114 protein-coding genes, 1 tRNA gene and 1 pseudogene (1 of these 116 cut by a window edge) are annotated in these 110,358 nt (G+C 62.3%); 40 read left to right on the top strand and 76 right to left on the bottom strand.

Going from position 1 to position 110,358, the window contains the following annotated elements:
• The 3 genes in view from FJ960_RS17080 to FJ960_RS17070 are tightly spaced (each overlapping or abutting the next) and all read left to right on the top strand, a layout consistent with a single transcriptional unit that may run on beyond the window.
• Positions 1–975, top strand: partial view of a sugar ABC transporter ATP-binding protein gene (locus FJ960_RS17080; RefSeq protein ID WP_140715472.1) — the 3' portion only. It extends 612 nt beyond the left edge of the window; the window shows 975 of its 1,587 coding nt (coding positions 613–1,587); its start codon lies off the left edge, out of view; its stop codon occupies positions 973–975.
• Positions 972–2,285, top strand: coding sequence for an ABC transporter permease (locus FJ960_RS17075; RefSeq protein WP_140715470.1), 1,314 nt, complete (start codon positions 972–974; stop codon positions 2,283–2,285). Before FJ960_RS17080 ends, FJ960_RS17075 begins: the two co-directional genes overlap by 4 nt.
• Positions 2,282–3,250, top strand: coding sequence for a substrate-binding domain-containing protein (locus FJ960_RS17070; RefSeq protein ID WP_140508341.1), 969 nt, complete (start codon positions 2,282–2,284; stop codon positions 3,248–3,250). The genes FJ960_RS17075 and FJ960_RS17070 overlap by 4 nt, the downstream gene beginning before the upstream one ends.
• A 46-nt stretch (positions 3,251–3,296) precedes the next feature.
• Here the strand turns inward: FJ960_RS17070 and FJ960_RS17065 are convergent, their stop codons facing one another.
• From FJ960_RS17065 to FJ960_RS17040, 6 genes are read right to left on the bottom strand one after another with little or no spacing between them, the layout of a single operon-like run.
• The gene (locus FJ960_RS17065; RefSeq protein WP_140508339.1) at positions 3,297–3,758 is read right to left on the bottom strand and encodes a MarR family transcriptional regulator; all 462 of its coding nucleotides are present in this window, start codon (positions 3,756–3,758) and stop codon (positions 3,297–3,299) included.
• Complete coding sequence (locus FJ960_RS17060; protein ID WP_140715468.1) at positions 3,755–4,339, bottom strand: amino acid synthesis family protein; 585 nt, start codon at positions 4,337–4,339, stop codon at positions 3,755–3,757. The genes FJ960_RS17065 and FJ960_RS17060 overlap by 4 nt, the downstream gene beginning before the upstream one ends.
• Entirely contained in the window at positions 4,332–5,216 is an 885-nt protein-coding gene (locus FJ960_RS17055; protein ID WP_140715466.1) for a UPF0280 family protein, read from the bottom strand. Before FJ960_RS17055 ends, FJ960_RS17060 begins: the two co-directional genes overlap by 8 nt.
• A complete protein-coding gene (locus FJ960_RS17050) occupies positions 5,216–6,757 on the bottom strand; it encodes a 6-hydroxynicotinate reductase (RefSeq protein ID WP_140715464.1) in 1,542 nt (513 codons plus the stop codon). The genes FJ960_RS17055 and FJ960_RS17050 overlap by 1 nt, the downstream gene beginning before the upstream one ends.
• Positions 6,754–9,507 (bottom strand): molybdopterin-dependent oxidoreductase, encoded by a 2,754-nt coding sequence (locus FJ960_RS17045; RefSeq protein ID WP_140715462.1) that lies wholly within the window; start codon positions 9,505–9,507, stop codon positions 6,754–6,756. The genes FJ960_RS17050 and FJ960_RS17045 overlap by 4 nt, the downstream gene beginning before the upstream one ends.
• Entirely contained in the window at positions 9,504–10,358 is an 855-nt protein-coding gene (locus FJ960_RS17040; protein WP_140715460.1) for a xanthine dehydrogenase family protein subunit M, read from the bottom strand. Before FJ960_RS17040 ends, FJ960_RS17045 begins: the two co-directional genes overlap by 4 nt.
• Positions 10,359–10,689: 331 nt before the next feature.
• Between FJ960_RS17040 and pncA the strand changes: the two genes are divergently transcribed.
• Positions 10,690–11,304 (top strand): bifunctional nicotinamidase/pyrazinamidase, encoded by a 615-nt coding sequence (gene pncA / locus FJ960_RS17035; RefSeq protein WP_140715458.1) that lies wholly within the window; start codon positions 10,690–10,692, stop codon positions 11,302–11,304.
• 34 nt (positions 11,305–11,338) lie between these two features.
• Positions 11,339–12,757 carry a sodium:proton antiporter gene (locus tag FJ960_RS17030; protein ID WP_140715456.1) on the top strand — a complete coding sequence of 473 codons (1,419 nt, stop codon included), beginning with the start codon at positions 11,339–11,341 and terminating at the stop codon, positions 12,755–12,757.
• An 89-nt stretch (positions 12,758–12,846) separates the two neighbouring features.
• Here FJ960_RS17030 and FJ960_RS17025 read toward each other — a convergent pair whose 3' ends face one another.
• The 8 genes from FJ960_RS17025 to gcvA (FJ960_RS16990) form a co-directional block, all read right to left on the bottom strand.
• Positions 12,847–13,569 (bottom strand): ABC transporter ATP-binding protein, encoded by a 723-nt coding sequence (locus FJ960_RS17025; RefSeq protein WP_140715454.1) that lies wholly within the window; start codon positions 13,567–13,569, stop codon positions 12,847–12,849.
• Positions 13,566–14,291 (bottom strand): ABC transporter ATP-binding protein, encoded by a 726-nt coding sequence (locus tag FJ960_RS17020; protein WP_140508321.1) that lies wholly within the window; start codon positions 14,289–14,291, stop codon positions 13,566–13,568. Before FJ960_RS17020 ends, FJ960_RS17025 begins: the two co-directional genes overlap by 4 nt.
• Positions 14,288–15,250, bottom strand: a complete 963-nt coding sequence (locus FJ960_RS17015; protein ID WP_140715452.1) for a branched-chain amino acid ABC transporter permease — start codon at positions 15,248–15,250, stop codon at positions 14,288–14,290. The genes FJ960_RS17020 and FJ960_RS17015 overlap by 4 nt, the downstream gene beginning before the upstream one ends.
• Positions 15,247–16,128, bottom strand: a complete 882-nt coding sequence (locus tag FJ960_RS17010; RefSeq protein WP_140715450.1) for a branched-chain amino acid ABC transporter permease — start codon at positions 16,126–16,128, stop codon at positions 15,247–15,249. The genes FJ960_RS17015 and FJ960_RS17010 overlap by 4 nt, the downstream gene beginning before the upstream one ends.
• A 131-nt stretch (positions 16,129–16,259) precedes the next feature.
• Positions 16,260–17,564 carry an ABC transporter substrate-binding protein gene (locus FJ960_RS17005; protein ID WP_140715448.1) on the bottom strand — a complete coding sequence of 435 codons (1,305 nt, stop codon included), beginning with the start codon at positions 17,562–17,564 and terminating at the stop codon, positions 16,260–16,262.
• A gap of 158 nt (positions 17,565–17,722) precedes the next feature.
• Positions 17,723–19,153 carry a hypothetical protein gene (locus tag FJ960_RS17000; protein WP_140715446.1) on the bottom strand — a complete coding sequence of 477 codons (1,431 nt, stop codon included), beginning with the start codon at positions 19,151–19,153 and terminating at the stop codon, positions 17,723–17,725.
• 19 nt (positions 19,154–19,172) lie between these two features.
• Positions 19,173–20,477: a nicotinate phosphoribosyltransferase gene (pncB, locus tag FJ960_RS16995; RefSeq protein WP_140715444.1), complete on the bottom strand. Its 1,305-nt coding sequence runs from the start codon at positions 20,475–20,477 to the stop codon at positions 19,173–19,175.
• A 119-nt stretch (positions 20,478–20,596) separates the two neighbouring features.
• Positions 20,597–21,568: a transcriptional regulator GcvA gene (gcvA, locus tag FJ960_RS16990; protein ID WP_140508309.1), complete on the bottom strand. Its 972-nt coding sequence runs from the start codon at positions 21,566–21,568 to the stop codon at positions 20,597–20,599.
• Between the two features lie 210 nt (positions 21,569–21,778).
• On the opposite strand from gcvA (FJ960_RS16990), the gene speB reads away from it, so the two are divergent.
• The 4 genes from speB to FJ960_RS16970 all read left to right on the top strand — a co-directional run bounded on the left by speB (position 21,779) and on the right by FJ960_RS16970 (position 25,037).
• Complete coding sequence (speB, locus tag FJ960_RS16985; RefSeq protein ID WP_140508307.1) at positions 21,779–22,840, top strand: agmatinase; 1,062 nt, start codon at positions 21,779–21,781, stop codon at positions 22,838–22,840.
• Between the two features lie 79 nt (positions 22,841–22,919).
• Positions 22,920–23,729, top strand: coding sequence for a transporter substrate-binding domain-containing protein (locus FJ960_RS16980; protein ID WP_140715442.1), 810 nt, complete (start codon positions 22,920–22,922; stop codon positions 23,727–23,729).
• Complete coding sequence (locus FJ960_RS16975) at positions 23,725–24,393, top strand: amino acid ABC transporter permease (protein ID WP_181174260.1); 669 nt, start codon at positions 23,725–23,727, stop codon at positions 24,391–24,393. The genes FJ960_RS16980 and FJ960_RS16975 overlap by 5 nt, the downstream gene beginning before the upstream one ends.
• Complete coding sequence (locus FJ960_RS16970) at positions 24,390–25,037, top strand: amino acid ABC transporter permease (RefSeq protein ID WP_140508301.1); 648 nt, start codon at positions 24,390–24,392, stop codon at positions 25,035–25,037. The genes FJ960_RS16975 and FJ960_RS16970 overlap by 4 nt, the downstream gene beginning before the upstream one ends.
• Before the next feature lie 334 nt (positions 25,038–25,371).
• On the opposite strand, the gene FJ960_RS16965 is transcribed toward FJ960_RS16970, so the two are convergent.
• From FJ960_RS16965 to FJ960_RS16955, 3 genes are all read right to left on the bottom strand, one after another.
• The gene (locus FJ960_RS16965) at positions 25,372–25,557 is read right to left on the bottom strand and encodes a hypothetical protein (protein WP_140715438.1); all 186 of its coding nucleotides are present in this window, start codon (positions 25,555–25,557) and stop codon (positions 25,372–25,374) included.
• Between the two features lie 100 nt (positions 25,558–25,657).
• The gene (locus FJ960_RS16960) at positions 25,658–25,945 is read right to left on the bottom strand and encodes a hypothetical protein (RefSeq protein WP_140715516.1); all 288 of its coding nucleotides are present in this window, start codon (positions 25,943–25,945) and stop codon (positions 25,658–25,660) included.
• A 288-nt stretch (positions 25,946–26,233) separates the two neighbouring features.
• Positions 26,234–27,631: an MATE family efflux transporter gene (locus FJ960_RS16955; RefSeq protein ID WP_140715436.1), complete on the bottom strand. Its 1,398-nt coding sequence runs from the start codon at positions 27,629–27,631 to the stop codon at positions 26,234–26,236.
• Between the two features lie 234 nt (positions 27,632–27,865).
• Here FJ960_RS16955 and FJ960_RS16950 point away from each other — a divergent pair, with 234 nt between their 5' ends.
• The 6 genes from FJ960_RS16950 (at position 27,866) to ugpC (ending at position 34,261) form a co-directional block, all read left to right on the top strand.
• Complete coding sequence (locus FJ960_RS16950; protein WP_140508295.1) at positions 27,866–28,783, top strand: AraC family transcriptional regulator; 918 nt, start codon at positions 27,866–27,868, stop codon at positions 28,781–28,783.
• A 241-nt stretch (positions 28,784–29,024) separates the two neighbouring features.
• Positions 29,025–30,296 carry an extracellular solute-binding protein gene (locus tag FJ960_RS16945; RefSeq protein WP_140715434.1) on the top strand — a complete coding sequence of 424 codons (1,272 nt, stop codon included), beginning with the start codon at positions 29,025–29,027 and terminating at the stop codon, positions 30,294–30,296.
• A 138-nt stretch (positions 30,297–30,434) separates the two neighbouring features.
• On the top strand, positions 30,435–31,301 hold the full coding sequence (locus FJ960_RS16940; protein WP_140715432.1) for a sugar ABC transporter permease: 867 nt from the start codon (positions 30,435–30,437) through the stop codon (positions 31,299–31,301).
• Positions 31,298–32,110, top strand: a complete 813-nt coding sequence (locus FJ960_RS16935) for a carbohydrate ABC transporter permease (RefSeq protein ID WP_140715430.1) — start codon at positions 31,298–31,300, stop codon at positions 32,108–32,110. Before FJ960_RS16940 ends, FJ960_RS16935 begins: the two co-directional genes overlap by 4 nt.
• Positions 32,111–32,126: 16 nt before the next feature.
• A complete protein-coding gene (locus FJ960_RS16930; protein ID WP_140508287.1) occupies positions 32,127–33,173 on the top strand; it encodes an NAD(P)-dependent alcohol dehydrogenase in 1,047 nt (348 codons plus the stop codon).
• Between the two features lie 2 nt (positions 33,174–33,175).
• Positions 33,176–34,261 carry a sn-glycerol-3-phosphate ABC transporter ATP-binding protein UgpC gene (ugpC, locus tag FJ960_RS16925; protein ID WP_140508285.1) on the top strand — a complete coding sequence of 362 codons (1,086 nt, stop codon included), beginning with the start codon at positions 33,176–33,178 and terminating at the stop codon, positions 34,259–34,261.
• Between the two features lie 9 nt (positions 34,262–34,270).
• Here the strand turns inward: ugpC and FJ960_RS16920 are convergent, their stop codons facing one another.
• The 9 genes from FJ960_RS16920 to gcvA (FJ960_RS16880) form a co-directional block, all read right to left on the bottom strand.
• Complete coding sequence (locus FJ960_RS16920; protein WP_140715428.1) at positions 34,271–35,857, bottom strand: FGGY-family carbohydrate kinase; 1,587 nt, start codon at positions 35,855–35,857, stop codon at positions 34,271–34,273.
• On the bottom strand, positions 35,854–36,537 hold the full coding sequence (locus tag FJ960_RS16915) for an HAD-IA family hydrolase (protein WP_140715426.1): 684 nt from the start codon (positions 36,535–36,537) through the stop codon (positions 35,854–35,856). The genes FJ960_RS16920 and FJ960_RS16915 overlap by 4 nt, the downstream gene beginning before the upstream one ends.
• A gap of 15 nt (positions 36,538–36,552) precedes the next feature.
• Entirely contained in the window at positions 36,553–38,031 is a 1,479-nt protein-coding gene (locus FJ960_RS16910) for a mannitol dehydrogenase family protein (protein ID WP_140715424.1), read from the bottom strand.
• A gap of 165 nt (positions 38,032–38,196) precedes the next feature.
• On the bottom strand, positions 38,197–38,967 hold the full coding sequence (locus tag FJ960_RS16905) for an L-iditol 2-dehydrogenase (RefSeq protein WP_140715422.1): 771 nt from the start codon (positions 38,965–38,967) through the stop codon (positions 38,197–38,199).
• A gap of 10 nt (positions 38,968–38,977) precedes the next feature.
• On the bottom strand, positions 38,978–39,982 hold the full coding sequence (locus tag FJ960_RS16900; RefSeq protein WP_140715420.1) for an ABC transporter ATP-binding protein: 1,005 nt from the start codon (positions 39,980–39,982) through the stop codon (positions 38,978–38,980).
• A 50-nt stretch (positions 39,983–40,032) separates the two neighbouring features.
• Complete coding sequence (locus FJ960_RS16895) at positions 40,033–40,857, bottom strand: carbohydrate ABC transporter permease (RefSeq protein ID WP_027145410.1); 825 nt, start codon at positions 40,855–40,857, stop codon at positions 40,033–40,035.
• A gap of 208 nt (positions 40,858–41,065) precedes the next feature.
• Positions 41,066–41,938, bottom strand: a complete 873-nt coding sequence (locus FJ960_RS16890) for a sugar ABC transporter permease (RefSeq protein WP_140715418.1) — start codon at positions 41,936–41,938, stop codon at positions 41,066–41,068.
• A 123-nt stretch (positions 41,939–42,061) separates the two neighbouring features.
• The gene (locus FJ960_RS16885) at positions 42,062–43,372 is read right to left on the bottom strand and encodes a sugar ABC transporter substrate-binding protein (protein ID WP_140508273.1); all 1,311 of its coding nucleotides are present in this window, start codon (positions 43,370–43,372) and stop codon (positions 42,062–42,064) included.
• A 256-nt stretch (positions 43,373–43,628) separates the two neighbouring features.
• Positions 43,629–44,534: a transcriptional regulator GcvA gene (gcvA, locus tag FJ960_RS16880; RefSeq protein ID WP_140508271.1), complete on the bottom strand. Its 906-nt coding sequence runs from the start codon at positions 44,532–44,534 to the stop codon at positions 43,629–43,631.
• Between the two features lie 110 nt (positions 44,535–44,644).
• Between gcvA (FJ960_RS16880) and FJ960_RS16875 the strand changes: the two genes are divergently transcribed.
• Positions 44,645–44,830: a hypothetical protein gene (locus FJ960_RS16875; RefSeq protein ID WP_027145414.1), complete on the top strand. Its 186-nt coding sequence runs from the start codon at positions 44,645–44,647 to the stop codon at positions 44,828–44,830.
• Between the two features lie 25 nt (positions 44,831–44,855).
• Here the strand turns inward: FJ960_RS16875 and FJ960_RS16870 are convergent, their stop codons facing one another.
• Positions 44,856–45,815, bottom strand: coding sequence for a sugar-binding transcriptional regulator (locus FJ960_RS16870; protein WP_140508269.1), 960 nt, complete (start codon positions 45,813–45,815; stop codon positions 44,856–44,858).
• A gap of 242 nt (positions 45,816–46,057) precedes the next feature.
• Here FJ960_RS16870 and FJ960_RS16865 point away from each other — a divergent pair, with 242 nt between their 5' ends.
• Positions 46,058–46,690 carry an HAD family phosphatase gene (locus tag FJ960_RS16865; RefSeq protein ID WP_140715416.1) on the top strand — a complete coding sequence of 211 codons (633 nt, stop codon included), beginning with the start codon at positions 46,058–46,060 and terminating at the stop codon, positions 46,688–46,690.
• Between the two features lie 3 nt (positions 46,691–46,693).
• Here FJ960_RS16865 and FJ960_RS16860 read toward each other — a convergent pair whose 3' ends face one another.
• From FJ960_RS16860 to ureC, 9 genes are all read right to left on the bottom strand, one after another.
• Positions 46,694–47,461 carry a class II aldolase and adducin N-terminal domain-containing protein gene (locus FJ960_RS16860; RefSeq protein ID WP_140715414.1) on the bottom strand — a complete coding sequence of 256 codons (768 nt, stop codon included), beginning with the start codon at positions 47,459–47,461 and terminating at the stop codon, positions 46,694–46,696.
• Positions 47,462–47,541: 80 nt separating this feature from the next.
• Entirely contained in the window at positions 47,542–48,183 is a 642-nt protein-coding gene (ureG, locus tag FJ960_RS16855) for an urease accessory protein UreG (protein WP_140715412.1), read from the bottom strand.
• Positions 48,180–48,620: a DUF3995 domain-containing protein gene (locus tag FJ960_RS16850; protein ID WP_140715410.1), complete on the bottom strand. Its 441-nt coding sequence runs from the start codon at positions 48,618–48,620 to the stop codon at positions 48,180–48,182. Before FJ960_RS16850 ends, ureG begins: the two co-directional genes overlap by 4 nt.
• Positions 48,617–49,288 (bottom strand): urease accessory protein UreF, encoded by a 672-nt coding sequence (locus FJ960_RS16845; RefSeq protein ID WP_140715408.1) that lies wholly within the window; start codon positions 49,286–49,288, stop codon positions 48,617–48,619. The genes FJ960_RS16850 and FJ960_RS16845 overlap by 4 nt, the downstream gene beginning before the upstream one ends.
• Positions 49,281–49,844, bottom strand: coding sequence for an urease accessory protein UreE (locus FJ960_RS16840; RefSeq protein WP_140715406.1), 564 nt, complete (start codon positions 49,842–49,844; stop codon positions 49,281–49,283). Before FJ960_RS16840 ends, FJ960_RS16845 begins: the two co-directional genes overlap by 8 nt.
• A complete protein-coding gene (locus FJ960_RS16835) occupies positions 49,841–50,443 on the bottom strand; it encodes a glutathione S-transferase family protein (protein WP_140508255.1) in 603 nt (200 codons plus the stop codon). Before FJ960_RS16835 ends, FJ960_RS16840 begins: the two co-directional genes overlap by 4 nt.
• Before the next feature lie 44 nt (positions 50,444–50,487).
• Positions 50,488–51,081 carry a hypothetical protein gene (locus FJ960_RS16830; protein ID WP_140715404.1) on the bottom strand — a complete coding sequence of 198 codons (594 nt, stop codon included), beginning with the start codon at positions 51,079–51,081 and terminating at the stop codon, positions 50,488–50,490.
• 37 nt (positions 51,082–51,118) lie between these two features.
• Positions 51,119–51,607, bottom strand: a complete 489-nt coding sequence (locus tag FJ960_RS16825) for a DUF29 domain-containing protein (protein ID WP_140508251.1) — start codon at positions 51,605–51,607, stop codon at positions 51,119–51,121.
• A 64-nt stretch (positions 51,608–51,671) separates the two neighbouring features.
• On the bottom strand, positions 51,672–53,387 hold the full coding sequence (ureC, locus tag FJ960_RS16820; RefSeq protein ID WP_181165953.1) for an urease subunit alpha: 1,716 nt from the start codon (positions 53,385–53,387) through the stop codon (positions 51,672–51,674).
• Between the two features lie 164 nt (positions 53,388–53,551).
• On the opposite strand from ureC, the gene FJ960_RS16815 reads away from it, so the two are divergent.
• Together FJ960_RS16815 and FJ960_RS16810 are read left to right on the top strand one after the other, a co-directional pair.
• Positions 53,552–53,929 (top strand): hypothetical protein, encoded by a 378-nt coding sequence (locus FJ960_RS16815; RefSeq protein ID WP_140715400.1) that lies wholly within the window; start codon positions 53,552–53,554, stop codon positions 53,927–53,929.
• A 114-nt stretch (positions 53,930–54,043) separates the two neighbouring features.
• Positions 54,044–54,538, top strand: coding sequence for a hypothetical protein (locus FJ960_RS16810; protein WP_027145427.1), 495 nt, complete (start codon positions 54,044–54,046; stop codon positions 54,536–54,538).
• A 74-nt stretch (positions 54,539–54,612) separates the two neighbouring features.
• On the opposite strand, the gene FJ960_RS16805 is transcribed toward FJ960_RS16810, so the two are convergent.
• The 5 genes from FJ960_RS16805 to FJ960_RS16785 are packed head-to-tail and all read right to left on the bottom strand — an operon-like array spanning position 54,613 to position 56,978.
• Complete coding sequence (locus FJ960_RS16805) at positions 54,613–54,918, bottom strand: urease subunit beta (protein ID WP_140508243.1); 306 nt, start codon at positions 54,916–54,918, stop codon at positions 54,613–54,615.
• A gap of 6 nt (positions 54,919–54,924) precedes the next feature.
• The gene (locus tag FJ960_RS16800; RefSeq protein ID WP_140715398.1) at positions 54,925–55,512 is read right to left on the bottom strand and encodes a HupE/UreJ family protein; all 588 of its coding nucleotides are present in this window, start codon (positions 55,510–55,512) and stop codon (positions 54,925–54,927) included.
• Positions 55,513–55,538: 26 nt separating this feature from the next.
• The gene (locus FJ960_RS16795) at positions 55,539–55,793 is read right to left on the bottom strand and encodes a DUF1272 domain-containing protein (protein ID WP_140715396.1); all 255 of its coding nucleotides are present in this window, start codon (positions 55,791–55,793) and stop codon (positions 55,539–55,541) included.
• A gap of 11 nt (positions 55,794–55,804) precedes the next feature.
• Positions 55,805–56,107: an urease subunit gamma gene (locus FJ960_RS16790; RefSeq protein ID WP_015314510.1), complete on the bottom strand. Its 303-nt coding sequence runs from the start codon at positions 56,105–56,107 to the stop codon at positions 55,805–55,807.
• Positions 56,108–56,135: 28 nt separating this feature from the next.
• Positions 56,136–56,978, bottom strand: coding sequence for an urease accessory protein UreD (locus FJ960_RS16785; RefSeq protein WP_140715394.1), 843 nt, complete (start codon positions 56,976–56,978; stop codon positions 56,136–56,138).
• A 196-nt stretch (positions 56,979–57,174) separates the two neighbouring features.
• Here FJ960_RS16785 and FJ960_RS16780 point away from each other — a divergent pair, with 196 nt between their 5' ends.
• The 3 genes from FJ960_RS16780 to FJ960_RS16770 all read left to right on the top strand — a co-directional run bounded on the left by FJ960_RS16780 (position 57,175) and on the right by FJ960_RS16770 (position 59,572).
• Entirely contained in the window at positions 57,175–57,429 is a 255-nt protein-coding gene (locus FJ960_RS16780; RefSeq protein WP_027145432.1) for an acyl carrier protein, read from the top strand.
• A gap of 4 nt (positions 57,430–57,433) precedes the next feature.
• Entirely contained in the window at positions 57,434–58,642 is a 1,209-nt protein-coding gene (locus FJ960_RS16775; RefSeq protein WP_140715392.1) for a beta-ketoacyl-[acyl-carrier-protein] synthase family protein, read from the top strand.
• A gap of 225 nt (positions 58,643–58,867) precedes the next feature.
• Complete coding sequence (locus FJ960_RS16770; protein WP_140508235.1) at positions 58,868–59,572, top strand: glutathione S-transferase N-terminal domain-containing protein; 705 nt, start codon at positions 58,868–58,870, stop codon at positions 59,570–59,572.
• 27 nt (positions 59,573–59,599) lie between these two features.
• Here FJ960_RS16770 and FJ960_RS16765 read toward each other — a convergent pair whose 3' ends face one another.
• From FJ960_RS16765 to FJ960_RS16745, 5 genes are all read right to left on the bottom strand, one after another.
• On the bottom strand, positions 59,600–59,926 hold the full coding sequence (locus tag FJ960_RS16765; RefSeq protein WP_140715390.1) for a hypothetical protein: 327 nt from the start codon (positions 59,924–59,926) through the stop codon (positions 59,600–59,602).
• A gap of 104 nt (positions 59,927–60,030) precedes the next feature.
• Positions 60,031–60,651: a nucleoside triphosphate hydrolase gene (locus tag FJ960_RS16760; protein ID WP_140715388.1), complete on the bottom strand. Its 621-nt coding sequence runs from the start codon at positions 60,649–60,651 to the stop codon at positions 60,031–60,033.
• Positions 60,652–60,792: 141 nt separating this feature from the next.
• On the bottom strand, positions 60,793–61,890 hold the full coding sequence (locus FJ960_RS16755; protein ID WP_140715385.1) for a hypothetical protein: 1,098 nt from the start codon (positions 61,888–61,890) through the stop codon (positions 60,793–60,795).
• Between the two features lie 122 nt (positions 61,891–62,012).
• Positions 62,013–63,827 carry a methyl-accepting chemotaxis protein gene (locus FJ960_RS16750; RefSeq protein ID WP_181174258.1) on the bottom strand — a complete coding sequence of 605 codons (1,815 nt, stop codon included), beginning with the start codon at positions 63,825–63,827 and terminating at the stop codon, positions 62,013–62,015.
• Positions 63,828–64,116: 289 nt separating this feature from the next.
• Positions 64,117–64,548 carry a nuclear transport factor 2 family protein gene (locus tag FJ960_RS16745; protein WP_140715381.1) on the bottom strand — a complete coding sequence of 144 codons (432 nt, stop codon included), beginning with the start codon at positions 64,546–64,548 and terminating at the stop codon, positions 64,117–64,119.
• A 259-nt stretch (positions 64,549–64,807) separates the two neighbouring features.
• On the opposite strand from FJ960_RS16745, the gene FJ960_RS16740 reads away from it, so the two are divergent.
• Positions 64,808–65,701: a D-alanyl-D-alanine carboxypeptidase family protein gene (locus tag FJ960_RS16740; RefSeq protein ID WP_140715514.1), complete on the top strand. Its 894-nt coding sequence runs from the start codon at positions 64,808–64,810 to the stop codon at positions 65,699–65,701.
• 172 nt (positions 65,702–65,873) lie between these two features.
• The gene (locus FJ960_RS16735) at positions 65,874–66,797 is read left to right on the top strand and encodes a DUF1003 domain-containing protein (protein WP_140508227.1); all 924 of its coding nucleotides are present in this window, start codon (positions 65,874–65,876) and stop codon (positions 66,795–66,797) included.
• A gap of 309 nt (positions 66,798–67,106) precedes the next feature.
• On the opposite strand, the gene xth is transcribed toward FJ960_RS16735, so the two are convergent.
• The 4 genes from xth to FJ960_RS16715 all read right to left on the bottom strand — a co-directional run bounded on the left by xth (position 67,107) and on the right by FJ960_RS16715 (position 69,456).
• Complete coding sequence (gene xth / locus FJ960_RS16730) at positions 67,107–67,883, bottom strand: exodeoxyribonuclease III (protein WP_140508225.1); 777 nt, start codon at positions 67,881–67,883, stop codon at positions 67,107–67,109.
• Between the two features lie 268 nt (positions 67,884–68,151).
• Complete coding sequence (locus FJ960_RS16725) at positions 68,152–68,415, bottom strand: hypothetical protein (protein ID WP_140715379.1); 264 nt, start codon at positions 68,413–68,415, stop codon at positions 68,152–68,154.
• Positions 68,412–68,747, bottom strand: coding sequence for a hypothetical protein (locus tag FJ960_RS16720; RefSeq protein ID WP_140715378.1), 336 nt, complete (start codon positions 68,745–68,747; stop codon positions 68,412–68,414). The genes FJ960_RS16725 and FJ960_RS16720 overlap by 4 nt, the downstream gene beginning before the upstream one ends.
• Before the next feature lie 322 nt (positions 68,748–69,069).
• A complete protein-coding gene (locus FJ960_RS16715) occupies positions 69,070–69,456 on the bottom strand; it encodes a cytochrome c family protein (RefSeq protein ID WP_140508222.1) in 387 nt (128 codons plus the stop codon).
• 325 nt (positions 69,457–69,781) lie between these two features.
• On the opposite strand from FJ960_RS16715, the gene FJ960_RS16710 reads away from it, so the two are divergent.
• Entirely contained in the window at positions 69,782–70,630 is an 849-nt protein-coding gene (locus FJ960_RS16710; RefSeq protein WP_140715376.1) for a DUF2189 domain-containing protein, read from the top strand.
• A 136-nt stretch (positions 70,631–70,766) separates the two neighbouring features.
• On the opposite strand, the gene FJ960_RS16705 is transcribed toward FJ960_RS16710, so the two are convergent.
• The 6 genes from FJ960_RS16705 to FJ960_RS16680 all read right to left on the bottom strand — a co-directional run bounded on the left by FJ960_RS16705 (position 70,767) and on the right by FJ960_RS16680 (position 75,872).
• On the bottom strand, positions 70,767–71,237 hold the full coding sequence (locus FJ960_RS16705; protein ID WP_140508218.1) for an aminoacyl-tRNA deacylase: 471 nt from the start codon (positions 71,235–71,237) through the stop codon (positions 70,767–70,769).
• Between the two features lie 104 nt (positions 71,238–71,341).
• Entirely contained in the window at positions 71,342–71,725 is a 384-nt protein-coding gene (locus FJ960_RS16700) for a cytochrome C oxidase subunit IV family protein (RefSeq protein WP_140508216.1), read from the bottom strand.
• Positions 71,726–71,734: 9 nt separating this feature from the next.
• Positions 71,735–72,457, bottom strand: a complete 723-nt coding sequence (locus FJ960_RS16695; protein ID WP_140715375.1) for a heme-copper oxidase subunit III family protein — start codon at positions 72,455–72,457, stop codon at positions 71,735–71,737.
• A gap of 38 nt (positions 72,458–72,495) precedes the next feature.
• Complete coding sequence (locus FJ960_RS16690; protein WP_140715373.1) at positions 72,496–73,200, bottom strand: cytochrome c oxidase subunit 3; 705 nt, start codon at positions 73,198–73,200, stop codon at positions 72,496–72,498.
• Positions 73,197–74,972: a cbb3-type cytochrome c oxidase subunit I gene (locus FJ960_RS16685; protein WP_140508212.1), complete on the bottom strand. Its 1,776-nt coding sequence runs from the start codon at positions 74,970–74,972 to the stop codon at positions 73,197–73,199. Before FJ960_RS16685 ends, FJ960_RS16690 begins: the two co-directional genes overlap by 4 nt.
• Positions 74,973–75,026: 54 nt before the next feature.
• Positions 75,027–75,872 carry a cytochrome c oxidase subunit II gene (locus tag FJ960_RS16680; protein ID WP_140508210.1) on the bottom strand — a complete coding sequence of 282 codons (846 nt, stop codon included), beginning with the start codon at positions 75,870–75,872 and terminating at the stop codon, positions 75,027–75,029.
• Between the two features lie 461 nt (positions 75,873–76,333).
• Here FJ960_RS16680 and FJ960_RS16675 point away from each other — a divergent pair.
• Positions 76,334–76,410 (top strand) — tRNA-Arg (locus FJ960_RS16675).
• A 280-nt stretch (positions 76,411–76,690) separates the two neighbouring features.
• Here the strand turns inward: FJ960_RS16675 and FJ960_RS29905 are convergent.
• A complete protein-coding gene (locus FJ960_RS29905; RefSeq protein ID WP_246672857.1) occupies positions 76,691–77,284 on the bottom strand; it encodes a hypothetical protein in 594 nt (197 codons plus the stop codon).
• 87 nt (positions 77,285–77,371) lie between these two features.
• Between FJ960_RS29905 and FJ960_RS16665 the strand changes: the two genes are divergently transcribed.
• Positions 77,372–77,587, top strand: a complete 216-nt coding sequence (locus tag FJ960_RS16665) for a helix-turn-helix transcriptional regulator (RefSeq protein WP_140715371.1) — start codon at positions 77,372–77,374, stop codon at positions 77,585–77,587.
• Between the two features lie 242 nt (positions 77,588–77,829).
• Here FJ960_RS16665 and FJ960_RS16660 read toward each other — a convergent pair whose 3' ends face one another.
• Positions 77,830–78,603 (bottom strand): hypothetical protein, encoded by a 774-nt coding sequence (locus FJ960_RS16660; RefSeq protein ID WP_140715369.1) that lies wholly within the window; start codon positions 78,601–78,603, stop codon positions 77,830–77,832.
• Positions 78,604–78,793: 190 nt separating this feature from the next.
• Here FJ960_RS16660 and FJ960_RS29680 point away from each other — a divergent pair, with 190 nt between their 5' ends.
• Positions 78,794–79,981, top strand: a complete 1,188-nt coding sequence (locus FJ960_RS29680) for a hypothetical protein (protein ID WP_210243287.1) — start codon at positions 78,794–78,796, stop codon at positions 79,979–79,981.
• Positions 79,982–80,283: 302 nt separating this feature from the next.
• On the opposite strand, the gene FJ960_RS16650 is transcribed toward FJ960_RS29680, so the two are convergent.
• From FJ960_RS16650 to FJ960_RS16635, 4 genes are all read right to left on the bottom strand, one after another.
• Positions 80,284–81,534 carry a DUF4062 domain-containing protein gene (locus tag FJ960_RS16650; protein WP_140715367.1) on the bottom strand — a complete coding sequence of 417 codons (1,251 nt, stop codon included), beginning with the start codon at positions 81,532–81,534 and terminating at the stop codon, positions 80,284–80,286.
• A gap of 174 nt (positions 81,535–81,708) precedes the next feature.
• Complete coding sequence (locus FJ960_RS16645; RefSeq protein ID WP_140715365.1) at positions 81,709–82,866, bottom strand: hypothetical protein; 1,158 nt, start codon at positions 82,864–82,866, stop codon at positions 81,709–81,711.
• 378 nt (positions 82,867–83,244) lie between these two features.
• Positions 83,245–83,487, bottom strand: a complete 243-nt coding sequence (locus tag FJ960_RS16640) for a conjugal transfer protein TraD (protein WP_140715364.1) — start codon at positions 83,485–83,487, stop codon at positions 83,245–83,247.
• Position 83,488: 1 nt separating this feature from the next.
• Positions 83,489–83,815 carry a conjugal transfer protein TraD gene (locus tag FJ960_RS16635; RefSeq protein ID WP_140715362.1) on the bottom strand — a complete coding sequence of 109 codons (327 nt, stop codon included), beginning with the start codon at positions 83,813–83,815 and terminating at the stop codon, positions 83,489–83,491.
• Positions 83,816–83,987: 172 nt separating this feature from the next.
• Here FJ960_RS16635 and traA point away from each other — a divergent pair, with 172 nt between their 5' ends.
• The 4 genes from traA to FJ960_RS16615 all read left to right on the top strand — a co-directional run bounded on the left by traA (position 83,988) and on the right by FJ960_RS16615 (position 89,546).
• Complete coding sequence (gene traA / locus FJ960_RS16630; protein ID WP_140715511.1) at positions 83,988–87,032, top strand: Ti-type conjugative transfer relaxase TraA; 3,045 nt, start codon at positions 83,988–83,990, stop codon at positions 87,030–87,032.
• Positions 87,033–87,159: 127 nt separating this feature from the next.
• A complete protein-coding gene (locus FJ960_RS16625) occupies positions 87,160–87,360 on the top strand; it encodes an AlpA family phage regulatory protein (protein WP_140715360.1) in 201 nt (66 codons plus the stop codon).
• Positions 87,361–87,630: 270 nt separating this feature from the next.
• A complete protein-coding gene (locus tag FJ960_RS16620; protein WP_140715358.1) occupies positions 87,631–88,347 on the top strand; it encodes a hypothetical protein in 717 nt (238 codons plus the stop codon).
• A gap of 263 nt (positions 88,348–88,610) precedes the next feature.
• Positions 88,611–89,546 (top strand): ImmA/IrrE family metallo-endopeptidase, encoded by a 936-nt coding sequence (locus FJ960_RS16615; RefSeq protein ID WP_246672855.1) that lies wholly within the window; start codon positions 88,611–88,613, stop codon positions 89,544–89,546.
• Positions 89,547–89,638: 92 nt separating this feature from the next.
• Here the strand turns inward: FJ960_RS16615 and FJ960_RS16610 are convergent, their stop codons facing one another.
• From FJ960_RS16610 to FJ960_RS16595, 4 genes are read right to left on the bottom strand one after another with little or no spacing between them, the layout of a single operon-like run.
• The gene (locus FJ960_RS16610; protein WP_140715354.1) at positions 89,639–90,595 is read right to left on the bottom strand and encodes an ImmA/IrrE family metallo-endopeptidase; all 957 of its coding nucleotides are present in this window, start codon (positions 90,593–90,595) and stop codon (positions 89,639–89,641) included.
• Positions 90,592–91,122, bottom strand: a complete 531-nt coding sequence (locus FJ960_RS16605) for a helix-turn-helix transcriptional regulator (protein WP_140715352.1) — start codon at positions 91,120–91,122, stop codon at positions 90,592–90,594. Before FJ960_RS16605 ends, FJ960_RS16610 begins: the two co-directional genes overlap by 4 nt.
• A gap of 15 nt (positions 91,123–91,137) precedes the next feature.
• Positions 91,138–91,785 carry a hypothetical protein gene (locus FJ960_RS16600; RefSeq protein WP_140715350.1) on the bottom strand — a complete coding sequence of 216 codons (648 nt, stop codon included), beginning with the start codon at positions 91,783–91,785 and terminating at the stop codon, positions 91,138–91,140.
• Entirely contained in the window at positions 91,782–91,988 is a 207-nt protein-coding gene (locus tag FJ960_RS16595) for a ribbon-helix-helix protein, CopG family (RefSeq protein ID WP_010913797.1), read from the bottom strand. The genes FJ960_RS16600 and FJ960_RS16595 overlap by 4 nt, the downstream gene beginning before the upstream one ends.
• Before the next feature lie 150 nt (positions 91,989–92,138).
• Here FJ960_RS16595 and FJ960_RS16590 point away from each other — a divergent pair, with 150 nt between their 5' ends.
• From FJ960_RS16590 to FJ960_RS16580, 3 genes are read left to right on the top strand one after another with little or no spacing between them, the layout of a single operon-like run.
• Entirely contained in the window at positions 92,139–92,795 is a 657-nt protein-coding gene (locus tag FJ960_RS16590) for a multiubiquitin domain-containing protein (RefSeq protein ID WP_246672854.1), read from the top strand.
• The gene (locus FJ960_RS16585) at positions 92,770–93,957 is read left to right on the top strand and encodes a ThiF family adenylyltransferase (RefSeq protein ID WP_140715346.1); all 1,188 of its coding nucleotides are present in this window, start codon (positions 92,770–92,772) and stop codon (positions 93,955–93,957) included. The genes FJ960_RS16590 and FJ960_RS16585 overlap by 26 nt, the downstream gene beginning before the upstream one ends.
• Positions 93,954–94,358 carry a DUF6527 family protein gene (locus FJ960_RS16580; protein ID WP_023697172.1) on the top strand — a complete coding sequence of 135 codons (405 nt, stop codon included), beginning with the start codon at positions 93,954–93,956 and terminating at the stop codon, positions 94,356–94,358. Before FJ960_RS16585 ends, FJ960_RS16580 begins: the two co-directional genes overlap by 4 nt.
• 163 nt (positions 94,359–94,521) lie before the next feature.
• On the opposite strand, the pseudogene FJ960_RS16575 reads toward FJ960_RS16580, so the two are convergent.
• From FJ960_RS16575 to FJ960_RS16565, 3 genes and pseudogenes are all read right to left on the bottom strand, one after another.
• Positions 94,522–95,848 (bottom strand): annotated as a pseudogene (locus tag FJ960_RS16575) (tyrosine-type recombinase/integrase).
• Between the two features lie 676 nt (positions 95,849–96,524).
• A complete protein-coding gene (gene ftsH / locus FJ960_RS16570; RefSeq protein WP_140715344.1) occupies positions 96,525–98,456 on the bottom strand; it encodes an ATP-dependent zinc metalloprotease FtsH in 1,932 nt (643 codons plus the stop codon).
• A 114-nt stretch (positions 98,457–98,570) separates the two neighbouring features.
• Positions 98,571–99,353, bottom strand: a complete 783-nt coding sequence (locus FJ960_RS16565; RefSeq protein ID WP_140715342.1) for a Crp/Fnr family transcriptional regulator — start codon at positions 99,351–99,353, stop codon at positions 98,571–98,573.
• A 94-nt stretch (positions 99,354–99,447) separates the two neighbouring features.
• Between FJ960_RS16565 and FJ960_RS16560 the strand changes: the two genes are divergently transcribed.
• From FJ960_RS16560 to FJ960_RS16550, 3 genes are read left to right on the top strand one after another with little or no spacing between them, the layout of a single operon-like run.
• Positions 99,448–99,927 carry a circadian clock KaiB family protein gene (locus FJ960_RS16560; protein ID WP_224525806.1) on the top strand — a complete coding sequence of 160 codons (480 nt, stop codon included), beginning with the start codon at positions 99,448–99,450 and terminating at the stop codon, positions 99,925–99,927.
• The gene (gene kaiC / locus FJ960_RS16555; protein WP_140715340.1) at positions 99,914–101,410 is read left to right on the top strand and encodes a circadian clock protein KaiC; all 1,497 of its coding nucleotides are present in this window, start codon (positions 99,914–99,916) and stop codon (positions 101,408–101,410) included. The genes FJ960_RS16560 and kaiC overlap by 14 nt, the downstream gene beginning before the upstream one ends.
• 1 nt (position 101,411) lies before the next feature.
• Entirely contained in the window at positions 101,412–102,554 is a 1,143-nt protein-coding gene (locus FJ960_RS16550) for an ATP-binding protein (protein WP_140715338.1), read from the top strand.
• Positions 102,555–102,673: 119 nt separating this feature from the next.
• Here the strand turns inward: FJ960_RS16550 and FJ960_RS16545 are convergent, their stop codons facing one another.
• From FJ960_RS16545 to FJ960_RS16520, 6 genes are all read right to left on the bottom strand, one after another.
• Positions 102,674–103,039 carry an SPW repeat protein gene (locus FJ960_RS16545; protein WP_140715336.1) on the bottom strand — a complete coding sequence of 122 codons (366 nt, stop codon included), beginning with the start codon at positions 103,037–103,039 and terminating at the stop codon, positions 102,674–102,676.
• A gap of 76 nt (positions 103,040–103,115) precedes the next feature.
• Complete coding sequence (gene rpoZ, locus FJ960_RS16540) at positions 103,116–103,382, bottom strand: DNA-directed RNA polymerase subunit omega (protein ID WP_140715334.1); 267 nt, start codon at positions 103,380–103,382, stop codon at positions 103,116–103,118.
• Between the two features lie 8 nt (positions 103,383–103,390).
• The gene (locus tag FJ960_RS16535) at positions 103,391–104,137 is read right to left on the bottom strand and encodes an NADH dehydrogenase ubiquinone Fe-S protein 4 (protein WP_140715332.1); all 747 of its coding nucleotides are present in this window, start codon (positions 104,135–104,137) and stop codon (positions 103,391–103,393) included.
• 73 nt (positions 104,138–104,210) lie between these two features.
• Positions 104,211–104,708, bottom strand: a complete 498-nt coding sequence (locus FJ960_RS16530) for an Hsp20/alpha crystallin family protein (protein WP_140715330.1) — start codon at positions 104,706–104,708, stop codon at positions 104,211–104,213.
• Between the two features lie 75 nt (positions 104,709–104,783).
• Positions 104,784–105,254: an Hsp20 family protein gene (locus tag FJ960_RS16525; protein WP_140715328.1), complete on the bottom strand. Its 471-nt coding sequence runs from the start codon at positions 105,252–105,254 to the stop codon at positions 104,784–104,786.
• Positions 105,255–105,499: 245 nt separating this feature from the next.
• Positions 105,500–105,862: a hypothetical protein gene (locus FJ960_RS16520; protein ID WP_140715326.1), complete on the bottom strand. Its 363-nt coding sequence runs from the start codon at positions 105,860–105,862 to the stop codon at positions 105,500–105,502.
• Positions 105,863–106,100: 238 nt separating this feature from the next.
• On the opposite strand from FJ960_RS16520, the gene FJ960_RS16515 reads away from it, so the two are divergent.
• Complete coding sequence (locus FJ960_RS16515; protein WP_140715324.1) at positions 106,101–107,495, top strand: Do family serine endopeptidase; 1,395 nt, start codon at positions 106,101–106,103, stop codon at positions 107,493–107,495.
• A gap of 432 nt (positions 107,496–107,927) precedes the next feature.
• Here the strand turns inward: FJ960_RS16515 and FJ960_RS16510 are convergent, their stop codons facing one another.
• The gene (locus FJ960_RS16510; protein WP_140715322.1) at positions 107,928–109,262 is read right to left on the bottom strand and encodes a site-specific integrase; all 1,335 of its coding nucleotides are present in this window, start codon (positions 109,260–109,262) and stop codon (positions 107,928–107,930) included.
• A 287-nt stretch (positions 109,263–109,549) separates the two neighbouring features.
• On the opposite strand from FJ960_RS16510, the gene FJ960_RS16505 reads away from it, so the two are divergent.
• Positions 109,550–110,314 (top strand): SDR family NAD(P)-dependent oxidoreductase, encoded by a 765-nt coding sequence (locus FJ960_RS16505; RefSeq protein WP_140715320.1) that lies wholly within the window; start codon positions 109,550–109,552, stop codon positions 110,312–110,314.
• Positions 110,315–110,358: the final 44 nt, after the last annotated feature.

Below are 110,358 nucleotides of genomic sequence, written 5' to 3'. Positions count from 1 at the left end.
GCCGATAGCGGCGTCGCCATCGTCTACATCTCGCACCGCATCGACGAGGTCATGCATCTGGCCGGCCGCGTCACCGTTTTCCGCGACGGACGCCATGTGCTGACGCGGCCGATGGCCGAGCTTGACGAGAATGCCATCATTTCGGCGATGGTCGGACGGGACCTGCTCGCATCCTCTCAAGGTGAGCGGGATCCCGGCGGCAGAACCGTGCTTTCGGTCAGCGACCTGTCGCTGTCGAAGCCCGACCGCCAGGGCTGGCGGCAGGTGATTAGCGGCGTCAGCTTCGATCTCGCCGCCGGAGAGATTCTGGGCATTGGCGGCCTGCTGGGCTCCGGCCGCACCGAGATCATGGAAGCGATCTTCGGCGCGAGCGATGGCCGTGCCGGCGGCGAGATCAGGCTCGACGGCCAGCCGGTGGATATCCGCTCACCACGCGATGCGCGGCGGCTGGGCATCGCGCTGGTCACCGAGGACCGCAAGACGCAAGGCCTGCACCTGCAGGCCTCGATATCGGACAATGTGGCGCTGCCGCTGGTCGGCGCGCTGGCCCGCTTCGGCATCCGCTCGCTGGCGGGCGAACAGGGGCTGGCGCGGCAGGCGGTCAAGGCGCTCGGCATCCGCTGCCGGGATATCGACCAGCCCGCCGGCACGCTGTCGGGCGGCAACCAGCAGAAGGTCGTCATCGGCAAATGGCTGGCGACGAGGCCGAGGGTGCTGTTGCTCGACGAGCCGACGCGCGGCATCGATGTCGGCGCCAAGCGCGAGATCTACGACCTCATCTTCCGGCTGGCGCGCGATGGCCTCGCCATCGCCGTCATCAGCTCCGAGCTGCCGGAATTGCTGCATCTTTCCGACCGCATCCTGGTGATGGCCGATGGCCGCCAGACAGGCATCCTTTCCCGCGACGCGGCGAGCGAGGAGGCCATCATGCGCCTCGCGGCGCCGCGCCGGACCCTATCGAGACCCGCCGCATGACCGCACTGAAACTCCTGTCCCGCACCAAGCTCTATTGGGGCCTGATCGCCATCTTCCTGATTGGCGTGCTCGGCTCGCCGGTGAGTTCCAAGGGCAACAATATCTTCCTCTCCTACGGCAATCTGCTCGACGTGCTGCGCCAGGTGTCGACCACCGGGCTGATCGCGACCGGCATGACGGCGGTTATCATCACCGGCGGCATCGACCTTTCCGTCGGCTCGCTGATGGCCATCTGCTCTGTGGTGTGCGCCATGCTGCTGACGGTTCCCGGCGTGACGCCGGGCGTCGTGCTGGGCGTGCCTACCGTTGCCCTGGTTGCGCTGTGCCTCGGCATCGTCGTCACGCGCTTCATCCTCCTCAATTTGCAGAAATCCCGCGCCGGCTCGGATGCCACCGCGCGCGACGTCAGGCTGGACACCATTCGCGGCCTGGTCACGCCGGCGATCGTCGGCGTCGTCCTGTGCTGCCTTTCGCTCTGGTACCTGCTGCCGCAGATCGAGCCCAAATTCGGTGTTCTCGGTGTGCTGCTGGTGGCGCCCTGCGTCGGCCTGCTGTTCGGCGCCATCAATGGCTTCATCATCGTCGGCGGACGGCTGCAACCCTTCATCGTCACGCTGGCGATGATGGTGACGGCGCTCGGCATCGCCCGGCTCACCGCCGGCCAGAACAATGCCGTGCTGCCGGTCTATACCGGTTCCAACGCCACCGCCGATTTCGAGCTGCTGCGCTCGCTGGTGTTCGGCGTCATCCCCATGCCCGGCCTGTTCTTCCTCGGCGCCATCGTCATCTATGGCGCGGTGCTGCGCTTCACGCCGTTCGGCCGCTATGTCTATGCCATCGGCGGCAATGAGGAGGCGGCCCGGCTTTCCGGCATCGCCGCCGGGCGCGTCAAGATCGCCACCTACGCCATATCAGGCCTGCTCGCCGGTATTGCCGCCGTGCTCTACGTGGCGCAATACCGGCAAGGCAAGCCGGACGCCGGCGCCGGGCTGGAGCTCGACGCCATCGCCGCCGTGGTCATTGGCGGCACCAGCCTGATGGGCGGGCGCGGCAGCCTGATAGGCACCTTCTGCGGCGTGCTGATCTTCGGGCTGCTCTCCAACATATTGCAACTCCACAACATCAATTCGAACCTTCAGCTGGTGCTGAAGGGGATGATCATCATCGGCACCGTGCTCGTGCAGGAGCGCAATGCCGGTGATCTGCTGGCCTATCTGCGCCTGCCTGGAGCGGCGCACAAGGAAACGGCCGCCGCAAAACGGCCGTCGCAAGAGACACCGTCTCTCAATCTCGGAGGAAACAAGAAATGAAACGACGTGACATGCTGAAGCTTGCCGCACTCGGCGCGGCATTGCTGACCACCACGGCACTGCTCTCCACCGGCCATGCCTTCGCCCAGGATAAGAAGTGGAAGATCGGCTTCTCGCAGGTGACCACCATCGAGCCCTGGCGCGCCCAGTTCAACAAGGACATCATTGCCGAGGCCGCCAAGCATCCGGAGGTCGAGCTGATCATCACCGATGGCGAGGACAAGACCGAGAAACAGGTCGCCGACGTCGAGAACCTGATCCGCCAGGAGGTCGACGCGCTGCTGGTATCGCCGAAGGAATCGGCTGGCCTGACCGGCGTCGTGCAGCAGGCGATCGACGCCAAGATCCCGGTCTTCGTGCTCGATCGCAATGTCGACACCAAGGACTACACGCAGTTCGTCGGCGGTGACAACAAGCTGATCGGCCGTGCGGCCGGTGAATATGCCGTCGAACTGCTCGGCGGCAAGGGCAAGGCGGCAGGCAATGTGGTCGAGATCTGGGGCGGCATGGGCACCCAGCCGGCGCATGACCGTCATGACGGCTTCCATGAATTCACCGACAAGGAGCCGGGCATCAAATATCTGCTCGACCAGCAGTCGGGCGACTGGAAGCAGGACCAAGCCTACAATTTGATGGCCAACGCGCTGAAGACCAACGAGAAGATCGATCTCGTCTACGGCCATAACGACCCAATGGCCTACGGCGCCTATCTCGCCGCCAAGGATGTCGGCCGCGAGAAGGACATCAAGTTCATCGGCATCGACGGCCTGCCCAACGAAGGCGTGCAAATGGTGAACAAGGGTGAGCTGACGGCGACGTTCACCTATGTCACCCCAGGTGCGGAAGGCTTGCGCCAGGCGATCAAGTTCCTCAACGGCGAGAAGGTCGAGAAGACCATCACCTTGCCGACCGAGAAGATCACCAAGGAAAATGCCGCCCAGGTGCTGAAGGACAACGGCCTCTGAGGCGATGCTCTTCTGCCGGGCGCTGATGGCGCCCGGCAGAATCAATCTACGCCAGCTTCGCCAGCAGCTTCATGAAAGTGGCGGCCTCCTTGACCGTGAGCGGCGCCAGCGTTTCCTGCGTGATCTCCCTTGCAAGCGGGATCAGGCGCTCGATCGCGTCGCGGCCCTCGGCCGTCAGGTTGACCAGCAGCCGCCTTTTATCGACTTCATGCCTGGAAAGCTCGACAAAGCCACGCGCCTTCAGCCGGTCGATGACGCCCTTCACCGTCGCCGCATCCATGGCGATCAGCGTGCCGAGCTGGTTCTGCGAAGTCTCGCCGACATCGCGCAGCTTGGCCAGGGCCGCGAATTGCGGCGGCGTCAGATCGGCGATACGGGCGGCGAAGATCGAGACATGGCGCTGGTGCGCCTTGCGCAGGATGAAGCCGACCTGTTCCTGCAGCAGGTAGTCGTGGTCGTCGGCCTCTTCGGCCTCGACCAACTTGAGCAGGTTGTCCCCGCCGCTCACCGCAACCCGTCCCAGGCTTTTATGTCGTCCGCTGCGAGGCCACCCATGCGGTTATGGACGCGAGGGCCGCAGGTCATGACGAGGCAGAACAGGATCTCGTCAGGACGCGGGCCGTCGCTGATGCCGACTTCCATGGCGTCGAAATGGCTCCGCACATAGGCGGCGTTGATATGGCCGAGCGGCACGTCGAGCTTTGAGCCGAAGGCGCCGACCTTCTTGGCCGAGGGCACGATCGCCTTGGCATCGCCCAGCCGCTCGCGCATCGCGTAACCGCCCGGCACGTGCCACAGCGCACCATGTTCCAGTTCGCCAGCCGTGCCGACGATGGCGCCCTTGCCGTAGCCATCGATCTGCTTCACGTCGCCGCCGAGTGCGGCGATCAGCCGGTCGGCGAGCAGCAGGCCGAGCGGCTTCAGATCGTCCATGGCGCTTTGCAGATCTTCGACATAGCGCCCCGCGAACGGATTCCTGACCACGGCCATGGCGGCGGCACGCCGGCGCGGCACTTCCGCGACCGGGCCGCCTTCGTGAAAGATCTCTTCGCTCAGCACCGCGATCTTGCGGATCGGAAATTCAGGCATGGGCAACTTCCTCCGGTTCATGCTTGTTGGACGCGGCCAGTGCAACGGAGCCGCTGATACGGGCCTCCCCGCCAAGAAACAGCGCCGATGCGGCAATCAGGCCGCGGCGGCGAAAATCTTCGGCGACGGCAAGGCCATTGTCCAGCGCCCGCGCCACCTCATCAGGTGCAAGCGTGCCGACGCCTTGTGTCACCAGCCTCGCGCCAAGATCGCTGTCGGGCGACAGCTCGTGTGCGGGAATGCGCCTGATGGCGGCATTGCCGGGCAGGTCCACCGCGTTGGCGATGAGCGTCGCCGCCGCATCGGCCTCGGCGCCAGTCCGCGCGAGCACGGTGACGGCGTCGGCAATGCCAAGCGAGAAGGAGCGGCCACGCCAGCCGCTGGTCGCGACGCCACGCACGCCATCTTGCGCGCGGATCGTGATCCGGTCGGCCATGCCGTTGGCGGTGCCGGCGACCGCCAAGCCAATCGACGTGCCCTTGTCGAGATGGAGGGCGCTGTCGCCGCCATTGTTGACATAGGCGCGGTCGAGCTTGCGGCCGGCAAGCAGCGCGGCGATCATTTCGTCGGCTACCGATCCGGCAACGGCGGCCATCGGGGTGATGAAGCATTCCGCCAGGGGCATGACGGCTGCTTCCATGCGGCGCGCGGTTGGACCGGCGAAGGCGCGCGGCGCCAGGAAGAATGCAGGAAGGCGCAGTTCGGGAAGCTCCTCGACCAACTCGATCAGGATCGTCTGGAAGCGCGCGACGGCTTGGGCGTAGGCCGCGCGACACTCATCGGCATCACCGAAAGCCTCGACGATCAGGTCGATCGGCCCATGGTTGAGATGCAGCCGCTTGCCGTCCTGCAGCCAATGCGCTTGCGGACCTTGCATCAGCCGGCCCCGTCCGAGCCCGTGCGGCGCAACTGCGCCAGTGGCGGCCATGGATTTTGGGTTGCAGCACCCGTGCCGCGCCGGGGATTGAGATACTCGCCGCCCTTGGCGACGATGTCCGCGACGCTGCGTATCTCCGCCTCGTAGCCGCCGAGCCTGACGTAATCGTCGCGACGCAGGGTGAACTCGATCGGCGCCACCAGTGCCGGCGTCGGCACATAGCCGAAGGCGCCGTCCGGAACCCTGGTGACATCGACCATCAGCGTGATGCCGCCGCCCGGCCAGACATAGACCGGCGCGCCGCCCACGGTGACATAGGTTTTCAGGCCTTGCACGGAGCGTGTGAGATTGACCGGGTTTTCGGTGACGCCGGCACGCAGCGAGCCACCGGCGCCGCCGATGAACAGCACGGTGCACAAGGCCGGCTCGCAATTGTCCTCGATCAGGTTGACCGATTTCCGCAGCCGATCGGGAAACGGTTTTTCGACCGGCTTCAGCTCGTCGTCGAGCTCGTAATAGGCGAACTGCTCGCCGGTGGTCGAAACCATCAGCAGCGACAGGCCCGGGCGCGCGCCCTTCTTGGCATTCCACTCGCCGAGGATCGACAGCGGATCGGAAATACTGGTGCCGCCCCAGCCCAATCCTGGCTCCGAGACCTTGAAATAGCGGCCCGGTGTCGAGCGGCGGCCAACGATCTTGATACCGGTATCCTGCCAGCCCAGCACCTTGCCGGCCTGGTGTTCGGAAACGACACCGGTGATGTGGTCGTCGACCACTACCACCTCGTCGACCAGCCCGCGCCATTGCGTGGCGAACATCCCAATGGTGGCCGAACCGCAGCCGACGCGCATGCGGTGTTCCTGCTTGCCGTCAATGACGGGCGGTTTGCCGGCTTCAACGGTGACCGTGGCGCCGCCGTCGATGGTGAGTTCCACCGGTTTGCGGTTGCACAGATTGAGCAGCGCGTCGCAGGTAGCGCGGCCTTCCGCCTTGGAGCCGCCGGTCAGATGATGCACGCCGCCCAGCGACAGCATCTGCGAGCCGTATTCTCCCGTCGTGACATGGCCGATCGCCTCACCCTCGGCCCGCACAATAGCCGTTTCGGGTCCGATATGGCGGTCGGTGTCGATCTTCACCTTGACGCCGCAATAGGAGAAGATGCCCTCGGTGACCACGGTGACGAGATCGACGCCCTCGACTTCCTGGCTGACGATGAAGGGAGCGGGCTTGTAGTCGGGATAGGTGGTGCCGGCGCCGATTGCCGTGACGAAGCGGCGGCCGGTGTTGACCAGCTCGCCGTCCCACTGCTCGCCCTCGGCGACAAAGGGCACCATGGCGGCGCCGGTCTCGGCCGCATGGTCCAGGATGGTCAGCGGGTCCATGCGCACGATCCGGCCCGCGACATTGCCATAGCGATCGCAGGCGCCGGTGCGGCCGTCAGCGATGTAGCACATGACGGGACAGGCATCGCAGCGGATCTTTTCCGCCACCAGCTTCTCGCCGGGATCATGGGTTTCGAAGCGTTCGGCAAGCTCGCTCATGTGCGTGCCTCCTTCTCGCGGATGGCCGCCAGGATGCGGCTTGGCGTTGCCGGCACCTTGGTGACCAGCACGCCGGTGGCGTGACGGATGGCGTTGAGGATCGCCGGCGCCGTCGGGATCAGCACGTGCTCGCCCAGGCCCTTGGCGCCGAATGGCCCTTCAGGATCGGGGACCTCGATAAGGATGGTCTCGATCGGCGGCACGTCGCCAATGGTCGGGATGAGATAGTCGTGCAGGTTCTCGGTGCGGCCGGGTATGTATTCTTCCATCAATGCCATGCCTATGCCTTGCGCGATGCCGCCTTCGATCTGGCCCTCGACCAGCAGCGGATTGATCGCCTTGCCGACGTCATGCGCGGCGATGATCCTGATCAGCTTGACCGTGCCGAGCTTGAGGTCGACCTCGAGTTCGGCGATCTGCGCGCCATAGCCATAGACCGCGTAGGGCTTGCCCTGGCCCTTGGCATCGAGGGGCAGCGTCGGCGGGTCATAGGTCTCCTCGGCACGGAAGACGAAGCCGTCGGCATCCATCTCGAGCGAGGCAAGATCGATACGGCGTGTCGCCTCGCCTTCGCGGATGACGATCGCCGGGCCATCCAGTTGAAGGGAAGCCTTGTCCGAGACATTAGCAAAGCGCAGGATTGTTTCGCGCAGGGCGCGGCCCGCCTTCTCGGCCGCCTTGCCGGTGACGAAAGTCTGTCGCGAGGCCGAAGTCTTGCCGGCGTCGGGGCTGATCGCCGTATCGGCGCTCTTCAACTGGAATTTTTCCAGAGGCAGGCCGAGCGCGTCGGCGCAAATCTGCGTAATGACGGTGTTGGAGCCCTGGCCGATATCGACCGCGCCCTGGTGCAGGATGACCGCGCCGTCAGCCACGATGCCGACCCGGATGGTCGACGGATTGGGCAGCGATGTGTTGCCGCAGCCATACCAGCACGAAGCGATGCCGACGCCACGCTTTCTGTCGATACTGGCACTGTTGAAAGCATCCGCATCGGCCGTCGCCCGCGCCCAATGCGGCCGCAGGGCTTGAAGGCATTCGGCGATGCCGACGCCAGACTCCAGAAGCTGCCCGGTAACCGTTTCGGAGCCGTTCCGAAGACAGTTCTTCAGGCGAAAGTCGAGCCGGTCCATGCCGAGCTTGCCGGCGAGTTCGTCATACAGCGTCTCTTGCATGATCGTCGCCTGCGGCACGCCGAAGCCACGGAAGGCCCCGGCAATCGGGCCATGGGTGTGGATTGCGCGGCCCTCGGCGCGGTAGTTCGGCGTCGCATAGGGGCCGGAGGCGTGCACCGGCACGCGGTTGGCGACCGTTGGCCCCCAGCTGGCATAGGCACCGGTGTTGAAATCGCCTTCGAAGACCATGCCGGTGACGTAACCGTCGGCGTCGGCGCCGATGGTGGCCTTCATCCGCGCCGGATGGCGCTTGGTGGTCGACATCATGGATTCGTTGCGGGTGTACGCGAGCGCCGCCGCCCGCCCGGTCTTCAGCGCCACAAGTCCGATGAGAGGTTGCAGGGAAACGTCGAGCTTGGAGCCAAAGCCGCCGCCGGTCGCGGTCGGCACGATGCGCACCTTGTCGACGGCAAGGCCAAGCACCTTCGCCGTCTCGTCGCGGTCCATATAAGGCGCCTGTGTGCAGGCGACGACGACCAGCGTGTCGCCGTCGAGATAGGCATAGCCGGCTTCCGGTTCGATATAGGCGTGCTCGACATAGGAGGTGTCGATCGTGCCGCTCGCGGTGAAGGCCGCACTGGCAAGTGCTAACTCGGGATCGCCGCGTTCGACGAAGCCCTTGGTCAACAAATTGGCCGGGCGGCTTTCGTGGATCAGCGCCGCACCTGTGGCCTGCGCGTCGCAAGGCTGGAGAACATGTGGGAGCTCGGTCCAGCGGACCGGGAAATCCGACAGATCGAGATCGAGCATCGCCTCGCGCTCGCCGGCGACCAGGGCGACCGCCTCGCCGCGAAGCCGGGCAACGCCCTCGGCCAGCGCCGGCTGGTCGGCGAACGGGCCGATAACGCCAAAGCAGTTCTTGCCCGGGATATCGGCGGCCGTGAAGACGCCCGCAATACCGGGATGGCGGCTTGCCCAGCCATCGATGTCGCCGAAGGCGAAGCCGGCATGATAATGCGGCGAGCGAATCACCAGCACGGCAAGCGCATCGGCCGGGAAAGAATCGCCACCGAATTTCTCGGCCCCGGTCACTTTTGGTACACCGTCGAGCCTGACCGGTGACGCGCCGATGGCGTGGCAGGACCGAGGCAGACGGAAATCCAGGCTCGCGGCCTGGTGGGAAGCCTCCATCACCGCCGCGATGATCTTCCGGTAGCCTGTGCAGCGGCAGAGGATCCCGCCCAGCGCATCCTGCACCTCGGTCTCGGTCGGCCTGGGTTTCGTGTCCAGCAGCGCGGTTGCCGCGACCAGCAGTGCCGGCGTGCAGATGCCGCATTGCGCGGCGCCATGCGCCAGGAACGAGGCTTGCAGCGCCGACAGCCGGCCATTGGCGAGGCCCTCGACCGTCGTCACCGCGGTGCCGGCAGCCGAGGCCGCCGGCGTCAGGCAGGCGCAGACGGGTTCGTCGTCGACCAGCACCGTGCAGGCCCCGCAGTCGCCGGCGTCGCAGCCGACCTTTGTTCCCGTCAGCCGCAATTCGTCACGCAGCACCGAGGACAGCCGGCGCAGCGGCGGCACGTTGACCGAGACGGCGGCGCCGTTGACCGTGAAGGCGATATCAGCGCGATCCATGCTCATGCGGCCACCTTGTCGCCTGCCGGCTTTCCAGCGGCTTCGAGCACGGCGCGGGCAACGATCTCGCGCACCGCGTCCAGCCTGTATTCGGCGCTGCCGCGCACATCGGCGATCGGCGACAGCTCAGCCATCGGCGCCGAACGAACCGCGGCAACAAGCCCGGCATCCAGGGGAAGCCCGCGCAACGCCGCCTCGATACCGGCAAGCCGCCTGGCAACGGCGGAACAGGAGCCGACGGCGACGGCCGCATCCGCGACACTGGCATTCTCGACAACCAGACGCACCGCCACCATGGCTATGGAGATGACGAGATAGCGCCGGGCACCAAGCTTGACGAAGGCCGATGTGCCGGTGGGTTTCGGCACGCGGATGGCCGTCACCATCTCGCCAGGCTGCAAGGCCGTACGGCGGTTGCCCAGGATGAACTCCGCCAAGGGCAGATGGCGTGTCGCCGCCGCCGAGCGCAGCTCGACCTCGGCGTCGAGCACGAGCAATCCCGGCACGCCGTCGGCGGCCGGCGAAGCGTTGCAGAGATTGCCAGCGACCGAGGCAACGTTCTGGATCTGCGCCGAGCCGACCTCGCGCGCGGCCTGTTTCAGCGCATCGAAGGCCGGGGGCAAGGGATGGCGGATGATGTCGGTCCAGGTCGCGCGCGCGCCGATGATCCAGTGACTGCCGGTCTCGGCGATGCCGCGCAGCGCTGTCAGGCCGTTGATGTCGAGCACATTGTCGCGAAACGGCTTGCTGCCTTGCACCGGATAGAAATCCGTGCCGCCCGCAAGGATACGCCAGGCGCCCTCGCCAAGCAGCGCGAGCGCCTCGTCGACCGTGGTGGGTTTCGCGTAACGGATCACGCTTTGCCTTCCAACAAGATGGGCCTTCCCAATAAGATGGGCCTTTCCCGAAACCGGCCCTCCCAAGGAGCTTACCCCCGGGAATATCTTGCCGGTTTCAATCCGGCAAATTCATTCGTATGCAAATGATATCAAGACGGCGGAAATTGTCAAAGCCAGAGTTTGCGCCGGTGCCAATGTGGCTGGCATCGCCACGCATTTGTTATGCCGCTGGAGGTTGACGCGGCCCGCCATCTGGTCAAGTTTCTCCCTCCGGTCGCGCCAGCGGCTTTTTCTTTCGCCGAGCCCCTCGTTCGGAGCCCGAGCCCTAGCCTGACAGGAAGGAAGCCCCATGGCCGACGAAGCGCTCGTTGTCATCGACCTGCAGAACGATTTTTGCCCGGGCGGCGCGCTGGCGGTGGCCGGCGGCGACGAGATCGTGCCGCTGGTCAATGACATGATCCGGCGAACCGACAATGTCGTGCTGACGCAGGACTGGCACCCCGCCGGCCATTCCAGCTTTGCCTCCAGCCATCCCGGCGCGCAGCCCTTTTCGATGATTGAGATGCCCTACGGCCCACAGACTTTGTGGCCGGACCATTGCATTCAGGGCAGTCTCGGCTCGGATTTCCATTCCGGCCTTGCGTGGACAAAGGCCGAGCTCGTCATCCGCAAGGGTTTTCGGTCCGCCATCGACAGCTACTCCGCCTTCTTCGAGAACGATCACGCGACGCCCACCGGGCTCGCCGGCTATCTCCGGGAGCGCGGTATCGACACGCTGACCCTGGTCGGCCTGGCGACCGATTTCTGTGTCGCCTTCTCGGCGCTGGATGCGGTCAAACAGGGTTTTAGAACCACGGTCAGGCTCGATGCCTGCCGTGGCATCGATCTCAACGGATCGCTCGAGACAATGCTGGCGAGAATGCGCGATGCCGGCGTGACGCTCGAAGATCACACGTCCGGCTGACCGCACCGTGGGGGGCAGAAGGGGATCTTTGCCGATGGCGATCGGGACGGCCGGTGCGATCGTCGTCGCGATGCTGTTTCCGGTATCGGCATTCGCGGCTGAAGAACACGGCCTGCCTGGCGCCACGATGTCGCTCTGGTGGGCGCTGCCTTTTGCCGGGCTGCTCCTGTCGATCGCCACCGGGCCCCTGCTGTTCCACCATGTCTGGGAACACCACTACGGCAAGATCACCGCCTTGTGGGCGGCGCTGGTGATCGTGCCGCTCGCGGTCGCCTTCGGTGCCCCGGCGGCAACCGAGGCGGTGCTGCACGCGCTGCTCACCGAATACATGTCGTTCATTGTCCTGCTGTTTGCGCTCTACACGATTTCGGGCGGCATCCTGCTTGCCGGCAATATTCACGGCACACCGCTGGTCAATGCCGGACTGCTGATCGTCGGGGCGCTGCTTGCCTCGGTGATCGGCACGACCGGCGCCTCGATGATCCTGATCCGGCCGATCCTGCGCGCCAACGACAACAGGCGTTTCAATGCCCATGTCGTCATCTTCTTCATTTTCCTGGTGTCCAACATTGGCGGCTCGCTGACGCCGCTCGGCGACCCGCCGCTGTTCGTCGGCTTCCTGCGCGGCGTCGATTTCTTCTGGACGACCACCAACCTCTACCGGGAGACGCTGTTCGTCGGCGTCGTCGTGCTGGCGGCGTTCCTGGCGATCGACCTCATCCTGCACCGGCGCGAGGCCGGCGCGCCGAAGATCAAGGATCCGACCCCGGATACCAAGGTGCGCCTGCGCGGCCTGGCCAACCTTCCGCTGTTGGCCGGTGTGATCGGCGCCATCCTGCTGTCGGCAGCCTGGAAACCGGGCGTGAGCTTTTTGATGTTCGGCGTCAGTCTCGAGCTGCAGAACCTGATACGCGACGCAATCATCCTCGCGCTGGCCCTCCTATCGCTTCCCCTCTCGTATAAGAGCCACCGCGAAGCGAACGGCTTCAACTGGGGTCCGATCGCGGAAGTGGCCAAATTGTTCGCCGGCATCTTCACCTGCATCGTTCCGGTCGTCGCCATTTTGAGGGCCGGCCATGACGGCGCGCTGGCGCCGCTTGTCGCGCTCGTCACCTCGGCGCAAGGCGCGCCAAACGACCTCGCCTATTTCTGGCTGACCGGGGCGCTGTCGTCCTTCCTCGACAATGCGCCGACTTATCTGGTGTTCTTCGAGTTGGCGGGCGGCGACCCTCAGCACCTGATGACCGAGTTCGCCTCGACGCTTGCCGCGATCTCAGCGGGTGCCGTGTTCATGGGGGCCAACACCTATATCGGCAACGCACCCAATTTCATGGTCTATGCCATTGCCAGGCATCGCGGCGTCAAGATGCCGGGCTTCTTCGGGTATATGCTGTGGTCCGGGCTGGTGCTGATCCCGACCTTTTTGATCGCGGGGTTTCTGTTCTTTGGCTAGTCTAGATCCATTCGACGCAATTCCCAAGCGAAAGCGCTACACGCTTTTCCCGGAAAAACCGCTGCACACTTTTCCTGGAATTGCTCCCGTCAGCCGACACCGACATAGCGCCTGACCGCCGACGGGTCGGCGCGCAAGGTCTCGACATCGACCGTCTCGCGGTTGCGGCCGTTCTCGATAAAGCAAACGCGATCGGCGACCGACAGCACGGCATCGACCCGCTGCTCGACCAGGATGGTGGAGACACCCATCTCGCGCAGCTTTGACACCGTCTCGCGGATCTTGGCGATCATCGACGGCATCAACCCTTCGGTCGGCTCGTCGAGCAAAAGCACCTGCGGCTCAAGGCAGAGCGCACGCGCCATGGCCAGCATCTGCTGCTCGCCACCGGACAAGGTGCCGGAGCGCTGCCGCAGCCGCTGACGCAGCAGCGGGAAGAGGTCGAGAACGTTCTCGCGCGTCGCATTGCCCTTGCCGCGCGCCATCAGCCCGATCGCGATGTTCTCGGCCACAGTCATCTCGGCGAACAGCCGCCTTCCCTGCGGCACATAGGCGACGCCTGCCTTCGGCACGTCATGCGCCGGCAGGCCGGTCAATTCTTGCCCGGCGAGCCTGATCGAGCCGGCACTCGCTGGAACCAGGCCCATGATCGCCTTCAGCGTCGTCGTCTTGCCGGCGCCGTTGCGGCCGAACAGGCAAAGCACCTCGCCCTTGTTCAGCACGAGATCGAGCCCGTAGAGCACCTGGACCTCGCCATAGAAGCAGTCCAGCCCCGAGATCGCCAGTGCATCGGTCTTGCTCGTCTCCCTCATGGAGCCGTCCCCAGATAGGCGTCCTGCACCGCGGCGTTGTCGCGGATCGCTTCCGGGGTGCCCTCGGCCAGGATCCTGCCGGCGTTGAAGACGGTGATGCGGTCGGCGAGTTGCATGACGACCGGCATGTTGTGCTCGATCAGCAGCACGGTGGCGTTCTTGGCGATGTCGCGCACGAGTTCGATGAAATTATCGATCTCGCTGTCGGCCAGGCCTTGCGTCGGCTCGTCGAGGATCAGCAGGCGCGGCTTCAGCGCCAGGCCCATCGCCACTTCAAGCAATCGTTGATGCCCGTAAGACAATTGCCCGGCCGGCATATGGGCGCGGCCGGCCAGCCCGGTGCGTTCGAGCGCCGACATGACGCCGGCCCGTACCGCACCCTTCGAGCGGCCGTCGCTCAGCGTGCGCTGCACCGGCAGCGCGACATTGTCATAGGCGCTGAGGTTGGCGAAGACGCTGGTGATCTGGAATGTGTAGGCGATGCCCTGGCGGACCCTGACATAGGCCGGCAGGCCGGTGATGTCGGCGCCGTCGAAGAGGATCGCCCCCGAAGAGGGCTGGATGCGGCCGCTGACAAGGCTGACGAAGGTGGTCTTGCCCGCGCCGTTGGGGCCGATGACGGCGCGGATTTCTCCGGGCATCAAGGTGAAGTCGACGCTGTCGACGGCGCGCAAACCGCCGAAATTGCGCGACAGACCCTTGGTGGTCAAAAGCGGCGTCATGGCAACCACCCGAGCCAGCGCTGGCGGCTGCTGCCGAGAATGCCCTTCGGGAAGAACAGCACAAGCAGGATCAACGCGATGCCGACGATGAGCAGATAGGCCGATGTGTAGCCGCTGGTGACGTCGATGACATAGTACATGAACAGCGTGCCGATCAGCGGTCCAAGCGTTGTGGCAGCACCCCCGAGCAGCACCCACAGCAGCGGCAGGATCGAATACTGCACCGAGGCGAAGCTCGAGCCGACATAGCCGAACAGCAGCGCGTAGGCGGCGCCGGACGCCGCGCAGATCGTGCCGGAGACGACGACGGCTGCGAGCTTGTTGGAGAAGGTGTCGTAGCCCAGCATCTTCGTGCGCTCTTCGTTTTCACGGATGGCGACCAGCACGCGGCCAAAGCGGGAGCGGACGATGGCGAGCATCATCAGAAGCACGAGCGAGAACAGCGTCAGCGCGCTCATGTAGCGCACGGTCGGATCGGTGAGGTCGAGCGAGGTTCCGCCGAAAGTGAGGACACGCGCCGGCTGCGGCACGACCATGCCCTGGTCGCCCCCGGTCCAGGCTGCGAAATAGAGGATGGCGAGATAAAACACCTGGGCGAACATCATGGTGACGATCATGAAGGCGACGCCCGTGGTGCGCAGCGCCAAGAGGCCGATGATCAGGGAGAGAACGGCCCCACAGCCGAGACCCGCGGCGAATGCCGCCGGCACGCTCCAGCCGAGCTGGATGACCGCAAGGCCGGCACCATAAAGCCCGGCGCCAAAGAACATGGCGTGGCCGAGGCTGAGCAGGCCGACATAGCCGAACAGCATGTTGTAGCCCATCGCGAAGACCGCCAGCACCATGATGCGGGCGAGCAGGCCGTGATAATACTCCGGCAGCAGGAAGCTCAGCACGAAGAGCAGGGCAATCACACCGAGGTGCAGCGCGTACGCCTTTGCCGGCGAAGCTTCGCTCATCGCGATGCCGTCCCGAACAGGCCTTGCGGCCGGAACACCAGCACCATGGCGACCAGCAGCGTGGCGATGATCTTGGCCAACGTCGGCGAGAAGAACATCGAGATGATGCCGTCGGACAGGCCGATCAGTACGGCGGCGACGACGGTTCCGCGCAGCGAGCCGAGACCGCCGATGATGACCACGATGAAGGACAGCAGCAGCGGGTCCTGCCCCATCAGGTAGTGCGCCTGGCTGATCGGCACGATCAGCACCGCGGCGATCGCCGCCAGCATGGCGCCGAGCGCGAAGACGCCGCCATAGACACGGCCGACAGGGATGCCGAAGGCCTGCGCCGTTTCGCTGTCATATTGCGTGGCACGCATGATCAGGCCGATTTTCATGCGCGTCAGCACAAGCCATGTCGCTATCAACAAGAGAGCGGATGCGGCGATAACAGACAGCTTGTAGCCGGAATAGCCGAACCACGGCAAAAGGATGCGGTAGCTGAAAGGCGGCTCGACGGGTCGCGCTTCGGGACCATAGAAAGTCAGCGCCAGCTGCTGGATGATGTAGAGCATACCGATGGTGGCGACGATGGTGGCTTCCGGATTGTAATTGAGCCGGCGCAGCACCAGCCGTTCGGCAATCAACGCGATGGCGCCGACGATCAGCGGCGCAATCACCAGCGCCGCCAGGAAGCCGAGGGCCGGATGGCCGCCGATTGCCGATGTGATGGCCCATGCAAGCACGGCGCCGAGCATGAAGAACTCGCCATGGGCGACGTTGACGACACGCATGACGCCGAACACCAGCGACAAGCCAAGCGCGGTCAGCGCCAGCACGGCCGAGGTGACGAGGCCTTCGAGGGTTGCGAGGAGGAGGTGGGGGCCGAAGTGCATCGATTACACGTCCGATAGGGTGGCGCGAAGCGCCCCCCTCTGACCTGCCGGCCGGCCCGGAGCGATAGCGCAGGGCCAGGTCCGGCAGGACAGAGGGGGGTGGCTTGGCGCTCACGCTTGCTGGAATGAGCCTAGAGCGCCTGCGTCGTGTAATCCCCTTCGGCTTCGTAAAGCCCGTCCTCGATCTTGGTCTTGTGGACGACCTTCAGCTTGCCGCCTTCGACCTTGGAGATGTTCTGGATGCCAAAGCACTGGTGGATCTTGCCGTTGAAGGTTTTTGGTCCTTGCGGATGCTCCGGCCCTTCGGCGAATTCCTTCAGCGCTTCGGTCGCCTCGACCAGCTTGGCGCGGTCTTCCGGTCCCTTGTAGCCGGCGTCTTCCATCGCCTTCTTGACGACATAGAGCGTTTCCCAGCAACCGAACATGTGCGCGGCGGTGGAGACGTCCTTCGGGTCGCCGACGGCGGCGCCATTGTCGTCGATGCCGACGGCGGCGCGATAGGCCTTCTGCGCTTCGGTGTCATCCGGCTGGGCGTAGCGCGGCGAGCCTTCCCAGAAATGGCTGCCGTCGAGGAATTCGAGGCCGGGGCTGTTGATGTCGACGGCTTCGAGCGAATCGATGAAGCCGAACAGCTGCGGCCGGTTCGAACCGTAGAACTCGCCGAGCTCCTTGACGAAGGTGAGCACCGCCGGACCGACCATGACGTGGTAAATCACCTCGGTTTCGGCCGGTATCTGCGGGAAGTATTTGGTGAAGGAACTCTCCGTCGGCGGAATGGCGATCTGCGCGATCACCTCGGCGCCTTGCGCCTTCAGCGCCGGCGGCAGGTAATCGCGATGGTCGTAGCCGAAGGCGAAATCGGGGAATATCTGCGTCACCTTCTTGCCGGCATTGGCCGCGATCCACGGCGCCATCGACTGGATCTGGCTCTTCACGTCGGTGATGCCGGGCTGGAAGACGTAGCGGTTGAGCTTGGTCGAGGCGACATGATGCCCTTCGCTGACGACGAAATAGGGCATCTTGGCTTCGCCGGCGGCCGGAGCCGAACCGATGACGACGTGCGAGAACAGTGTGCCGAAAACGATGTCGGTCTTGTGCTGCGTGGCGAACTTGCCGACCACCTCGGCGCCGCGACCGGGATCTGTGCCGTCGTCCTCGATGATCACCTCGACCTGGCGGCCGTTGATGCCGCCGGCGGCATTGATCGCCTTGATGGCGGCGGCGGTGGTCTTCTCGTACCAGCGGCCGTAAGCGGCGCCGATACCGGTGCGGTGCGACTGGAAGCCAATCTTGATCGGCGCGGAGCTTTGCGCCTGGGAATAACGGACGAAACCGGGCGCCATGGCGAGGCCGGCACCAGCGGCGATCCCCTTCAGCGCGGTGCGGCGGGTGAGTGTGGTTTTGGAGAGGTCGAAAAATCCGTTCTTGTCAGTCACGTTCGTTCCCCTGTTTTTGCGTTTTGACCAACGATAAGGCGGCTCGAACATCCTCGGCAAGAGGATGCAAAATTGCATGTGTACAAACTAAATCACCAAAGGCTTGGCCTGGCAAGCGAGCTTTCCGTCAGGGCATGACCCATAGGAAATGGCTTGTCTCATCCGACCGTCGGCGTGGCAAGCAGCCAGAGACCGAAAATGGTGTAGGCGATCATCAAGACGGTGAGCGGAAACTGGCTGAGCGCGGCGCGGGCAGGTTGCGGATGCAGGCGCCAGGCAAGGCCGTGGGCGACGAGAACCGCGAGCACATGGCCAAGGATGATGGCGCCGGCCTGGACATTCCACAGCCACCACGCTGACGCTGCGCCGGCAACGACGCCGGCTTCGACCTGCATGTCGGCGGTGCCGAACAGATTCCAGCGCAGCGCGAACGGATCGGACAGGGAGGCCAATGCATACTGGCCGTCGACCAGCAGCACCGTCAGATAGTGCGCGACATGGTAGGCGAGCGCGATCGGCACGATCGACCACACCAGCAGGCCCGCCGCCTGGGCGAGCGGTTTATCGCTGCCGGCAAGGCACTGACCGAGGATTACCGCAACCAGGAACACTCCCGCGAGCAGCACGAATGCCAGGACAAGGCCAAGGCTGCCGCTGCCGATCACCGCCGTACGGCCTGGAAATTCGAGCGGGTTGATGCCGAACAGGCCGAGCCAGAAGAAGGTCTTCGACAGGCCGTCGAAGGAGACCGAGGACAAAGCGAGCAGCAGGAAGGCGATGCCGCTGGCGGGCAATGGCTCGGCCGTGAGCAGCCTGGCGCCCGGCCAGCACAGCGCAAGACGGCCTTTGTCATCGCTCTCGACCGGCGCGAAGCGGGCAACCATCGAGAAGAAGACGCCGAGAAATTCACCGCTGCGGCTCCACTTGTCGTAGCCGAACACCCGCATGGCGATGAAGGTGAGCAGCCAATAGAGGCCGGCTGCCCATGCCAGCCGCGCCGGATCGTCAGGGGATGGATAGACGAGTTCGAACCAGGCAAAGGCGAAGAACAGGATGACGGCCGGCCAGCAGCCAAGCCACTGCGGAAGTTGCGCGTCATCGCTTCTGCCGCGCGACAGCAGCCGCCACGGGCCGCACCAGGGGTTGAGCCACGACCAGAGATCGCCGAGCACGCCTTGCAGCAGGGTCAGACCGGCCCATAGCAGCGTCCAGATCACCAATGGCAGCGGGTTGGAGAGGGGGTCGCGGCTGCCGAGCAAGCCGGCGGCGATGAAAATTGCAAAGCCGGCAAAGGAGATCAGGCTGATGGTGGCGCGGGTGCTGTCGCCGAAGGCGAATAGCGGCAGGCGCCGGCGCCAAAGGAGCCCGAGGGTGTCGGGTGGGAGCAATGCCAGGACGAGGAAACTGGCTGCTACGGCGAAGGCGCCGCCGATCAGGTAATAGCCGGTGGGGAGAAGCAGGACGTGGCCGCGGTCGGAGGCGTGGGCGAAGGCGGTGGTGGGGGAGACGAGCCACAAGGCGGCAAGCAAGAGGGCCAATGACGGACAGTGGCGTTCTACGGCGGAACTCGACCTATCCAGGTTTTCCATCCCGCGCGAGCCTTCAACCTCAAACCTTGACCAGTTGCTCCACGCGATCCTTCTGCCCAAAAATCCTCAAATACCGCTCGATCTCCTTGAGATCGCCGGTCGCCTTGGCTGGATTGTCGGAAAGCTTCACCGCCAGCCGGCCATTGGCCTCGGTGACCTTGCAGACCAGCGATATGGCGTCGAGGTTCTTGGTTTCGGTCGGCGCGCAGCTTTCGAAATCATTGGTCAAATTGGTGCCCCAGCCAAAGGACATGCGCACCTTGCCCTTGAAGTGGCGGTAGGTCTCCTCGATGGTTTCGACCTCGAGCCCGTCGGAGAAGATCAGCAGCTTCTGCCTTGGGTCCTTGCCCTTTTCGCGCCACCAGGACAGGATCTTTTCGCCGCCCTCGATCGGCGGCGCGCTGTCGGGGCGAAAGCCCGTCCAGTCGGCGACCCAGTCCGGCGCGTCGCGCAGGAAGGAGGCGGTGCCGAAGGCGTCGGGCAGCACGATCAGCAGATTGCCGCCATAGTAGCGCTGCCAGTCCTGCAGCACCTTATAGGGCGACTGCTTCAGCTCTTTTTCCGAATTGGCGAGTGCCGCGAACACCATCGGCAGTTCATGCGCGTTGGTGCCGAGCGCTTCGAGGTCGTTGTCCATGGCCAGCAGAACATTGGAGGTGCCGGTGAATGCCTCGCCGATGCCCTCCTTCAGCGCCTCCACGCACCAGCGCTGCCACAGGAAGGAATGGCGACGGCGTGTGCCGAAGTCGGAAATGCGGATGCCGGGCAGCGCCTTCAGCCGTTCGGTCTTGGCCCACATCTTGGCCTTGGCGCGGGCGTAGAGCACATCGAGCGCGAAGGGCCCATAGGCCCGCATGGCCGCGCGAGATCGGAGTTCGTTGATGATGGCGAGCGCCGGGATTTCCCACAGCGTCGTGTACATCCAGGGGCCGGAGAAAGTTAGTTCGTATTGTCCGTCGTGCTTGGAAAGCTCATAGTCGGGCAGCCGAAAACCTTCCAGCCAGGCGAGGAATTCCGGATCGAAAATCTGCTTGCGGCCGTAGAAATTGTTGCCACCCAGCCAGATCATCTCCTTCTTGGAGAAGCGCAGCGTGCGGGCATGGTCGAGCTGTTCGCGCAATTCGCCCTCGTCGATCTCGTCGGCGAGCCGCACCGAGGTGGTGCGGTTGATCAGGGAGAAGGTGGCGTCGACCTTGGGATACATTCCCCAGATCATCTGCAGCATCAAAAGCTTGTAGAAGTCGGTGTCGAGCAGGCTGCGCACGATCGGGTCGAGCTTCCAGGTGTGGTTGTAGACGCGCCGCGCAATATCGGTCTTGGCCATGTCTCGTTACCGCCTTCGCTGCCCTGCCACCATAATAGCGACAGGCCTCATAGCATCGAATTGACCAAAACGCTGCCCGCTTTCAGGCTGGCCCGACAAAAAGAAAGTCCTGCGTGCGGCTACGAAGATTTACCGCCCATCACCTTGAGCGCGGGACGTTTGCGGCGGGTGACGAGGCGGCCCGCCACCGGGGCGTCGGCGCGGCCGTCATCCCCGGCCTTCTCGGCGAACAGCCAGTCCATGAACACCTGCACGATCGGCGTCGCCCGCATCTCGTTGCGGCAAACGACATAGAAGTCGTCGACCGCCGGCACCGACAGGCTGAACGGCGCGACCAGCATGCCCCTGGCGAGCAGCGCGCTTGCCGTCACCGAGTCGCCCAACGCCACGCCATGGCCGTGCACGGCGGCTTCCGCCGTCATGCGCGCATCGCCGAGATGATGGCGCCGGCCGCGCTCGAGGTCCAGCGCGTCGGCGGCGGCCAGCCAGGTGTGCCACTCGCGGCCGTCGTCACCATGCAGCAAGACATGGTCGGCAAGGTCGCGAACATTGCGGATCGGCCGGTTGTTGATCAGCGTCGGGCTGACCACGGGAAACAGTTCGAGGCCCGACCATTTGCGCATCCAGCAATCGGCCCAGCTGCCATCGCCATAGTGCACGCAGACATCGATATGCGGCGCCCGGATATCCCTGGGATCGTTGGAGGGAATGAGCGTCAGCTGGATGTCGGGGTATTGCGCGGTAAAGCTGCCCAGCCTCGGCGTCATCCACAAAAGCAGCAGCGCCGGCACGCAGGACACCGATAGCGCGCCGCTGCTTGCCGGTCGGGTCAGCCGTTGCGTGGCGGCGGCGATGCCGTCGAACGCAACCGATACCGCAGGCAAGAGCTCGGCGCCGTGCGGGGTCAATTTGACCCGCTGGCCGACGCGTTCGAAAAGCTTGACGCCAAGCGATTGCTCCAGCGCCTTGATTTGGTGGCTGACGGCGCCGTGGGTGACATTCAGTTCGCTCGCCGCCTTGGTCAACGAGGCATGGCGCGCCGTTGCCTCGAAAGCGCGCAGCGGGTTGAGAGGTGGCAAGCGCTTGGCCATGGATGCTCGGCTTCATTGTGAGATTTTCTCACAGAAAACACCCTAACAATATCAATTGCTTTTTCAAAGCGGCTGCCGGACACTTTGCCCCAAGACAATATCAAGACGTGAAATCTGCGGACAGCCAGCGGGACAGCGGCCCGGCCGGATGACGGTCGGTTCGCCCGAAGTCACCGACGGCAACACCGCATCGGCTGAGGAGGAGCGGATATGGGATACGATCGCGGCAAGCTCGACGCGCTGCGTCGCAAATATGGCGAGAGCCATGGCGGCGAAATGTTCGACCCGAAATTCCGCAAGGTCGCGGACAAGATTTTTTCCAAGAGCGGCACGCGGCTGGCGCCCTATTCCGGCATCCCGACCTTCCTCACCGCGCCCTATCGTGAAATCGCCGCCGAAAATCCGGACTTCGGCGACCTGCAGGTGGCGATCATTGGCGTGCCGATGGATCTTGGCGTCACCAATCGGCCGGGCTCGCGCTTCGGGCCGCGCGCATTGCGGGCCATCGAGCGCATCGGCCCCTACAACCATGTGCTGGAATGCGCGCCGACGCATGAGCTCAGGGTGGCCGACATCGGCGACGTTCCGTTCCAGAGCCGCTACCGGCTGGAGACCAGCCATGAGGATATCGAGCGGCGCATCAACCAGATCGTCGACGCCGGTGTCATTCCGCTGTCGGTCGGCGGCGACCACTCGATCACGCACCCGATCCTGAAGGCGGTCGGCAAGAAGGCGCCGGTCGGCCTGATTCACATCGACGCCCATTGCGACACCAGCGGCCTGTTCGACCTGACCAAGTTCCACCATGGCGGCCCCTTCCGCAACGCTGTGCTCGATGGCGTGCTCGATCCGACGCGCACCATCCAGATCGGCATCCGCGGCTCGGCCGAATATTTGTGGGAGTTCACCTACGAATCCGGCATGACCGTGGTCCATGCCGAGGAGGTGACCGGACTCGGCATTCCCGCCATCATCGAGAAGGCGCGCAGAATAGTCGGCGATGGCCCGACCTATGTGTCTTTCGACATCGACAGCGTCGACCCGGCCTTCGCGCCGGGCACGGGCACGCCGGAAGTCGGCGGGCTGACGACACGCGAAGTGCTTGAACTGCTGCGCGGCCTCAAGGGCCTCAACATCGTCGGCGGCGACGTCGTCGAGGTGGCGCCGCAATATGACGCGACCACCAACACCGCGCATGCCGGCGCCCAGGTGCTGTTCGAGATCCTGAGCCTGATGGTGTTCAGCCCGGCCCTCAGAAGCAAGGGCGCCTGACGATCAAAGCAAGGCGGCCGCCGCGCTGGAGCCGGCGGCCGGCCCAAACAATCAAAAAGCTTCCAGAAGGGGAATGACAATGACAATCCGCTCGACATTCAAATCATCCATCGCCGCCGTCCTGGTCCTGGGCGCGGCAGGTTTCAGCCTTGGCACACAGGCGGCCAAGGCTGACGCGCTGGCCGATATCACCAAGGCCGGCACCATCAATGTCGGCGTCTTCGCCGATTTCCCGCCCTTCTCCTCGGCCAGCGCCGACATGAGCCTCAAGGGCTATGACATGGACGTCGCGCAGTACATCGCCGACACGCTCAAGGTGAAGCTCAATCCGATCGCCGTCACCGGCCAGAACCGCATCCCCTATTTGAACGATCATCGGGTCGATATCCTGATGAGCGTCGGCTACTCGAAGGAGCGCGAGCAGGTCATCGACTTCGCCGCCGCCTACGCGCCCTATTACATCGCGGTGATCGGTCCGGCGGCGATGTCGGTCAAAGGCAAGGAAGATCTTGCCGGCAAGTCGATCGCCGTCAATCGCGGCACGCTGGAAGATACCTCGCTCACCGAGGCAGCACCCGCATCGGCCGACATCAAGCGCTTCGACAACTACAATTCGGTGATCCAGGCCTTCATCTCCGGCCAGACCCAGCTGATGGTCGTCGGCAACGACGTCGGCGCGCAGGTGCTGGCCAAGCAGGACGTGCTCAAGCCCGAGCAGAAGTTCCAGCTTCTGACCTCGCCCTCGCATATCGGCCTCAACAAGAACGAGGACGCCCTCAAGAAGGCGGTCAACGACGCCGTCGCCAAAATGTTGGCCGACGGCAAGCTGGACGAAAGCTCGAAGGCCTGGCTGAAGACGCCGCTCAACCCCGACAACCTCAAGGATTGAGTTTGCCGTGGCCTTCGGCTGGCTTCCAGGTGCCGTGGGCGACATCGCGCACGGTGCGGCGACGACGATCCTTTTGATCGCCGTCACCACGCTGGCGGGAACGCTGCTCAGCATCCTCGGTGCTGCCGGGCGGCGAAACGGCCCCGCGCTGCTGCGCCGGGCCATCGCCTGGTATGTCGAGGTGATGCGCAACACGCCGTTCCTTGTGCAGCTATTCTTCATCTTCTTCGGCCTGCCGAGCCTCGGCATCAGGCTTGACCCGATCCTGGCCGCCATGCTGGCGATGACGCTCAACATGGCGGCCTACACGATCGAGATCGTCGGCGCCGGGCTCGACGCGGTGCCTAACGGGCAGACGGAAGCGGCGCTGGCGCTCGGGCTGAGGCCGCGCCAGGTATTCATCAAGATCGTGCTGCCGCAGGCGCTCAAGATCATCTATCCCGCACTGACCAGCCAGATCGTCATCATGATGCTGGAATCCGCCGTGGTGTCGCAGATCGCGGTGCGCGAGCTGACCTATGAGGCCGACATGCTGCAGGCGCGCACTTTCCGTTCTTTCGAGACCTATTTCGTCGTGACGCTGGTCTATCTCTTGATGTCAATGGCCTTGCGGCGGCTGCTGGTGTCAGACGGACGCAGGGCGCTCGGAGCGGGCGTGTCATGATCGAGTTCACGCTCTGGGACATCGTGCGCAACCTTCTGCTTGCCGCGCGCTGGACGGTGCTTTTGTCGCTGGCCGCCTTCGTCGGCGGCGCGGTGGTCGGAATGGCGGTGCTGTTCCTGAGGATCGCCAAGAACAAATGGAGCCGGCGCCTTGCCTCCGGCTACATCGCCCTGTTCCAGGGAACGCCGCTTCTGATGCAGCTCTTCCTGATGTTCTTCGGCCTGCCGATGCTCGGTCTGCGCATCGAGCCCTGGACTGCGGCGGTGCTCGGCCTGACCTTCTTCGCCAGCGCCTATCTCGCCGAAATCTGGCGCTCCGGTGTCGATGCGCTGCCATTGGGCCAGTGGGACGCCGGCGCCAGCCTCGGCCTGCACTATCTGCAGGAACTCAGGCTGATCATCCTGCCCCAGGCGTTCTCGATCACCCGCGCGCCGACGGTCGGCTTCCTGGTGCAGCTGATCAAATCGACCGCGCTGACCTCGATCATCGGCTTCGAGGAATTGGTGCGGACTTCGAATGCCATCAACAACGCCACCTTCGAGCCATTCAAGGTCTATGGGCTGGTGGCGCTGATCTTCTTCGTCATGTGCTTCCCGCTGACGCAATATGCGCGGTCGCTGGAGAAGCAGACATTGACGCGCTGAACCGCGAGCATGTTGTGTTGACCAACATCGACGCGACCGCAAGCTGGGAAGCTGTGTGCTGTTAGAGCGCTTGAATGCTCCATTTGGGCACAGATGACGGCTTTGCGCCGCATCCCAGCCGTTCAGACGACATCTGCGAGTTCCCTAGAGCGGACGGTCAACTAGGCGGGAGATTACGACGGCATCGGGGTGGTCTTCGAGCTCGGCCAATTATCGCGTTGGCAGTGGAGTTGGATCCAGGGCGATACCATCACAATCGGTCCTGTCACATTGTTGGCGATGTGACGGACATGTTGGCTTCGATGAGTCTGAGGGGATCAGGTAAGTAGCCATCCTAATTTTCAGCATGGCTGAAGGCGACAGTGCCATTGTCCTTGCGAACTTCAACGCAAATGATCCCCTCGTCACCCCTTCGGGTCTGAAACATGGAGATTGCGTGATCTTTTGCCACCTTTTCGGCGTCAAAGATCACCTTGTCGATGATGCCCTGTCTTCCATACCAAATAACGGTGAACGCCATTCGCCGCCTCCATTCGAGGCACCATAGGCGCTCTTACCGGTACGTTCAAACGGCGTCTGTGGCCAAAAGGCGGCGCGAAACGGCCGCCTTTCCCGCAAATTCAGCCACCCATCTTCTTGGCCATCGCGCAGAAATCCGCATGCGACTTGTTGATCGTGGCGTCGCCGCAGTCTTTCAACACCGCCTTCTGTTCATCTGGCTTCATGGACATCCATGCGGTCTTGAAATCCGCTTCCGACCTGAGTGTTTTCATGCCGGCATCGGTGAAGAACGGCGACATCTTTGCCGGATCGTCGAGCGCGGAGGTGCCGGTACCAGATCCAGCCAGCGCCGAGCCAGTCATCATTGCGAGCGCCATCGCGCCCATAGTGAGCATTTTGAAGGTCACTTTCATCTCCTCACGATTTACGTCGATCGTATGCAACGATCATCCCTCGAAACGTCATCGTGCAGGAAAGGTTGCCCGCCTGCGTCGAAAGATGGAATTCTATTCCGGGAATGCAGTTTGGACGCAAAGGGCGCGGAGACTCAGCCTGAACCGAAGTCCTGCCGTTGCTCGTCCAGCCGCCGACCTGACCTTCGTGCCCAGCGGTCGTTTCGCGGCAGTTCTGAAGGCGCCATTTGATGCGCCACAATGTTGGGACGAGCGACCGCCGAACCGACGGCCGTCTTGCGTTCAGTGCCCGAGCGACGGCGCGATGCGGTCGCGCCGTAGCCAGCGTGCCAGGAGCAGGGCCGCCACCACGGCCAGTCCCGACGACAGGCCGATCCAGATGCCGACGCCGTGGAAGCCGAAACGGAAGGCCAGCAGCACGCCAAGCGGCAGGCCGACGCCCCAGTAACCAATCGCGGCATAGATCATCGGCACCTTGGTGTCGTGCAGGCCGCGCAGCATGCCGGCGGCAACCGCCTGCGCGCCGTCGAAGACCTGGAACAGGGCAGCAAACACCAGGAACGACACGGCAAGCGCGATCACCCTGGCATTGGCCGGATTGCCGAGGTCGATGAAGGCGCTGATCAGGAGATGCGGCCAAAGCACCATCACCAGTCCCATCAGCGCCATGAACGAGACGCCGATGACGAAGGCGGTCCAGCCGGCGCGCGAGACGCCCTCGGGATTGCCGGCGCCATGCGCGAGCCCGACCCGCACCGTCACCGCCTGGTTGAGGCCGAGCGGCACCATGAAGGAGATCGAGGCGATCTGGATGGCGATCGCGTGCGCGGCCAGAGAATCCGCGTCGATCAGGCCCATCAGCAGGGCTGCCGCGTTGAAGATCGTCACCTCGAAGGCAAGGATGCCGGCGATCGGCAATCCGAGCCGCAGCAGGCCCTTGAAGCGCGGCCAGTCGGACCGCCAGAAACGGCCGAACAGATGGTAGCGCCGGAATTTCTTCTCCAGCATCACCACGACAGCCATGCCGACGAACATCAGCGTGCTGGACAGCGAGGTGGCAAGACCGGAGCCGGCGATGCCCATGGCCGGCACACCGAGATTGCCGAACATGAACAGCCAGTTGAAGAAGGCGTTGCAGGCGACGGCGACGAAAACGATGATCAGCGCCCAACCCGGCCGCTCCAGGGCCGAGATGAACGAACGCAGCACGATGTAGCCGTAGAAGGGCAGCACCGCCCACTCCAGCCAGCGCAGATAGATGCCGGCCTGATGCGCCAGCGCGGGCTCCTGCCCCATGGCCAGCAGAATGGCCTCGCCGTGCCAAAGCACAAGCCAGATCGGGATCGCGATCAGGATCGCCAGCCACAGGCCCTGGCGCACGGTGCGGCGCAGATCGCGCACTGAGTGGCGGCGGCGGCCAAGCTCGGTGGCGATCATCGGCGAGGTCGCCAGCATCAGGCCGAGGCCGAAGATCAGCGGCATGAAATAGAGGTTGGCGCCAAGCGCGCCGCTGGCCAGCGTGTCCGCGCCGAGGCGCCCCATCATCATGACGTCGGTGGCGGTCATCGCCGTCTGGCCGAGATTGGTCAGCACCATCGGCCAGGCCAGCGCCAGCGTCGCCCTGATTTCCCGACGCCAAAGATTTTCCGGCGCGCGAGCGCCGGCTTCGATCGCAGACATTGTCCTGCTCTTTCAGAACACGGCGCGTCGGGCCACGCCCGGAAGCCGCACAGCAACGGCACGAAATGGCACCGTTTGCGCCGTCTATTGAACGAAATGCGACATGAAGGCAAGGGAGGAGGCGTCAGAACAGATTGAGCCAGCGCCTTGCCCGGGAACCGCCGCCTCGTTCCCTTGCCGGCCAGGGACTGCTACGGATCAGACATCGGCAACCGGCGAATTGTGGGAGGCAGGATGGCGTTCAGACGCAGAAAGAACACGGCAGCGATCCCGCGCACGGCGCCTTCCTTCGAGCATATCGTCACCGAGGCGAACGACAGTTTCCTGTGGCGGCTGGACGACTATCCCTGGGAGCGCAATGTCTGGAACTTCCACCCGGAGTACGAGATCCATCTGCTGCGGAAATCCTCCGGCGTGGTCCTCGTCGGTGACCATATCGGCGAGTTCGGGCCGGGCTACCTCACCATCGTCGGCGGCGGCCTGCCGCATGACTGGGTCACCGCGGTGCAGCCGGGCGAATTGATCGATGGCCGCGACATCGTGCTGCAATTCGATCCCGAGCGGCTGCGCGGGTCGGCTGACATGCTGCCCGAACTGCGCGAACTGGAGCCGTTCCTGGAACGGTCTCTGCGCGGCATCGTCTTCCACGGCGGGACCGCGCTTGAAGGCGCCGCGCTCATGGAGCGGATGGGCACGGTGCATGGGTTGGCCCGGTTCTGCCTGTTCCTCGAACTGGTCGATCTTCTGGCCAGGACCGACGAGTATGAGCTGTTGTCGTCGCCGGACTTCCAGCCGGTCCTCGACGCCGCGTCGCTCGACATCGTCCAGCGCACGCTGACCTATCTGTTCCAGCATTTCGCCGAAGATCTGAAGCTGCCTGAGGTGGCCGAGCTGGCCGGCATGAGCGAAAGCACCTTCTCGCGCTTCTTCCAGAAGAACACCGGCAACTCCTTCAGCGACCATCTTGCCAAGCTCAGGCTGTGGCAGGCGTGCAAGCTCCTGGCCGACACCGATATTCCGATCACCGACATCTGTTTCCAGGTCGGCTACATGAACATCTCCAACTTCAACCGCGCCTTCCTGCGCAAGCACAAGATGACGCCGTCATCCTATCGCAAGCTGTCGCGGCAGCGCCTGGCGATGCGCGCATAAGCGCATCCTGAATCATCGTTTTGGACCAGATCGATACTCATGTGACGCGCTCCGTACTTGGGCGCAGTTTTTTGCGCTGCACAATGCATAAAAGTACAGGTCAGCTGCAACGGGGCTTCTAGCGTCGCCCAACGCAACTGCGCATTTTGGCGATGGGTGGCATGTCGTTCGGGCGATGGTGAGGATCGCGTAACCCGAGGACCTGCGCTTCCTGCGACGTATTCCTGGAGGAGAAAAGATCGTGAAACCAGTTCGGCTCGCTGCCAGCCTTGGCGCAGCTTTCGTGCTTTCCGCTACCGTTTCAACCCTAGCCCTGGCGCAGGCGCCGGTCTGCTCGGCACCGGTCAAGGTGCTGGCGCAGCCCCGCGATGGCCTGACGCTTCTGGAGGACTCCAAGGCCGAGTTCGAGAAGCTCTCCGGCGCGAGCTTCAAGATCGATTACCTGAACGAAAACGACCGCCGCGCCAAGTCGCGCGCGGACGCGTCCACCGTCGGCAACTACAACGTCTACTATGTCGATGAAGCCAATGTGGCGCTTTTCGCCTCGTCGAAGTGGATCGTGCCGCTGACCGATTATTATCCGGCTGATTACGACTATGCCGACTTCGATCCGGGCCGCCAGAAGGTCGCCACCTATGACGGCAAGGTCTGGTTCGCGCCGCTGACCGGCGGCGGCGACCTGATGGTCTACCGCAAGGACGTGCTGGAAGCCGCCGGCATCCAGCCGCCCAAGACGCTGGACGAGCTGATCGCCGACGTGCCGAAGCTGACCAATGCCGACAAGGGCATGTACGGCATCGCGCTGCGCGGCGCGCGCGGGTCGGGCGCCAATGTCTGGCGCTGGATGCCGTTCTTCAAGGCCTATGGCGGCAAGTGGTTCGACGGCGACAAGCCGGCCTTCAATTCGGACGCGGCCGTCAAGGCGACCGAGGCCTATCTGAAGCTGTTCAGGGATTCGGCACCGGGGACCCAGACCGGCAGCTGGGACGAATCGACCGGCGCCTTCCTGTCGGGCCAGGTCGCGATCCTCGTCGAATCGACGCCGCTTTCGGGCATGGCGGTCGACCCGAAGACCTCGCAAGTGGTCGGCAAGATCGGCTTCCTGCCGCCGCCCTCGCCGCTTCCCGGCGGCGGTTACGGCCACGGCCTCGCCATCGCGGCGAGGGCCAATGCCGACGACGCTTCGAAGAAATGCGCCGGCCTGTTCATCGCCTGGGCAACCTCGAAGGAAAATGAGAAGCGCCGGCTCGACGCCCACCAGTTCGGTGAGCTGAACCGCACCAGCATCCTGTCCAGCAAGGAGTTCGCCGACATCTACGGTGCCGATCTCGGCGAGGCGCTTGCCGAAACCGGCAAGGTCACGGCGGTGAACTTCTGGCAGGATCCGCGCTGGCCGGATCTCGGCGACCGCTGGGGCATCATCCTCGAGGAATTGATTGCCGGCACACGCACCGACGTCAAGGGCAGCCTCAACGAGCTCGAGGCCTACGCCAATGAGCTGGTGAAGAAATAGGCCCCTCCCTCTTGCGGCGCGCGGTTCGCGGCATTCCCTGAGAATGCCGGGACCTGTGTGTCGCAGGAGGGCCTGCCCTGTCCCGCGCGCGGGTTCCGCCATGTCCAGATATCAGAGACACAGCAAGGCCTGAGACCAATGCCTCGACGTTCATCCCTGCCGGTCACCTTTGTCGTGCCGACACTGGTCATTCTGCTGATCCTGTCGATGGTGCCGACGCTCTACGCGATCATCATCGCGCTGCAGAACCGCGAGCTGAGCTCGGCTGCCTGTTCCTGGGTCTGGTTGTCGAATTTTGTCGACCTGTTCTCCGACCGCCGCTTCCTCAACGCTGTCTGGGTGTCGGTGAAGTGGGAGGTCGTCACTGTCGTCGCGACGATGGTGGTGGCGATCGGGCTCGGCGTGCTGATGTTCGAGGTCGCCTCGCCGCGCCTGCGCAACCTCTACTGTCTGCTGTTCATCGTTCCGGTGCTGTTGCCGCGCGTGTCGGCGGCCTTCGTGTGGAAGTTCGCCTATCATCCGCTCTATGGCATCGCCACTTATCCCTACCGGCTGCTGACCGGCGGGCTGATCTTCGACCCGCTGTCCAAGCCGTCGACGGCGCTGTTCGCCGTCGCTTCGGTCGATGTCTGGCAGTGGGGCCTGTTCTTCGCGGTCATCGTGCTGAAGCTCTTGGAAACCTTGCCGCCGCAGCCGATCGAGGCGGCCCGGCTCGACCATGCCCGGCGCTGGCAGATCCATGCCTATGTCACCTTGCCGATGCTGAAGGCGCCGCTGATCAGCCTGATGTTCGTCAAGATGATCGAGTCGCTGCGCTCCTTCGACCTGATTTATGTGATGACCCGCGGCGGGCCGGGGGTCGCGACCGAAACGCTCGACATGTACGCCTTCTCGCAAGGCTTCATCGAATCCGGCAAGGTTTCCTATGCCTCGGCGATGGCCGTGCTGATGATGATCGCCACCGTCATCACCTTCACCATGCTGTGGAAGCGGGTGCAGGCATGAGGCTCGGCCGCATCATCGCCAAGGCCGTCCTGGCCTTCGCCGGCTTCCTCGCGGTGTTTCCGCTGCTGTGGACAGCGCTCAATTCGCTGAAGAACAGCGTGGATATCATCACCCGCGTTCCCCGCCTGGTGTTCACACCGACGCTTGCCAACATCAGCTACATACTTGGCCGCGACAGCGTCGTCACCGGCCTCTACAATTCGGTCGTCGCTTGCGGCACAGCCGTACTGATCGGCGTCGTGCTCGGTTTGCCCGCGGCTTACGCGGTGGCGCGTTATCCCAACCGCTGGGCCGGCGACATCCAGTTCTTCGTGCTGTCGCTGCGCTTCCTGCCGCCGGTGGCGGTGGCGATCCCGCTTATGGTGATCTGGCTGCAACTCGGTCTCTACGATACGCTGCCGGCGCTGATCGTCACCTATTCACTGCTCACCATCTCGGTGATCATGTGGCTCGCCATTCCAGCCTTCCAAGGCGTGCCGAAGGAGATCGAGGAAGCCGCCTTCGTCGACGGCTACGGCGCCTATTCGGTGTTCTGGCGGATCGCGCTGCCCGTGGCTGCGCGCTCGCTGATCGGCGCGGTCGCCTTCAGCTTCGTGCTGGTCTGGAACGAATTCCTGATCGCGCTGATGCTGTCGAGTTCCAACGCCAAGACCTTGCCGATCGTCGCTTCCGAACTCTCCCAGCAAGGCATGAACGTGCCGTGGGGCATTCTCAACGCCTCGGTCGTGCTCCTGTCGCTGCCGCCGCTGCTGTTCCTCGGCGTGCTCAGCGGCTTCCTGAATTCTGTTTTCCGGCAAAAAAAGACTTGAAGTGAGGACTTACCCGATGCGGGCTTTGGTGCTTGAGAAAAAAGGTGAATTGTCGCTGCGCGAGATCGCGTTGCCGCTCGATGTCGGCCCCGACGATGTCAGGATCGCCATCCACACGGTCGGCGTCTGCGGCAGCGACGTGCATTATTACACGCATGGCGCCATCGGCAGCTATGTCGTGCGGGCGCCGATGGTGCTCGGCCACGAGGCTGCGGGCACAATCGTCGAGGTCGGCGCCAATGTCAGGAGTCTGAAGGTCGGCGACCGCGTCTGCATGGAGCCGGGTGTACCGAATCTGTCATCGCGCGCGACAAAGCTCGGCATCTACAATGTCGACCCCGACGTCACTTTTTGGGCGACCCCGCCGGTGCATGGCATCCTTGCTCCCTATGCCGTGCACCCGGCCGCCTTTACCTACAAGCTGCCGGACAATGTCTCCTTCGCCGAGGGCGCGATGGTCGAGCCCTTCGCCATCGGGATGCAGGCGGCTAGCCGCGCCCGCATCGTCCCGGGCGATGTCGCCGTCGTCGTCGGCTGCGGCCCGATCGGCATCATGGTCGCCCTTGCCGCCCTTGCTGGCGGTTGTTCGAAAGTGCTGATTTCCGATTTTTCCGCGCCCAAGCTGAGGATCGCCGCGCAATATGCCGGCATCGTGCCGGTCAATGTCGGCGAGCAGTCGCTGGTCGATGCCGTCGCGGCAGCTACCGACAATTGGGGTGCCGACATCGTCTTCGAGGCGAGCGGCAGCGCCAAGGCTTTCGCCGATCTGTTCGACGTCGTGCGGCCAGGTGGCGCGGTGGTGCTGGTCGGGCTGCCGGTGGAACCGGTGGCCCTCAATGTGCCGGCGGCGATCTCGAAGGAAGTGCGCATCGAGACGGTGTTCCGCTATGCCAACATCTTCGACCGCGCCCTGCAGCTCATCGCCTCCGGCAAGGTCGACCTCAAGCCGCTGATCACCGGAACCTATGATTTCGCCGACAGCATCAAGGCGTTCGAACGAGCCGCCGAAGGCAACCCGCAGGACGTCAAGCTGCAGATCCTGCTTACCGGCGAAAAGGGCTGACCATGTCCGCGATCGTTTGCTCCCATGTCGACAAGGCCTATGGCGCCACCACAGTGATCCGCGATCTCAATCTCTCGATCGAGGAGCACGAATTCGTCGTGTTCCTCGGCCCGTCCGGCTGCGGCAAGTCGACCTTGCTGCGCATGCTGGCGGGGCTGGAGGACATCAGCGGCGGCGAGGTATCGATCGGCGGCAAGGTGGTCAACGACCTCAATCCGGGCGACCGCGGTATCGCCATGGTGTTCCAGAACTACGCGCTCTACCCGCACATGAGCATTTTCGACAACATCGCCTTCGGGCTGCGGCGCCAGAAGGTCCCGGCGCCCGAGATCCGCAAGCGGGTCGAAGCGGTGTCGAGGACGCTTGGGCTCGACCCCTATCTCGGCCGTAAGCCAGCCGAACTCTCCGGCGGCCAGCAGCAGCGCGTGGCGATCGCGCGGGCCATGATCAAGACGCCCAAGGTGTTCCTGTTCGACGAGCCGTTGTCCAATCTCGACGCCAAATTGCGCAACCATATGCGCGTCGAGATCGCGCGGCTGCACCAGTCGCTGAAGACCACCACCGTCTATGTCACGCACGACCAGCTGGAGGCGATGACGCTCGCCGACCGTATCGTGCTGCTCAAGGATGGCATCATCGAGCAGATCGGCTCGCCGGCGGAAATCTACGGGCGGCCGGGCAATATTTTCGTGGCCGGTTTCATCGGCACGCCGAACATGAATTTTATCGATGTGACGGTCGGCCGGGCAGGGAACGGCTGGACGCTGACCGGCGCCGGGACGGTGCTTTCGATAGACGGGGCGGGCTTTCATCTCCAGCCGGGCGATCGCGCTGTGCTGGGCATCCGGCCCCCGGACCTGAAGACGGCCGGTGTCGGCGCCGCAAGCCTATTGCAAGGCACCGCCGATCTCATCGAATTCCATGGCAATGACGCGCTGGTGACATTCGGCTCCGGCGGCAAGGAAATCAGCGCCCTCGTTCCGGCACGCGACTGCCCGGTAGTGCGTGCTCCCGTCCGCTATACATTCGAGGAGAATGACATTCACCTGTTCGACGCGACATCGGGCGCGTCCCTGCGCAGGCAATAGCGTAAAAGCCTACCGGATCGCGTCAAGCATCTGCCGCTGCCGGTGCATTTCCAGGAAAATCCGGTAGTCGCGATCGAAGCGGACGCCGGCTGCCGGATTGGCGGCGCGTGTCTTGCCGCCCTGCTGCATGGCAAGGCAGGCGGCGTTGAGATCGGGGAAAAGCCCGGCGGCGGTCGCCGCCACCATGCCGGTGCCGAGCAGCACCGCCTCGTCGGCCAGCGGCTCGACCACCGTGCAGCCGGTGGCGTCGGCATAGAGCTCCATCAAAAGCGGGTTCTTGGTGTGGCCGCCGGTGACATGCAGCGTGTCGATCAGATAGCCGTTCTCGTTCAGCGCCTCCAGCACATGGCGCACGCCGAGCGCGATGCCGACGGCGGTGCGCCAGTAAAGCTTGCACAGGCTGTCGAAGGACGAATCCAGCGTCAGCCCGCTGACGACGCCAACGGCATGTGGGTCGGCAAGCGGCGAGCGGTTGCCGTGGAAATCCGGCAGCACATGCAGCCGGTCGGCAAGGCTCTCGCCCTCGGCGGCGCGCAGTTCGGCGACGCGCGCGGCGATCCTGGCATGCATGGCCGCATTCGGCTCGCCGCCGGCGCCGTGCCAGCGGATGATGTGGTCGAGCAGCGCCCCGGTCGCCGACTGACCGCCTTCCGACAGCCACAGCTTCGGCAGTGCGGCGCCGTAATAGGGGCCCCAGACACCGGCGAAAGGCTGCGGATCGGGCGACATTGCCATGACGCAGGATGAGGTGCCGGCGATCAGCGCCAGATGGCGACCGATATTCTGGTCGTCGCCGGCAAAGCCGCCGAGCACGCCAAGCGCCCCGGCATAGGCATCGATGACGCCCGCGCCGACGCGGCAGTTTTCGGTCAGACCGAGTTCTGCCGCTGCCTGCGCCGTCAACGGACCGATATCGGCGCCGACCGGACTGGCCCGTTCCGGCAGATTGCCGTGCTCAAAAAGATCGTCGAGGCCGACGAGTTCGAAGAAATCGCGCTGCCACGCGGTGTCCTGGTGCGCCAGATAAGTCCACTTCGCTGTCAGCGTGCATTGCGAGCGAGCCAGCGAGCCCGTCGCCTGCCAGGTCAGGAAATCGGTCAGGTCGAATAAATAGCCGGCTTCGTTCCACGTCTTCGGCAGATTGCGCTTCAACCACATCAGCTTCGGCGTCGCCATCTCGGGCGACATAACGCCGCCGATGTAGTTCAGCACCTCGTGGCCGCTCGCGGTACATTCGTCGGCTTCGGCGATGGCACGGTGGTCGAGCCAGACAATGGTGTCCCAGCGCTTGTCGCCGCTGGTCGACACACTGAGCTGGCCGCCCTGCCTGTCACGCACGACCAGCGAACAGGTGGCATCGAAGGAGATACCGGCAATATGCTCGGCGGCGACGCCGGCCTTTTCCCGCGCGGCACGCACGGCGGTGCAGACGGCGGCCCAGATATCGCGTGAATCATGCTCGGCATGATCTGGCTTTGGCTGGTTCATGGCGATCGGCCGCTCGGCGCGGCCAAGCAAGGTACCACTGGCGTCGAGAATGCCCGCGCGAGCGCTCCCGGTGCCGACATCGACCGCGCAGACAAACTGTTTCGTCAAGATGCTCTAACTCTCGCTTCCAGGCCTGCAATCAAATCGGGCAATTGCAGCATGTCAGCGAATATAAAGTCCGGTTCGGTCGACGCAAGCCGCGCTTTCAATCCCGGATTGCCGGCGTGTGCGCCGCCGCTGAAGGCGAAGACGCGCATATCCGCCGCGAGCGCGGCCGCGACGCCGGCCGGGCTGTCCTCGATGACCAGGCAATTTCTCGGTTGCGCCCGCATGGCGGCGGCCGCGTGGAGGAAAAGGTCCGGTGCCGGCTTGCCCCTGGCAACCATGGCAGCGCTGAACAGATGCGGCTCCATCAGCGTGAGCAGGCCGGTGACGTCGAGCGCGTAACGAATACGTTCCAGCGTGCCGGAGGAAGCGACGCAGTACGGCAGGCCGAGCTTCGGCAGCATCGCCTTGACGCCGGCGATCGGCTTCAGCTCCTCACGGAACTTTCGCATGAGGTCGACGCGCATGGCGGTGAGATGCTGATCGGTGATCTCCAGGCCGAAGTCGCGGCCGAGGATTTCGCGCACGCTCTTCATGCTCTTGCCAAGGAAATGCTCGTAGGCGGCGTCTTCGCCGACGCTGCCGCCGGCAAGTTCGATCATGCCGAGCAGCGCCGAGACGGAGAGCGCCTCGCTGTCGACCAGCACGCCGTCGCAGTCGAAGATGACCAGTTCAGGCGTCATGATGCCGGCTGGCTCTCAGAGCTTGCCGGCGAGGTAGCGCGTCAGCGTGGCGCGCGTGCCATTGGCCCAGAGCACGTTGAACGCGTGGACGAAGGCGTCGACGAAGGCCGTGGCGCGGCCGACATCGCCATAGATATCGTCCATGGCAAGCCAGGCGGCGGGCGCGTCCTTTGCCGCCTTTGCCGTTGCCTGCAGCCGGTCCCAGCTCGGGTCGTTGGGCTCGATGACCGCCCCGCTGTCCGTCGTGCCGAAGCAGTAGCGGCACCACAGCGCCGATTCCAGCGCCAGACCGGCAACGCCTTTGCCGGCCTTCAGCCGGTCGGCGATGGTCGGGATGATGAATTTCGGCTGGCGGTTGGAGCCGTCGAGGCAGAGGCGGCGCACCGTGTCGCCGATCTTGGGATTGGAGAAGCGCTTCTCGATGAGCTGGTAATAATCTTCCAGCACCGTGTCCGGCACCGGCGGCACTGTCGGGATGATCTCGTCATGCTCGAGCTTGTCGAGGAAACCGAGCACCAGCGGCTCCTGCATCGCCTCATGGACGAAGTGGATGTCCATCAGCCCGGCCGGATAGGCGATGGTGGCGTGGCCGCCATTGAGGATGCGGATCTTCATCAGCTCGTAAGGGGCGACGTCCCTGACGAACTGCACGCCGACCTTTTCCAGCGGCGGGCGGCCATCGGTGAAATGGTCTTCCAGCACCCATTGCCGGAACGGCTCACAGAACACCGGCCAATTGTCCTCGAGGCCGAAATCATCGGCAAGGATCTTGCGCTCACGGTCGCTGGTTGCCGGTGTGATGCGGTCGACCATGGCGTTCGGGAAGGCGACGTGGTCGCTGACCCAGCTCGCCAAATCCTCGTCGATCAGGCGGGCGAGGCCGATAACGCCATCCGACGTGACATGGCCGTTGTGGGGGATGTTGTCGCAGGACATGACCGTGAACGGCACGATGCCATCCTGGCGGCGTCGCGCCAGCCCGGCCAGGATGATGCCGAATACGGTTTTCGGTGTGGCGCCCGGCTGGGCGTCGGCGACGATATCGGGATGGGTCGGATTGAACACGCCGGAGGCCGGATCGATGAAATAGCCGCCTTCGGTGATGGTCAGCGATACGATCCTGATGGCCGGGTCGGCAAGGCGATCGATGATACCGGCCGCATCGCCCGGCATCAGGAAATCGATCATCGCGCCGGTGACGCGGGCACTCATATGGCCCTCGTCCTGCTCGACAACCGTGGTCAGCCAGTCCTGTTCTTCGAGCTTGCCGCGGCCGATCTTCTCGCCGTCGAACACGCCGGCGCCGACCAGCGCCCAATCATGACCGACGCCTTGACCGAACAGGTCGTCGAGATAGACGGCCTGATGTGACCGGTGAAAATTGCCGACACCGAAATGCACGATGCCGGCTTTCAACGCCGACCGGTCATAGTTCGGACCTGCGACCTTGGACGGAAGCGTGGCGAGGCTCGAGGAAGAGAGTTTCACGGTCATCTGCTTTACCCTTTGGCCGATTTGCAGCCCGACTGTTTCGCCTCCTTCGGGAGGGCGAGGATGAGGGGCCGCACCTGGTTTTCCAGTATGCTGCCCCTCATCCGCCCCCGTGGCGTCTTCTCCGGAGGAAATGAGAGAAGCGCCTTCCCCCTCAACTCGTCCTTTTCAACTCATCCATTGGCCGCCATCGACGTTGTAGGTCTGGGCGACGATGTATTCGGCCTCGTCACTGGCGAGAAACACGGCCATGCCTGCGAGGTCTTCCGGCTTGCCCATGCGGCCATACGGAACGCCTTCGCCGACCAGCCGTTTCTTTTCGCCTTTCGGCCGGTTCTCGTATTTGGCGAACAGGGCATCGACCTCGTCCCACATGTCGCTGTCGACGACGCCGGGCGCGATGCCGTTGACATTGATGCGGTGCTTGATCAGGTCGAGCCCGGCCGACTGCGTCAGCGAGATGACCGCGGCTTTGGTGGCGCAGTAGACCGCGACCAGCGGCTCGCCGCGACGCCCGGCCTGGCTCGCCATGTTGATGATCCTGCCGCCCTTGCCCCGCGCGATCATCGAGCGGGCGGCTGCCTGCAGCATGAACAACGTGCCGGCGACATTGACGGAGAAAAGCTTTTCGTAGCTCGCTCGAGAGATCTCCACGATCGGCGCCAGGTCAAACAGAGCGGCGTTGTTGATCAGGATGTCCAGACCGCCGGTTTTGCTCTCCACCGCTTTGACCGCAGCCTCGATGGATGCCTGGTCGGTGACGTCGAGCTTGACGGCATAGGTGTTGTCGCCGATCGCGGCGGCCGTTTTCTCGGCGGCTTCAAGGTTGATATCGGCAATCGCCACCGTGGCGCCTTCGCGCACATAGGCTTCGGCGAAGGCTTTGCCGATGCCGCGCGCCGACCCGGTGATCAGCGCCGATTTGCCTTTCAGCCTCACTACCCCACCCTCACTGGGCCATCGCCTTGCCGTCAGCGCCGAAGCGATGCAGCTTGGCCTTTTCGGGTGTAAGGTAGATCGTGTCGCCATGATGCACGGCCAGTTCGCCGTCGGCGCGCACCGTCAGCGGTCCGACGCCATCGGCCTGGACATGCAGAAACGTGTCGGAGCCCAGATGCTCGGCAACGCCGACCGTCGCCTTCCAGTCGCCCGCCGTGGTCGAGATCTGCATATGTTCGGGCCGGATGCCGATCGTCTTGGCGCGGTATTTGTCAGCCGGCGCGCCCTCGATCAGGTTCATCTTCGGCGAGCCGATGAAGCCGGCGACGAACAGGTTGCGCGGCGTCTTGTAGAGCTCCATCGGCGAGCCGACCTGCTCGATGTTGCCGGCGTTCAAGACGACGATCTTGTCGGCCATGGTCATGGCCTCGACCTGGTCGTGGGTGACGTAGATCATCGTCGTCTTGAGCTGGTGGTGCAGCTCGCTGATCTCGAGCCGCATGGTGCCGCGCAGTGCCGCGTCGAGGTTGGACAGCGGTTCGTCGAACAGGAAGGCCGAGGGCTGGCGCACGATGGCGCGGCCGATGGCGACGCGCTGGCGCTGACCGCCGGAGAGCTGGCCGGGACGGCGTTCGAGATAGTTGGTGAGATTGAGCACGCGCGCCGCGTCCTTCACCTTCCTGTCGATGGTCGCCTGGTCCTCGCCTGCCATCTTCAGCGGAAAGGCGATGTTCTTGGCAACCGTCATGTGCGGATAAAGCGCATAGGACTGGAACACCATGGCGAGCTTGCGCTTGGCCGGCGCCTCGCCGGTGACGTCACGGCCATCTATGTTGATGGTGCCACCGCTGGTGTCTTCGAGGCCGGCGATCAGCCGCAGCAATGTCGACTTGCCGCAGCCCGACGGGCCGACGAAGACGACGAACTCGCCATTCTCGATCACCAGGTCGAGACCGGGGATGATGGACGTCGATCCAAACGATTTGGAGACGTTCTTGAGCGTGATGTTTCCCATGGTTTCCTCCCCGAGAGCTATTTTTCGTCGATTGCTTCAGGCAATTTCCGTTACTTCACCGCACCAAAGGTCAGGCCGCGCACCAGCTGCTTCTGGCTGAACCAGCCCATGATCAGGATCGGCGCGATGGCCAGCGTCGAGGCCGCCGAAAGCTTGGCCCAGAACAGGCCTTGCGGGCTGGAGAAGGAGCTGATGAAGGCGGTCAGCGGAGCAGCGTCCGTGGTGGTCAGCCGGATGGTCCAGAATGCCTCGTTCCAGGCCAGGATGATGTTGAGCAGCATGGTCGAGGCGATGCCCGGCACCGCCATCGGCGTCAACACGTAGATGATCTCGTTCCACAGCGACGCGCCGTCCATGCGAGCCGCTTCCAGGATCTCGCCGGGGATCTCGCGGAAGTAGGTGTAGAGCATCCACACCACGATCGGCAGGTTGATCAGCATCAGCATGACCATCAGGCCGATGCGCGAGTCCAGCAGGCCGAGATTGCGGAAGATCAGGTAGATCGGAAACAGCACGGCAACCGCCGGCATCATCTTGGTGGACAGCATCCACATGAGGATGTCCTTGGTCCGCTTGGTCGGCGAAAACGCCATCGACCAAGCCGCCGGAATCGCGACCAGCAGCGCCAGGATGGTCGAGCCGACGGAGAGCAGCACCGAGTTCAGGAAGAACTTGAAATAACCGCTCTGCGCCTGGACTTCGGCATAGCTTTCGAAGGTCCCCGACGGGATCAGGTTGAAGCCCTGGATCGCCTCCTGTTCCGACTTGAACGAGGTGATGATCGTATAGAGGATCGGGAAGAAAATCAGCAGGGCGACGATCCAGGCGGCGACGGTCGCGATTGTCTTGTGCTGGGTGGTGACTGCGCGTGCCATGATCAGGTTCTCCCGTATCGGCGATGGTGGCGGCAGGGTCGACCCCCACTCCGGTTTGCTGCGCAAACCACCTCTCCTCCGATCGACGGGGTAGAGGAAGGGCGCAGCTTCGATGCAGGCATTTCCTCTCCCCCGGGCCGGGGGAGAGGTGTCCCGCGCAGCGGGACGAAGTGGGGGTGGTTCAGCGCACGTGCCATCTTGACCTCCCTTACTTGTCCAGGTTCTTGCCGACGGCGCGCATGGCGAAGAAGGCGACGATGTTGGCGAGAATGACGGCGATCACACCGCCCGCGGATGCCTGGCCGATTTTGAACTCCAGCAACGCCTTCTGGTAGACAAGGAAGGGCAGATTGGTGGAGGCATAGCCCGGGCCGCCATTGGTGGTGACCAGGATCTCGGCATAGACGGAAAGCAGGAAGATCGTCTGGATCAGGATGACCACGGTAATCGCCCGCGACATGTGCGGCAGCGTCAGATAGATGAAGCGGCTGATGAAGCCGGCGCCATCCATCTCGGCGGCCTCCTTCTGCTCGCCGTCGAGCGACTGCAGCGAGGTCAGGAGGATCAAAGTCGCGAAAGGCAGCCACTGCCAGGCGACGATGATGATGATCGCCGCCATCGGATGCTGCCCGAACCAGTCGATCGGTTGCGCCCCGAAGAAGCGGGCTATGTCGGCGAAGACGCCATATTGCGGGTGCATGATCATGTTCTTCCACACCAGCGCTGCCACCGGCGGCATGACGAAGAACGGCGAGATGACGAGAATGCGCACGATCCCCTGGCCCCACATCGGCTGATCGATGAGCAGCGCCAGCAGGATGCCGCCGATCACCGTGATCAGCAGCACGCTGACCACCAGGACAAGCGTGTTGAGGATCGACTGCAGGAAAGCCGGGTTGGAATAGAACAGCGCGTAGTTCGAGAGGCCGACGAAGCCATCGCGCATCGGATTAAGCGGATTGTACTGCTGGAAGGAGAACCACAGCGTGAGAGCGAGCGGAATAACCATCCAGACCAGCAGCAGCACCACGGATGGCGCCATCATGAATCGGGCAAGCGAACGGGTCTGCTGAGTAGCCATGACGGTCACCCTTCAAGGATCAAACTGAATTATCAGAGGCGTTGAAGGCGGCCGCCCGAACTGGGTTTCGGGCGGCCGTTGCCGGTCATGATGGTCGGCCGGCATTCGGCACCGGGAGGAGCCTTACTTGATATAACCGCCCTCGGTCATCGCCGCGGTCGCGGCGTCCTGGGCCTGCTTCAGCGCATCGTCGACGCTCGACTGACCGGCAAGAGCCGCCGAGAAGAGCTGGCCGACAGTGGTGCCAAGGCCCTGGAATTCAGGGATGGCGACGAACTGCACGCCGACATAGGGCACCGGCTTGACGGTCGGATGCGTCGGGTCGGCGGCGTTGATGGAGTCCAGCGTCATCTTGGCGAACGGAGCCGCCTTCTGGTACTCGGGATTGGCATAGAGCGAGGAGCGCGTGCCCGGAGGTACGTTGGCCCAGCCTTCCTTCGACGCGACGAGCTCGGCATAGTGCTTGCTGGTGGCCCAGGAGACGAACTTCTCGGCGGCGTCGGCCTTTTGCGTGCCGGCCGGGATCGCGAGCGACCACGCCCACAGCCAGTTGCCGCGCTTGCCGAGGCCGTTATCGGGCGCCAGGGCGTAGCCGACCTTGTCGGCGACGGTCGAGTTCTTCGGGTCGGAGACGAAGGACGCCGCCACGGTGGCGTCGATCCACATGCCGCATTTGCCCTGCTGGAAGAGCGCCAGGTTCTCGTTGAAGCCGTTGGACGAGGCGCCCTCGGGACCGTCGGCCTTCATCAGGTCGACATAGAACTGCAGCGTCTTCTTCCACTCGGGCTGATCGAACTGCGGCTTCCAGTTCTCGTCGAACCAGCGGGCGCCGAACGAGTTCGACATGGCGGTCAGGAAGGCCATGTTCTCGCCCCAGCCGGCCTTGCCGCGCAGGCAGACGCCGTTCACGCCACTGGCGCGATCGGTCATCTTATCGGCGGCCTGCTTTACAAAGTCCCAGGTCGGCGCGTCGGGCATCTTGAGGCCGGCCTTCTCCATCAGGTCCTTGCGGTACATGACGAAGGAGCTTTCGCCGTAGAAGGGCGCGGCATAGAGCTTGCCATCGACCGAGAGGCCGCCGGCGATGGCCGGGATGATGTCCTTGGCGTCGTAGTCGTCGCCGAGCTTGTCGAGCGGCAAGAGCCAGCTCTGCTTGGCCCAGATCGGAACCTCGTAGGTGCCGATGGTCATCACGTCATACTGGCCGCCCTTGGTGGCAATGTCGGTGGTGACGCGCTCGCGCAGCACGTTCTCTTCGAGCGTGACCCAGTTGAGCTGAATGTCGGGGTTGGCCTTGGTAAAGTCATCGGTCAGCTTCTGCATGCGGACCATATCGCCATTGTTGACTGTGGCGATGGTGATGGATTCGGCGTGTGCGGCGAACGCAAGCGCGCTGGCGGACAACAAGCCCAGGGTGAGCGTGCGAAGTTTCATCAAATTCCTCCCATAAACCAAGATGAGCATTTGCCTTGGTTATGAGCAATTACTCACTTGGTGTGAATTATGTCAAGCCGGATTCGATGCTGCAGCGCAGCACGCAACCCGGCGCATGGCGGCGGACGATCGGCAACAGGGCTCGGATTGCCACCGCCTGGGATCTGGGCGGCAGGGCCGAAAGCCTCCTGAACGAGATGTGGTTTTCTTGCCCGGTCTGCCGGTCAGCTTGTCTGCCAGTCAACTTGTCCGCCGGTCAGCAGGCGATCTCGGCCAGCAGCCAGTCACGGAAGGCGCGGATCTTGGGCACGTTGCGGCGCGCCTCGGGGTAGACCAGCCAGTAGGCGTGCCCGTCGTCGCCGACCAGGTCGAAAGGCTGGATCAGCCGGCCGTCCGCGAGTTCGGACTTGAACAGCGCCCGGGTCAGGATCGCCACCCCATGGCCCGATATGGCCGCGTTGGCTTCGTAGGCCTGCGCGCCCATGCTGCTGCCGGGACGCCTGGCAAGGTCATGGCTGTGCACGCCGGCGGCCTCGAACCATTGTGTCCACCAGATATCGCTGGGATCGAGGATCGGCAGCTTGAGCAGATCGGCCGGTTCGTTGATGCCGCCGATGCTCGCCGCGAGCTTCGGGCTCAGCATCGGCGTGAAATCGGCATCGAGCAGCTTGTGGGCTTCCAGCCCCGGCCATTTGCCACCGCCCGAACGGATGGCAAGGTCGACATCCTCGCGGGCGAAATCCGTCAGCCGGCTCGACGTCTCGAGCCGCACGGCAAGCGACGGGTGCGCGATCTGGAACGCGCCGAGGTGGTGCGCCAGCCAGTTGGAGGCAAAGGTCAGCACCGTGGTGACACATAGCAGCCCGTCCGCTCCGCCGCGCGCGGCGGCATAGGCCTGGCTAAGAATGGCAAAGGCCTCGCTAACGGCCGGCGCCAGGCGTTGGCCGGCTTCCGTGAGTTCGATCTGTCGCGGCCGGCGCAGGAACAGCGGCGCGCCAACGCGCTCTTCCAGCACCTTGATCTGATAGCTGACCGCCGCTTGCGTCATGGCGAGTTCACCAGCGGCCTTGGTGAAGGAAAGGTGCCGCGCCACCGCCTCGAACACCCGGATGGCCTGCAGCGGCGGGAGTTGCGAAAGCTGTGGCGCGCCGAGGTCAGGCATAAGGCGTCCTTATGGGTCGTTATCGACGTTCGATTGGCAAAGGCGGCCGGCAAGGCCGACATTGATGCTCAACCCGTCATTCGGGTTCAGGATAACGAAGGTTGGCGATCATGACCATGGCGCAGCAAAAATGCACTCCCGCTCCCGATCATCGCTGGATTTCGTGGCTTGTGGACGGGTTTGGCTGGTTCGCGACCCGAAAAAAGGCACATCTTGATATCAGGGACCTGTCGCCGCATCTGCTGCGCGACCTCGGTTTTCTCGACGGCAACGACCCTTTCGGCCGGCACCAATAGCCTTGCTGGCTTTATCACGAAGCCGTCAAATGCTGGCCAGCAGGGCGGCGGCCGTCCGCTCGTCGGTGATGAGCCCGTTGACCAGTCGGCGATTCACGGCCGCCATGATACCCGGCAGCTTGCGCTCGCCCATGGCAAGCGCAATGACCAGCGACTTCTCACGCGACGGCAGCGCCGCCGACGACACCCGGTCATTGGTGATGCCCTCGATCATGCGGCCCTCGCGATCGAACACCCAGCCGACGATTTCGGCGACGCCGCCGGCCTTCTGCAGGGCTTTCAGCTCGCTTTCGGAAATGAAGCCATCCTCGTAGAGCGGCGCCTTCGGCCCAAGGTCGCCAATGCCGATGAAGGTGACATCGGCCTCGGCGGCAAGCGCCAGCGTCGGCTGGATCATCGGCTGATTGAGCAGCATCTCGCGCTCCTGCGGCGAGGAGGCGATGACCGGCAGCGGCATCGGGAAGGACCGCGCCTTGACCCTGTCGGCCATGGTGAAGATGACGTTGTAGAAGGCGGCCGAACCGTCCGGCGAGATGTTGCCGGTCAAGGACACCACCTTGTGCTGCGGGCATTCCATCGGCGGCAATTGTTCGATCGCCGCCTTCAGCGTGCGTCCGGTGCCGATGCCCATGACGAGCGGTGTCGGCGACCGAAGCCGCCGCTCGATCTCGGCGGCCGCCGCTTCGGCGATGCCGATGGTCGTGGAGGATGAACTGGGGTCACTCGGCACCACCTCGACAAGGTCGAGCGCGAAGCGCGATTTCAGCCGCGCGGCAAGGTCCAGGCAGTTGGCGATCGGATGATCGACGCGGACCTTGATCAGGCCTTCCGACACCGCCAGCGACACCAGCCGCTGCGCCGTCTGCCTCGATATGCCGAGCGTGGCGGCGATCTGGTCCTGTGTGTTGCCGGCAACATAGTAGAGCCAGCCGGCGCGCGCTGCGTCGTCCAGCCTGTTGGTGCCGCCATCCTGCCGGGTATTCACGTCCTGCCTCCCGAAAACCGCCGATCATCGGGCGGTCATATCAGTTTCGCAGGGAATGGCCGCCTGCGCAATTGTCAATCTCAAGAGCAAATGCTTACACCGATACAGCGGAGTTTTCTTCACTATCATCCGGCTGGAGAAAGCACGGCGGGTTCCGTCTTCATCGGAAGGCATGTTCTGCGGCCGCTAAAGGTTTATCTCCCGTCGCAAACCCTTTAAGGGATCGCAAAAAGGAGCGCTGCATGACACCGAAGGCGGTTTTCTGGGACATGGACGGCACACTGGTCGACAGCGAACCGCTGCACGAGGCAGCTCTCATTGCAGCAATGCGCAATGCCGGCCTCACGCCGCCTGACGATCTGCATGAGCGCGTGCTCGGCGTCGCCGCCTGGCCGGTCTACGAAATGATGCGCGACGAGTTCGGGCTGCAACTGCCCTTCGACGAATGGATCGTTCACAAATATGAGCATTACCTGCCGCTGGTCGAGGGGCTGAAGCCGCGCCCAGGCGCGATCGAGGTCTTCAACGAACTGCGCGCGCTCGGTGTGCAGCAGGCGGTGGTCTCCAATTCGGACCGGATGATCGTCGACGCCAACCTGCACATGGTGGGGCTGACTTACCCCGGCATGAAGACGATCAGCCGCAACGACGTGCGCGAAGGCAAGCCGCACGCCGAGCCTTTCCTGCGCGCCGCCTATCTGGCGGAGGTCGATCCTGCGCACGCCGTCGCGGTCGACGACAGCTGGCCGGGCGCCATGGCGGGCCTGGCGGCGGGAATGAAGACCATCTTCTGGCCTGAAAAGCCGATGGAAGGACCGCCCGGCGCGGTCGTCATCAACAGCGCCGCGGAATTGCGGGCTCAGCTCGGACTGTAGCCCTCAGTTCCGGTACGCCGGCTCCTGTTCGTCGAGGATCGCCTTCAACTCGGCGAGATGGCGTTCGGCCTGGCCTGGATAGTCGTCCATTTCGCTCGCCGCCTTCTCGGCGATCGCGTCGGAGAGCGTGCGCAGCGGCCGGCCGGTCCACAACGCCTTGATGTAGGTCTCGGCGGCGCGCTCGAAATAGAACATGCGGTTGAAAGCATCGGCGACGGTGTCGCCGATAACCAGCACGCCATGGTTGCCCATCACCATCACCTTGACCTTGGGGTCGGCGAGAAGCTGCGAGCAGCGTTCGCCCTCTTCCTCGAAGGCCAGCCCGCCATAATGCGCGTCGACGATGTGACGGTTGAAGAACATCGCCGAATTCTGGTCGATCGGCGGCAGCGTCGAATCGGCAAGCGAGGCCAGCACGGTGGCGTGGATCGAATGGACATGCATGACGCAGCGCGCGTGCGGCACGTTGCGATGGACGGCTCCGTGCAGCCCCCATGCCGTCGGGTCGGGTGCATTCGGCGCTGAAAGCGTGTCGGGGTCGTTGGCGTCGATCTCGATCAGGTCACTCGCCTTGATGCGCGAGAAATGCACCTGGTTCGGGTTCATCAGGAACCTGGTGCCGTCGTCGTTGACGGCCAGCGAGAAATGGTTGGCCACCGCTTCGTGCATGTTGAGCCGCGCCGTCCAACGGAAGGCGCATGCGAGATCGACGCGCTCTTCGTAGAAGGGCAGGTTGGTCAGCGTTTCCTTCTGCAGGCGGGCAATGCTCATCCTAGAAATCCTCCGGTTTCGGCAAGAATGCCGCGCTCCGCTGGTGCCCGCAACCGCTTTCGCTTGGTGCAGACCGCCAGCTATGCCGCCGTGCTTGCGGCGCCAACAGTCCGCAGTCCGCCGTGCTCGACGATGAAATCGATCACCTCCTGCAGGCCCTTGCCGCGCGAAAGATCGGTGAAGCCGAACGGCCGCTTGCCGCGCATGCGGCCGGCGTCGCTCTCCATGACATCGAGATTGACGTCCACATAGGGCGCCAGGTCGCTCTTGTTGATGATGAGGAAATCGGAACGCGTGATCGCCGGGCCGCCCTTTCTCGGAATCTCTTCGCCCTGGCAGACCGAGATGACATAGAGCGTCAGGTCGGCAAGGTCCGGCGAGAAGGTGGCGGCCAGGTTGTCGCCGCCGGATTCGATGAAGATGATGTCGAGATCGGGAAATTTGCGGTTCAGCTCGGCGATAGCCTGCAAATTGATCGAGGCGTCCTCGCGGATGGCGGTGTGCGGGCAGCCGCCGGTCTCGACGCCGACGATGCGGTCCTCCGGCAGCGCCTGCAGCCGGGCCAATATCATGGCGTCTTCCCGGGTGTAGATGTCGTTGGTGACGACGGCGATGGAAAACTCGTCGCGCAGCGCCTTGCAGAGTTTTTCGGTGAGCGTCGTCTTGCCGGAACCGACGGGGCCGCCGATGCCGATACGAAGAGGACCGTTCGCTTGTGTCATGTCGGAAACTCCATAATGGCAAGAACCGCGAAGCCGAGCCCGATCAGCAGGCACAGCGGCGAATAGAGATTGGTATCGAGCCGCGCAAAAGGCTGTTCGGGTGCCAGCCGGCGCCACCAGGGCATGAAACCGGCGATACCGCGCCCCAGGAACACCAGACCGATCAGCATCGACGTGGCGGCAAGCCCCTCCCTTGGAAACGGCGAGGCAAAGAAACCGATGAGCGCCAGCGGCCACAGCGTTGCCAGGCCAAGGCAAGCGGCAACGGCGAAACTGGCGAATGGCGTCGGCATTTCATCGACGCCGCGAAAACCGACGACGGCGTGGGCGCAGGACGCCGCATCCCTGCCCGGCCAGATGCCGCCTATGCCCCAATAGACGTGCAGGGCCGTGATCAGCAGCAGGACGAATGAGAGGACGAAGGCGAGGAGGATCATGAGCGGAACAGTCGTGAGTACTGGGTTTCGTGCTTCATCGCCACGATGTCGGAGATGAAGGCGCAGCCGCCGAGATCGTCCGGTGTCGAGCGGGACGCGCGGGCAGCGGTCGAGAGCGCCAGCGGCTCGAACCCTGCCAGCAGCGTCGTGGCCTCGTTCTGGCCGATGACGCCGAGCCGGATCGCGGCCTGGACGAGGTTGGAGAAGAAGGCTTGCAGGAAGGCGGACAGCGCGTCCTGCAGCGCAACGCCGTTGCCGCCGGCGACAGTGCCGACAGCGACGCAATAGGCGCACTCGGCCGGCAAGCGCTCCAGCACTGGATTGGGCCAGGCGGCGGCGGCCTTAAGAAAGGCCGCACCTTGCAGCATGGTCTCGGTGTGGCGCTCGCGCGAGCCTGCCAATGCCTCGGCCAGTGCTGCGACTTCGGCCAGATCGCCGCCTTCGCGGGCGCGGCGCCAGCTCTCGGCGAACAGCACGGCATCGTTCCAGCCCGAACCCATCTCAACCAGCGTCTCCAGCCAGCCGGCAAGGCCAGCGGCATCGGTCACCAACCCATCATGCACTGCCCGCTCAAGGCCATGGCTATAGGCAAAACCGCCGACCGGAAAGGCCGGCGACAGCCAAGCCATCAGCCGCAGCAGGGCGATGCCGGAGGGCTGGTCAGTCATGATGATGATCGTGATGCGAATGCGCATGGCTGTGCGAATGGGATTCGCCGTGGCCATGGCTGTGCGCCTCGGCGTGGGCGTGGCCTTGCCCACCGGAGTAGGCGCCGCGGACCGGCTTGAACGGTTCCGAGACGTCGCGCACCGTGGCGCCGAGCCCCTCCAGCATCGCCTTGATGACGTGGTCGCGAAGGATGAGGATGCGGTTCGCCTCGATGCCGGCGGCGAGATGGCGGTTGCCAATATGCCAGGCGAGTTCGGTCAGATGCACGGCGTCGCGGGCGCGGATGTCATAGACGGCTTCGGGCGCCGCGATGATCTCGATATGGCCGCCATCCTCCAGCACGAGCCGGTCGCCATCGTTGAGGGCAATAGGTTCACGCAAGTCGACCAGCACCTTGCTGCCGTCGGCAAGTTCGATGGCGCGGCGGCGCAGATGCCGCTCGTCATGGGCGAGAACCGCACGGCCGGATGGCGCGGTGGCTCCAACACTGCCCGCAGGCAGCACCGAGACGGCGCGCGGAAATTTGGTGAAGTCGGTGTTGAGGTTGAGCTTCATTTCATGGAGCCTCCGTTAGCTTGCGCCCGCGCACGGGCAGGCCGCGACAACACGCGGTCGAAATAGGCGTTGACGCGGTCGGAGTCGATCGGGAACCGGCCGGCACGCGCCCAGCCGCCCATGTCGCCGAGCAGCACGTCGACGGCCGAGAACCGGCCCAGCGCGAACAGCCTGTCGCCGAGCCGGCGGTCCAGCGCCTTGACCTCCGTGGCGAAGTCATAGGCCGCGGCAGGACCGACATCGACCCGAACTTCCCTGGGTAGGAGGAAGCGGTGGCGCAATTTGTTCCACAGCGGCGCTTCGAACTCCGACTGGGCGAAGTGCATCCAGGAATCGATTTCGGCACGGCCGGCGAGACCGGGATTGGCGCCCATCCCCTTGTCGGCGTGCTTCTCCGCCAGATAGACGCAGATCGCCGCCGAATCCGTCACCGTCAGCTCACGGTCGATGAGGATCGGTACCTTGCCCGACGGGTTGAGCGCATAGGCTTCCGGCGAGCGGAGCTTGACCTCGACGAATTCATAGGGCTCCCCGAGTTCCTCGAGCATCCAGAGGACGCGGCTGACCCGGGATCCGCGCGATCCGACGGCCTTGTACATCGTTGAACCTGCCTTTCCCCGGAACTCTAGATCATCGGGAGGTGTCATACGATCGTGTCGAAGAGCCGCAGGATGAACGATATCTGGTAGATGAGCGCGGCCGCGACGAAGGCGATGTGGAAGCGGCGGTCGTGCACCAGGATCGCGGCGATGCAGAGCGCGACGAAGACCGGCGTGCGGAACAGATATTCGTTGCCGAAGCGGGCGAAATGCTCCGGACCTTTCAACAGGGTGTCGATGACGTCGAGCAGGTAGCTCCCCGCCAGCAGTCCAAAGAACCAGGCCCGGCGCGAATAGAAGAAATCCTCGTAGCTGGTGTAGTCCAGCATCGAATCCGGAAACAGCAGCGCGCACAGCAGGAACAGCGTGATGGCATAGAAAATAATGAAAAGGTATTTGCCGAAGGTCCACGTTTCGATGGCGTAGAGGTCGAACTCCCACCACCAGAAATGCACCAGCATCAGCAGGACCGAGGCGACCCAGGCCAGATGCACGGGATAGAGCCGATACTGGCCGGGATGCTGGACGATGCGCGCTACCCCCGACAGCAGGCGGGCGACGCCAAGTCCGATCACCATGCCCATGACGATGCGGATATGCGGGAAGATGTCGTGGGCGGAGGCTATTTCGGTGGCCATGGGTCTGGGAGAAACGCTGGTGGGGAAAAAGAGGCAGCTAGCCTCGCAGGAAATCATCCATTGAAAGAGGGCCGCCAGGCCAAAATCTCCCATCGAGCGCCTGCTTGGCATTGAACGGTGGCTCACTTGGAAATTGCGATTTCCGCAGGCCGGTCTCCTGAATGGCAATGGGCAACGCGTCTTTGTAGGACTGATCGAAGATTTGAGCGGGATAGCGACGAAGACTCGGACTATCCTTGAGGATACCTTCGATCCAGACACGCTGCTCGGAAATCGACGATTGCCAGCTGTGGCATCTGTGGCCCGGCTGGAATTCCCATTTCAGGAGGTGTGCAATCAACACCCGCATCCGACTGCGAATTTCTCTCCGGTCACTTCTCCCCAAGCTTTCTATCTCCTCGGCAAGGTTCTCGCGGTCGAGATCGGAGAGACGACCCTCGCGCAGCAACGCGCCCTGCTCGGCGCACCACTGGGCGTAGTCTGTTTCATAGGGTGTCATGGCCCTGAGACGGTCAATCCTGTTCATATGCGCATAATGCCCTAAAGCGCGCCGCGTTTAAACGGCTTCTTGGCGCGGGCACCGGTGAGGCTCAAAACAGAAAATACCGTTGCGCCATCGGCAGCACCGTCGCCGGTTCGCAGGTCAGCAACTCGCCGTCGGCGCGAACTTCATAGGTTTCCGGATCAACCTCGATATGGGGCGTGGCGTCGTTGAGCACCATAGAGTGCTTGCCGATGCCGCCGCGCGTGTTCTCGACGGCGACGAACTGCTTGTCGACGCCAAGCCTGCCGTGCAAACCTGATTCGAGCGCGGCCTTCGAAACGAAGGTCACCGACGAATTGGTCCGGGCTTTGCCATAGGCGCCGAACATCGGCCGGTAGTGCATCGGCTGCGGCGTCGGGATCGAGGCGTTGGGGTCGCCCATCGGGGCGGCGGCGATCATGCCGCCGATCAGCACCATGTCCGGCTTGACGCCGAAGAAGGCCGGGTTCCACAGCACCAGGTCGGCGCGTTTGCCGACCGCGATCGAGCCGATCTCCTTCGAGAGGCCGTGGGCGATGGCCGGATTGATCGTGTATTTGGCGATATAGCGGCGGACGCGGAAATTGTCGTTGTCGCCGGTCTCCTGCGGCAGTGACCCGCGCTGGCGCTTCATCTTGTCGGCGGTCTGCCAGGTCCGGATCGCCACCTCGCCGACGCGGCCCATGGCCTGGCTGTCGGACGAGATGATCGAGAAGGCGCCGATGTCGTGCAGGATGTCCTCCGCCGCGATGGTTTCCTTGCGGATGCGGCTTTCGGCGAAAGCGATGTCCTCGGGGATCGACGGCGACAGATGATGGCAGACCATCAGCATGTCGAGATGCTCGGCCAGCGTGTTGGCGGTGTAGGGCCGCGTCGGGTTGGTCGAGGACGGGATGACGTTGGGAAGGCCGCAGACCTTGATGATATCCGGCGCATGGCCACCACCCGCACCTTCGGTGTGGAAGGCATGGATGGTGCGGCCCTTGATCGCCGCCACCGTGTTCTCGACAAAGCCGCTCTCGTTGAGCGTGTCGGTGTGGATCATCACCTGCACGTCGTAGTCGTCGGCGACCGACAGGCAGCAGTCGATCGCGGCCGGCGTCGTGCCCCAGTCCTCGTGCAGTTTGAGCGAGCAAGCGCCGCCCAGCACCATTTCCTCGAGTGCGGCGGGCAGCGAGGCGTTGCCTTTACCCGACAGGCCGATATTCATCGGGAAAGCGTCGAAGGACTGGATCATGCGCGCCATGTGCCATGGCCCCGGCGTGCAGGTGGTCGCCAGCGTGCCATGCGCCGGGCCGGTGCCGCCGCCGAGCATGGTGGTGATGCCCGACATCAGCGCTTCCTCGATCTGCTGTGGGCAGATGAAGTGGATATGCGCGTCGAAGCCGCCGGCGGTGAGTATTTTGCCTTCGCCGGCGATGATTTCGGTGCCGGGACCGATGACGATAGTGACGCCATCCTGCGTATCAGGATTGCCGGCCTTGCCTATTGCGGTGATTCGGCCATCCCTGAGGCCGATATCGGCCTTGAAGATGCCGGCACTGGCATCGATTACCAGCGCGTTGGTGATGACGGTGTCGACCGCGCCCTGGGCACGGGAAACCTGGCTCTGGCCCATGCCGTCGCGAATGACCTTGCCGCCGCCGAATTTCACCTCCTCGCCATGAATGGTGAAATCCTTCTCGACCTCGATGATCAGCTCGGTATCGGCAAGCCGCACTCTGTCGCCAACGGTCGGGCCGTACATCTGGGCGTAGGCGGCACGGGTTAGTCTGGCCATCAGCGATTGCTCCCGAAATGCGGTATGGTCGAAGCCCGTCTGCACATTGTCGCCTTCCAATGGTCACGCAATGACCCGCTGGGCGACACCTTCTGATCCCATTTGGCGGTTGAGGTTGGGACGCCACCCCAAAGCGACCGTTTGCCAAATCGATGGAAGGAAAATCCATGCGCAAAACGATAGTTCTTGCAACCGCCGCCAGCCTGATGCTGGCTGGTGCCGCCAGTGCCCAGCAGCAGCCCGCGCAACAGCCCGCTCCGACCACCCCGGCTCCAGCCGCCCCTGGCGGTCAGCAGGCCGCGCCAGCGATCCAGAGCGTCAACGTCATCGACATCAGCGAGCTGCCGAAGGACACGCAGACGCAGGTCAACCAGGTGATCGCGCAGCGTGGCGACGCCGGCCTGCAGAAACTGCGCAGTTCGATCGACGCCACCCCCAAGGTGAAATCCGCTCTCCAGGCCAAGGGAATGACCTCGGCTCAGGTGGTCGCGGCCAGCATGGAGCCGAATGGCGCGCTGACCCTGATCACCAAGAAAGCGAGTTAAGGACCCGGCGTGGCGGGCCGGTATCCGGTCCGCCCGCCGAATCACGACGGGAACCGTGGCAGGGCCGGAGTCGTTTCGTTTCCTGAGCGTCGAAACAAACCGCGAAAGTGGACGATGACCGACACTACCTTGCCCGATGCCCGTTGGCTGCACGCCGTTGCCGCGGCTGCGTTTGTCGCGGCGAGCGTTCCCCAGGCAGCGCTGAACGCGCAGGGCCTTCAAAGCCCGGAGACTGTCGACCGGATTGTCGGCTCGCAGGTCAACCAGGAAGAGGCCAAGACGACCGCTGAGATCGGAAAGGTCAATTCGGCGATCGACCGCACGCGCGAAAACATCAGCACGGTGCGCAAGACGTCCAAGCTCGACAAGGTCGATATCGTGTTCCTGACCGACGCGGCGCGCAGCGAGGGCGGCCCGCCTCCGGCCATCGAGAACAAGGTTAGGCAGCATCAGGACGATGTCGCGGAACTGCGCAAGGAGATCGAGGCCAACGCCCTGCTCTACAATGCCATCGAGTCGCGGCGCGTGCTTGCCGATGATGTGCTCGCCGTGGAGTTCGATGATCCCGGAAAGATCGTGATCTATGCGGCCGCCAAGCCGTCGGGCTGAGCCGAAGGCATCGCCTGTGTGCAGGCTTGCCCCGAAGCCATTCGCCGGCCTTGCGCGCCACGCATGAGACACCCTCACAGCTTGCCCATCACCTTCTGCTGGAATCCATAGACCTCGCGCTTGCCGCCGAGCGGCACCAGGGTGACGTCGCGTTCCTGCCCCGGTTCGAAGCGCGTGGCGGTGCCGGCGGCGATGTCGAGGCGCATGCCGCGCGCGCGCGCGCGGTCGAATTTCAGCGCCTCATTGGTTTCGTAGAAATGGTAGTGGCTGCCGACCTGGACCGGCCGGTCGCCGCCGTTGGCGACTTTCAGGATGACGGTCGGCAGACCCTTGTTGAGTTCGATGTCGCCTTGGGCGGGAATGATTTCGCCGGGGATCATGGGACCTCACACCACGCCGAAGGCGAGGCCGACGCCGATCGCCACGCAGGCGGCACCCGCGATACGGGCCACACCGCGGAACCTGAGGCCGAGGCTCAGACCAGCGGCGATGCCGATTGCGTGAAGCAGCACGGTGGCAACGGCAAAGCCGGCCATATATTCGAGGCCGCCGGCATTTTCCGGCACTTCCGTGCCATGGGCATGGCCGTGAAACAGCGCGAACAGGCCGATGATGGCGACACCGGCCGAAACGGGGAGATCGACCGCCAGCGCCACCAGCAGCCCAAGCGCCACGACGGAGGCCAGTATGCCCGGCTCAACGAAGGGCAGCGGCACGTGCAGCATGCCAAATGCGCCGCCGGCCAGCATGACGCCGACGAACGCCGCCGGCCAAACCCAGATCGCCTTGCCGCCCTTGAGGGCCGCCCAAAGGCCAACAGCGAGCATCACCGTCATGTGGTCGAGACCCGACAGCGGATGCGTGAAGCCGACTATAAAGGAGGAGGTCGTGCCGATACCGACATGGGCGTAGGCGGGCATGGCTGCCGCGACGAGCAGGATCGCCGAGAGGCACAGGCGTTTGACAGGGACCATTTTATTTTGCCTTTCGTTTTGCGGTGTCAGGCGGCCTTGCGGGAGCCGCAGCCCTCGGCCTTGAGCACGCGCTTGGTCGAAGCCGGATATTTCTTCAGCATCGCGGCGGGACGGATCGGCCGGGCGGTAAAATCGCCGCCGCAGTTGGGGCAGACGCCGCCAAGCACGTTTTCGACACAGCCCGCGCAGAAGGTGCACTCGAAGGTACAGATCAACGCATCCTTCGCTTCGGGCGGCAGATCCTTGTCGCAGCATTCGCAGTTCGGGCGCAGCTCCAGCATTTTCTCTCTCCTCACCGGATCGGTTCGTGCACGGTCACCAGCTTGGTGCCGTCGGGAAAGGTCGCTTCCACCTGCACGTCATGGATCATCTCGGCGATGCCTTCCATCACCTGCGCGCGGCTGACGACATGGGCGCCGGCCTCCATCAGCTCGGCGACCGGGCGGCCATCGCGGGCGCCTTCGACGACGAAATCGGTGATCAGCGCGATGGCTTCCGGATGGTTGAGCTTGACGCCGCGCTCGAGCCGCTTACGCGCCACGATCGCCGCCATGGCGATCAGCAGCTTGTCCTTTTCCCTTGGCGTCAGGTTCATGCGTCTTCCTGAAGTGATGCGGACACAGTCACAGTGACCATAATTTGGGCAACCCCGCCCTTCCGTTGAGCAATTCGACGAGCGGGACCAGCCGCTGGCGCAGGTGGTAGCCGTCCCCGGCGTAAAGCCTCGCAAGAAGCTTGCCAGATGTCTTCACGGTCCAGAGGCTGACGCCACCCCGGTCGCCAATGATCTGCTGGACCGGTTCGAGCAAGGCTTCCGCGCGCGGCGATACCAGCAGCAGCGTAGCCACGGCGATCGCGCCGCCTGATATCGCCGGACGGGACAAGGTGTCGGCGATGGCAGGTCCGATGCGGAAATCCTCGGCATGGATGAGGGTTCCTTCCCTACGAACACGCCAGCGGTCGCGAAAAGTGCCCTGTGCGGCACGTTCGCCCATGGCCAGGCGGCCGAAGACGGCCGCTTCCAGCACCAGCGCCTCGGCTCCGGCCGCGAGTTCGACATCCAATGTGCGGGCAAAGGCGGCGCGGTCGAAGACGATGGTTTCCTGCGGCAGCCAGGCGATGCTGCCGTTCGCACCCACGGTCAGCTTGACACGCACTTCGGCATGGTCCGACGCGGCGCGATAGACTTTTTCGCAGGCCTGGGTCGTTATCGCGGCGCTGGCATCCACGCCGATATCGACATCCCAGCCGAGGCGGTCGCCGCCGGTCAGCCCGCCGGCGGTGTTGATCAGGACTGCCTCCAGCGGGCCGGCTGGAACGGCCGGCAGCCTTATCTTGGCGGAGCCGTCCTGATAGAGGCGCCGCAGCCGCGTGCGTCCGCCGACGCTGGCGCAACCAAGCTGCGCCTTGCCCGCCGCGCGCTGGGGCAGTTGACCTGAGAACTTCGTATTTTCGATCGTATCCACGCCATCAGGTTAAGCACTGTGGCGCTTTTGTCGACATATAGCTTGTTGCTTGATGACGTTTCCGTTTCTATAGAGGGAACCACCTTGGTACGGTCAGGCAACGCTTGGCGGGGGTAGAAGGCGAAGATCGCGATCTGATATCGAGGACAAGAAGGCGCTGTTCAGCGTCGGAACCGACAAGTGGGGAAGAAACCGAATGGCTGACCAGCTGGCAACGGACATCATCGAGAAGATCAAGGCCCATGCCGAGCCGGGCGGCGAGGAAATCACCACCACGACCGAATTGACGGCGCTCGGCATCCATTCGCTGGAGCTGACCGAGATCATCTTCGACCTCGAGGAGCAATATGGCATCGAGATCGAGATGAACACGGTCGATGCCTGGAGCAATCTGAAGAATGTCGGCGACATGGTCGAGGCCGTTCGCGCGCTGATCGCGAAAAAAGCCTGACCGAATGCTGAAGCGCGTCGTCATTACCGGCATCGGCGGGTTGTGCGGATTGGGCACCAATGCGCAGGCAATCTGGGCCGAGATGCGGGCCGGCCGGTCAGCGATCGGCCCGATCGACAATCCCTTCCTGCACGACCTGAAGGTCAAGACCGGCTGCGAGATCAAAGCGCTGCCGGATCACGGCATCGAGCGCAAGCAACTGGTGTCGATGGATCGCTTCAGCCTCTTGGCGGTGATCGCGGCGAAAGAAGCCATGCGGCAGTCCGGATTGATCCCGCATGCGGACAATACCTATCGGATGGGAACCATTGTCGGTGTTGGCGTCTGCGGGTTCGAGACAGTCGAGGAGAACTATCGCGCCATCCTGATCGAGGGCAAGAATCGCGCCGGCATCTTCACCGTTCCCAGGGTCATGCCGGGCGCCGCCGCCGGCCAGGTCAGCATGCATCTGGGTTTGCGCGGACCGGTGTTCGGCGTCACTTCGGCCTGTTCGTCGGCCAATCATGCCATCGCCTCGGCGGTCGACCAGATCAGGCTCGGCCGCGCCGACGTCATGGTGGCCGGCGGCACCGATGCGCCGCTGGTGTGGGGCGTTCTGAAGGGCTGGGAGGCGCTGCGCGTGCTTTCGCCCGACACGTGCAGGCCGTTCTCGGCCGACCGCCAGGGGCTGGTGCTGGGCGAAGGCGCCGGCATGGCGGTTCTGGAAAGCTACGAACACGCGATGGCGCGCGGCGCCACCATTTTGGCCGAGATCGCCGGCGCGGGCCTTTCGGCCGATGCCTCCGATATCGTCGCGCCGACCGTCGAGGGGCCGGAAGCCGCGATGCGTTTCTGCCTGGCCGATGCCGGGCTCAATCCCGAGGATGTCGATTACCTCAACGCGCACGGCACCGGCACCAAGGCCAACGACCAGATCGAAACCCTCGCGATCAAGCGCGTCTTCGGCGATCATGCGCGGGCGCTCTCCGTGTCCTCGACCAAGTCGATGCACGCGCATTGCCTCGGCGCCTCGGGCGGGCTGGAGATGATCGCCTGCGTCATGGCGATCCGCGAAGGCGTCGTGCCGCCGACGGCGAATTACCGCGAGGCCGATCCCGACTGCGATCTCGACGTGACGCCGAATGTCGCGCGCGAGCGCAAGGTGCGCGCCGCCATCAGCAACGGCTTTGCCTTCGGCGGCACCAATGCGGTGCTGGCCTTCAAGGCCATCTAATCCGGGCGGTCACTACCTGCTACCTGCCCCGGGCGGTTACTACCTGCCCCGGGCGGTTACTACCTGCCCAGGGCGGTCACTACCTGCCCGGGCGGTTCGGATCGATTGACTGTCGGTGCATGTGAAGCGTCGCCGCATATTGATCCGGCCGCGCCGCAGCCCTAATTCTTGGCCGACCCCGCCGACATCGCGCCGCTTGGCGCAAATCCCCCTCAGGAGTTCTCGATGGCCGACTTGTCCGCCTTTCCGATCGCAACCCGTTGGCCGGCCAAGCATCCGGACCAGATCCAGCTCTATTCGGCAACGACGCCGAACGGAGTGAAGATATCGATCGCGCTGGAGGAGATCGGCCTGCCCTATGAGCCGCATCTGATCAACATCGGCAAGAACGAGAGCTGGACGCCTGAATTCCTGTCGCTCAATCCCAACGGCAAGATCCCGGCGATCATCGATCCCAACGGCCCGGACGGCAAGCCGATCGGCCTGTTCGAATCCGGTGCGATCCTGCTCTACCTCGCTGAAAAGACCGGCCTGCTCATCCCAGCGGATGCAGCGCGGCGCTACGAGACGATCCAGTGGGTCTTCTTCCAGATGGCGGCGATCGGGCCGATGTTCGGCCAAGTCGGTTTCTTCCACAAATTCGCCGGCCGAGAGATCGCCGACAAGCGGCCGCTGGAGCGCTACCGCGACGAATCACGGCGCCTGCTCGGCGTTCTCGACGTCAGGCTGAAGGGCCGCAAGTGGATCATGGACAATGACTATACCATCGCCGACATCTCGCTGCTCGGCTGGGTGCGCAACCTGATCGGCTTTTACGAGGCGCGCGATCTGGTCGGCTTCGATGATTTCGCCAATCTGGCAGCGTGGCTTGAGCGCGGCCTGGCGCGGCCAGCAATACAGAAGGGCCTGACCATTCCGGCGCGGAGCTGAACCTCCGGCCCTTGGGGAAGCGCGTCCCTACTTTGCTTTCGCCTTGGGTCCGCCCCTGCCGACCACGGAGGCAGCAAGAGACGCCACACCTCGCGCCGTGGCCACCACCGCTCCGGCGGCAACATTGGCTGCGGCGCGAACCTTCGAGCCGCCGCTGGCGGCCGACTTCTTCGGGTGGGCGGACTTGGCAGCTGCTTTCGACGCGCTACCTGGCACGACTTTTTTCGGCGGCGCCTTGCCGAAGGCCTTTGTATCCTTGGAGCGCTGGGCGACCGCCGGGCCGACCCCGGCCGTAGATTGCGGCGCCTTCGGTTGGGCTGACTTGCCCCTGGGCTTTTTTGCCTTGGTTGCCATCGGACGGAATCCCTCTTCTGGCATGATTGCCTGATTGGGATAACGTCTTGTAAGTCTTAAAGTTCCCGCCGAAAAATACTGAAAATTAAACAGGTTAATCGAGCTTAACCGGGTTCACCAATGACCAGGTCGGCCGCCCGGCGCCTTGCCAGCACCCGTTCGATGTTGGGCATGTCGTTGGAGGCGATCCAGGCGCGCGCATCCGCCTCGGAACGGCCATGCTCGTGCCAGCGTTCCATCAGGCGGCGTTCGAGCTCATTGCGCGGCACGTCGACGAAGATCGAGAAATCGAACAGCGGTGCCAGGCGCGACCACGGCTCCTCGTCGAGCAGCAGGTAATTGCCTTCGACCAGGATGAACTTGGTCTCGGCACCGATGATCGCCGCGGCAGCGCGCGACAATTCCATGCCGCGGTCGAAGACCGGAATGGCGATCTCGGCCTCGCCGGCGCGGATGCGCTTCAAAAGCGTCTCGAAGCCGCCGAAGTCGAACGTGTCGGGCGCGCCCTTCCGCGCGCGCAGGCCGCGCGCGGTGAGCACGATGTCGTCATAGTGGAAGCCGTCCATGGGCACGACTTCCACCGCGCCTTCCGGCAAAAGGTCGTGCAGGCTTGCCGATAGTGTCGACTTGCCGGCGCCCGGCGGTCCGGCAATGGCGACGATGAAGCGCTTCGCCTTGCCGGCGCGCTTGAAGATGGTGGCGGCGAGGTGGGCGATTTCGGACATTTTTTGGCTCCTTCCGCAGGATTTTGGGCGCATCTTGTCGGCAGTCGCAGGAGATTTCAAACCGCGATTTGCACGATTTAGAGCGAACGATTGTGGAAGTCAGCGCTGGCGAGTGCGATTAATCCCTTACGGCTTTGCGCTTCAGCTTGCCGGTGGCAGGCCGATACGCAGGAATTCGCTGTCGAACGGGACCTCCGATGCCGCGGCGCCAGCCAGCCGCAGGCGGCCATCCGCCGTGGTGATCTCCCGCGGGGGCTCGCCGCCCGACAGCGGCAACGCACCGATGACATGGCGGAACGAGACGCCGCGGCGCTCGCCGAGCGCGAATGCCGTCGCCACGCCCTCGCGCTTCAGCCAGTTGTCGCCGAGCGAGGCGGCGTGGCCAATCGCGGTTCGCCCATCCTCGATGCCGAGCACGCCGAGATGGCGGCCGCTCCACGGCGCGTAGTCGCGCCCGCCATTGCTGAACCACAGCATGGTGACCGGCAGTTCGGCCGGGTTCTTGAGCACCAGCATCAGGTCGTCTTCGGCGTGGCGCGCAAGCGCGGTCCAGCCCGGGCCGCCATGGTCGGCCTCGACCAAGGTGAGGAAATCCTCGCGCCGATCCTCCATGCGGTAATCCGTGAGATCGAGCGTACCGCCGCCGGCAGCAGGAAAATGGTCGAGATCGGACGACCGCGCCGGATACGCGAGCATAAAGCGGCCGCGCGCGGGGTCCGGCTCCAGCGGATCGGCTGGCGTGGCGGCAAACCGCTTCGGCGAGAAAGCCAGCCTGCCGCCGCCTTTCATCGCCGTCATCGGGTGATGGGCGACCGAGATCGCGCCGGATCCGCCGGAAAATACATGTTCCTGATAGAGGAAAGGATGGTCGTCGCGCAGCGTGAGAATCTTGTCGACGCTGGCGCCCATCACCTTGTGCCGGAGGCGGAAGATGGCGCGCCAGCCGCCATCCGTGGCGCCGCTGTCGACCACATCCCAGGCGCTGTTGGCCGGCCAGCCATGCAGCGGCGCCTCCTCGACATCGCTGCGCGAAAACGGCGCGCAGAGAAAGTCGCCAGAGAGCCGGACGGTGCCCTGCGGCAGGTCTGGAGGCAGCGTCTCGCTTGCGTCGACCCAGGGTGCGCGGTGCAGTGGCCGCAATTGGCGCCCGCCGCTCTCGATTGTCATGTCGGCGATGTGGCCGACCATGAGGTCGAGCGAAACCGAAATGCCCCTGGCGTTGATCGTGACTGTATCCATGGCGTTCTCACCCGAATCTGACGGGTGCCAAGAAGAACCCGTTCGGCGCGCCGCGCAAGCGCGCGGGCGCGCATTTTGCATCAGATTTGCGTCCACCTTTCTACATGCCGAAGGTGCCAGCCCTATTGCCGCTTGTAGTCCCGTACCGGCGATTTTGTCCCGTCGGTATAGGTCACCTGCACCGACATCGACTTCACGCTGTCGGCGACCTTGAAATAGGGCTGGAAATCACTGGGGATGGCATAGGGATCCTTGGCATTGCAAGGCGGCATGGGAAGCGCCTTGTCGAGCGTGGCGCCGTTCAGGCTGTAATGCACCTCCTTGATGGCGCAGCGGTAGGACAGCATCTGCGTGAAATAGACCAGCCCATGATTGCCGCTGGCGTCGAAGGCGATCCACGACGTCCAGAACTGGTCGAGGATCTGCTTGTTGCCCTGTTGCAGGGCGGCATCCGGATCGAAGCGGATGTCGAACGGGCCGGTCTCGCGTCCCCTGATGTCGAGATATTTGATCCCGATCGTGGTCGCCGCCGTGCTGTCGGGCAATTCAAAACTCGGATTGGGTATCGGCTTGCCGGTGCGCTGGTCGTTGAGCGCCAGCAGGCCGGTGTCGGTGAAGGGGCCGGTGCCGCCAAGACGCCAGGATATCGCGGTCGCCGGCTCGGGCAGCGAAATGGTCATCGACCAGCCCTGGTTGGAGCGCATCGGCGTCAGCGAAGGCGCGAAGCGGGCAGGGTTGAGCACGTCGCCAAGGGCCGCCAACCGGCTGCGGCTGCGGTCCAGCCAGTCGGCAAGCTGGGTCTGGTCGACGAAATATTTGAGCAGCCCGCCTTCTTTTTCGTAGGAGACGAATTTGGTCAGCGCCTGGGCTTCGCTGCGCTTGTCGGCCAGCGTCTGGCTGCCGAGACGATCTTCCGAAAACTCCTGCGCCTGGAGGTAATAGGCTGGCGCGAAGTCCGGATTGGCCGATATGAAGGCGCTGAGCTTGTCGAGCCGCTGCGCATCGTCGAACTGCATGACATGCACCAGCTTGATCGACAGCGCCTTGCCCTTGTCGGCCAGTTGACCGAACACTTCGCGGGCCCCGGCCTTGCCGTCCTGGACCCTGAGCAGCGTGGCAAAGCGCGTGTAGGGATCGATGGCATCGACATCGAAGCCGGCAAAAGCGAGGTAGGAGCGCCGCGCGTTGAGCATGTCGCCCGACAACTCGTAGACGCGGGCATTGTGGTAGAACTCGTCCGGCCGCTTCGGCTCGGCGATGGCGCCGCCTTGCGCGGCCAAGGTCGCAAACCCCTTGGCTATCGTGTCGATCGAGACGGCGATCTGCTCGGTCGTCGCCTGCAGCTTTTCGGACTGGGCCACTTGCTGTTTTTGGCCGGCTGCGAGCGTTTCCGTGGTCTGCTTGACCGCTTCGACGGCCTTTTGCGTCTCGACCCCTTGCGCGGTTTGCTGCTGCTGGGCGGACGCGATCTGGTCGGTTTTCTGGGCAACCGTGTCGGTCGATTTCTTGACCTGCTCGACCGTCTTTTGCGTTTCGGTGACGGTCTGCACGATCCTGGCGACCTTGGCCGAGACGATGCCCATCGACTGCTGCAGCCCGGCAACAACAGGCACCAGGCCGGCGATCAGCCCGTTCTGGGAATTAGTTTCCTTCTGCATGGCATAGACGCCGCCGGCGACGGCCGCCGCACTGGTGGCGAACACCAGCGCCGGCAGCGCCTTGGCCGCCAGCACCAGCCGCAGCACGATGGCGATGGCGATGATGACCGCCGCGATCGAGGCGGCCAGTGCGATATAGGCCGCGAACGGCGCCAGCGGGTTGAGGATGTCGGACACGGCACCGCCGATGAAGGCGATGCTGCCTGCCCATTTGCCGGTGCGGCTGAGCGATGCCCTGATAAGCGACGGCGCAGCGCCGCCAGCCCCGATATTCGTCATGCCAAGCCCCCAAGCCGCCCCTTGCCGTTTCCTTCCCACGGGAAACGCCGCATTGGCAAGCAAGGACAGGAAAAGGTAGTGTCCCGGTTTGAAAATTTAGTCGTTGAGCAACCCGCGTCTGCCGGGTTTGGGGCTGCGGCGTCCATCTTCTCGCAAAGATCATCCAGGAGGGTCTTCCTCCTCGACTGTCGAAATGCGCATGACGCGTACGACATTGCCGATTACATCGGCGGGGCGCTTCGGACCTTAGGTCCGGGTGGGCACGAACCTTCCTGAGCGAGCAAACCTTCTACTGCCCAACTATGGTCGCTGCCGGCCGCGCTGAGGTTATCGGATCGGCGTGGCGAAGGACGATCTTCCACGCGCCATCCTCCTGTCGGAAGATGGTGGTGACCCGAAGCGCAATCGGCACCAGTTTGTCCGCGCCGCCGACTTTGGATTGAAGCCGCTCGATTTCGATGATGTAGCCTAGGTCCGCTGTCGCGTACTCGGCGATTCGTTCAAAGCCGATGACCTCGCCGTCTCGGTAGTTGGTAGCAGCCCGATCCATGGTCTCGGCCGCCTTTATCCACCCCTTGGCCGGTGGACCGAACGGGTTGGCGATTATCACGTCATCCCGCCGCGAGTAGAGGTTTTTCAGAGGCTCAGGGTCGCCCTTCACAAAAGCACCCAAAGCCAGATGATCCTGCTCGATAAATTTCGCTAGGTCGGAAGCCAACATCCTACCGCCCTCGTCTGATCTGAAAAGCGAACTCTACTCCAAAATCCTCTGCTATCGAATACGCTCGCTCTGTCTCACGAGACATGACGCCAGACACCGCGACCCAAACGGGCGATTTCACGGCGGCTTGTAAGCTTTGGTTCGTCGCGGGGTCGAGAAACCCAAGCTCACAAACCTGGGGCTAACAGCCATTAACCAAATGGACGCCACTCACGCGTTAGTTTAGCTTCGCCTTAACCCAAGCAGAACAGACTTGCCCTTGCCCCCCTTGCGCCCCCTTCCGCTCCTCCAGAAGTTGTTTGCAGCCCTGGCATTTGCTGTGTTGTTCGCCGGCTGCACGACGGCCGCGCCGCCCGACAGCGTGCTGGCCGTGCCGGCGCCGCCGCAGAAATACGCGGCCATCGTCGTCGATGGACGGAGCGGCAAGCAGCTGTTCGAGGTTAACTCGACGGCGCAGCGCTATCCGGCCTCGCTGACCAAGATGATGACGCTCTATCTGCTGTTCGAGGCGATGGAGACCGGCCGCGTCACCAAGGAGACGCAGATCCCGGTTTCCGACCACGCAGCCTCGCAGCCGCCGACCAAGATGCGTTTCCGGCGCGGCGAGACGATCGACGTCGATTCCGCCATCCGCGCCATCGTCGTCAAATCGGCTAATGACGTGGCGGTGGCGGTGGGCGAATATCTTGGCGGCTCGGAAGACCAGTTCGCCGCCATGATGACATCCAAGGCGCGCCAACTCGGCATGAGCAGCACCACCTTCCGCAACGCATCCGGCCTGCCCGACGACAGCCAGATGACGACCGCGCACGACATGGCTGTGCTCGGCATGTCGTTGCAGCGGCGCTTCCCGCAGCATTTCCACTATTTCTCCGAAAGCGACTTCATGTTCCGCGGAAGGCTGGTGCGCGGCCACAACGACATGCTCGGCCGCGTGCGCGGCGTCAACGGCATCAAGACCGGCTACATCAGGGCTTCCGGCTTCAACATCGTCACCTCCTACGATGCCGACGGCCGCCAGCTGATCGTGGTGGTGATGGGCGCCGACAGCGCCCGCCAGCGCAACGACCATGTCGAAGCGCTGATCCAGCGCAGCCTGTCGCCTACCATGGCCGACACCAAGACCAGGCTGATGTTCGCCGAACAGCAGTGAGGTGAGGGGGGGCCTCCCCATCTCTTCGTCATCCAAAGACTCGCAGCCGGCTATCGTCTTGCGACTGTCACGCAATCGTGCGGAAGACGTGGCATAGGCTGAGAAATCCGACAGTGGATATGCCCCGCCGCCATGGCGTATTCTAAACCAAGCACGACAGCAGGAGCCCATCATGAGCACCGTTCCCAAGGCATCCGAGCAGAAGTCGGCCGACAATGAGAACGACAGCGGCGGCGAGTATTTCGAGGCGCCGACCACGCAGGAGGATTTGCACGAGGTTTCCGACGAGCATTTCGACACGCCAGAAGTGCCGGACTCCGAACCATCAGGCCCCGGCGCATCGCGGCTGAAGCCGAAGAAAAAGCCATCGGCGATCTCAGGCCGCAAGTTCCGCAAGCGCGACCTTGTGCGCATCGACACGCTGCGCCCGAGCCTCGCCGACCGCATCCATGCAGACCACCCGGACCTGCCCAAGGGCGCGCGCATCAGCCGCGAGGAGCTCGGCCGCTATCGCATGCGCTACATGGAGGAGCTGCTGCAGCAGGAGCACGGCGAGTTCTCCGAGCTCGACCGCCAGGTGGTGGAATCGATCGCCCGGCAAGACACGATTTCGGAAAACAGTGAAGAAGAATTCGAGGAGCACCGGACGTTCGCCGACCGCGTCTCCGACGGCATGGCCGCCTTTGGCGGCAGCTGGTGGTTCTTGATCTCGTTCGGCAGCGTGCTTCTGGTGTGGATCGGCATCAACCTGTTCGAGGGCACGACCGGCGCCTTCGATCCCTACCCCTTCATCCTGCTCAACCTGCTGCTCTCCTGCATCGCCGCCATCCAGGCGCCGATCATCATGATGAGCCAGAAGCGCCAGGAGGTGAAGGACCGCCTGCGCTCCTTCAACGACTACCGCGTCAACCTCAAGGCCGAGCTCGAAGTGCGCCACCTGCACGAAAAACTCGACTACCTCATCTCGCGCCAATGGACGCGGCTGGCCGAGATGCAGCAGATGCAGCTCGATGCGATGCATGAGCTGGCGAGTGCGAAGAAGGCAAAGCGGGCGACGCGCGCACGGCGGCCGGTGAAGAGCCCGGCGGGAGCGTGAGGGTGGTGCGCAGCGGAGGAGGCCTCTGCTACCAAGCCAAGTTCGCAACGCAGCCAATTGCCCGTGAAGCCGCGCCCGCTTCCGCTAAGAAGCCGTGACTTGCCGGTTCACCGGCTGGTTCGTTTTCCGGACTCTTGTCCTGAAAGCAGCCGTAGCTCAGCTGGATAGGGCGCTGCCCTTCGAAGGCAAAAGTCACAGGTTCGATGGCCGCCCTTTTAGGGGCGGACAGGATGCTTCGGCTCATGAAGGTAGTCGCCGACGCACTCTTTGCGTTACGCAAACGCACTTTTCCTGGAATTGCCTTAGTACTCAATCGAGCTCGATCCAAGCTGGCGCATGGTCGCTTGGCTTCTCCCAGCCGCGCAATTCGACGTCCACGCCGGCATCGCGGAGTTTGTCCGAAAGGGAAGGGCTCACGAGCAGATGGTCCATTCGGAGGCCGGAGCTTCGATCGTAGCCGCCCCGGTATGAGAAGTTCCAGTAGGTGTAGATGCCCTTCTCGGGGTGGATGCGCCGGACGGCATCGATCCAACCATTCCCGAGCATTTCGGCATAGGCTTGCCGGCTCTCCGGAAAGTACACCGCGTCCCCTAGCCACCGTCGGGGCACCACGGCGTCGATTTCGGTTGGAACGACGTTGTAGTCGCCGCAGAGAATGCTCATGGCGCCGTCTCCAAGCAACAGCTGGCCGTAGCTGATCAGGCGATCGAACCAGCGGAGCTTGTAGTCGAATTTTGGACCTGGCGCCGGGTTGCCGTTGGGCAAATAGAGACAACCCACGACAAGCCCATTCACCTCGGCCTCGATGTAGCGGCTGTGCGTGTCGTCTGGATCCCCGGGCAGCCCGCGCCGACGTTCCAGTGGTTCTGCTCCCCGAGCGAGAATAGCTACCCCGTTGTAAGATTTCTGGCCGTGCCAGATTGCGCCGTAACCGACGCCCCTGATCGCGTCGGCAGGGAACTTGTCGTCAGATGTCTTGAGCTCTTGAAGGCAGACGATGTCGTACGCGGTTTCATCCAGCCATTTGAGCAGCACGGGCAGGCGGCCGTTGACGCCGTTCACGTTGAAGGTTGCGATGCGGGTCATTTTAACTTTTCGTAGGCTAGGCCGCGCCTCTCAACGCCGGGCGGGTTACTACGACCCCGGTCTAAGTGCAAAATCGGGAGGTTCAACGGAACCGGATGCAGTTGTTTCTTGGCCTTTGACGAATCGGCCCAGGAAGCGCCGTGAGCAACTCGCAAAGGGCGTCCACCGAAGCAGCCGGAGAGCCAATGGGCCGCTCCGCGTCGGCCACCATGGAAAAGGCCGCCCCAACCGAATGCAAATGGAACAGCCTTCTCATGGCATAGCGGTGTTAATAGGCTTTTTTAGACGCCGCGGTCTTCGCGGTGTGCTTCTTGTGCTTCACCGGGCACTTGTGCTTCTTGGTCGGCTTGCAAGCCTTCCTGGCCACAGCGCTGTTCTGGTGCGGCTTCGCAGCCGTTGCCGTCTTGGTCATCGTGGTCGTTGCGGTCGCAGCTGGAGCGGTCGCCTTGGCGGCGGCGGCGGTGCCGGGAACTGGCATCGACAAAGCCAGGGCAACGGCGAGACCGAGGGCGGAGAGAAGGGACTTTTTCATGGTTTTTTCTCCTTGCTATGCAGGTCGGTTTTCGCTGCATCGGGATCGATCGGCGTCACGCCAAGCAGCTTCACAGCATTTGCGAGCATTCGGATTCCCTGTGCCTGCTTCATGTTGGCGCAGAACCGGTTTCCCCTTCTTTGCAGTGCCTTCGCCGCGGTGACCTGCCTTGACGCGGCATGGGTTTCGAGGGCTTCGTCAACTTGGCGGCTGAGATTGGTGCAGCGCTCGGTTCGGGTCGCCGCAACGTTTGCCTCGCCAGCTTCGACCGGGCCGGTGGCGAGCGAAACGCCGAGCAACGCACTCATCAAGCTGGTCGAGAACCTTTGCATCGCTTGTCGCCAATCCGAACAAGTGCCGCGGTGCGGCAGCCGATGAAACCCTCTCTAGCCAATTCTACGCCCGAACGATTTCTGGAATTTTTCTGGTTTATTTCTGAATTGTGTCTGAGGCTGCGCGCGCGCTTCGCCCGCGTAAGAACGGTATATTGGGGGCCTAGGGGAGTTGCGAAGCCTTTCGGGCGAGTCCGCCCTGATCGCCTCGGGTGCGGCAACTTTCGCATGACTCTGGCATGAATTCGCCCGGCTCGGCAAGCATCACCCGCCTCCGAGTCCAGCAAAGGCTCAGGCATCCCAGTTCCGCCGGGCCCGCCCTCTACTGCTTGGCGGCGGCTTCCAGGTAGGCGATCACATTGGCGATGTCGGCATCGTTCGGGAGCCCGGCGAAGGGCATCTTGTTGCCGGGCACCTTTGTCTTCGGCGACTTGATGTATTCAGCGATATTGGCCTCGTCCCAGACCAGGCCGCCTGCACCCGCCTTTTTCATCGCGTCGGAATATTTGGCCTGGAAGCTCGGCAGCGAACCTGCCTTTCGGCCGATGACGCCGTGCAAGGATGGACCGATCTTGTCCTTGTCGGTCGCCGCTTCATGGCAGACCATGCATTTGGTGAAGATCTTCTTGCCGGCATCGGCATCGCCCGCTGCAAAGGCCGGAGTGGTCGCGATAAATGAAATTGCAAGAAGGGCCGCTGTCAGTCTCATGGCATTCTCCTCCCTCAAATCGGCGCTGTCGGCGCCGTGGATGCTATCGCATGTCGCCCGAAAGTACCTTGGTTTTGGGACAGCGACATGCATAAGGCCAAAATTAGCGGGTTGCATGGCTCCTTTTCGACGCCACGCGCTACAATGCCGCGCAGGGTAACGCATCACGCCGTATTTAGGTTGCAGACCGGGCCGCCGAACGCGACAAGGCCTGGGAACAATGCTATGATCCCGGCGGTGCAGGTCGCGGTTTCGCGTGGCCAGTCACGCAGACGGCAGCACCGAAAGCCGCGACCGAACCGGGCCCGATCCTGGAGGAATGGTCATGGCAAATTTCCATGTCTACGCAGCAGGCACCGGCAGCAAGCTCGAACATCCCGCTATCCGCCGGATAGCGGTAGCGGATGTTTTTGACGCGCTTCGCCGGGGATTTGACGATTTTTGGGAAAAACCCTCGCACTACGTCTTTTTATGCCTGATCTATCCGGTTGCCGGTATCGTGCTGATCACCTGGAGCTCCGGCGGCAACGCGCTTCAGCTCGTCTACCCACTGATGACCGGCTTCGCGCTTCTGGGCCCCTTCGCCGCGCTTGGCCTCTACGAGATCAGCCGCCGGCGCGAACAGCAACTCGACGCGTCGTGGCGACATGCCTTTGACGTCCGAAAATCGCCCGCCATGCCGGCTATCGCCGCTCTCGGGGTCATGCTGGTGGTGCTGTTCATCGCCTGGCTGGTAACCGCGCGCGCGCTCTACGGGTACCTCTATGGCGACGCCGCGCCGGCATCGTTCTTCGGCTTTATCGCTGATGTGCTGACCACGCAGCGCGGCTGGACGCTGATCATTCTGGGCAACCTCATCGGCTTTCTGTTTGCCCTTGTCGTGCTCAGCACCACGGTCGTCGCCTTCCCGCTGCTGCTCGACCGCGACATCGGCGCCTACGCGGCTGTCGAAACTTCGGCGCGAGCGGTCATGACGAACCCCGTGCCGCTGCTGCTGTGGGGTCTCATCGTCGCGGTTGCGCTGGGTCTCGGCTCGCTGCCGCTGCTCGTCGGGCTGGCCGTGGTCCTGCCCGTGCTCGGCCATTCGACCTGGCACCTCTACCGCAAGCTGATCGAACCGGCGCCAGCCCCTGCTCCTGCTCCTGCCAAGACAAAAACACGCAAAGGGAGCTGATCCGACTTGCCCAATGCATGCGCGCAAGGGCGACGCGGCAACGACATGACATGCACAAATAGAGGCGGCGTCGCCTTGCCGCCGATTGCTCGACGAAGGAGGGCGCCCACCCTGTAAAGAGGCGGTCGCTTCTGGTTCACGCCGGATGGCTGAAGCGAGCGACCCGCGCATCCCTCAGCAGATTGCGGAAGTCGCCGCCCGTGACATGCACCAGCGTCTTGTGATCGCCGGCTTCGAAATAGACGTCGTCTTCCGCGCCAAAGCTTTCGTCGAGAATGACCGGCACGCCATAGGCGGCGCCCAAGGGCGGCACGGCGCCAATGTCGCAGTCGCTGAACACCTCGCCGATTTCATCTTCGGAAGCGAGGCCAAGCCGCCTGTCGACGACGTCCTGCAACGTATTGAACTCGACCCGGTGGCTGCTCGGAACCACCGCCAGCGCATAGCCCATCTCGTGATGGACCAGCACCGATTTGGCGAGTCGTCGACCCGGAACATGCGCTGCCTGCGCCGTCTGGCTGCTGGTCGAGGTTCGGTGGTGGGCAACGGTATCGTAGGCGATGCCCTTGCCGGCCATATAGTCCTGGAGTTTCCTTGCGATCGTCATCGTAGGCGCCTTTCTGTTGGAGGTGGGGACGCGTCAGAGAACGTGGCAACCATTGTCCTCCCGTCATTTTTCCTGTCAACAAAGAAACGCGATCCGGCGAGCCTCTATGGCCCCATGCCGAATGACAGTACACGGGTCAGCTCGGTGTAGCCGGACTCGAGAACCATGATCCACACGAACACCAGGATCAGCAGCGGCGGCACCAGGATCGCATAGGCAAGCGCCAGCCGTTCCCAGGCCATGTGCATGAATACGGCGACGATCAGCCCTGCCTTGAGCATCATGAAGGTGAGGATCAGCCCCCATCTGAGATAGCCCTGGAGGCCGAAATAGTCGATGCTGTAGGAGCCGGCGCTGAGGACGAACAGCCAGCCCCAGACGACGAGATAAAGCCTGATCGGGTGCTGCTGGCCTTCCGCGTGCCCCACCGCCTGGGCGGGAGCAGCGTGTCCATGCAGCCCGTGTTCGCGCGCTTCTGCCTGTGCCATCGCTCCACCTCACCAAAGATAGAAGAATGCGAAGATGAATACCCACACCAGGTCGACGAAGTGCCAGTAGAGCCCCATGATCTCGACGCTCTCGTACTGGCCGCGCCGGCTGGTGAAGAACCCGCGCGCGCCGTCTTCGAAGTCGCCGCGCCACACCTTGCGCGCGGTGATCAAAAGGAAGATCACTCCGATGGTGACATGGGTGCCGTGGAACCCGGTGATCATGAAGAAGGATGAACCGAATTGCACGGCGCCCCAGGGATTTCCCCAGGGCCGCACGCCCTCGGTGATGAGCTTCGTCCATTCGAACGCCTGCATGCCGACGAAGGTCGCGCCGAGCGCGGCGGTGACGAGCATCAGCACCGCCGTCTTCCTGCGATCGTGCCGGTAGCCGAAATTGACCGCCATCGCCATCGTGCCGCTCGACGAGATCAGCACGAAGGTCATGATCGCGATCAGGATCAGCGGAATGTCGCTGCCGAACAGATGCAGCGCGAAAACCTCGCTCGGGTTGGGCCAAGGCACCGTCGTCGACATGCGCGCGGTCATGTAGGACAACAGGAAGCAGCCAAAGATGAAAGTGTCGCTGAGCAGGAATATCCACATCATCGCCTTGCCCCAGGAGACGTTCTTGAACGCCCTCTGGTCGGACGACCAGTCGGCCGCGATGCCGCGCAGGCCCGGCGGCCGCGGAGCGACCGGTGCGGCGTGTTCCAGGGTGGTCTCGGCCATGAGCATTTCCTCCTTCGGTAGGCCCGTCGCGCGGCCGTCTAGGTCAAGAGCCCCCGGCAGATGTCGATCACGTTATCCGCCCAGCCCATGAGCACGCAGAAAAGCACCAGCCAGACGGCAAGCAGGATGTGCCAGTATATCGCGCAGAGCTCGGTCGACAGAACGAGGCTTCCGGACCGGGCACCTTGCCATGCGCGCACATTGACCCGGCCGAGCGCCACCAATCCGCCGATGATGTGAAGGCCGTGCATCGCGGTCAGCAGATAGAAGAAGCTGGCGGCCGGGTTCTCTGTCGCGAAATAGCCTTCGGCGGCGAAATCGCGCCAGGCGAGCAATTGCCCAGCCAGGAAAGCCACCGATGCCAGGGCGCCGGCGAGAAGGGCGAGCCGGAGATTGTCCAGTCGGGCTTTGTGCGCGGCAGACACCGCGCCTTGCAGCGCCGAGCTCGCCAGCACCAGCATGGCGGTGTTGAGCCACAGCAGCTTCGGGGCCGGAGCGGCCTGCCAGTCGGCATAGTCCATGCGCATGACATAGGCGCTGATCATGAGCGCGAAGAGCGCGCCGACCACGGCAAGGAACACGCCGAGCCCGATCTTAGCCGGATGCATGAGCGACGCTTCCGTCTGCGGAAACGCCGTGACCGGCCCGGCCTCGAGCCACGGCTTGGACATCAGCCGCTGGCGCGACAGCCACCAGCCGACAACGCCGGTTACGGCGGACAGCAAGATCAGGATCACGATCATGCGGGGCCGCCTTGCGTCAATGGGCGCGGATCGTTCTGTGCAATGAAGTCTTCCGGCGCGCCGGGCACGCTATAGTCATAGGCCCAGCGGTAGACCACCGGCAGTTCCTTGCCGAAATTGCCGTGTGGCGGCGGCGTGCCGGCCGTCTGCCACTCGAGCGTCGTCGCCCGCCACGGATTGCCGCCTGCTGGCCGCCCATGGCGAATGCTCCACAGCAGGTTGAACAGGAACACCATCTGGGCGAAGCCGACGACCAGCGCGGCCACGGTGATGAACGCGTTCAGCGTATGCACCGAAGGCGGGACGAAGGCCGTATCGCCGAGTTCGGGATAGCGGCGCGGCACGCCGACCAGCCCGACATAGTGCATCGGGAAGAAGATCATGTAGGTACCGATGAAGGTCACCCAGAAGTGGAAGCGGCCCATCGCCTCGTTGAGCATCCGGCCGGTGATCTTGGGGTACCAATGATAGATCGCACCGAATACCACCATGATGGGCGCCACGCCCATCACCATGTGAAAATGCGCGACGACGAACATCGTATCCGACAGCGGCACGTCGACCACCACGTTGCCGAGGAACAGCCCGGTCAGCCCGCCATTGACGAAGGTGACGATGAAAGAGAGCGCAAACAGCATCGGGATGGTCAGGTGGATGTCGCCGCGCCACAATGTCAGCACCCAATTGTAGACCTTGATGGCGGTGGGGATGGCGATGATCAGCGTGGTGGTGGCGAAGAAGAAGCCGAAATAGGGATGCATGCCCGAGACATACATGTGGTGCGCCCAGACGACGAAGGAGAGCGCGCCGATACTGACGATCGCCCACACCATCATGCGATAGCCGAAGATGTTCTTGCGCGCATGTGTGCTGATGAGGTCGGAGACGATGCCGAAGGCGGGCAGCGCCACGATGTAGACTTCAGGATGGCCGAAGAACCAGAACAGATGCTGGAACATGATCGGGCTGCCGCCATCGTGCGGTAGTGGGTTGGCGCCCATTTCCACGATCGCCGGCATGAAGAAACTCGAACCGATCGCGCGGTCGAACAGCATCATGACGCAGGCGACGAAGAGCGCCGGGAAGGCCAGCAGCGCCATGACCGTGGCGGTGAAAATACCCCAGACGGTCAGCGGCAGGCGCATCAGCGTCATGCCGCGCGTGCGACCCTGAAGCACGGTCACCACATAGTTGAGGCCGCCCATGGTGAAACCGATGATGAACAGGATCAGCGACACGAGCATCAGGATGATGCCCCAATCCTGTCCGCCGGGCGTGCCTGAGGTAATGGCTTGCGGCGGATAGAGCGTCCAACCGGCGCCTGTCGGTCCCCCCGGCGCGAAGAAGCTGCCGACGAGCACCAGAACGGCAAGCAGATAGATCCAGTAGCTCAGCATGTTGACATAGGGAAACACCATGTCGCGTGCGCCGACCATCAACGGAATGAGGTAATTGCCGAAGCCGCCAAGGAACAGCGCGGTCAAGAGGTAGATCACCATGATCATGCCGTGCATGGTCATGAATTGATAATACATGTCCGGCGAGATGGACGCGAAAGTGTCGGGAAAACCAAGCTTCAGGCGCATCAGCCAGGACAGCACCAGCGCGACGAGCCCGATGGACAGCGCGGTGCCGGCATATTGGATGGCGATGACCTTGGCGTCTTGTGAAAAGACGTATCTCGTCCACCAGCTGTGCGGGTGATAGAGTTCCACCTCCGCCACTTCCGCGGCCGGAATGAAGTCTGCTCCATGAGGCGTGACGTCAACCATCCCTGAACCTCTCCGCTCTTTCCGGTCCTCCTCGGGGCCGGTTTCATCAATGCCTTACTCTGCCTTCGCCTGTGCCGTCGCCGGTGCGGCAAGCACGCCCACCTTGGCGGGTGCCGACATCTGGGCAAAGGTCGACTGCTGCTGCAGCCAAGCCAGATAATCCTCTGGGGTGTCGACCTTCACGACGCCACGCATGAAAGCGTGACCGACGCCGCAAAGCTCGGCGCAAAGAACTTCGAAACTCCCTGTCTTGGTGGGGGTGAACCAGAAATAGGTGACGGTGCCGGGAACCATGTCCATCTTGGCGCGGAACTCCGGCACGTAAAAATCGTGCAGCACGTCGATCGAGCGCAGCAACACCTTGACCGGCTTGCCGATCGGCAGATGCAGATCGGTCGCCACGACGACGACATCGTCCTGACCGTTCGGGTCCTGCGGGTTGATGCCAAGCGGGTTCTCGGAACCGATGAGCCGGGCGTTCGAGGTGCCAAGCTTGCCGTCCGCGCCTGGCAAGCGGAAGCTCCATTGCCATTGCTGCGCAACGACCTCGATCTCGGTCGCGTCCTTGGGAACGGTGACGAACTGGCTCCACACGAACAGCCCAGGCGCCAGCAATGCCGCGACGCCGACAGCGGTGACCGCGGTCAGCCAGGATTCGAGCTTCCTGCTTTCGGGCTCGTAGTGCGCCCTCTGCCCTTCCTTGTGCCGGAAGCGGTACACGCAATATGCCATGAACAGCACGACAGCGGAGAAGACCGTCCCGGTGATCCAGAATGTGATGACGAGAGTGCTGTCGATATAGCCCCAGTTGGAGGCTATCGGCGTCCACCACCAAGGGCTCAGCACATGGAACAGCACCGAGCCGACGACAATCAGAACGAGTACGAGCACAACGGCCATCCTCGGTTCCTCCCGGCGTTCCGAGGGACTCTGTCCCGCAGGAAGGCCGCGCCCATTATGCGCGACTTACTTCGGAAATACTAGGGGAGGTGGCTGGCGGGGGGAACGTCATACTTCGCAGGGGCGACGCGCGCGCGGCGGATGGTGAAGAGCGAGGCGGGGCAGCGAGGGACAGCGCGGATTGACCGGAAGAAGCGGGCCGCGGCGCCCTCGGAAAGGCTCGGGTTCCTTAGCCCCGGCGGAGTGGGGTTCCGAAGGACGGGCGAGACCCGTGGCTTGCCGGCAGGTGGCTCGGCGAAGCGGACACGGAGAGGCGAGCGCCATACGCGACAAGGTCCTCGCCTTACGAGGGGAAATCTCCAATCCTCAATTGCCCGTTGAAGCCCGCGCCCGCTTCCGCTAAGAAGCCGTGACTTGCCGGTTCACCGGCTGGTTCGTTTTCCGGACCCTTCGTCCTGAAAGCACCCGTAGCTCAGCTGGATAGAGCGCTGCCCTCCGAAGGCAGAGGTCGCAGGTTCGAATCCTGCCGGGTGCGCCACTTTTATACTGCAAAAACAGTTGGTTAGCAAGGCCATTTCTTGATGGGAAGGGGTCGGGAAAGACGTCGCGGAAGCGCCACGGAAGCAGCCGGCAGGATGTTCGAATTAGCCATAGGCCGGTTGCTGTCCAGTCAGGCGCCTGTTTCGCGTCAAACAAACCACCGATTGCGGCGATAGCTACGCGTGTGGCCGTGACGATGATTTTGGACAACGGCCAGTTTCAACACCCCCGCGTTAGGGAACTTGCCAGCGGCCAAACCTTGGACAGTCTATCAATGTTTATAAAGTGGTTGCGTTCAGCAGAGCATCCTCGTCCGCAAGCGCCCTGAGAAGCTTACAAGCATCCTGCCAGTAGCGCGCTGCATCCGCGCGTGTCGAGGCGCGATCCGGCCGATAAGGAGGCAATTCGCCCGCAACGGCCTTGAGGTCGCGTAGCACCGAAGCAATATGCGGCCACGGGAAGTCAGTAGGGTCACCGATATCTCGATCTGCGCCTACGATCATCTCCAACTTGGCTATGACCCCGGTGAGCGACGAAGCCGCCACTTGGGGGATAAGATCTTGTAGCTTTAGAGTCTCGGTCATCGCTAAGACCTCGGCCTCTCGCGCAACCGCATACGCCGCCGAACCACCGACAGTGTGCCCTGCTTTGCTTTGAGCCTGGTTTCGTAAATCTGCGGTCAATCCCCAATTTCCGGTATTGACTATCAGTCGGCTCTCCAAACGCTGCTGCACGCGACATAACAGCAGGGAGACATATCGAGCTATCTGCCAATCGTTCACTAACTGCAGCGCGGGGTCGTGCACGCCTGTCAGTTGCGGCTGCACCTCGTTCCGGCTTGCGGCAAAGACACGCGGATTTGTCGTCGACACGGTATGAGCTCCAGGTGAGTTTCGCGCTCAGTGAATACATATTATAGTTGATAAACTTAAAGTGTGTAAACCTCGATTGTCCGACGCATGGACATGCGTCAGCTGGTTGGAACAAACTTCGCGCGGATACGGCGAGAGAAAGGCCTGACGCAGGAGGATGTGGAAGCACGCTCCGGTTTCAGTCAGCAGTATCTAAGCAGCCTCGAACGCGGTCGGCGGAATCCCACCGTAATCACTCTTTACGAGCTTGCCCAAGCATTAGGGGTAAGTCATTTGGAGTTGGTCAAACCTGACGACTTTTAGTCCTGGAATAGTTACGAGCACTCGCGAGCACGCGTGGAGCTGACCTGCAGCTAACGAGCAGCAGCTTCGCGCCTTCATTTCGGTCGTGGAAATCAGCTCGCCGTTTCCCAACAGCAGGCATAGGCCAAAGTGATGCTAGAGGGTCGCGATTGCCTCACCTAGGCATCCAGCAGCGCGTGGCCATCTTTATCAAGCTGATATTGCTGATGACCCACGCTTGGACCTAGCGCAGCTTTGAGCTCTCATCTAGCTAGAAGTGCTTCAATTTCCTCGTCATCTGCAGTGTGGATGCCTGCAAGCCTATTGTTGCGGAAGTAGTAGTCCTCGCCTTTATTTTGTTTCCAGGCGCCAGCGATTTCACCCACGGTGGGATATTCTCCCTTAATGATTTTCGGCTTGGTTGCCGTCAGCAAGACAAGATCGACCGAAAGCGGCCAGTTGTTTTTGAATTTCGGCCACGGAATATTGAGGCGGCCATTTTCAATGACAGGCTTGTCCCCGGTCGCGGCGCGGTCGGCTGCTGAAAACGTGAAACTGGCGTACCCTCCCTGCCTCCCTGAGAATGCTGCCCAATCCTGCAGTAGCTTGGTCCGAACCGGTGCATCCTCATGATCCAAGAAACTCGGCGAAGTCAGGATCGCTACACACCCCCAGCCTGCCGAAATCACGTCCGTGCCTCCTGGCTGCTCCGCTCTCCAGAGCGCACTTGCCTCCCGGGTCAGATCGTCGATGCTGTTCACCGAATTGTGACAGCGGAGGACTTTGCCGACGCCAAGGCGCGCACCAAGCTCGGGTGAGAAGACCATCGTGTAGGTGTCGCCACGACCCTGTGACAGCCGCCCGTATCGTATCGGCACTCGGACGTACTGTGTCGACCGCTTGTCCGATTTAAGTCGTGTTTCCCGCCACTTCGCACGAACAGGGTGCGGCTTTCCAACAAAATCACCACCGTAGCTTTTGCTTTCCCAGTCGAGCGAACCGACGACAAGTACTCCAGCGGTCAGATTGAGTGGCATGGTCAGTCCCTCTGCGACTTATCAAACGCTTAACTGCTTGTCCGTCAAGGATTCTCGCGCCTGCGCGGTGCCATAAATCGGTTGTTCGGAAGAAGGAGATCGTTAGGTCATTTGCGCTCTTTTTCGACCATCGGACACTCGGCTGTCTTTGTACCAGGGTCAAAACTTTCCGATGTGCTACGATTTTGCCATGACCGAATCGTCCGAACCCAAACCCGATCTGCCGGCGGCAGGTGACTTTGCTAGCAACCTCGGCAAGCCGATCAAGCTGGCCGATTTGCAGCTCAACGGAGTCTCCGCCGAAGCTGCTCGCGGTGGCGAGACGATCAAGGTCTGGACCCGACTTTGTCTGACAACCGATGATCGGCTTTTCCACCGCATTGTCGAGAGCCTGAGCGCCCATATCGAGTATCGCTCGGCTCAGGCTGGGCACCCTGTCAGCCTCACCAGGCCGGGGTTTATTCTGCTTGTGGTTCACCCCGACAACACAGGAGATCTGTGGCTCGATGCGGCGGCCGTGTCGATCAAGGCTCTGGTCAAACGTCCGATGGCGGCGGGGACCGTCATTTTCGACACGGACATCGCGGATGTGACTGCACTGTCGTTCCCGCTGGTTGAGATCGGCAAAGAAGATCGCGTCCTCTGCATCTTTCGGGAGGGTTGGCGTTTTGCGTTGTTCTGCGACTTCAACCCGGATGGTGACCTCTCCATTGAAAACATGGAAAGGGATCTCGGGACGCTTCACCGCCGGCTCAAATATCGTGACTTCTATGACGCAATTGCGGACGCAAATGTTTTCGGACGACTCATCGAGGCCGGGTGGTTTCCGTTCGTCGAGATACTTAGCAAGGAGTTCCGCGAGCTCGTTAGCCACTGCGAAGCGGGATTCGAGCTCGACGAGGTCGAGGCGAAGCTGCTGCGGACTTTCGACGTGCAGCGGGTCGAGAGCATGTTTGCGCGGTGGATGTTGAAACCGCATTTCGCGGGCAAGGAGAAACTGCTTAGATCGGCACTGAACAATTTCGCGTCCGGCGATGCCGTTGCCGTGCTGAAGATCGTCCTGACGGAGATCGAGGGTATACTTCGGGATGCGTACCGGAATCTGCATGGTAAAGGCGCTAAGCTCGGCAAACTTCTCGAATTCGCTGTGGAATCCGCCGAGCAAAAGGCGGGCCACCCAGACACATTGTTGTTTCCGGCGGCGTTCGCGCACTATTTGAAGTCGCACACCTTCGCCCAATTCGATCCAGCAGCTCGAACCGGCAAGGCAAGTTCGCGTCACGCCGTTGGACATGGCGAAGCCGATGCCGAGAGCTATACGCAGGTGCGGGCGCTGCAAGCATTCCTTACGCTCGACCAACTGGCATTTTACACCTGATCCAACCGAGCCGGCGCTGGAAGCGAGCCCGGGCGGCGCGGCGCCGTTCCCAGGTATAAAGCGCGAACTCGATGCGGGGGAGCGCGAGTTCGTCGGTGATGTGCCGGCTGGTTCGGCGGCGCCAGCCATAGAACCCGGTCTGGCCTTGTCACGGCACAGGCGGCCGTAGTCTGCTAAGATGATCAGTCGTCGCCCGGTGACGATGGTCGCGGGATGGTGTTGTCATGAACCGTACGAGAGCATCGACAGGTGTGCTCCCGCGCTGACAAGTTTGCCGCTCGAACCAACTGGGTGCCTGGGAGCTAGTCATTGATGAATGCGCGCATCTGTTCTGGCGTAACCGCCTCTGCCTCGAGCTGAGGAACCTGGTCAAGGATTGGAGAAGGTGGAATAGGCACCAGCTTCGTAACTGGTTTTCCTGCCAGGGATCGCGCCAGAGCTTTCCCAGTCTGAATGAGATCGACCCATCGCAGCAATCGATGAGCGCATGCAGTAAGGGTCACTGCCGGTACCATACGGCTGCCGTTCCGGTCGACCGACTTCCCGCACTTCAGCAAATCGGTCCCGTCGGCGTTGCCCGACCCCTCGAGGAGCTTGGCCTGGTTGATCACTTTGACCAGCAGGTCGAATTCACTGGTCTGCCGGTAGGCGCCGGCTGCTGGGTCGTACTCGAGTAATAGACCTGAGCTCAAGTGAGCCTGAAGGGGAGTCGGATCAACCTTCGCGTCCATCGAGAAAAGCACGAGCACTACTAACCGGTTCCAGGTTTTCTCGCTGACTTGAAGCGTGCCTGTGAAGTTGCTGGAGTTCAGGCCGAGTTCCTTAACAACATTCAATGCCGCATTAATCGGGTTTGAGGGACCGTCAGTGATACGCGGGACGATCCCTAGCAGCATGGCCAGTAGCTGCTCCTCCAGTGCTTTCCGGGCCGCCGCGTCGCGAACCGCGAGGCCATTGAGCACCAACGGATCAATCGCTTGGCGGACCTGCGTGAACGTCGCGAACGGCCAGATCCAGTTCGCAATTGGGGCGGTACCCAGCCCTTTAGTAGCGGCGGCTGTCTCGTTGTTCTTTGCAACTTCTTCGATGAAGCTGATCACCGCCTTGGCATTCTCCATGACCAAACTCGGATGGTTCGCGAGCCTCTCGCGTTGCTGATCGCTCAATTCGGGATCGGCCCTAAGAGCCTTGGCTAGGTCACGTACGCTCTGACGATGATCCCAGACGTCAGAGCGGACGAAGCAGAGGATGCGTATCTTCTTTGCTTTCGCCAGCTCGTAGGCGTGCCTGTATTCGGCTCTGGTGATGCTGATCTGGTTGGGTTCGTCGAACCAGCCGCCTACCCTTCGGCCAATGAATAGTACGAAGAGGTCGGCCTGTTCGATTGCCGCCAGACAGGCCTCATACGAGTGCTTGTCGAGCGGATGGGTGAAATCAGTAAACTCTGACGCCAACACCCTGCATCCGCGGAGTTCAAGATAGTCCTTGAGTGCACTACGCAAGTCCAAAAAATCGTAGACCGTGGACGACAGAAACAGGGTGGGGCGGTCCATGTTTGTCCTAAGCCTTCTCTATCGATCTTGAGGTTTGTGATATCAGTGCTAACGCTCGCAAGAACAGAACAAAATGCACCCAGCGGGAAGTCTGGTAAGGTTGCCGAGACCTGTAAGGAGGGCCAGACCGTTCCTCAGCGTCGGCGTTCGCTTGGCTGGAGTATCTAGCCACCGTCAGCCGGTCCTGTCGGAAGCCCCTTCGGCTTCGTCGAACAAGACTTCAGTAATCGGGGTCGGCAACAAGTCATCGAGTGCGGATGAATCGGCCAGCTGCACAAAACCGAAGGGGCTCGCGATCAGAAGCCCGTTCTCCGTCGTCTGGCGATCATCCTGCATGGCGTGGTGCTCGACCTGCTTCAACAGGTCATCAAATCCGTTAGGGTCCAACGAAACTACATGTGGCTCGTAGCCGGCTGCTTCGATCCCATTGATTGTGATTTCGTCGTCACTGTTTCCCTGCCGCGGAAACGCAGCCAACACCTTGCCTCCGAGCCGACCGGTGATCTCCACCTGCCGGAGATAGGCGGGCGTGGTGACGGGTCCGGGCGACGATCCACTTATCGAGAACGTCCCCGTTACAGGGTCGGAGTGTACAGTCCAAGGCATTGGAAAATTACCACTGAACTTGCCCACTATTTCTTTCGGCGGATTGTAGAAGCCCATGGCCGTCCTGTTGTGGTCCTGCAGGATGTCGAAGAACGCGATCCCGCGCACCACCGCCGACAAAACGTCCTCATGTGAAATCGTGTAAACGTTGCCACCGTTGCGATGACGAAGGCGCAGCCCGTCTGACCAAATCACGTAGTCCGCATGAGCGATGCCGTTCCGGATGTCATCGCGAAAGGCGTTAGCCAGCAACTTTGCCAAGCGCGGCATGCCGATCGCCCTGGCTGTGTCCGCAAGGTCACGGAATGTCTTGTTGGCATTCGGACCTATAATCGCTGCGGGTTGCTTCCTGACGCGGACTAGCTCCCGGAACGGCCATAGGTTGTACGGGACTGCCGTGATGACCCTCATCACATTCTTGATTGACTCGTACACTCCGCCAGCTTCGGCAAGCTGGCAATAAAGCAGGAGCACGATGCGATATTCAGCGGTCGTCAATTGCCTGTCCCTCGTCAGATAGGTTTCGAGTTCCTGGCGAACGTCTGCGGCCGTGATTTGGGTGGACCAGCCCGCGTCCTGCATCCCGCGAAACTCGCCACCGAGGGACGCCGCGAAGTCCATTTCGTTCATCTGCCGAGCGAAGCCGTAAAGTCGCGATATCTCCGTAGCTAGTTCGGTCAGGTATCGTTTTTCCTGCGGTGACATCGGATTTGCGGCCATGCTCATGATAAGGGGTTCGGTCTATCTTTCGCGAAGCTGTCGTCGATGGCAAGAAATTCGGCGAAATCCACAACCTGGCCCGTTGGAATTAAGGTCGCCGGCTTTGCTCTCACTTGCCGCGGGTTGCGTTTCCCCGAGCCACGTCCTCTATGATGGGACGCAGCGCGAACTCGGACGACGTCAACGACGTTCTGTCGTGAAAAATGGCTGCCGTCAGGCGGCCGCTTTCTATCTCCAGGAGGCCGAAAGCTGACGGACCGCTCTCGCCCCGATCGAGTAACATTCGAAGCCCTACAATGCAGCGCCAACGGCCGGAGCACCGAAGGCGCTGCAAGCTGTTCGGAATTTTGCGCAGCCCACAACTCGCGCCGCCCAACGCTACGTTTACTCGTCCTCTTGCCCCCCATACCGTCCGGCAACAAAGGCGTCCTTTCCCTTCTCGGCCCACAATTCCCGCGCGTGCTCGCCTTCATCGCTCTGCAGTTTGGCGGCGATCCCGAGTAGCGCGCCGTAGATGATGGCGCGATCGTTGGCGGTCAGATCAACTATGCCAGCCTTGACGACAAGACCGCCGAGTTCGATCAGATGTCGAGTGCGCTTGCGGCGCTCCACCTGCCACCTGCGCATGTCATGCCGGGCCCGGGCCACCTGCCGGCGGTTGCGGGCTGCCTTGTTGCGTTGGAGTGCTATGTCGGTTGCTTTCAGATGCCGGAGCAGTTCGGCGGGACCTGCTTTCGAAAAACATCACCCCACGCTTGACCCATGCCTCGCGCTTTGCGGTGTCTTTCGTTTCGGCGATTGCGACCAATGCGCCCGCCAGTTCGTCGGTGCTGAGTTGATCGGCTCCGGTGGCGATCACCAGCTCGCCAAGTTGCTGCACCTTTCGCGTTTTGAGTTCTCGCGCCTTGTCTTCCAAAGCCTTCAGTTCCGAGTCGAAGTCTCGTGGTTTGCGCATGGCTTTCTCCATCTACTGTCGATGCGGCGATGATAGGGGAGCGCCTTCCGGAAGGCTTCCCTGTTGCCGAGACAGCCGGGGACGGGCTGGTCCATCCCGAGATTTTTTCGAGGGAGGGCGCGCTTATACGTCGTGCCGACGTGCGCTTTGCCGTGCAAATGATCTGGTCGCGATGGCGATCTATCATCTTCACGTCAAGGTCATTGGCCGCAAGGCAGGCTCGAGCGCGGTTGCGTCGGCCGCTTACCGCTCGGCCTCGCGCTTGCGGGACGAGCGCATTGATCGTAGCCATGACTTCTCGGCCAAGCGCGGCGTCGTCCATTCCGAGGTGATGCTGCCGGAGAATGCGCCGGAAGCCTGGAGCGACCGCGAACGGCTGTGGAACGATGTCGAAGCCTTCGAGGTCAGGAAGGATGCCCAGCTTGCCCGAGAGGTGGAGTTTGCTCTGCCGAGCGAACTCAGCCAGGCGCAAGGCATCGAGCTGGCGCGCGACTTTGTCCAGGCGGAGTTTGTCAGCAAGGGCATGGTCGCCGATCTCAATGTGCATTGGGACAGGGCGGAGGATGGCAGTCCAAAACCGCATACCCATGTCATGCTTTCCATGCGATCAGTGGGCGAGAAGGGTTTTGGTCCAAAGGTTCGAGACTGGAATGCTACCCAGCTGGTCGAGCGCTGGCGCGAGCGATGGGCCGAGCTTGCCAATGAACGCCTTGCCGAACTCGACATAGACGCCCGCATCGATCATCGCAGTCTGGAGGCGCAGGGCATTGCCTTGGAGCCGCAAACCCAGATCGGCGCACCGGCCCAACGCATTGAGGGCGGTCTTGACGTTGCCGGCATTGAAGCAGATCGCGCCGAACTGCACCGCGAGATCGCGCGCAAAAATGGCGCGCGCATCATTGCCGATCCATCCGTGGCGGTGGATGCCATCACCCATCAGCAATCGACCTTCACCCGAAAAGACATTGCCAAGTTCTCGCATCGGCACAGCGACGGAATGGAGCAGTTCAACGCGGTCATGGCAGCCATTAACAAAGCGCCCGATCTGGTCGAACTCGGCAAGGACGGGCGTGGCGAAGACCGCTTCACCACGCAGCAGATGATCGAGACCGAACTGCGCCTGCATCGCGCTGCGGAACGCATGGCCGGGGCGGAGCGTCATGCGGTGGGTGACGCACAGCGCCAGGCAGCTTTGGCGCACGCCAAGCAGCGCGGGCTTGTCCTGTCAGGTGAGCAGGCCGATGCACTGGATCACATCACCGATGGGCGCGGTCTTGGTGTTGTTGTCGGTTTTGCCGGAACCGGCAAGAGCGCCATGCTGGGTGTTGCGCGCCAGGCATGGGCAGCAGCTGGCTATGAGGTTCGAGGCGCGGCACTTTCGGGTATTGCGGCCGAAAATCTCGAAAGCGGGTCGGGGATTTCGTCTCGCACAATTGCCAGTATGGAACATGGCTGGGGACAGGGTCGTGATCTGCTCACCGCGCGTGATGTTCTGGTGATCGATGAAGCCGGCATGGTCGGCACGCGCCAGTTGGAGCGCGTGCTCTCTCATGCGGCGGACGTTGGCGCAAAGATCGTGCTGGTCGGTGATCCGCAGCAGCTACAGGCGATCGAAGCCGGCGCCGCGTTCCGTTCCATCCACGAGCGACACGGTGGCGTCGAGATCGGCCAGGTGCGCCGGCAGCGCGAGGACTGGCATCGTGACGCCACGCGCGATCTGGCAACCGGCAGGATCGGCGCTGCGATCAGCGCCTATGATGTGCAGGGCGTGGTGCATCAGGCCGCGACGCGCGACCAGGCGCGCGGCGATCTCGTTGAGCGCTGGGATCGCGACAGGCAGGCGCACCCGGAGGCAAGCCGGATCATCCTCACCCACACAAACGACGAGGTTCGTGCGCTGAACCAGGCAGCGCGCGAGCGCATGCGCGCCGCCGGCGATCTCGGCGACGAAGTGCAGGTGGATGTCGAACGCGGTGCAAGGACCTTTGCAGGTGGCGATCGCGTCATGTTCCTGCGCAACGAGCGCGGGCTTGGCGTCAAAAACGGCACGCTTGGTATGATCGAAGAGGTCAGCGTGCAAAGCATGACGGTTCAAACCGACGATGGCAGGTCGGTGCGCTTCGACCTGAAAGACTATGCCCACATTGACCACGGCTATGCCGCGACCATTCACAAGGCGCAGGGCATGACCGTCGACCGCACCCATGTGCTCGCTACACCGGGCATGGATGCGCATGGCACCTACGTCGCCCTATCGCGGCATCGAGACGGGATGGACCTGCACTATAGCAGCGACGACTTCGCGACCCACCAACGACTCGTCCGCACCCTGTCACGCGACCGCGCCAAGGACATGGCCTGCGACTATGAGAAGATCGACCCGGCGCAGAGCTATGCCGAACGGCGCGGCATCACTTTCCGCGAGCGTGTGGTCGAGATCGTGCGCCGGATCGTTCCGGAGAGGCTGCGCGACCGGATCGGCGGGCTGCTGGACGGGTTGCGCTCGCCCGGCGACGCTGAGCCCGGCCACGACCGTGGGCAGGGGCCTGGAAGGGAAGATGTTGGAGCGCGGATTGCAAATGGGGCTGTCACGCCGGAAAGGGAAAAGCCATGGCCGGGTACACAGCGCAACACGGAAGCACCGCCGGACCCGGAAGCTGCGTTGCGCAGCGCTCGCACGAAGGCGCTTGTGCGTCACGCGCGCGCGCTCGACGCGATCCTGCGCAGCGGAAACGCGGACGGGCAGGGCAGTCCCGAGCAGATGCGCGAATTGAGGGATGCCCGCAGCGCTTTCGAGAAGGTTCGCCCCCACGGTTGGCGCGATGCCGAAGCGGCCTATGTCAAAAATCCCGCACTTGTCCGCGAGGCGGGCGCCGGCCGCGTCAGCCGCATCGTGCTTGATCTCCAGCTTGAAACGGAAATCCGCACCGGGATGGACATCGATCCCCGCCGCCGCGCCGACCGTTTCGTCGAACGTTGGCAGAAGCTCCACCGGACAAGCCAGGACCAATACCGGGCCGGCGACATGTCCGGCTACAAGTCAACGCGCTCGGCCATGTCCGACATGGCCAAAAGCCTTGAACGCGACCCTCAACTTGAATCCCTCCTGGCCAACCGCAAACGCGAGCTTGGCATCAACGTGGAGTCGGGTCGTCGCCTGGGTGCGGAACTCGCCTTCAGCCATGGCATCGGTAAGGGACGAGGCATTGGGATCTAAGTCATGCCGATTTGCCGTCGTTTCCACGCCGCAGCCGGCTGAGGCGACGAACCTGATTGCCTCCGGGGTAGGTTCGTCCTGTCTGTCGCAGCAGCAATCAGCAGGACCAGTGAGGTGCAGGCAACCCATGTCCGAGCCGGATCGTATCATACGCCTCAAAACCGTCCTTGCCCGGACCGGCCTGTCCCGTTCAACCATCTATCGCAAGATCGCCGAAGGCACGTTCCCGGCCCAGATCAAGATCAGCGTCAACGGGGCGGGCTGGCGGGAATCCGATATCAATCGATGGGTTAAAAGTCCCGCCGGCTGGTGTGTTCGAATGGATTAGCGCGACATTACCCTTCGGAGCCGACCATCGAGCTGCCGATTGATGGATGTTCAATACATGCCGGGGGTTGACGGTCACCTTGCATCGCGCAGACAAGAAGCGCGGCCATTCGGCCCTCGCCTCAGTCGTCATGGTCTTACGAGGCGACTCCGATCGAATCTCGGCGGGGAACAAGCATGGACCGCATTGGCAAAGATTGCAAAGTGCAAATTTTTGTGACACAAATCCCTGAGAATGCAAAACTGATTATCACTTGGCGCGGAGACCCCAATGCTTGATGACGAACAGCGGGCACATATATTGGACGGCATCCGGCGAGACGTGCCCCGCGCCCTGCTCGTTGACGTCCAACAGGACTTCCCGATCGGGGCGCAGCAGGCGGAAGCCTCGGTCGCGGTGTCGACTGAGACGACAAAAGGGGGCGTCATGCTGTCTCGAAAGCGGCAGTCGAAAGCGGTCGGGCTCGTCCGCCATCAGGTGCTAGATGAGATTTTTGAGAAGGCAATCGTCCGCAACGGTGGCGAGTTCGTGAGTCGGGTGAAGGTGGAGTTTGGATCGGACCAGGTACGGGAGCTGCCTGTGTATCTCACGACCGGGCGCTTCGGCGGTACTCTGGTTGGATTCGCGTCGCATCGAGATGCGGACGACGCGCCAGTGAAGAATGCAACGAGGTTGGCGCTTTGCAGCCAGAACAAAGGTCTCGACGCCGATCTATTCCGCGCCCGGGAGAGCTTCACTGATCGTGAACGCTTCGTTGTAATTATGGTCCAGCGCGATCCATTCGCGATAGGGAAGCTCGCCTCGATCTCGGTTGGCGTCGCTGATACGAAGGTTGAGCAGTTTATCGTCCTGGAGAAGGTCGAGGAGTTTCTTGCAGGGTATGGGGCATCGCGGGAGGCTCCGAAGCGTGGTATCGCGCTGCGGTCAGTCACTAGAAGCTTCAAGGACACGATTGCCGGGACGGAGAGCGACCAGGCAGAGGGCTGAGAATATTGCGTAGCGGTGTAAAGGGATTTGATGGGCGAAAGCTCGCGGAAGCAAGGCTGGCACGAGGGATCACCTCTCGCAAGGCCCTTGCTGATATGATGGGGCGCGCGCCTAGCACAGTTATCCGCTGGGAAGATGGAGAGACCGCTCCGGAAGGCCCTGCACTGGAGGAACTGTCGAAAGCGCTGGCGGTCCCAGTTGACTTTTTCTTGTCGCCACGCCCTGACGTCGGAACCACATTTTTTCGATCCCTGGCTAGCGCATTGAAGGCAGATCGTTCGATCCAGCTCGCGCGGTTGTCCTGGCTTGAGGACATTACGGCAGTTGCCGGCCATTATGCGTTTCTCCCTGAAGTCGACCTGCCAGATTTACTCAACGGCGTAAGCTACCGAAGCCTGCGGGATGAGGATCTGGAGGGCATTGCCCAAACAGCGCGAGAGCACTGGGGAATCGGATTGCGACCGATCCCCAACGTAGTTGCTCTGCTGGAGCAGATCGGCGTCGTCGTGGCGAGCGAACCAATGGAAACCACACAGTTGGATGGGCTAAGCAGGTGGGGATCTGATCGTCGCCCATACGTACTTCTAGCCACGGACAAGCAGTCGTTCGCGCGAAGACAATTTGATGCCGCGCACGAGTTGGCCCACCTCTTGCTGCACCGTGCAGTGTCCGAGGATGAGCTTGTCGAGAACTTCAAGCTGATCGAAGACCAAGCTCATCGGTTCGCTTCTGCGTTGCTTCTGCCGGCGAGTCAGTTCTCGGCTGAGGTCACTAGTGCTTCGCTTTGGGAGCTGGAGCGTCTGAAGGTTCGCTGGCGCGTGTCCATCAAGGCTCAGATCATGCGTCTCCAACGCCTCTGCATTGTCGATGCCGAGGGAGCGACCCGCCTTTATCGTAGCTACAGCGCAAAGGGCTACTCAGGGTCCGAGCCCTACGATGACGTTTGGCCGCTGCAGCAACCTACGTTACTGGCTGATGTATTTCGGACCGTGGTGGATGACGGGGGGCTGTCCAAGGAAGACCTTCGGCACGATCTGCCGTTGTTCGCTCATGATATTGAGAGCTTGGCTGCACTTCCTCCGGGCTGGCTCTCGCAAGAGCCTGCTCGCGTCGTGAAGCTGAAGCTCGTGGCGCCGACCCGCGGTGAGGGGCCGTCCGGCCAGCTCGGCGAGGTCATACCAATATCGCGCCGACAATAAGCGACGTCCGCCAAGAAATATGCCGCAAGCGAAACAGCGGTGGTGTGCTTACATATGGGCAAGCTGCCGTTGAGATAACCGTCTGCCTATGACTAGGCTGCCCTATAGCCGACAGGGAAAATGCGCTGGTGTTTCTTCTTGTAGATGCAGTAAGTGAGCAGATCGTACGTGTTTGAGAAGCTGTGCAACCAGAATACATGGGGTTCGCCGTTCGCATCATAAAAGATGCTTTCGCCTTCGCCTACTGGACCCCGTTTGCGGTTCGTTGCGTGATCGCAGATCGCGGAATAGGCAACTGTGGTGGTGATTCCGGGAAAGTGCTCAGCTAAAGCTTTCGATCTTGGAAAATATGCCACATTGTCATTCCCCGCCTTCTCGCAAATATCTCTGTGATACGGATGCCGACTGACCACCCCGAAGGCGGGAAACTCCGGGTCGCGTTCACAAACCATTTGCCAAAGTGTTGTTGTAAGTGTGTTCCCATAGCGCTTGCGAAGGTGCTCGATACTCTTCCATTCCAATGAGCAGTCCAGCGCTTCCGGTCGAAATCTTCCTCCGAGAAACAAGAGATGGCGTCCGCCATAGTTAGCTTCTGCTTCCATTGCCTGATGGAATGTTGGGTTCAGCGTGGACTCGTTGTCGCCCAGAAGCAGGGAGCGATGCCACGGTAGAAGGTCATGTGTAATTTCATGTGCGATGAGGAAGCGTCGCTTTAGCTCGGCTACCTCATCATCGATGAAGATTCTTTTGTCGCCTTCCTTCAACATTAGGATACCACGAAGGCCATATTGCTGGACTACATCGACCATGCGCTTAGCCGTGCTGGTGATCTCGTTCCCAGCCATTCGCGCCCTGTGGGCAATCTCATCTAATAGGCTCAGGTTCGCCTTGCTATAATAGGTAAGGTCAAGCTTTTGCAGCGCGCGCACGTGCTCGAGCCTTAATGGGGGCTCTGGATTGCCGAGATCACGTAGCAAACGTGATATGTGCTCATGAATATCTCGGCGCTCAAAGTCCCCGATTATCGGCTCAATCGCAGACATGGTCATCCATTCTTCTTATCGATTGACGCCAGTACCTTAACGAAATCGTTGAGGTCGCGCCTTTCAGCCTGGCTTAGTTTCGATAGGTCGTCTGAACTCGCAGCAAAACGATGCGCCGCTTCGGTGAGATTGTCATTCTGCGCGGACGCCGCCGCAGTCAGCAGTCCTACAGCACGTGCTGAAACCCCAATAAACTCGGCTAGCTGATGAACGGTACGCGGGCCTGGAACATAGTTGGGATCCTTCTCCACTTGCTCCAATTCCGCCGCATCAACACGAATTTTGGCAGCCAACTGCGCAATGCTTAAACCGTCCTTGCGTCGAAGCTGATGCACCAACTTAAACAACACAGCAGATTTCTGTTCGGGGGCAGCCGAATTAGGCTGCCCCGCAGTTGCTTGATGACGAGACTTCTCCTGCATAAGACGCTCAAGCGGAGCTGCGTCGCGGAGCGGGAGCCCCACGTCGCAATCGACATCCGGATCATGTTCGATATGGCTGCGCAGCCAATCGGCAGTGAAATGTAATTTCATGGTCGACTCCTCTTGTTAGTGTTGCACGGATAGGAAAGTCGCAGCATCCCTGCTGGAAAGCTCGAAGTATCTAAGTCCTTTATGTACTCCTTCGCTATCCGTTCCGAAATCCGTCATTCCGATCGCATCCCGGTAGAAAACTTCTGCGCCACGAAGTGAATGCAGGCCAATTCGGCCACCAAATTCCTCTTCTAGGCTCAAGCTGACGGCCGTACCGATGAGCACACGGCCCGCGCCCTTGTAAGTCGGGTCAGCAACCAACTTTGGTCGGTTCCATGGAGCCGTCGCCAAAAACTCCACGTAGATCAGCGGCGCTCGCTGATGCTCGGGGTGGCGACTGAAGCAATCCTGACCGCCTTTGCGCGTCATCATGATGGCTTGGGTACTGCCACCACATTCAAGCACGAAGAAATCGAACAGGAAGGGGTCGTTCAGCGCAACCAGCGCCTTCTTGCCCCATTCCCAATGGGCGTCTTCAGCATTGACCTCTGCTAACGTCTGAAGGGAAGCCTTAGCTTCCCTTCGACGCAACTCAAAAAGAGGTCGCCAGCGTCCTTCGATATGCGCGAGATTCGTGCTGTCCAAGCCATGATACAGGTGGGCATCTTCGTACAGGCCTGTGGCACGATTTTTGAGAAAGACTCGATCGATCAGCTCTTTCATAGAACCATCAGCTCTACTTTTTCTGATTTATCCGCGCTTTCGACGAACACCTTTTCGCCCCGCGCTAGTCGATCGTCGACTGATTTGTAGAGCCGCAGCGCTTGGCGAACGAGTGCGGTTTTAGACAACCCTTTTTCTTCACACATGGTTTCAAGGACGCTCATTTCTGCGTCCGACAAATTAAGCGTCATCGTACGCTTCACAGGCGCTTCTCCCTAACCAGGATCCTCCATGTAGCTATAAAGTCCATACCTGTCAATCAAAAAACAATCATTAAATAGCTAATTAATAGCTAGACATTGGCTAAAAACTCCATATATGATTTGTGCAGAATGAGAAACAAGGAGGCTTCAATGCCTGACGTAACGGAATTTACATATAAGCTGGATGGTCGCGTGATCGGCACCAATGACGCCATAATCTCAGGTCGCGAGGTCCGCACCATGGGCGGGCTCAATCCGGCTAGCGATTATATTCTCATCCAGATTGCGGACGGGTCGACGCGTTCGATCGGGCTTGAGGAGCCGACCGACCTGCGACAGATACCGCAGCCGGAGTTCCTTTCATTCGAAGGCGATCGGACCTTCTCCCTCACCGTCAACGAGCGCGGCTGGGAATGGGGGTCGGCCAAACTCTCCGCAGCTGACATCTACCGTTACGCCAGCATCGATGAGGAACTCGAGCTAATCCTGGACAGCGCCGGCGACGCGGTCATTCCCGCTGATGGCGAGGTGACTCTGAGCGGACAGGGAGTCGAGCGCATCCGCAGCCGCGAAGCGAAGACGGTGGTCATCAAAGTCAACGGGCGACCGCGTACGGTGCCTAAGAAAAAGCTCAGCTATCGCGAGGTTGCACTTCTCGCCTACCCTGACGCCGACTTCGAGAAATTCAAGTACACGATAACTTACCTGAAAGGTGTACACGGCGCGGAAGGTGATCTGGTGGAGGGCGAAAAGATCGAAGTCAAGAATGGGATGGTCTTCAATGTCCGCCGATCTGATAAGTCGTGATCCACATCTGAAGCAGCTGCTGGACGAGGGGTTTGAGCTTGAGATGCGCGACCTCGTCCTCCTCGTTCACAGCGTGCCCTATGTGAAGCGGGACATGTCGCTTGGTCGAGGCACACTTGTCTGCACTCTGTCGCTGGATACGGAGGGCCTGACCTCGACTCCACTGACGGACCACACCATGTGGTTCGCCGGCGAGACGCCTTGTCATCGCGATGGCACGCCAATGACAAATATCATCCATAATAGTCAGGAAGCGACTGTGGGGTCGGACATCAAGGTCCACCATTATTTCTCGTCGAAGCCAGAAGGCACCGGCCAGTATGCCAACATCTATGACAAGGTTGTCACCTATGAGTCTCACCTCGGTGCTGCTGCGCGGTCTCACGACAAGACCGCCAACGCGCGTACAGGCGTCACGCTGGCCAGTGCGGAGGACGATAGTCCCTTCGCGATTCCCGATTCTGCGTCAGTCCGCTACGGAATCCTCGCCGCCAACCGCAAACTCAGGGGCAGCATCGCGATCATCGGCCTCGGCGGAACCGGTGCCTATCTGCTCGACCTGGCCGCCAAGACCCGTGTTGCCGAGATCCACATCTACGATGATGACCAGCTTCTCAACCACAATCTTTTCCGTTCGCCTGGTGCTCCCGAACTGGCGCTAGCGAAGAATTTCCCCCGCAAGGTAGATTATTACGCTGCGCTCTACGCGCGCATGCACAAGGGCGTGAAGCCGCACACCACTCGAGTAACGGCTGACAACATTGACGAATTTTCAGCCTATGACTTCGTATTTGTCTGCGTTGACAAGGGATCGTCGCGGCGCGTGATTGCCGAAGGGCTGGTTCGCCTGGGCATTGCATTCGTCGACACTGGCATAGGTATAGGGCTGGACGACAACACGCTCGACGGTTGCGCAAGGGCAACGTTTATTGCCCCTGGCACGCCGTGGGCGGAAGTGGCTACCCATCTGTCGTTCGGTGACGACGACGAAGAGGCCGATGTGTACGGAACCGAAATCCAGATCGCCGAACTCAATTCTTTGACTGCGATTATGGCGGTCATGCGCTGGAAACGCTGGCTGACCTTCTATCGTGATGAGCGCAACGAAAGGAACGCGACATACATGATCGAGGGTAACAATATCACAAACCGGGTGACATGATGGCTCGGGTGGATTGTCTTACAACGGTCTTCGTCGAAGACATTCCGGAACAACTGGAAGACGGTGTCCTTTACGTGTCGCGCGAATGCCACGTCGCGCTGCATAATTGCGCGTGTGGATGCGGCGAGGAGGTTTCAACACCGCTCGTTCCGACTGAATATGACCTCATTATGGAAGACGAGGGAGCCTCGATATGGCCGTCGATCGGCAATCACGACTTCCCTTGTGGCTCGCACTACATCATTAAAAGCGGCCGCATCCAATGGGCCGGCAAGATGTCTCGAGCGCAGATCGAAGCGGGCCGCGTCCATGACCGTCTGCTCAAGCGCGGCGCACAGCCGAAGGGGCTCAGGGCCATCGTCGCATGGTTCAAGCGCCTGTGGATCAAGTTCATTGGCTAATCAACGTTTGCCATGGGGTCGGCCGCAATTTGCGGTCGGGCTGGCGCCGACACGGCTGTCATCCGATTGGCTCCAAATAGGTCTAGGGAGCACAATTTCGCCGCCTGTTCGTCGAGCATTATTTTCAACGCGCTGAGTAGCCGGACGACTGTCGACGGACACCTCATGGGACTATCGGCTCGGCAAACTCCACAGCCGTCAAAAATTTCCGCGTAGCCTCCTTACGCGCGCTGTGGTCGAGCGCATAATTCGCGCGCTCGAACTTCGCTCCATCAAGCAAGGCCTGAATGTAGCTGGCGACTGTATCGCCTGCCATTACCAGCGCTGTGTCTACTGTGTGAATATAGCGGCTTGTGATCGTTCCGCGAGAATGACCCACCAAGGCGGCTATCGTCGACTCGGTAAAGCCGAGATCGTTCGCCACGCTCGCGAAGCTGTGACGAAGCACGTGCGGTGTAACGTTTTCAAGCGGGGTGTCTTTGACGAGCTTTTCCCACAGCTTTGGAAACCCGACCAATGCCTTCCCTTCCTCCACCGGGAAACACGAAATCAGTCTCATCGTCGGTCAAGAGTGGTTCGAGCAACTCGACCACGGGCAAGCCGATCGCCCGGGTCGATGCGCCTTCCTTCGAATCTTCAAGCCTGATGCAACTGCGCTGAACATCGATCTCGCCCACTTTGAGATTGATAATCTCGCCCCGTCGACACCCCGTCATAGCGAGTGTCCGCGCCATTTTAGTAGCCGTTGAAAACTGCGGGTCGTCAGCGGCGTCCGCGAGAATCTTACCCAATGCTCGATACTCACGCTCCGTCAGACGACGGTCACGGACGCGATCTTTCGGCTTGCGAAAGCCGTGAACCGGGTTCTTTTCGATGATCCCTTCCCGGATGGCATATGAGAATATGCCCCCGAGGAGACCTACGCCGCGCGAACCAGTGCCAATACCTCCCCGAACGATCGCGCGGCCTCGCTTCTTCGTCTTAATGTCGGCCCGGGTTTTGCCGTTGGCAACGTCGCGCAGAAATTTGGCAATGTCTGCCGACGTGATCTCGGTCACTCTCCGGTTCCCGAGAGCGGAAGGATGTGGCGGCTGATACGGCTACGGTCGATCTCCATGGTCGACGGCTTCTTGGGGCGGCCGCCTTTGCCTGGCACAAGTCCAGCTTCACAATCAGCCAAATATCGGGTGCAGAGTTCTTTGATGGTGATCGTTTTAGCGTCGAGAAGTTTTGTCTCCGCAGGGTTGTCGCCTTGCGCGATCCGACCGATCAATATGCGGGCCTCCTTTCGGGCCGCATCTGGTGCCCAGACCCCGTGGGGACCGATGGTGAATCGGCGGGTCCGACCTCGCTCGATATTGCACGAGGTAGCTGCGCTTACCGGATGAAAACACGCGCAGCCCAAAGCCAGGCAACTCATCATCCCAAAGGAAGTAGTCCGACTTTCCCGGTCCCGCTTGATCCACGGTTCGTTTGGTCAGCTTAGCCAACGCACACCTCAGGCTCTGTCGAAGTCATTCCGCGGAAGCACCACGGAAGCACCCGGACGGAAACTCCGACCTGCGATAGGATACTGGCTTCGGTCTTCGGAGCGACAAAAAGTCAGTCGTCGTAGTGTCTTAGCGAAGCATAGCGTGCAAAGACAAGTTGCTGAAAAGACTGGCTAAATCGGCCTTATTATGCCCAGGTCGAGGTGGTATCCGGTGATGCACCGCAGGCGGTTGATCTGCCGGACCTCGATGTCGTTATCGCCTTTGCCGAAGTAAGGCACGTGCCGGAACGGTGACTTTCGAACTTGTCCGACGCTGGCCAGATGGCGCTGCCGTTCACGGGTCAAGACCAAGGAGGTTTCATGATGCTTCTGGAAAGGGCTGGCGATACGTTCCCTGTACGATCACTTGTGCCATGCGGGTTTTACCCCTGCAGCGGAGCCGGGCGCAGTGAGGAAGAAAAGGTTGCGCTCAAGGCTGCGCGAGGCAAGGTCCCCGTGTCGCGTAATATCACCTAGGGCGACCAGCAAATGGCATCGAGAACGCTTGGCTGGTGACCGACATATACTGGTTTCGAAAGCCTAGCGATCGATATCAATCTCGCGTGTCGCCGTTGCAGCGTGCGACACGGCTTTTGACGAGCGATCTATGCCGTCGGGAGCAGTCCGAAGCATCACTATTGCGTCCTGAATTTCCCCGATCCGGGCGTGGGGATTGCGGCCGCGGTCCTGGCCGGCTGCAGCGTAGGCTGCCTCTTGTCCGACGACTGACCAGACCCGTCCCGTACAGCACCATCCGCCGAGACGTCTCCGACCAGCGACCCAAGTTCGGTCTCGTCGAGCGTCTCGGTCTCGAGCAGCCTGCGTGCCGCCCTTTCCAGCACGTCGCGCCGCTCGGTGAGGAGGCCGACGGTTCGTTCGAACGCGGCCGCCACAATGTCGCGTACTTCCGTGTCGATGGCGTCGGCGGCGGCTTCGCCGTAATCGTGCTCGCGCGGTCCGCCGGCGAGCGGGTTAGGGCTCAGGAAGGAGCGCGGGTCCTTTTCCAGCGCCACGTGCCCGAGTTTTGCCGACATGCCGTAACGCGTCACCATGGCGCGCGCTATGTCGGTTACCTTGGCAAGGTCATCGGCGGCTCCGGTGGACAAATGGCCGAATACGATCCATTCGGCCGCCCTGCCGCCGAGCAGCACCGCCATCTTGTTGTCCAGCTCCTCACGCGTCATCAGGAAGCGGTCCTCGGTCGGACGCTGGATAGTGTAGCCGAGCGCGCCGACGCCGCGTGGTATGATCGACACCTTGTGCACCGGGTCGACGCCAGGCAGCGCCATGGCTACCAGCGCATGACCCATTTCATGATAGGCGACGATCTCGCGCTCCTTCGGGTTCAGGAGCCGATTGCGTTTCTCCAGTCCCGCGACGATGCGTTCCACCGCATTGTTGAAATCGTCCATCGTTACCGCATCCGCCTTGCGGCGCGTGGCGAGCAACGTCGCCTCGTTCACAAGATTGGCCAGGTCAGCACCGGTGAACCCGGGCGTCAGCGCCGCCACTTTTTCCCCATCGACATCCCTCGCCAGCTTGGCCTTGCTCATGTGAACCTGCAGGATCTTTATGCGACCCTTCTTGTCGGGCCGGTCGACCAATACCTGGCGGTCGAAACGGCCGGCGCGCAGAAGTGCCGGGTCAAGGATTTCAGGACGGTTCGTCGCGGCCAGCAGCACGACGCCGATCTGCGGATCAAAACCGTCGAGTTCGACCAGAAGCTGGTTGAGCGTCTGCTCCTTTTCGTCGTGGCCGCCGACCGCGGTCCCGCGGGCGCGGCCAAGAGCGTCGAGCTCGTCGATGAATATGATGGCGGGAGCCTTGGATCGCGCCTGTTCGAAAAGATCGCGCACGCGCGCGGCCCCGACCCCTACGAACATCTCGACGAACTCCGAACCGGAGATCGAGAAGAACGGCACCTTGGCCTCGCCCGCGACGGCCTTGGCGAGGAGAGTCTTGCCGGTGCCTGGCGGTCCGACCAGCAGCACGCCTTTGGGCATGCGTCCTCCGAGGCGGCCGTATTCGCCCGGGTTCTTCAGAAAATCCACAATCTCTTGCAACTCGGCCTTGGCCTCGTCGACCCCCGCCACATCGTCGAACGTCACGCCGGTATTGGCTTCGACATAGATTCTGGCCTTGCTCCTGCCAATTTGCATCAAACCGCCGACGCCGCCGTCCATGCGTCTTAGAAGCAGCATCCACAGGCCAAAGAAGACGAGCACCGGCACAACCCAGGAAAGCAGGTCGCTCAGGAAGGTGCTTTCGACCTGGCCAGTCACAGTGACACCGTGTTCCTGCAGGTCACGGGCGAGGTCCGGCTCGACGCGTGTAGTGATAAACAGCGGCCTGCCGTTTTGCGGCTCCTTGAAGCGGCCCTGGATAAAGCGGTCCGAAACCTGCACCTCAGCGATCTTGCCGGCATTCAGAAGGGTCTCGAACTGGCTGTACGGTATCTGGGCGACGTGTTGCGTCGTGGCATAGATGTACTGGACGACCATCACGCCCACGAACGCCGCAATCCAGTACCAGATATTGAACTGCGTCTTTCTGTTGCTCATGTCCATGGCGGCCTCCACAGGGGAACGGATATAGGTCGCCCAGTCCGCGCGGCATCGGTGTAGGCCAGGTCCGGGGCAAAAAAGTGGGAGGCCCCAGACCGGCCGGCGACAATGGGTCTGTCACTGTCCTTTCCTATGCGGCATGCCCAGCGCACCTGTCATGCCGTTTTCCTCCGCCGGATAGACCCCCTTCAAAACGTCGTTGAAATGATGGCTGACGGCCGCATTGCACTCGCAGGCAAGCGAGCGCAGCCCTTCTGGACTGCGTACAGCAAGCCGGGAGCGCCGGGTTTCGATGACGCCGCGCTGCCTCAGGTCTCGAATGACCCGGCTCAGATAGGAGCGGCCGACCCCCAGCATTGTAGCAAGCTGTTCCTGCGTCACCGCAAGGTTTTCGGCTCCCGTCCGTTCTGTCACGGCCAACAGCCATCTTGCCGCGCGCTGTTCGATCGAATGCGCTGCGCTGCAGGCGACGGATTGGAATACCTGCGCCATCAGGCAATCAGCGTAGCGGGCAAACAGGTGACGCAATGTCAAGGAACGCAATTTGGCTTCTTCGAGATGTTGCAGGTCGATCCTGAAGAATGAATCGCCAAGTTGAACTTCGGCCCGCGCATACGCTGGAAGTCTGCCTTGGCTGACGATGCCGCCGACCGCTCCTTCACGTCCGATGAGCGCAGTCTCGATCGCTCGCCCGTCGCTCAACACGACGCGGTAGGAGACCAGGGCCGATCCGCAAGGGAAATAGGCGTAACGGACTGCATCGCCTGGCTCGTGCAGCAAAGTCCCGGCAGGCGCCGACCATTGTTCGAGCCTCGGTTGCAGGATCTCCCAGTCGTCGGCTCTGAGGGCCCGAAGCAGGTTGTTTCCGATCGGGTCTGATCGCTTTCGAGGGTTCTCCATCGCACTCCTCCGTTTCAAATGGCGGCGTTTACAACGACCGGCGCGAAGAAATGTTCACAAGTGCGCAGACGCGGCGGGCGCGGCTATCTACAAATTGCACGGGGGCGCTGATCCAGGCCTCACCGAGCGCAAGCCGTGGTGCATCGGCTTCCAGGCAGACCGACGGCTGCTGAGGGAAGAACGGCGGCTGGATTCCGCGGCGTGGCGCCTCGTGCACGTCGAAAACTGCAACTCCCTGCGGCAAGGCGTGAACATGAGCGTCAGTCATCGGTCCAATCCAGAGGCCAACGGCCTGCTTCGCCTGTATGTCGCCGGCGATGGGCCGGGCGCCCGTCGGGCGCTGGCAAGCCGTCTGAGGATAGTGGAGGAGTTGGCCGGCGGTATCGAAATCCAGGTCGTCGACGTCGTCGCGGATCCTGACGAGGCGGAAAGGGCCGGCATTCTAGCGACGCCGACGCTCTCGGATGAGTCAACCATCCCTCCACGACGGCTGATTGGCGACATCAGCAACATCGCTCAGGTTCTCGACTATTTCGGTTATCGCAAGAAGGACAGTGGCTATGACCACAGCTGAAGAGATCCTCATCGATCCCGCGCTCGAACGCGTCAGGACCGGTATCGAGGCTTTCGACGATCTTGTGATGGGCGGCCTGCCGCGCGGGCGCACCACCATCGTCGGAGGCACGCCCGGCAGTGGCAAGACTGTATTTGCGACGCAGTTTCTGGCCCACGGCATCACCGTGCTCGACGAGCCCGGCGTCTTCGTCACGTTCGAGGAATCGCCGGTCGAGATCGAGGTCAACATGGCTAGCTTCGGCTGGGACATCCGTCGCTGGCGCGAGATGAACAAGCTGGTCTTCGTCGACGCCAGCCCGCGTGACCACGACCAGATGGTTGTCGGCAATTTCGATCTGTCAGGCTTGCTGACGCGTGTCCTGCACGCTGCGCGAAACGCCGCGGCGAAGCGCATCGTGCTGGATTCCGTCACCCAGCTCTTCGACCACTTCGTCGCGGAGCAGACATCGGTCCGTCGGGAACTCCTTCGCATTGCGACAGCGCTAAAGAGGGATGGTTTGACGGTGCTAATGACCGCCGAACGCAACAGCGAGTATGGCGAGATCTCCCGCCACCGGATCGAGGAGTTTGTTGCCGACAACGTCGTAATCCTGCGCAACGCGCTCGACCGCGAGCGACGCAGGCGTACGATCGAAGTTCTCAAGATGCGGGGCAGCCGCCACGTGGAGGGCGAGGTGCCGATCACGCTTGTGGTGAAGCAAGGCATAGTGGCAGTGCCACTGTCTTCACTGCGGCTCGAGCAGCAATCCAGCACCAAGCGGGTGACGAGCGGCAATCCGGAACTCGACAGGATGTGTGGCGGTGGATTTTTCCGCGACAGCATCACCCTCGTCAGCGGTGCGACGGGCACCGGAAAGACCCTGCTGGTGACAAACTTTCTGGCAGGCGGCGCGGCGGCTGGCGAACGTGCCTTGCTGGTCGGCTACGAAGAGAGCCGCGGCCAGATGTTCCGCAATGCGCGCGGCTGGGGCGTCGACTTCGAGGCCATGGAGGCGGATGGCCGGCTGAAGGTCGTTTGCATTTACCCGGAAGCGCAGAACTTGCCGGACCACCTGTTGATGATCCGCGAGCTAATTGAAGAGTTCAAGCCTGACCGGGTCGCTATCGACAGCCTGTCGGCATTGGAACGGATCGCACCAGAGACCGGTTTCCGGGAATTCCTAATCAGCCTCACTTCCTTCATCAAGAAACACGAGATCGCTGGCCTTTGCACGGCCACCAACAAATCGCTCGTCGGCGGCCAGAGTGCTAGCGAACAGCATATTTCAACCCTCACGGACTCGATCATCTTATTGCGGTACATCCAGGAAGGGGATTTCATGCATCGGGGGATCATGGTGCTGAAAATGCGCGGCAGCGAGCATGACAAGCAGATTCGGCGCTTCACAATCGACGGCACCGGCATGCATCTCGGTCAGCCCTTCGACGGCGCACCCGACGTGTTCGGCGACTCCGCCGCGTCTTGGCGTGAGGAGCGTTGAGATGGCGTGCGGCGCAGCCGAAATCTCCGACCAACACGGCGACGCAAATCTGACGGGCATCAGCCAACTCGACTTTCGACGGCTGATCGAAACCACGGCCGACGGGGTTCTGGTTGTCGATCTGTCGGGAACGGTGCTTTATGCAAATCCGGCGGCCGCCGCGATCTTCGGTTATCCGGCTGCCGATCTCGTCCACATCCCCCTCGGCCGGCCGGTCATATCGGGTGAAACCACGGAAATCACCGTCCACAGACCCAATCGAGCACCAGCCGAAGTGGAAATACGGACGGTTGAACTTAGCTGGGACGGTAGGCCGGCGCTGCTTGCCAGTCTTCGCGACGTCTCCGCGCAACGCGCGCAGCAGGAGCGTCGGCGTCAATCGCAAAAGCTCGAAGCGATCGGCCGGCTCGCTGCCGGCATCGTTCACGACATCAACAATCTGCTCGCGGTGTTCGAATCGGGGCTGCGACTGCTTCAGAAGCAGCTGCGCGAGAATCCTGCGAATCCGAACGCGGCGATGCTGATCGAAGAGTTGCTCAAACGAACGCAAAACGGCAGTGCGCTGACGCAGCAATTGCTCGCGTTCTCTCGCGCACAGTCGCTGTATCCGGAGACAATCGACCTGAATGGACGTATCGAAGCCGTCACGATGCTGCTGGAGCGGACGCTGGGGAACGGGATCAGCATCAGGCTTGAGCTGGATCCGGCACTTGGCCCCGTCGTTGTCGATGCCAATCAGCTAGACGTCGCCATCCTGAACCTGGCTGTGAATGCCAAGGACGCGATGGCCGGCCGGGGCACGCTGGCGATCGAGACCAGCGGTACTCCCGGCAACATCGAAGACGTGCCCGCTCCGGCTGCCTCTTTTGTTCGGGTCACGGTCAGCGATACGGGTTGCGGGATGAGCAAGGAGGTCCTGGCCCACGTGTTTGAGCCGTTCTTTACGACCAAGGCCGATGGCCGGGGAACCGGACTTGGGCTTAGCCAGGTTTACGGCTTCATCAAGCAGTCCGGGGGGCATGTTAGGATCGAGAGTGCGGTCGGCGAGGGAACAAGCGTTCATCTCTTTCTTCCCCGCGCGCCAAGCACAGGAAATGAGGAACTGCAAATGCAGGGCGAGATCAGGCTCAACACACGTCGGTGAAAAAAGCGGCCTGTGTTTCGGCTGCCGATGTACCTGGCCGCAACGCCTACAACGGCAGACCGCACCCGTAGCGGTTGAAAAAAGCGGGCCCGGAGATCCGGGCCCGCCAGAGATGCTGGTCAGGCCGTTGAAAGCGGACGGTCGCCGAAGAACCAGAGGCTTCCGGCAGCCAAGGCCGCTACGATCACTCCCACGACCACATGTACCCACATGGCCGTTGTCAGGGCCGAGAAACCGAGGGCCCAGGGCGAGATCAGCGTCCACAGCCCAACCACCAGGTTTGCCCATTCCTCATAGGCATGGAACGCAACCAGCGCACCCACGGCGATCAGGGCAATCACCGCACCGGCGATCCAGGCGTTCCAGGCCGCATAGGTTTCAGCCGCAAATCCAAAATACCAAGGCGACAGTACCAGCGCTATGCCGGCGATCACATTGACGATATCGATCGCCGGACGACTTTCAGTTTTCAGCCATTTCTCCATTGCTCATCCTCCTTTCCTGACATGGTGAGTGCGCCGCCCTCTGAGCGACGGCGGGTGCGGCAGCCATGGATTGACCTTAGCCACCGCGAAGCTTTCTTCGTCGGCCGGGCCGTACCCAGCCATCGCGCGGAACCGAACCGGCCAGAACAAAAGACTTGATCTCGTCGAGCTGGAAGCGGTTGCCGGCGATCTCGCGCAGGGCGAGTTCGACGGGCGCCGTCGCTTCGTCCGTCAGGCGCTCAGCACCCCGGCTGAGCGCACGAGCGCGCCCCGCCACGGCGACGGCCAGTGCGAAACGGTTCGGCACCGTATTTTCACAATCGAGCACAGTCAGCCGATCCATGACGACCCTCACATTGCCTTCTGCTTCTGTTCAGGAATAGAAACGGCCAGGTTCGCTGCCGTAACTGGCTCCAGCGCGAGCAGGGCCAATTCCACTTCGTCCAGCCGCGTCGGACGCGCGTTTTCCGGCATCCCCTCGGCCGTGGCGAGATCGACCAGATACTCGTTCCACGCCCAGTTTCGCAGGATTGCGCGTTTCTCGTCGGCTGTCAGAAGAGGATCGACGACCACGTCCATCGGCGATGCATAAAGCGCCTCCGGGTCCGTCAGCGCCGGTCCATAATGCTGCGCCTGCGAAACTGCGCCGTGGCTGCTTTGCAGCAAAGCCAACTGGAGGCGGTTCCAGACAACGTCTGCGCCGGCCTGCAGCGGGTTGTCCGCGTCAGACGATTCGACACTGGACTTTTCGGCCGCCGGGCTTCCTTGAACAGCGTAGGCAAGCCCCTGCCGTTCGGCATAGTCGATGGCCGCCTGAGCCGTTGGAAAATCGAGCTCCACCTGGGTCAGCGTGTCACCACTTGCGGTGTAGCCCATCAGCGGTTCAATGACCGGCGCAGTACGCCGCTCGAACAACAGCCGCCACCCTTTCGGCCGCGCACGGCTTGAGGTCATGACTGAGCGGCAAGGCTTGTAGATCCGCGCGACGGCATCACGCGGGAACTCGGATCGCCCGAGCGACGGCGCTCGCCCGCGTTTCTCGTTTGCCGGTCCGAGATTTTCTACGACTGGTGTGACTTTTCTTTCTTGCTTCTGCATCACTCATCCCTCCCATTTTTGGCGAAGGATGCGCCGGAGGCAGCGGGCTGCCGCCTCCGACTTGGTCCATGCGTCAGTGGGTGATCGGGATGCGCTTCACCTTCGACTGCGCGTTCGGGTTCTTCGGCAGCGTCAGGATCAGGACGCCATTGGCAAAGGACGCCTTGACCTTGTCGTCCTCGACCTCGTAGCCGAGGGGTATGCGCCGCTCGAAGCGACCGTAGAAGCGCTCGGAGTAATCCTTCTCCTCGGTTTCCGACCGCTTTTCGCCACGCAGGGTCAGCACATCTTCGTCGAGCAGGACTTCGATGTCCTTCTCTTCCATGCCGGGAACCTCGGCGGTGACGCGAAGCTCGTTGTCCGACTCCGAAATCTCCACCTTCGGCCAGCCCCCATCGAAGGGCGAAAGCTGTCCCACAGCAGGCAAGCGCGTCTCGAAGCTCCTCAACATATCATCAAAGAGCCTGTTTACCTCGCGGTGAAGCGACAGGAACGGGTCGCCACCGCTATAGATGCTAGGGGCCTGGTTGTTGCTGTTGCGGCCCCACGGAATAAGGTCACGCACGTTCATGGTTATTCACCTCCACGTTCAACCGCGCGGCACCGGGCGATTACCGGTGCCTGTCGCTTCTGATTCACTCTGACTTCAGGCAGCGTTCTTTTCGGCGTCGATCTGCCGCGGCGCTGCCTTTGCCGGACTGCCTGCGAAGGCGATCCGGCGCGGTTTCATCTCTTCGGGAAGCTCGCGCTTGAGATCGATGTTCAGCAGCCCATTGTCCAAGCTGGCGCCGACGACTTGCACATGGTCGGCCAGTTCGAACCGACGCTCGAAGGCACGCCCGGCAATGCCGCGATAGAGATACTGGCCGTCATCATCGCTAGATTGCGACCCGCTCACAACCAGCAGGTTAGGTTGATGAGTGATAGTCAGCTGTTCCTGCGAGAAGCCGGCAACCGCCATGGTGATGCGATAGGCGTCCTCACCAGCCTTGGCGATGTCATAGGGCGGCCAATTGTCTATCGCAGTGACACGGCTCGCATTTTCCAGCATGTTCAAAATCCGGTCGAAGCCGATGCTGGACCGGAACAGAGGGGTGAAATCGAGGTTTGTCCTCATAGCCACATCCTCCTTCGAGCAACATGGATACAAGGAGACGCCAAGAGCCTTGGCGCCTCCTGGACTTGTGCCGGCCCCATGTGGCGGCCGGTGATCAACATTTATAACAGTGATTTACACGTTCAAGGGGCCTATAGGAAAATTTTCAGCCAGACGAATGGTCGCTGAGAGAACACGTCTATCCCCGCCAGCGAATCCTCGCCGGCGGGCGGATGCCTCGGATGAAGAGCGTGGCTGCGCTCCACTCAAAGTCGATCGACGGATGCTGCAAGACTGGTGACCGCAATGCTGTCGATCTCACGACCGCGACCGGTGCCGGGAAGCTTCTCCAACTGATCCAATTGGCGCAACGCATCCATGATGGCATCGAAGCTGACCGGTTCGGTTGCTCCCGGCGGCATGTGCAGCGCCGGCACCGATTCCACTGCACATGCATCCGATGCCCATGACGAAAGGATTGCACGCTTCTCCTGGACGTCCAGCGTCACGTCGGTCAGCACGTCCTGGGGTCGCTCGAAATGCCGTGCCGGATGGAGTAACCGGTCAAGAAATGCATCAGAGCCCACGGGCCCGATCGGGGGAAAACTCGTCGAAATGGCTCCTTCCATCGATAGTTCTCCGCTTTGAACAGTCTCCTCTGTTGACGTCATGTTTGGTGGCTCTCTCGCGATTTCCACCAGCTGAAATTTTGGAGAGTTTCGAGCAAATTTCAATGGCCCCGCAAGGCCACATCCCCGCAGTTCAGCCCACCATAAACATTTTTTCAAACCGGTGAAACAATCGGCGTGAATGTCAGTTCTTGGGTTCGCGCAGCAGCGCCAGGGCGGTCGGGCAGGAGAACCAATCATGTCTTACATTTCCGGGAAGCGACTTTGCATTGGCTTCGTCGCAGGAATTTTGATGCTCACGGCTGCCGGCTTTGCTCCAGTTTCAGCACAGGAAATTCCGAACGACTTCAGCGCAATCGTGCGTCAGAAACTGCCGGCCGTGGTCGCGATCACGACGAGGCAGATCATCCAGGACCAAACGATGCTCGACGACTTTCTCAACCCCTTCGACAGCCGCGGGCCTGCCCAGCCGCAGGTGCGAGAAGCTCTTGGCTCCGGCTTCGTGGTCAGTCCCGAGGGCTACATCGTCACCAACAATCATGTCGTGGCCGACTCCACCGAAATCCACGTCGTATTCTCCGATAGGGAGACTTCGCCCGCGCGACTTGTGGGCCGCGATCCAGCGACCGACATTGCGGTGCTGAAGGTCGATCCACGCCCCAACATGACGGCCACCGCCTGGGGTGACTCTGACGCAATGCAGCCGGGGGCCTGGACGATCGCGATTGGCAGTCCCTTCGGGCTCGGGGGAACCGTTACCGTCGGCGTTCTTTCCGCCCGCTCGCGCGACATCCAAGCCGGCCCTTACGACGATTTCCTTCAGACAGACGCCTCGATTAATAGAGGCAATTCCGGCGGCCCTCTGTTTAACGCGCGCGGCGAAGTGATCGGGGTCAACACGGCCATCGTCTCTCCGTCCGGCGGCAGCATAGGCATCGGGTTCGCCGTGCCCTCCCGAACTGCACGAAGCGTTGCTGATCAGCTGATCCGCACCGGCCGCATCGAGCGCGGGTTCATCGGAGTGCGTCTCCAGGAGGTGACGCCGCCGCTTGCCCAGTCACTTGGCATATCAAGCACCAAGGGAGCGCTGGTCGCCTCGGTCGAGCCCGGCAGTCCGGCGGAGAAGGCCGGCTTGCAATCGGGGGACGTGATCACCCGGTTCAACGGCAAAGATATCCAGGGCGTCCATGACTTGACATTGGCGGCAGCGAACGAAAAGCCAGGGTCGAAAGCGACGTTGACAAGGAACCGCGGCGGCTCCCAGCAGGAGGTGGAGCTCACTGTGGGTCAACGCAAGAACGAGGAGGTGCAGACCGGTGCAGTTCCGAGTCCGGAAGCGGCGGACCAACCGCTCGGATTGTCGCTCAGCCCCATTCCTGACGAAGCGCGTCAACAACTCGGTCTCCAGCCGGGTACGACCGGAGTCTTCATCCAGGACGTGGCGCCAAATAGCCTCGCCGCGGAGAACGGCCTTCGGCCTGGGGACGTCATCATCTCGGCCAACAACCGCAACGTGACGCAGCCTTCTGATATCCAGCAAGAGTGGACCAAGTCCCGCCAGCAGAAACAGCCCATCTTGTTCCGCATCGAAAGGCAAGGACAATCGCTTTTCGTTGCAGTGGCCGTTTCCTGACGCGGCGCTGCGTCAGGCCAGCCACGGTGACGAAGAAGTGGCCTTGATGGCCGCCCTCACGGCTGCTCAAGGCAAGGTCGCGGTTAGAGGCTGACCAAATTCCGACAATCCCGGCTTAGTGAACGGCGAGAGAGGAGGTGTTCCGCTGCTCCCTTTGAGGTGAAACTGTAGAAGACGTCTTCGACACGTGACCAAGTCCCTACGACCTCGCCGTCCGTGTCAATTACGTCTTCGGGTCGCGGCTCCCCGTGCCCATCCAGCAAGACATTTCAAATGTTGAGGCATCGTCACGGCGTTCTTTCCAACGCTCGAATCGCGACGAGGTCGAATCGAGCAAAGATAATGCCTCGGGAGGCGACCTCTGGGTCCCTGTCACGAAGTGCATGTACGCAAAGCGACAACCAACTCGTAAGATGTTGCGCAATTGCACCGTCACGACATCTTAGTACCGGTGGACCCTACAGCCGTCGTCAAGAACTTCCGCATGGCATCCTTGCGCGCACTGTGATCGAGCGCATAATTTGCGCGCTCGAACTTCGCTCCATCGAGCAAAGCCTGAATGTAGCTAGCGACTGTGTCACCTGCCATTACGAGCGCAGTGTCTACCGTGTGGATGTAGCGGCTTGTGATCGTTCCGCGAGAATGTCCCACCAATGCAGCTATGGTCGACTCGGTAAAGCCGAGATCGTTTGCCACGCTCGCGAAGCTGTGACGAAGCACGTGGGGTGTCACGCTTTCAAGCGGCGTGTCTTTGACGAGCTTTTGCCATAGCTTGGGGAAGCCGACCAATGGCTTCCCTTCCTCCGTGCCAGGAAAAACAAAATCAGCCTCATCGCCGGACAATAGTGGCTTGAGCAACTCGACCACAGGCAGGCCGATAGCCCGAGTCGACGCACCTTCCTTGGAGTCCTCAAGCCTGATGCAACTGCGCTGAACATCGATCTCGCCCATTCGAAGATTGATGATCTCGCCTCGTCGACATCCTGTCATAGCGAGGGCTCGAACCATTTTCGTGGCCGTTGAAAACTGCGGGTCGAGAGCGGCGTCCGCGAGAATCTTGCCTAACGCTCTATACTCACGCTCGGTCAGGCGACGGTCACGGACGCGATCTTTTGGCTTACGAAAGCCGTGAACCGGATTCTTTTCGATGATCCCTTCTCTAACTGCATAGGAGAAGATGCTGCCGAGAAGACCGACGCCGCGCGAGCCGGTGCCAATGCCTCCGCGAACGATCGCTCGGCCACGCTTCTTCGTTTTGATGTCGGTTCGGGTCTTGCCGTTGGCAACGTCGCGCAGAAATTTGGCAATGTCTGCCATGGTGATCTCGGTCACTCTCCGGTTCCCGAGGAGCGGAAGGATGTGGCGCTTTATACGGCTACGGTCGATCTCCATAGTCGACGGCTTCTTGGGGCGACCGCCTTTGCCAGGTACAAGTCCGGCTTCACAATCAGCCAAATATCGGGTGCAAAGCTCTCTGACGGTAATCGTTTTGGCGTCGAGAAGTTTCGTTTCCGCAGGATTGTCGCCTTGCGCGATCCGACCGATCAATATGCGGGCCTCCTTTCGGGCCGCATCTGGTGCCCAGACCCCGTGGGGACCGATGGTGAACCGGCGGGTCCGACCTTTAGCTCGATATTGCACGAGGTAGCTGCGCTTGCCGGATGAAAACACGCGCAGCCCAAAGCCAGGCAACTCATCATCCCAAAGGAAGTAGTCCGACTTTCCCGATCCCGCTTGATCCACGGTTCGTTTGTTCAGCTTAGCCATCGCACACCTCAGGGTTCTGTCGAAGTGATCCCGCGGAAGCACCACGGAAGCACCCGGACGGAAACTCCGGCCTGCGGTAGGATACTGGCTTCGGTTTTTGGGTCGACAAAAAGTCAGTCGTCGTAGTAGCTTAGCGAACGATATCGTAGAAACAGAAGCTATTGAAAAGACTGGCTAAATCGGCCTCCGAAGGCAGAGGTCACAGGTTCGAATCCTGTCGGGATGGGTTACGGTTTATACCGGAGACTTCGGTAACCCTTTGGCCCGAACGGGCTTTGGAGCCTCACTTGGCCACAACCACCCCCAAAACCGGGCGCGTCCTGATCACCGGCGCCGGCGCTGTTGACGGCATCGGCTTTGCCATTGCGCGCCGGTTTGGCCGGGCCGGGCATGCGGTTTTCCTGACCGGCGCCAGCGCGCGGGTGATGGAGCGCGCTGGCGAGCTTCGCGGCGAGGGCATCGATGCCACGGCCGCGGTCGCCGATCTCACCATTGCCGCTGAGGTGGAGCGGCTGCGGGCCGAGGTCGGCGCTGTCGATATCCTGGTCAACAATGCCGGCATGGGATCGCTGGCCTCGCCATCCGTCGACAGGACCTTCCTGACGATGAGCGAGGCCGAGTGGGACCAGGGCATCGAGACCAGCCTGAAGACCGCGTTTCTCGTCACCAGGGCGTTTCTGCCGGCGATGGTCGAAGCGGGGTATGGCCGCATCGTCAATGTCGCATCGGTGACCGGGCCGCTGGTCTCCTACCAGGGCACCGCCGCCTATTCCGCGGCGAAGGCCGGGATGGTCGGCCTGACCCGTACATTGGCGCTGGAAGTGGCGCGCCACGGCGTCACCGCCAATGCCGTGGCGCCTGGCTGGATCGAGACAGGCGCGTCGAGCGAGGCGGAGCGGATAGCGGCCCTGCATGCGCCGCCGGGCCGCGCCGGCCGGCCCGATGAGGTCGCGGCGGCGGTCGTGTTCCTGGCCTCCGAGAGCGCCAGCTATATCAACGGCGCCTTGCTGGTGGTCGACGGCGGCAACAGCCTTGAAGAACGCAAGGGATAGCCGCGCAGCCAGCCTTATGCCCGGGTGGATTTCGACCTTCGTAA

The sequence above is a fragment of the Mesorhizobium sp. B2-3-11 genome (assembly GCF_006442215.1).
GTDB classification, from domain to species: Bacteria; Pseudomonadota; Alphaproteobacteria; order Rhizobiales; family Rhizobiaceae; genus Mesorhizobium; species Mesorhizobium salmacidum.
Note: the sequence above shows the minus strand (reverse complement) of the source record. Positions and strands in the feature narration are given on the sequence as shown.

What these genes read in the sequence shown, in the direction of transcription:
- FJ960_RS16635 (WP_140715362.1), bottom strand. Translation starts at nt 83,815, where the DNA reads ATGCGCAAACCACGAGACTTCGACTCGGAACTGAAGGCTTTGGAAGAC.
- FJ960_RS16950 (WP_140508295.1), top strand. Translation starts at nt 27,866, where the DNA reads ATGGCGTTCAGACGCAGAAAGAACACGGCAGCGATCCCGCGCACGGCG.
- FJ960_RS16805 (WP_140508243.1), bottom strand. Translation starts at nt 54,918, where the DNA reads ATGATCCCCGGCGAAATCATTCCCGCCCAAGGCGACATCGAACTCAAC.
- FJ960_RS17020 (WP_140508321.1), bottom strand. Translation starts at nt 14,291, where the DNA reads ATGACGCCGCTTTTGACCACCAAGGGTCTGTCGCGCAATTTCGGCGGT.
- FJ960_RS16600 (WP_140715350.1), bottom strand. Translation starts at nt 91,785, where the DNA reads ATGAAAGAGCTGATCGATCGAGTCTTTCTCAAAAATCGTGCCACAGGC.
- ugpC (WP_140508285.1), top strand. Translation starts at nt 33,176, where the DNA reads ATGTCCGCGATCGTTTGCTCCCATGTCGACAAGGCCTATGGCGCCACC.
- FJ960_RS16510 (WP_140715322.1), bottom strand. Translation starts at nt 109,262, where the DNA reads ATGGCTAAGCTGAACAAACGAACCGTGGATCAAGCGGGATCGGGAAAG.
- FJ960_RS16705 (WP_140508218.1), bottom strand. Translation starts at nt 71,237, where the DNA reads ATGACGATCGCAAGGAAACTCCAGGACTATATGGCCGGCAAGGGCATC.
- FJ960_RS17030 (WP_140715456.1), top strand. Translation starts at nt 11,339, where the DNA reads ATGGCGATCGGGACGGCCGGTGCGATCGTCGTCGCGATGCTGTTTCCG.
- FJ960_RS16530 (WP_140715330.1), bottom strand. Translation starts at nt 104,708, where the DNA reads ATGAACGTGCGTGACCTTATTCCGTGGGGCCGCAACAGCAACAACCAG.
- FJ960_RS16815 (WP_140715400.1), top strand. Translation starts at nt 53,552, where the DNA reads ATGCGCAAAACGATAGTTCTTGCAACCGCCGCCAGCCTGATGCTGGCT.
- FJ960_RS16620 (WP_140715358.1), top strand. Translation starts at nt 87,631, where the DNA reads ATGCTTGATGACGAACAGCGGGCACATATATTGGACGGCATCCGGCGA.
- FJ960_RS17010 (WP_140715450.1), bottom strand. Translation starts at nt 16,128, where the DNA reads ATGCACTTCGGCCCCCACCTCCTCCTCGCAACCCTCGAAGGCCTCGTC.
- FJ960_RS16720 (WP_140715378.1), bottom strand. Translation starts at nt 68,747, where the DNA reads ATGCAAAGGTTCTCGACCAGCTTGATGAGTGCGTTGCTCGGCGTTTCG.
- FJ960_RS16735 (WP_140508227.1), top strand. Translation starts at nt 65,874, where the DNA reads ATGAGCACCGTTCCCAAGGCATCCGAGCAGAAGTCGGCCGACAATGAG.
- FJ960_RS16515 (WP_140715324.1), top strand. Translation starts at nt 106,101, where the DNA reads ATGTCTTACATTTCCGGGAAGCGACTTTGCATTGGCTTCGTCGCAGGA.
- xth (WP_140508225.1), bottom strand. Translation starts at nt 67,883, where the DNA reads ATGACCCGCATCGCAACCTTCAACGTGAACGGCGTCAACGGCCGCCTG.
- FJ960_RS16750 (WP_181174258.1), bottom strand. Translation starts at nt 63,827, where the DNA reads ATGACGAATATCGGGGCTGGCGGCGCTGCGCCGTCGCTTATCAGGGCA.
- FJ960_RS16840 (WP_140715406.1), bottom strand. Translation starts at nt 49,844, where the DNA reads ATGAAGCTCAACCTCAACACCGACTTCACCAAATTTCCGCGCGCCGTC.
- FJ960_RS16775 (WP_140715392.1), top strand. Translation starts at nt 57,434, where the DNA reads ATGCTGAAGCGCGTCGTCATTACCGGCATCGGCGGGTTGTGCGGATTG.
- FJ960_RS16660 (WP_140715369.1), bottom strand. Translation starts at nt 78,603, where the DNA reads ATGCCACTCAATCTGACCGCTGGAGTACTTGTCGTCGGTTCGCTCGAC.
- FJ960_RS16890 (WP_140715418.1), bottom strand. Translation starts at nt 41,938, where the DNA reads ATGGCTACTCAGCAGACCCGTTCGCTTGCCCGATTCATGATGGCGCCA.
- FJ960_RS16585 (WP_140715346.1), top strand. Translation starts at nt 92,770, where the DNA reads ATGTCCGCCGATCTGATAAGTCGTGATCCACATCTGAAGCAGCTGCTG.
- FJ960_RS16685 (WP_140508212.1), bottom strand. Translation starts at nt 74,972, where the DNA reads ATGGTTGACGTCACGCCTCATGGAGCAGACTTCATTCCGGCCGCGGAA.
- FJ960_RS16520 (WP_140715326.1), bottom strand. Translation starts at nt 105,862, where the DNA reads ATGGAAGGAGCCATTTCGACGAGTTTTCCCCCGATCGGGCCCGTGGGC.
- FJ960_RS16970 (WP_140508301.1), top strand. Translation starts at nt 24,390, where the DNA reads ATGATCGAGTTCACGCTCTGGGACATCGTGCGCAACCTTCTGCTTGCC.
- FJ960_RS16565 (WP_140715342.1), bottom strand. Translation starts at nt 99,353, where the DNA reads ATGGAGAACCCTCGAAAGCGATCAGACCCGATCGGAAACAACCTGCTT.
- FJ960_RS16955 (WP_140715436.1), bottom strand. Translation starts at nt 27,631, where the DNA reads ATGTCTGCGATCGAAGCCGGCGCTCGCGCGCCGGAAAATCTTTGGCGT.
- FJ960_RS16895 (WP_027145410.1), bottom strand. Translation starts at nt 40,857, where the DNA reads ATGGCACGCGCAGTCACCACCCAGCACAAGACAATCGCGACCGTCGCC.
- FJ960_RS16590 (WP_246672854.1), top strand. Translation starts at nt 92,139, where the DNA reads ATGCCTGACGTAACGGAATTTACATATAAGCTGGATGGTCGCGTGATC.
- FJ960_RS16980 (WP_140715442.1), top strand. Translation starts at nt 22,920, where the DNA reads ATGACAATCCGCTCGACATTCAAATCATCCATCGCCGCCGTCCTGGTC.
- FJ960_RS16700 (WP_140508216.1), bottom strand. Translation starts at nt 71,725, where the DNA reads ATGGCACAGGCAGAAGCGCGCGAACACGGGCTGCATGGACACGCTGCT.
- FJ960_RS16780 (WP_027145432.1), top strand. Translation starts at nt 57,175, where the DNA reads ATGGCTGACCAGCTGGCAACGGACATCATCGAGAAGATCAAGGCCCAT.
- FJ960_RS16865 (WP_140715416.1), top strand. Translation starts at nt 46,058, where the DNA reads ATGACACCGAAGGCGGTTTTCTGGGACATGGACGGCACACTGGTCGAC.
- FJ960_RS17055 (WP_140715466.1), bottom strand. Translation starts at nt 5,216, where the DNA reads ATGCAAGGTCCGCAAGCGCATTGGCTGCAGGACGGCAAGCGGCTGCAT.
- kaiC (WP_140715340.1), top strand. Translation starts at nt 99,914, where the DNA reads ATGACCACAGCTGAAGAGATCCTCATCGATCCCGCGCTCGAACGCGTC.
- FJ960_RS16545 (WP_140715336.1), bottom strand. Translation starts at nt 103,039, where the DNA reads ATGGAGAAATGGCTGAAAACTGAAAGTCGTCCGGCGATCGATATCGTC.
- FJ960_RS16885 (WP_140508273.1), bottom strand. Translation starts at nt 43,372, where the DNA reads ATGAAACTTCGCACGCTCACCCTGGGCTTGTTGTCCGCCAGCGCGCTT.
- FJ960_RS16650 (WP_140715367.1), bottom strand. Translation starts at nt 81,534, where the DNA reads ATGGACCGCCCCACCCTGTTTCTGTCGTCCACGGTCTACGATTTTTTG.
- FJ960_RS16845 (WP_140715408.1), bottom strand. Translation starts at nt 49,288, where the DNA reads ATGACTGACCAGCCCTCCGGCATCGCCCTGCTGCGGCTGATGGCTTGG.
- FJ960_RS16825 (WP_140508251.1), bottom strand. Translation starts at nt 51,607, where the DNA reads ATGAACAGGATTGACCGTCTCAGGGCCATGACACCCTATGAAACAGAC.
- FJ960_RS16910 (WP_140715424.1), bottom strand. Translation starts at nt 38,031, where the DNA reads ATGACCGTGAAACTCTCTTCCTCGAGCCTCGCCACGCTTCCGTCCAAG.
- FJ960_RS16860 (WP_140715414.1), bottom strand. Translation starts at nt 47,461, where the DNA reads ATGAGCATTGCCCGCCTGCAGAAGGAAACGCTGACCAACCTGCCCTTC.
- ftsH (WP_140715344.1), bottom strand. Translation starts at nt 98,456, where the DNA reads ATGGACATGAGCAACAGAAAGACGCAGTTCAATATCTGGTACTGGATT.
- FJ960_RS17060 (WP_140715468.1), bottom strand. Translation starts at nt 4,339, where the DNA reads ATGCCTGAATTTCCGATCCGCAAGATCGCGGTGCTGAGCGAAGAGATC.
- FJ960_RS16850 (WP_140715410.1), bottom strand. Translation starts at nt 48,620, where the DNA reads ATGATCCTCCTCGCCTTCGTCCTCTCATTCGTCCTGCTGCTGATCACG.
- speB (WP_140508307.1), top strand. Translation starts at nt 21,779, where the DNA reads ATGGGATACGATCGCGGCAAGCTCGACGCGCTGCGTCGCAAATATGGC.
- FJ960_RS17045 (WP_140715462.1), bottom strand. Translation starts at nt 9,507, where the DNA reads ATGAGCATGGATCGCGCTGATATCGCCTTCACGGTCAACGGCGCCGCC.
- FJ960_RS16580 (WP_023697172.1), top strand. Translation starts at nt 93,954, where the DNA reads ATGATGGCTCGGGTGGATTGTCTTACAACGGTCTTCGTCGAAGACATT.
- FJ960_RS16710 (WP_140715376.1), top strand. Translation starts at nt 69,782, where the DNA reads ATGGCAAATTTCCATGTCTACGCAGCAGGCACCGGCAGCAAGCTCGAA.
- FJ960_RS17000 (WP_140715446.1), bottom strand. Translation starts at nt 19,153, where the DNA reads ATGGAAAACCTGGATAGGTCGAGTTCCGCCGTAGAACGCCACTGTCCG.
- FJ960_RS16680 (WP_140508210.1), bottom strand. Translation starts at nt 75,872, where the DNA reads ATGGCCGTTGTGCTCGTACTCGTTCTGATTGTCGTCGGCTCGGTGCTG.
- FJ960_RS16525 (WP_140715328.1), bottom strand. Translation starts at nt 105,254, where the DNA reads ATGAGGACAAACCTCGATTTCACCCCTCTGTTCCGGTCCAGCATCGGC.
- FJ960_RS16625 (WP_140715360.1), top strand. Translation starts at nt 87,160, where the DNA reads ATGTCCGAGCCGGATCGTATCATACGCCTCAAAACCGTCCTTGCCCGG.
- FJ960_RS16810 (WP_027145427.1), top strand. Translation starts at nt 54,044, where the DNA reads ATGACCGACACTACCTTGCCCGATGCCCGTTGGCTGCACGCCGTTGCC.
- FJ960_RS16800 (WP_140715398.1), bottom strand. Translation starts at nt 55,512, where the DNA reads ATGGTCCCTGTCAAACGCCTGTGCCTCTCGGCGATCCTGCTCGTCGCG.
- FJ960_RS16645 (WP_140715365.1), bottom strand. Translation starts at nt 82,866, where the DNA reads ATGAGCATGGCCGCAAATCCGATGTCACCGCAGGAAAAACGATACCTG.
- FJ960_RS16610 (WP_140715354.1), bottom strand. Translation starts at nt 90,595, where the DNA reads ATGACCATGTCTGCGATTGAGCCGATAATCGGGGACTTTGAGCGCCGA.
- FJ960_RS16935 (WP_140715430.1), top strand. Translation starts at nt 31,298, where the DNA reads ATGAGGCTCGGCCGCATCATCGCCAAGGCCGTCCTGGCCTTCGCCGGC.
- FJ960_RS16665 (WP_140715371.1), top strand. Translation starts at nt 77,372, where the DNA reads ATGGACATGCGTCAGCTGGTTGGAACAAACTTCGCGCGGATACGGCGA.
- rpoZ (WP_140715334.1), bottom strand. Translation starts at nt 103,382, where the DNA reads ATGGATCGGCTGACTGTGCTCGATTGTGAAAATACGGTGCCGAACCGT.
- FJ960_RS16745 (WP_140715381.1), bottom strand. Translation starts at nt 64,548, where the DNA reads ATGTTGGCTTCCGACCTAGCGAAATTTATCGAGCAGGATCATCTGGCT.
- FJ960_RS17070 (WP_140508341.1), top strand. Translation starts at nt 2,282, where the DNA reads ATGAAACGACGTGACATGCTGAAGCTTGCCGCACTCGGCGCGGCATTG.
- gcvA (WP_140508309.1), bottom strand. Translation starts at nt 21,568, where the DNA reads ATGGCCAAGCGCTTGCCACCTCTCAACCCGCTGCGCGCTTTCGAGGCA.
- gcvA (WP_140508271.1), bottom strand. Translation starts at nt 44,534, where the DNA reads ATGCCTGACCTCGGCGCGCCACAGCTTTCGCAACTCCCGCCGCTGCAG.
- FJ960_RS16755 (WP_140715385.1), bottom strand. Translation starts at nt 61,890, where the DNA reads ATGGATACAGTCACGATCAACGCCAGGGGCATTTCGGTTTCGCTCGAC.
- FJ960_RS17050 (WP_140715464.1), bottom strand. Translation starts at nt 6,757, where the DNA reads ATGAGCGAGCTTGCCGAACGCTTCGAAACCCATGATCCCGGCGAGAAG.
- ureG (WP_140715412.1), bottom strand. Translation starts at nt 48,183, where the DNA reads ATGACACAAGCGAACGGTCCTCTTCGTATCGGCATCGGCGGCCCCGTC.
- FJ960_RS16640 (WP_140715364.1), bottom strand. Translation starts at nt 83,487, where the DNA reads ATGCGCAGGTGGCAGGTGGAGCGCCGCAAGCGCACTCGACATCTGATC.
- FJ960_RS16550 (WP_140715338.1), top strand. Translation starts at nt 101,412, where the DNA reads ATGGCGTGCGGCGCAGCCGAAATCTCCGACCAACACGGCGACGCAAAT.
- FJ960_RS16695 (WP_140715375.1), bottom strand. Translation starts at nt 72,457, where the DNA reads ATGGCCGAGACCACCCTGGAACACGCCGCACCGGTCGCTCCGCGGCCG.
- FJ960_RS17015 (WP_140715452.1), bottom strand. Translation starts at nt 15,250, where the DNA reads ATGAGCGAAGCTTCGCCGGCAAAGGCGTACGCGCTGCACCTCGGTGTG.
- FJ960_RS16725 (WP_140715379.1), bottom strand. Translation starts at nt 68,415, where the DNA reads ATGAAAAAGTCCCTTCTCTCCGCCCTCGGTCTCGCCGTTGCCCTGGCT.
- FJ960_RS16915 (WP_140715426.1), bottom strand. Translation starts at nt 36,537, where the DNA reads ATGACGCCTGAACTGGTCATCTTCGACTGCGACGGCGTGCTGGTCGAC.
- FJ960_RS16830 (WP_140715404.1), bottom strand. Translation starts at nt 51,081, where the DNA reads ATGGCCACCGAAATAGCCTCCGCCCACGACATCTTCCCGCATATCCGC.
- traA (WP_140715511.1), top strand. Translation starts at nt 83,988, where the DNA reads ATGGCGATCTATCATCTTCACGTCAAGGTCATTGGCCGCAAGGCAGGC.
- pncA (WP_140715458.1), top strand. Translation starts at nt 10,690, where the DNA reads ATGGCCGACGAAGCGCTCGTTGTCATCGACCTGCAGAACGATTTTTGC.
- FJ960_RS16930 (WP_140508287.1), top strand. Translation starts at nt 32,127, where the DNA reads ATGCGGGCTTTGGTGCTTGAGAAAAAAGGTGAATTGTCGCTGCGCGAG.
- FJ960_RS16965 (WP_140715438.1), bottom strand. Translation starts at nt 25,557, where the DNA reads ATGGCGTTCACCGTTATTTGGTATGGAAGACAGGGCATCATCGACAAG.
- FJ960_RS16715 (WP_140508222.1), bottom strand. Translation starts at nt 69,456, where the DNA reads ATGAGACTGACAGCGGCCCTTCTTGCAATTTCATTTATCGCGACCACT.
- FJ960_RS16535 (WP_140715332.1), bottom strand. Translation starts at nt 104,137, where the DNA reads ATGCAGAAGCAAGAAAGAAAAGTCACACCAGTCGTAGAAAATCTCGGA.
- FJ960_RS16605 (WP_140715352.1), bottom strand. Translation starts at nt 91,122, where the DNA reads ATGAAATTACATTTCACTGCCGATTGGCTGCGCAGCCATATCGAACAT.
- FJ960_RS17025 (WP_140715454.1), bottom strand. Translation starts at nt 13,569, where the DNA reads ATGAGGGAGACGAGCAAGACCGATGCACTGGCGATCTCGGGGCTGGAC.
- FJ960_RS16875 (WP_027145414.1), top strand. Translation starts at nt 44,645, where the DNA reads ATGACCATGGCGCAGCAAAAATGCACTCCCGCTCCCGATCATCGCTGG.
- FJ960_RS16835 (WP_140508255.1), bottom strand. Translation starts at nt 50,443, where the DNA reads ATGTACAAGGCCGTCGGATCGCGCGGATCCCGGGTCAGCCGCGTCCTC.
- FJ960_RS16690 (WP_140715373.1), bottom strand. Translation starts at nt 73,200, where the DNA reads ATGATCGTGATCCTGATCTTGCTGTCCGCCGTAACCGGCGTTGTCGGC.
- pncB (WP_140715444.1), bottom strand. Translation starts at nt 20,477, where the DNA reads ATGGCCAAGACCGATATTGCGCGGCGCGTCTACAACCACACCTGGAAG.
- FJ960_RS16900 (WP_140715420.1), bottom strand. Translation starts at nt 39,982, where the DNA reads ATGGGAAACATCACGCTCAAGAACGTCTCCAAATCGTTTGGATCGACG.
- FJ960_RS16770 (WP_140508235.1), top strand. Translation starts at nt 58,868, where the DNA reads ATGGCCGACTTGTCCGCCTTTCCGATCGCAACCCGTTGGCCGGCCAAG.
- FJ960_RS17075 (WP_140715470.1), top strand. Translation starts at nt 972, where the DNA reads ATGACCGCACTGAAACTCCTGTCCCGCACCAAGCTCTATTGGGGCCTG.
- FJ960_RS16940 (WP_140715432.1), top strand. Translation starts at nt 30,435, where the DNA reads ATGCCTCGACGTTCATCCCTGCCGGTCACCTTTGTCGTGCCGACACTG.
- FJ960_RS29680 (WP_210243287.1), top strand. Translation starts at nt 78,794, where the DNA reads ATGACCGAATCGTCCGAACCCAAACCCGATCTGCCGGCGGCAGGTGAC.
- FJ960_RS16765 (WP_140715390.1), bottom strand. Translation starts at nt 59,926, where the DNA reads ATGGCAACCAAGGCAAAAAAGCCCAGGGGCAAGTCAGCCCAACCGAAG.
- FJ960_RS16760 (WP_140715388.1), bottom strand. Translation starts at nt 60,651, where the DNA reads ATGTCCGAAATCGCCCACCTCGCCGCCACCATCTTCAAGCGCGCCGGC.
- FJ960_RS16795 (WP_140715396.1), bottom strand. Translation starts at nt 55,793, where the DNA reads ATGCTGGAGCTGCGCCCGAACTGCGAATGCTGCGACAAGGATCTGCCG.
- FJ960_RS16790 (WP_015314510.1), bottom strand. Translation starts at nt 56,107, where the DNA reads ATGAACCTGACGCCAAGGGAAAAGGACAAGCTGCTGATCGCCATGGCG.